98 protein-coding genes and 6 pseudogenes (1 of these 104 running past the window's edge) are annotated in these 115343 nt (G+C 64.9%); 55 read left to right on the top strand and 49 right to left on the bottom strand.

What is annotated here, in order from left to right; translation table 11 throughout:
* The 3 genes from HNQ08_RS13075 to HNQ08_RS13065 form a co-directional block, all read left to right on the top strand.
* Positions 1-1680, top strand: partial view of an ATP-binding protein gene (locus HNQ08_RS13075; protein ID WP_184132757.1) — the 3' portion only. 1461 nt of this gene lie to the left of the window's left edge; 1680 of the gene's 3141 nt are visible here — the last part of the coding sequence; its start codon lies beyond the left edge, outside the window; it ends in the stop codon at positions 1678-1680.
* A 301-nt stretch (positions 1681-1981) separates the two neighbouring features.
* Positions 1982-3259 carry a styrene monooxygenase/indole monooxygenase family protein gene (locus HNQ08_RS13070; RefSeq protein WP_184133196.1) on the top strand — a complete coding sequence of 426 codons (1278 nt, stop codon included), beginning with the start codon at positions 1982-1984 and terminating at the stop codon, positions 3257-3259.
* Between the two features lie 76 nt (positions 3260-3335).
* Positions 3336-4388, top strand: a complete 1053-nt coding sequence (locus HNQ08_RS13065; RefSeq protein WP_184132754.1) for a M23 family metallopeptidase — start codon at positions 3336-3338, stop codon at positions 4386-4388.
* 435 nt (positions 4389-4823) lie between these two features.
* On the opposite strand, the gene HNQ08_RS13060 is transcribed toward HNQ08_RS13065, so the two are convergent.
* Entirely contained in the window at positions 4824-6110 is a 1287-nt protein-coding gene (locus HNQ08_RS13060; protein WP_184132751.1) for an MFS transporter, read from the bottom strand.
* A gap of 122 nt (positions 6111-6232) precedes the next feature.
* On the opposite strand from HNQ08_RS13060, the gene HNQ08_RS13055 reads away from it, so the two are divergent.
* From HNQ08_RS13055 to HNQ08_RS13010, 11 genes are all read left to right on the top strand, one after another.
* Positions 6233-6427 (top strand): hypothetical protein, encoded by a 195-nt coding sequence (locus HNQ08_RS13055; RefSeq protein WP_184132748.1) that lies wholly within the window; start codon positions 6233-6235, stop codon positions 6425-6427.
* Positions 6428-6695: 268 nt separating this feature from the next.
* Positions 6696-7244, top strand: a complete 549-nt coding sequence (locus tag HNQ08_RS13050) for a hypothetical protein (RefSeq protein ID WP_184132744.1) — start codon at positions 6696-6698, stop codon at positions 7242-7244.
* A 51-nt stretch (positions 7245-7295) separates the two neighbouring features.
* A complete protein-coding gene (locus HNQ08_RS13045) occupies positions 7296-7556 on the top strand; it encodes a hypothetical protein (RefSeq protein ID WP_184132741.1) in 261 nt (86 codons plus the stop codon).
* 3 nt (positions 7557-7559) lie between these two features.
* A complete protein-coding gene (locus HNQ08_RS13040) occupies positions 7560-9233 on the top strand; it encodes a hypothetical protein (protein WP_184132738.1) in 1674 nt (557 codons plus the stop codon).
* Between the two features lie 469 nt (positions 9234-9702).
* On the top strand, positions 9703-10638 hold the full coding sequence (locus HNQ08_RS13035; protein ID WP_184132735.1) for a phosphotransferase: 936 nt from the start codon (positions 9703-9705) through the stop codon (positions 10636-10638).
* Between the two features lie 452 nt (positions 10639-11090).
* The gene (locus tag HNQ08_RS13030; RefSeq protein ID WP_184132732.1) at positions 11091-11318 is read left to right on the top strand and encodes a hypothetical protein; all 228 of its coding nucleotides are present in this window, start codon (positions 11091-11093) and stop codon (positions 11316-11318) included.
* A 751-nt stretch (positions 11319-12069) separates the two neighbouring features.
* Positions 12070-14844: a TerD family protein gene (locus tag HNQ08_RS13025; protein ID WP_184132729.1), complete on the top strand. Its 2775-nt coding sequence runs from the start codon at positions 12070-12072 to the stop codon at positions 14842-14844.
* Positions 14845-14933: 89 nt separating this feature from the next.
* Positions 14934-15083: a hypothetical protein gene (locus HNQ08_RS13020; RefSeq protein ID WP_184132726.1), complete on the top strand. Its 150-nt coding sequence runs from the start codon at positions 14934-14936 to the stop codon at positions 15081-15083.
* A gap of 282 nt (positions 15084-15365) precedes the next feature.
* A complete protein-coding gene (locus HNQ08_RS28220) occupies positions 15366-15677 on the top strand; it encodes a transporter substrate-binding domain-containing protein (RefSeq protein ID WP_221284182.1) in 312 nt (103 codons plus the stop codon).
* Complete coding sequence (locus HNQ08_RS28215; RefSeq protein WP_221284181.1) at positions 15674-16147, top strand: type 2 periplasmic-binding domain-containing protein; 474 nt, start codon at positions 15674-15676, stop codon at positions 16145-16147. The genes HNQ08_RS28220 and HNQ08_RS28215 overlap by 4 nt, the downstream gene beginning before the upstream one ends.
* Before the next feature lie 67 nt (positions 16148-16214).
* On the top strand, positions 16215-17801 hold the full coding sequence (locus tag HNQ08_RS13010) for an ABC transporter substrate-binding protein (protein ID WP_184132723.1): 1587 nt from the start codon (positions 16215-16217) through the stop codon (positions 17799-17801).
* An 816-nt stretch (positions 17802-18617) separates the two neighbouring features.
* On the opposite strand, the gene HNQ08_RS13005 is transcribed toward HNQ08_RS13010, so the two are convergent.
* Positions 18618-18944 (bottom strand): winged helix-turn-helix domain-containing protein, encoded by a 327-nt coding sequence (locus HNQ08_RS13005; RefSeq protein ID WP_184132721.1) that lies wholly within the window; start codon positions 18942-18944, stop codon positions 18618-18620.
* On the bottom strand, positions 18941-19342 hold the full coding sequence (locus HNQ08_RS13000; protein WP_184132718.1) for a hypothetical protein: 402 nt from the start codon (positions 19340-19342) through the stop codon (positions 18941-18943). The genes HNQ08_RS13005 and HNQ08_RS13000 overlap by 4 nt, the downstream gene beginning before the upstream one ends.
* A gap of 334 nt (positions 19343-19676) precedes the next feature.
* On the opposite strand from HNQ08_RS13000, the gene HNQ08_RS12995 reads away from it, so the two are divergent.
* Positions 19677-20687: a potassium channel beta subunit family protein gene (locus HNQ08_RS12995; RefSeq protein WP_184132715.1), complete on the top strand. Its 1011-nt coding sequence runs from the start codon at positions 19677-19679 to the stop codon at positions 20685-20687.
* A 607-nt stretch (positions 20688-21294) separates the two neighbouring features.
* On the opposite strand, the gene HNQ08_RS28110 is transcribed toward HNQ08_RS12995, so the two are convergent.
* On the bottom strand, positions 21295-21516 hold the full coding sequence (locus HNQ08_RS28110) for a tyrosine-type recombinase/integrase (protein ID WP_229790027.1): 222 nt from the start codon (positions 21514-21516) through the stop codon (positions 21295-21297).
* Between the two features lie 918 nt (positions 21517-22434).
* Between HNQ08_RS28110 and fdhF the strand changes: the two genes are divergently transcribed.
* Both fdhF and HNQ08_RS12980 read left to right on the top strand, forming a co-directional pair.
* Entirely contained in the window at positions 22435-25419 is a 2985-nt protein-coding gene (fdhF, locus tag HNQ08_RS12985; RefSeq protein WP_184133193.1) for a formate dehydrogenase subunit alpha, read from the top strand.
* Positions 25420-25494: 75 nt separating this feature from the next.
* A complete protein-coding gene (locus tag HNQ08_RS12980; RefSeq protein ID WP_184132709.1) occupies positions 25495-25989 on the top strand; it encodes a helical membrane plugin domain-containing protein in 495 nt (164 codons plus the stop codon).
* A gap of 344 nt (positions 25990-26333) precedes the next feature.
* On the opposite strand, the gene HNQ08_RS12970 is transcribed toward HNQ08_RS12980, so the two are convergent.
* Complete coding sequence (locus HNQ08_RS12970) at positions 26334-27182, bottom strand: aldo/keto reductase (RefSeq protein ID WP_184132703.1); 849 nt, start codon at positions 27180-27182, stop codon at positions 26334-26336.
* A gap of 85 nt (positions 27183-27267) precedes the next feature.
* Between HNQ08_RS12970 and HNQ08_RS12965 the strand changes: the two genes are divergently transcribed.
* Positions 27268-27546 (top strand): hypothetical protein, encoded by a 279-nt coding sequence (locus HNQ08_RS12965; protein ID WP_221284180.1) that lies wholly within the window; start codon positions 27268-27270, stop codon positions 27544-27546.
* A gap of 24 nt (positions 27547-27570) precedes the next feature.
* Here the strand turns inward: HNQ08_RS12965 and HNQ08_RS12960 are convergent, their stop codons facing one another.
* Positions 27571-28707: an MFS transporter gene (locus tag HNQ08_RS12960; RefSeq protein ID WP_221284179.1), complete on the bottom strand. Its 1137-nt coding sequence runs from the start codon at positions 28705-28707 to the stop codon at positions 27571-27573.
* Positions 28708-29144: 437 nt separating this feature from the next.
* Between HNQ08_RS12960 and HNQ08_RS12955 the strand changes: the two genes are divergently transcribed.
* Positions 29145-31190, top strand: coding sequence for a cation:proton antiporter (locus HNQ08_RS12955; RefSeq protein WP_184132700.1), 2046 nt, complete (start codon positions 29145-29147; stop codon positions 31188-31190).
* Positions 31191-31265: 75 nt separating this feature from the next.
* Here the strand turns inward: HNQ08_RS12955 and HNQ08_RS12950 are convergent.
* A pseudogene (locus tag HNQ08_RS12950) lies at positions 31266-31520 on the bottom strand (IS6 family transposase); the annotation flags it as partial.
* Positions 31521-32226: 706 nt separating this feature from the next.
* Here HNQ08_RS12950 and HNQ08_RS12945 point away from each other — a divergent pair.
* From HNQ08_RS12945 to HNQ08_RS12880, 14 genes are all read left to right on the top strand, one after another.
* Complete coding sequence (locus HNQ08_RS12945; RefSeq protein ID WP_184132698.1) at positions 32227-32904, top strand: peptidase associated/transthyretin-like domain-containing protein; 678 nt, start codon at positions 32227-32229, stop codon at positions 32902-32904.
* Positions 32905-32952: 48 nt separating this feature from the next.
* A complete protein-coding gene (locus HNQ08_RS12940) occupies positions 32953-34170 on the top strand; it encodes a phage tail sheath family protein (protein ID WP_184132695.1) in 1218 nt (405 codons plus the stop codon).
* 2 nt (positions 34171-34172) lie between these two features.
* Positions 34173-34604 (top strand): phage tail protein, encoded by a 432-nt coding sequence (locus tag HNQ08_RS12935; RefSeq protein WP_184132693.1) that lies wholly within the window; start codon positions 34173-34175, stop codon positions 34602-34604.
* Positions 34601-35392, top strand: coding sequence for a hypothetical protein (locus HNQ08_RS12930; RefSeq protein ID WP_184132690.1), 792 nt, complete (start codon positions 34601-34603; stop codon positions 35390-35392). The genes HNQ08_RS12935 and HNQ08_RS12930 overlap by 4 nt, the downstream gene beginning before the upstream one ends.
* Positions 35389-36159: a CIS tube protein gene (locus tag HNQ08_RS12925; RefSeq protein WP_184132687.1), complete on the top strand. Its 771-nt coding sequence runs from the start codon at positions 35389-35391 to the stop codon at positions 36157-36159. The genes HNQ08_RS12930 and HNQ08_RS12925 overlap by 4 nt, the downstream gene beginning before the upstream one ends.
* Positions 36156-37595 (top strand): phage baseplate assembly protein V, encoded by a 1440-nt coding sequence (locus HNQ08_RS12920; protein ID WP_184132684.1) that lies wholly within the window; start codon positions 36156-36158, stop codon positions 37593-37595. Before HNQ08_RS12925 ends, HNQ08_RS12920 begins: the two co-directional genes overlap by 4 nt.
* Complete coding sequence (locus HNQ08_RS12915; RefSeq protein ID WP_221284178.1) at positions 37592-37936, top strand: hypothetical protein; 345 nt, start codon at positions 37592-37594, stop codon at positions 37934-37936. The genes HNQ08_RS12920 and HNQ08_RS12915 overlap by 4 nt, the downstream gene beginning before the upstream one ends.
* Positions 37933-38367, top strand: coding sequence for a GPW/gp25 family protein (locus HNQ08_RS12910; protein WP_184132679.1), 435 nt, complete (start codon positions 37933-37935; stop codon positions 38365-38367). Before HNQ08_RS12915 ends, HNQ08_RS12910 begins: the two co-directional genes overlap by 4 nt.
* Positions 38367-40898, top strand: a complete 2532-nt coding sequence (locus tag HNQ08_RS12905) for a baseplate J/gp47 family protein (protein ID WP_184132676.1) — start codon at positions 38367-38369, stop codon at positions 40896-40898. The genes HNQ08_RS12910 and HNQ08_RS12905 overlap by 1 nt, the downstream gene beginning before the upstream one ends.
* The gene (locus HNQ08_RS12900) at positions 40879-41421 is read left to right on the top strand and encodes a phage tail protein (protein ID WP_184132674.1); all 543 of its coding nucleotides are present in this window, start codon (positions 40879-40881) and stop codon (positions 41419-41421) included. The genes HNQ08_RS12905 and HNQ08_RS12900 overlap by 20 nt, the downstream gene beginning before the upstream one ends.
* Complete coding sequence (locus tag HNQ08_RS12895; protein WP_184132671.1) at positions 41418-42332, top strand: hypothetical protein; 915 nt, start codon at positions 41418-41420, stop codon at positions 42330-42332. The genes HNQ08_RS12900 and HNQ08_RS12895 overlap by 4 nt, the downstream gene beginning before the upstream one ends.
* Positions 42333-42414: 82 nt before the next feature.
* Entirely contained in the window at positions 42415-42744 is a 330-nt protein-coding gene (locus HNQ08_RS12890; protein ID WP_184132668.1) for a hypothetical protein, read from the top strand.
* A 142-nt stretch (positions 42745-42886) separates the two neighbouring features.
* On the top strand, positions 42887-43840 hold the full coding sequence (locus tag HNQ08_RS12885; RefSeq protein ID WP_184132665.1) for a PASTA domain-containing protein: 954 nt from the start codon (positions 42887-42889) through the stop codon (positions 43838-43840).
* On the top strand, positions 43837-44319 hold the full coding sequence (locus HNQ08_RS12880) for a hypothetical protein (protein WP_184132662.1): 483 nt from the start codon (positions 43837-43839) through the stop codon (positions 44317-44319). Before HNQ08_RS12885 ends, HNQ08_RS12880 begins: the two co-directional genes overlap by 4 nt.
* Positions 44320-44437: 118 nt before the next feature.
* On the opposite strand, the gene HNQ08_RS12875 is transcribed toward HNQ08_RS12880, so the two are convergent.
* Both HNQ08_RS12875 and HNQ08_RS12870 read right to left on the bottom strand, forming a co-directional pair.
* Positions 44438-45106 (bottom strand): hypothetical protein, encoded by a 669-nt coding sequence (locus tag HNQ08_RS12875; protein WP_184132659.1) that lies wholly within the window; start codon positions 45104-45106, stop codon positions 44438-44440.
* Between the two features lie 749 nt (positions 45107-45855).
* The gene (locus HNQ08_RS12870) at positions 45856-46221 is read right to left on the bottom strand and encodes a tyrosine-type recombinase/integrase (RefSeq protein WP_184132655.1); all 366 of its coding nucleotides are present in this window, start codon (positions 46219-46221) and stop codon (positions 45856-45858) included.
* 22 nt (positions 46222-46243) lie between these two features.
* Here HNQ08_RS12870 and HNQ08_RS12865 point away from each other — a divergent pair, with 22 nt between their 5' ends.
* Positions 46244-46393 carry a helix-turn-helix domain-containing protein gene (locus HNQ08_RS12865; protein WP_184132652.1) on the top strand — a complete coding sequence of 50 codons (150 nt, stop codon included), beginning with the start codon at positions 46244-46246 and terminating at the stop codon, positions 46391-46393.
* 186 nt (positions 46394-46579) lie between these two features.
* Here HNQ08_RS12865 and lepB read toward each other — a convergent pair whose 3' ends face one another.
* The 14 genes and pseudogenes from lepB to HNQ08_RS12795 all read right to left on the bottom strand — a co-directional run bounded on the left by lepB (position 46580) and on the right by HNQ08_RS12795 (position 57055).
* Positions 46580-47449: a signal peptidase I gene (lepB, locus tag HNQ08_RS27390; protein WP_184132649.1), complete on the bottom strand. Its 870-nt coding sequence runs from the start codon at positions 47447-47449 to the stop codon at positions 46580-46582.
* A gap of 186 nt (positions 47450-47635) precedes the next feature.
* Positions 47636-47935, bottom strand: a complete 300-nt coding sequence (locus tag HNQ08_RS12855) for a hypothetical protein (protein ID WP_184132646.1) — start codon at positions 47933-47935, stop codon at positions 47636-47638.
* A 13-nt stretch (positions 47936-47948) separates the two neighbouring features.
* Entirely contained in the window at positions 47949-48182 is a 234-nt protein-coding gene (locus HNQ08_RS12850) for a hypothetical protein (RefSeq protein WP_184132644.1), read from the bottom strand.
* Position 48183: 1 nt separating this feature from the next.
* On the bottom strand, positions 48184-48771 hold the full coding sequence (locus tag HNQ08_RS12845) for a hypothetical protein (protein WP_184132641.1): 588 nt from the start codon (positions 48769-48771) through the stop codon (positions 48184-48186).
* Between the two features lie 484 nt (positions 48772-49255).
* A complete protein-coding gene (locus HNQ08_RS12840) occupies positions 49256-50791 on the bottom strand; it encodes a glycoside hydrolase family 125 protein (RefSeq protein ID WP_229790028.1) in 1536 nt (511 codons plus the stop codon).
* Positions 50792-50831: 40 nt separating this feature from the next.
* Positions 50832-51215: a tyrosine-type recombinase/integrase gene (locus tag HNQ08_RS12835; RefSeq protein WP_184132638.1), complete on the bottom strand. Its 384-nt coding sequence runs from the start codon at positions 51213-51215 to the stop codon at positions 50832-50834.
* Positions 51216-51292: 77 nt separating this feature from the next.
* Positions 51293-52047, bottom strand: a pseudogene (locus tag HNQ08_RS12830) (IS6 family transposase).
* Positions 52040-52759 (bottom strand): adenosine deaminase, encoded by a 720-nt coding sequence (gene add, locus HNQ08_RS12825; protein ID WP_184133182.1) that lies wholly within the window; start codon positions 52757-52759, stop codon positions 52040-52042. The pseudogene HNQ08_RS12830 and the gene add overlap by 8 nt, the downstream one beginning before the upstream one ends.
* Positions 52760-53035, bottom strand: coding sequence for an amidohydrolase family protein (locus HNQ08_RS12820; protein WP_184132636.1), 276 nt, complete (start codon positions 53033-53035; stop codon positions 52760-52762).
* Positions 53032-53976, bottom strand: a complete 945-nt coding sequence (locus HNQ08_RS12815) for a nucleoside hydrolase (RefSeq protein WP_184132632.1) — start codon at positions 53974-53976, stop codon at positions 53032-53034. The genes HNQ08_RS12820 and HNQ08_RS12815 overlap by 4 nt, the downstream gene beginning before the upstream one ends.
* A complete protein-coding gene (locus HNQ08_RS12810; protein ID WP_244977147.1) occupies positions 53957-54691 on the bottom strand; it encodes a PfkB family carbohydrate kinase in 735 nt (244 codons plus the stop codon). Before HNQ08_RS12810 ends, HNQ08_RS12815 begins: the two co-directional genes overlap by 20 nt.
* The gene (locus HNQ08_RS12805) at positions 54663-54884 is read right to left on the bottom strand and encodes a PfkB family carbohydrate kinase (RefSeq protein ID WP_184132626.1); all 222 of its coding nucleotides are present in this window, start codon (positions 54882-54884) and stop codon (positions 54663-54665) included. The genes HNQ08_RS12810 and HNQ08_RS12805 overlap by 29 nt, the downstream gene beginning before the upstream one ends.
* 63 nt (positions 54885-54947) lie before the next feature.
* Positions 54948-55961: a LacI family DNA-binding transcriptional regulator gene (locus HNQ08_RS12800; protein WP_184132623.1), complete on the bottom strand. Its 1014-nt coding sequence runs from the start codon at positions 55959-55961 to the stop codon at positions 54948-54950.
* A gap of 665 nt (positions 55962-56626) precedes the next feature.
* Positions 56627-57055 carry an META domain-containing protein gene (locus tag HNQ08_RS12795; RefSeq protein WP_184132620.1) on the bottom strand — a complete coding sequence of 143 codons (429 nt, stop codon included), beginning with the start codon at positions 57053-57055 and terminating at the stop codon, positions 56627-56629.
* 199 nt (positions 57056-57254) lie between these two features.
* Here HNQ08_RS12795 and HNQ08_RS12790 point away from each other — a divergent pair.
* Positions 57255-57964: pseudogene (locus HNQ08_RS12790) on the top strand (IS6 family transposase).
* Between the two features lie 66 nt (positions 57965-58030).
* On the opposite strand, the gene HNQ08_RS12785 reads toward HNQ08_RS12790, so the two are convergent.
* Positions 58031-59068 carry a hypothetical protein gene (locus tag HNQ08_RS12785; RefSeq protein WP_221284177.1) on the bottom strand — a complete coding sequence of 346 codons (1038 nt, stop codon included), beginning with the start codon at positions 59066-59068 and terminating at the stop codon, positions 58031-58033.
* A 790-nt stretch (positions 59069-59858) separates the two neighbouring features.
* On the opposite strand from HNQ08_RS12785, the gene HNQ08_RS12780 reads away from it, so the two are divergent.
* A complete protein-coding gene (locus tag HNQ08_RS12780; RefSeq protein ID WP_184132613.1) occupies positions 59859-60695 on the top strand; it encodes a carboxypeptidase-like regulatory domain-containing protein in 837 nt (278 codons plus the stop codon).
* 99 nt (positions 60696-60794) lie between these two features.
* Here HNQ08_RS12780 and HNQ08_RS12775 read toward each other — a convergent pair whose 3' ends face one another.
* Positions 60795-64178 (bottom strand): ATP-binding protein, encoded by a 3384-nt coding sequence (locus HNQ08_RS12775; RefSeq protein WP_184132610.1) that lies wholly within the window; start codon positions 64176-64178, stop codon positions 60795-60797.
* A gap of 265 nt (positions 64179-64443) precedes the next feature.
* Here HNQ08_RS12775 and HNQ08_RS12770 point away from each other — a divergent pair, with 265 nt between their 5' ends.
* The gene (locus HNQ08_RS12770) at positions 64444-64866 is read left to right on the top strand and encodes an AMP-binding enzyme (protein WP_184132606.1); all 423 of its coding nucleotides are present in this window, start codon (positions 64444-64446) and stop codon (positions 64864-64866) included.
* Positions 64867-65018: 152 nt separating this feature from the next.
* Here HNQ08_RS12770 and HNQ08_RS12765 read toward each other — a convergent pair whose 3' ends face one another.
* Positions 65019-65804 (bottom strand): carboxypeptidase-like regulatory domain-containing protein, encoded by a 786-nt coding sequence (locus tag HNQ08_RS12765; protein WP_184132603.1) that lies wholly within the window; start codon positions 65802-65804, stop codon positions 65019-65021.
* Between the two features lie 521 nt (positions 65805-66325).
* Between HNQ08_RS12765 and HNQ08_RS27385 the strand changes: the two are divergent.
* Positions 66326-66606 (top strand): annotated as a pseudogene (locus HNQ08_RS27385) (transposase); the annotation flags it as partial.
* Positions 66607-66811: 205 nt separating this feature from the next.
* Here HNQ08_RS27385 and HNQ08_RS12760 read toward each other — a convergent pair.
* Complete coding sequence (locus HNQ08_RS12760) at positions 66812-67522, bottom strand: aspartate/glutamate racemase family protein (protein WP_184132600.1); 711 nt, start codon at positions 67520-67522, stop codon at positions 66812-66814.
* A gap of 215 nt (positions 67523-67737) precedes the next feature.
* Here HNQ08_RS12760 and HNQ08_RS12755 point away from each other — a divergent pair, with 215 nt between their 5' ends.
* Positions 67738-68667, top strand: a complete 930-nt coding sequence (locus tag HNQ08_RS12755; RefSeq protein WP_184132597.1) for a LysR family transcriptional regulator — start codon at positions 67738-67740, stop codon at positions 68665-68667.
* A gap of 763 nt (positions 68668-69430) precedes the next feature.
* Here HNQ08_RS12755 and HNQ08_RS12750 read toward each other — a convergent pair.
* A complete protein-coding gene (locus tag HNQ08_RS12750; RefSeq protein ID WP_184132594.1) occupies positions 69431-70195 on the bottom strand; it encodes a M90 family metallopeptidase in 765 nt (254 codons plus the stop codon).
* Positions 70196-71021: 826 nt separating this feature from the next.
* On the opposite strand from HNQ08_RS12750, the gene HNQ08_RS12745 reads away from it, so the two are divergent.
* The 5 genes and pseudogenes from HNQ08_RS12745 to HNQ08_RS12725 all read left to right on the top strand — a co-directional run bounded on the left by HNQ08_RS12745 (position 71022) and on the right by HNQ08_RS12725 (position 75878).
* Positions 71022-72893: a GAF domain-containing protein gene (locus HNQ08_RS12745; protein ID WP_184132591.1), complete on the top strand. Its 1872-nt coding sequence runs from the start codon at positions 71022-71024 to the stop codon at positions 72891-72893.
* A gap of 727 nt (positions 72894-73620) precedes the next feature.
* On the top strand, positions 73621-74370 hold the full coding sequence (locus HNQ08_RS12740) for a hydroxypyruvate isomerase family protein (RefSeq protein WP_221284176.1): 750 nt from the start codon (positions 73621-73623) through the stop codon (positions 74368-74370).
* Between the two features lie 169 nt (positions 74371-74539).
* Complete coding sequence (locus HNQ08_RS12735) at positions 74540-74713, top strand: ParA family protein (protein WP_184132588.1); 174 nt, start codon at positions 74540-74542, stop codon at positions 74711-74713.
* A gap of 64 nt (positions 74714-74777) precedes the next feature.
* Positions 74778-74903, top strand: a pseudogene (locus HNQ08_RS28210) (IS5/IS1182 family transposase); the annotation flags it as partial.
* Positions 74904-74915: 12 nt separating this feature from the next.
* Positions 74916-75878 carry a DUF1152 domain-containing protein gene (locus HNQ08_RS12725; RefSeq protein WP_221284175.1) on the top strand — a complete coding sequence of 321 codons (963 nt, stop codon included), beginning with the start codon at positions 74916-74918 and terminating at the stop codon, positions 75876-75878.
* Here the strand turns inward: HNQ08_RS12725 and HNQ08_RS28105 are convergent, their stop codons facing one another.
* Positions 75879-76316, bottom strand: a complete 438-nt coding sequence (locus tag HNQ08_RS28105) for a transposase (protein WP_342355696.1) — start codon at positions 76314-76316, stop codon at positions 75879-75881.
* The gene (locus HNQ08_RS12715) at positions 76258-77076 is read right to left on the bottom strand and encodes a hypothetical protein (protein WP_184132583.1); all 819 of its coding nucleotides are present in this window, start codon (positions 77074-77076) and stop codon (positions 76258-76260) included. Before HNQ08_RS12715 ends, HNQ08_RS28105 begins: the two co-directional genes overlap by 59 nt.
* A 121-nt stretch (positions 77077-77197) precedes the next feature.
* Here HNQ08_RS12715 and HNQ08_RS28205 point away from each other — a divergent pair, with 121 nt between their 5' ends.
* Positions 77198-77575, top strand: coding sequence for a type IIL restriction-modification enzyme MmeI (locus tag HNQ08_RS28205; RefSeq protein WP_425321345.1), 378 nt, complete (start codon positions 77198-77200; stop codon positions 77573-77575).
* Positions 77572-79290: an AMP-binding protein gene (locus tag HNQ08_RS12710; RefSeq protein WP_184132580.1), complete on the top strand. Its 1719-nt coding sequence runs from the start codon at positions 77572-77574 to the stop codon at positions 79288-79290. Before HNQ08_RS28205 ends, HNQ08_RS12710 begins: the two co-directional genes overlap by 4 nt.
* A gap of 159 nt (positions 79291-79449) precedes the next feature.
* Here HNQ08_RS12710 and HNQ08_RS12705 read toward each other — a convergent pair whose 3' ends face one another.
* The 11 genes from HNQ08_RS12705 to HNQ08_RS12655 all read right to left on the bottom strand — a co-directional run bounded on the left by HNQ08_RS12705 (position 79450) and on the right by HNQ08_RS12655 (position 93850).
* Positions 79450-79944 (bottom strand): PIN domain-containing protein, encoded by a 495-nt coding sequence (locus tag HNQ08_RS12705; protein ID WP_184132577.1) that lies wholly within the window; start codon positions 79942-79944, stop codon positions 79450-79452.
* Positions 79944-80324 (bottom strand): excisionase family DNA-binding protein, encoded by a 381-nt coding sequence (locus HNQ08_RS12700; protein WP_184132574.1) that lies wholly within the window; start codon positions 80322-80324, stop codon positions 79944-79946. Before HNQ08_RS12700 ends, HNQ08_RS12705 begins: the two co-directional genes overlap by 1 nt.
* A gap of 434 nt (positions 80325-80758) precedes the next feature.
* Positions 80759-83482 (bottom strand): peptidoglycan-binding protein, encoded by a 2724-nt coding sequence (locus HNQ08_RS27110; protein WP_221284174.1) that lies wholly within the window; start codon positions 83480-83482, stop codon positions 80759-80761.
* Between the two features lie 25 nt (positions 83483-83507).
* Positions 83508-89018 (bottom strand): DUF2272 domain-containing protein, encoded by a 5511-nt coding sequence (locus tag HNQ08_RS12690; protein ID WP_184132571.1) that lies wholly within the window; start codon positions 89016-89018, stop codon positions 83508-83510.
* 65 nt (positions 89019-89083) lie between these two features.
* Complete coding sequence (locus HNQ08_RS12685) at positions 89084-89737, bottom strand: PASTA domain-containing protein (protein ID WP_184132568.1); 654 nt, start codon at positions 89735-89737, stop codon at positions 89084-89086.
* Between the two features lie 27 nt (positions 89738-89764).
* Positions 89765-90349: a hypothetical protein gene (locus HNQ08_RS12680; RefSeq protein ID WP_184132565.1), complete on the bottom strand. Its 585-nt coding sequence runs from the start codon at positions 90347-90349 to the stop codon at positions 89765-89767.
* Positions 90346-90906: a hypothetical protein gene (locus HNQ08_RS12675; protein ID WP_184132562.1), complete on the bottom strand. Its 561-nt coding sequence runs from the start codon at positions 90904-90906 to the stop codon at positions 90346-90348. The genes HNQ08_RS12680 and HNQ08_RS12675 overlap by 4 nt, the downstream gene beginning before the upstream one ends.
* 5 nt (positions 90907-90911) lie before the next feature.
* Complete coding sequence (locus HNQ08_RS12670) at positions 90912-91865, bottom strand: hypothetical protein (protein ID WP_184132559.1); 954 nt, start codon at positions 91863-91865, stop codon at positions 90912-90914.
* 39 nt (positions 91866-91904) lie between these two features.
* Positions 91905-92156, bottom strand: coding sequence for a hypothetical protein (locus tag HNQ08_RS12665; RefSeq protein WP_184132556.1), 252 nt, complete (start codon positions 92154-92156; stop codon positions 91905-91907).
* Between the two features lie 88 nt (positions 92157-92244).
* Positions 92245-93144 (bottom strand): AfsR/SARP family transcriptional regulator, encoded by a 900-nt coding sequence (locus HNQ08_RS12660; RefSeq protein WP_184132553.1) that lies wholly within the window; start codon positions 93142-93144, stop codon positions 92245-92247.
* A gap of 478 nt (positions 93145-93622) precedes the next feature.
* Entirely contained in the window at positions 93623-93850 is a 228-nt protein-coding gene (locus HNQ08_RS12655; protein WP_184132550.1) for a hypothetical protein, read from the bottom strand.
* Between the two features lie 711 nt (positions 93851-94561).
* Between HNQ08_RS12655 and HNQ08_RS12650 the strand changes: the two genes are divergently transcribed.
* The 3 genes from HNQ08_RS12650 to HNQ08_RS12640 all read left to right on the top strand — a co-directional run bounded on the left by HNQ08_RS12650 (position 94562) and on the right by HNQ08_RS12640 (position 98910).
* A complete protein-coding gene (locus HNQ08_RS12650) occupies positions 94562-95218 on the top strand; it encodes a YdcF family protein (RefSeq protein ID WP_184132549.1) in 657 nt (218 codons plus the stop codon).
* Between the two features lie 521 nt (positions 95219-95739).
* Complete coding sequence (locus HNQ08_RS12645) at positions 95740-97071, top strand: replication initiator protein A (RefSeq protein ID WP_184132547.1); 1332 nt, start codon at positions 95740-95742, stop codon at positions 97069-97071.
* Between the two features lie 612 nt (positions 97072-97683).
* A complete protein-coding gene (locus HNQ08_RS12640) occupies positions 97684-98910 on the top strand; it encodes an MFS transporter (RefSeq protein ID WP_184132545.1) in 1227 nt (408 codons plus the stop codon).
* Here the strand turns inward: HNQ08_RS12640 and HNQ08_RS12635 are convergent.
* The 3 genes from HNQ08_RS12635 to HNQ08_RS12625 all read right to left on the bottom strand — a co-directional run bounded on the left by HNQ08_RS12635 (position 98882) and on the right by HNQ08_RS12625 (position 100910).
* Entirely contained in the window at positions 98882-99538 is a 657-nt protein-coding gene (locus tag HNQ08_RS12635) for an ArsR/SmtB family transcription factor (RefSeq protein ID WP_184132543.1), read from the bottom strand. The two genes, HNQ08_RS12640 and HNQ08_RS12635, sit on opposite strands and share 29 nt — an antisense overlap.
* 692 nt (positions 99539-100230) lie before the next feature.
* On the bottom strand, positions 100231-100641 hold the full coding sequence (locus tag HNQ08_RS12630; protein ID WP_229790030.1) for a PIN domain-containing protein: 411 nt from the start codon (positions 100639-100641) through the stop codon (positions 100231-100233).
* Positions 100638-100910: an AbrB/MazE/SpoVT family DNA-binding domain-containing protein gene (locus tag HNQ08_RS12625; RefSeq protein WP_184132541.1), complete on the bottom strand. Its 273-nt coding sequence runs from the start codon at positions 100908-100910 to the stop codon at positions 100638-100640. Before HNQ08_RS12625 ends, HNQ08_RS12630 begins: the two co-directional genes overlap by 4 nt.
* 986 nt (positions 100911-101896) lie before the next feature.
* On the opposite strand from HNQ08_RS12625, the gene HNQ08_RS12620 reads away from it, so the two are divergent.
* The 3 genes from HNQ08_RS12620 (at position 101897) to HNQ08_RS12610 (ending at position 102697) form a co-directional block, all read left to right on the top strand.
* Positions 101897-102034 carry a hypothetical protein gene (locus tag HNQ08_RS12620; protein ID WP_184132539.1) on the top strand — a complete coding sequence of 46 codons (138 nt, stop codon included), beginning with the start codon at positions 101897-101899 and terminating at the stop codon, positions 102032-102034.
* An 81-nt stretch (positions 102035-102115) separates the two neighbouring features.
* On the top strand, positions 102116-102310 hold the full coding sequence (locus HNQ08_RS12615) for a hypothetical protein (RefSeq protein WP_184132536.1): 195 nt from the start codon (positions 102116-102118) through the stop codon (positions 102308-102310).
* An 87-nt stretch (positions 102311-102397) separates the two neighbouring features.
* Entirely contained in the window at positions 102398-102697 is a 300-nt protein-coding gene (locus HNQ08_RS12610) for a hypothetical protein (protein WP_184132533.1), read from the top strand.
* A 436-nt stretch (positions 102698-103133) separates the two neighbouring features.
* Here HNQ08_RS12610 and HNQ08_RS12605 read toward each other — a convergent pair whose 3' ends face one another.
* Together HNQ08_RS12605 and HNQ08_RS12600 are read right to left on the bottom strand one after the other, a co-directional pair.
* Positions 103134-104000: a ParB/RepB/Spo0J family partition protein gene (locus tag HNQ08_RS12605; RefSeq protein WP_184132530.1), complete on the bottom strand. Its 867-nt coding sequence runs from the start codon at positions 103998-104000 to the stop codon at positions 103134-103136.
* Positions 103997-104767: a ParA family protein gene (locus HNQ08_RS12600; protein ID WP_184132527.1), complete on the bottom strand. Its 771-nt coding sequence runs from the start codon at positions 104765-104767 to the stop codon at positions 103997-103999. The genes HNQ08_RS12605 and HNQ08_RS12600 overlap by 4 nt, the downstream gene beginning before the upstream one ends.
* Positions 104768-105720: 953 nt before the next feature.
* On the opposite strand from HNQ08_RS12600, the gene HNQ08_RS12595 reads away from it, so the two are divergent.
* Together HNQ08_RS12595 and HNQ08_RS12590 are read left to right on the top strand one after the other, a co-directional pair.
* The gene (locus HNQ08_RS12595; protein ID WP_184132524.1) at positions 105721-107502 is read left to right on the top strand and encodes a tetratricopeptide repeat-containing diguanylate cyclase; all 1782 of its coding nucleotides are present in this window, start codon (positions 105721-105723) and stop codon (positions 107500-107502) included.
* Between the two features lie 631 nt (positions 107503-108133).
* The gene (locus tag HNQ08_RS12590) at positions 108134-110632 is read left to right on the top strand and encodes a sensor domain-containing protein (protein ID WP_184132520.1); all 2499 of its coding nucleotides are present in this window, start codon (positions 108134-108136) and stop codon (positions 110630-110632) included.
* 345 nt (positions 110633-110977) lie between these two features.
* Here the strand turns inward: HNQ08_RS12590 and HNQ08_RS12585 are convergent, their stop codons facing one another.
* Positions 110978-111397: a hypothetical protein gene (locus tag HNQ08_RS12585; protein WP_184132517.1), complete on the bottom strand. Its 420-nt coding sequence runs from the start codon at positions 111395-111397 to the stop codon at positions 110978-110980.
* Between the two features lie 456 nt (positions 111398-111853).
* On the opposite strand from HNQ08_RS12585, the gene HNQ08_RS12580 reads away from it, so the two are divergent.
* Positions 111854-113707: an N-acetylmuramoyl-L-alanine amidase family protein gene (locus tag HNQ08_RS12580; protein WP_184132514.1), complete on the top strand. Its 1854-nt coding sequence runs from the start codon at positions 111854-111856 to the stop codon at positions 113705-113707.
* A 68-nt stretch (positions 113708-113775) separates the two neighbouring features.
* Here the strand turns inward: HNQ08_RS12580 and HNQ08_RS12575 are convergent.
* Positions 113776-114449 (bottom strand): annotated as a pseudogene (locus tag HNQ08_RS12575) (DDE-type integrase/transposase/recombinase).
* 81 nt (positions 114450-114530) lie between these two features.
* A partial coding sequence (locus HNQ08_RS12570; protein ID WP_184132511.1) for an NPCBM/NEW2 domain-containing protein occupies positions 114531-115343 on the bottom strand: 813 nt, incomplete at its 5' end.

Raw genomic sequence — 115343 nt, 5'->3', positions numbered from 1 at the left:
CTGGAGGACTGGCCACAGATTCAGACGATGGTGGCCACAGCGCGGGTTCATCTGGGCGAGTTCGATGCCGCAGTGGCAGGCATCCGGGCCGCGCTGGAGGGGCCCCTGGAAATGTCCGAGCGGGTGGCCTTGCTGCACGCGCTGGTGCGGGCACAGATCTCGCAGGCTGATCCACAGATGTTCGCCAGCATGGCGGAGGCGCTGGATCTTGCCGCCGAGACTGGACTCACTCACGTGCGAATCGAGCTCCTGCTGGACCGGGCGCAGATTTTGATCTGGGCCTTTCAATTACGCGCAGCGGCTGCCGACACCACAGAAGCGGTCCGTCTGGCCGAAACGTTGGGTGACCCTCGGCTGCTGGCCCGCGCTCAGGTGGAACTGGCTTACTGCCTCACGAATCTGGGGCAGTTTGCGGAGGCTGAGGAGCTGCTGCTGGGCGCGCTGAACCTGCTGGGCGGCGATCAGATCTCGCGGCACACGGTGTTGACGCAGCTTTACCTGACCAACCTGTACCTGGAATGGGCCAGACCGCCCGACGCTCTTCTGGCCGTGCGCCACGCCCGTCAGGCGGTGCGGCTGGGGCACGAGATCCACGATATGGTGCTGCTGACCTGGGTGCTGAGCGTTGCGGCGTGGGCCGAGGCGGTTCACGGCGAGATCAACCGGGCAGAGCGGCTGATCGACGAGGGCGAGGCAATGATGGCGCGGAGCGCTCAGCATGCCACCCGGCCCTACTACATCTTTGCGCGCGCCTTTGTGCTGGAGCGTCAGGGTCAGCGGGAGACGGCCGCTCAAATGTTTGTTGATGCCTGCGAACAGGCCCGGGTCCTGCGAATCATGGCCTTTGCCGAGCGATTTGGGTTAGAAGCGGACCGCATACACGCAGACCGGAAGGGCGCTGAGACACGCCTGGCCTTTTTCCAGCAGCACGAGCTTCACGGCTACGCCCACACTGCCCTGAGATATTTTCCGCCAACGGCGCAGGAGACTTCGCCTGGAACCGTCCCCGGAACCCTGCGTCTGGAAGTGTTGGGCACGGTGCGCGTCACCCGCGACGGTCAGCTGCTGCCCTTTCGTTCGTCAGGCGGCTTGCGCCTTCTGGTGCGGCTGCTGGAAGCACGGCTGGCCGGGCGTTCAGGAGTGGCGCAGGACGAGCTGCTGGAGGCGTTGTATCCCGACGATGATCCCGAACGTTCCAGTGCCCGGCTGCGTCAGCAGGTTCGCCGTGTGCGGGCGGCGCTGGGCTCAGAAAGTGTGTTGCGCCGTGAAACGGGGCTGGGAGCAGGTGGGGGCTACGCTTTGGGACCGCTGGACAGTGACGCCGAGAACTTCCTGAAGACGCGCGATGCAAAGCTGTGGCGGGGTGCGTATCTGGCCGATTTCGAGGGCGAGCTCTCCAGCGCCCGTGACGTGCTGGTCTATGGGCTGCGAAGCGCAGCCTACGCAGCAGAAGTCCTCGCTCCCCGCGAGGCTGCCCGGCTGGGCCGCATCCTGCTGGACACCGACCCCTTTGACTGGGCGGCATTGGCCCTCACCCTGCGCAACCTGCGCGAGAGCGGTGAAATCATGGAACTGCTGTCGCTCTACGCTGGGATCCGTCAGCGCTGTGCGCTGCTGGGCGAGAGGCTGCCCGAAACCTGGGAAGACTTCTTACGCGATCAAGAGATGAGCGTTCTCTGAGAAAATTGGTCAGGCCTTGGATGGGGTGGCTGAAAATAGCGTTGTAGTGGCATCTCACTCAGTAACGGCCCAGCCGTCACGGGCATGTCACGGCCTCTGCCTAAGCTCTGAACAGTTCCGGAGCAGATCGCCTGCCGATGCCCCACCCGCCACGCAGACCAAGGGCCCGCATTCAAGGCGTAGCTGAGCAGACACCGCACTCAGTCCCTGCTGACTTTGGAACCTTAGCCCTTCCCGGCGAAGGCGGCCCGTTTTTCGTGGCCGGACCTTGCCCTCATCCCACTCTCTGGAGGACAACGTGATGCGTAATGTGGCGATTATTGGTGCGGGACAGGCGGGCTTGCAGCTCGCGCTGGGATTGCAGGCGAGTGGCTACGGGGTGACCCTGGTTTCAGACCGTACCCCCGAACAGCTCCTCTCGGGGCGGATCATGAGTACCCAGGCCCTCTTTCATGACGCCTGTACCACCGAACGGCAGCTGGGACTGAATTTCTGGGAAGATGCCTGCCCGCCCGTCGAGGGCATCGCCCTGAGCGTGCCGCACCCCGAACTGCCAGGTCAGAAGGCGCTGGCCTTTTCCGCCCGGCTGGATCAACCGGCCTACAGCGTCGACCAGCGCCTGAAGTTCGCAGGCTGGCTGCGTGAATTCCAGACCAGAGGCGGCAACGTCGTGCTGGAAAGTGCCGACATCCAGACCGCCGAGCGTCTGAGCAGCGCCCACGATCTGACCCTGATCGCCACCGGCAAGGGCGAGCTGGGCCAATTGTTCGCCCGTGACCCTGAACGCAGTCCCTATAGCGCGCCCCAGCGGCATCTGGCCTTGATGTACCTGAAGAACGTCGCGCCCCGGCCTGACCACAGCGCCGTCAGCTTCAACCTGATTCCCGGCGTGGGCGAGGTGTTCTTGTTGCCGGGCCTGACGGTGGCCGAAGGCGGAGGCACCCAGCCCTACGAGAACGTGTTCATCGAGGCGATCCCCGGCGGCCCACTGGACGTGTTCGCAGAGGTGCGTGATCCACGCCAGCATCTGGAGATGATGCAGGAACTGTTACGTCAATTCCTGCCCTGGGAGTACGAACGCACCCAGCATGCCGAACTGACCGACACGCAGGCCACCCTGACGGGCCGGGTCACGCCAGGGGTGCGCCGCCCCGTTGCCACCTTGCCGTCGGGCCGCGAGGTGCTGGGGCTGGGCGACACCCTGGTGCTGAATGATCCACTGACCGGCCAGGGTGCCGGCAGCGCGGCCAAGGCGGCCGCAATCTACCTGGAACGCATCCTGTGGCACGGGGACCGGTCCTTTGACCGCGTCTGGATGACGGGGACCTTCGACGAGTACTGGAGCTACGCGCGCTTTGTCACCGACTGGACGAACGCCCTGCTGGGGCCGCCGCCGCCGCATGTGCTGGAAGTGCTGGGGGCAGCCCAGACCCGGCCCGGCGTGGCGCACGCGTTCGTCAACGGATTCAACCACCCTCCGCAGTTCTTCCCATGGCTGGGCGACCCGCAGGCCGCGGCGCAGTTTGTGGCTCAGCACGGCGTTGCGGAGCACAGGGCAGCTGGGTTCACTCGCGCCTGAATCTCCTGTCTGCCTGTTGGGCTCCTAAGGCACGCACCCCTCTTCCCTGGCTCCCCACACTCTCAGGAGAAAGACCATGAAGATAAAAATGATGACCAGCGCGGCCCTGATGCTCTCCACCTTGCAGCTCAGCGCAGCTGCCGCCACCCTGCCCCTGCGGGGCAATGATCTGGCAAGCGACGAGCGGTACAAGACCGGTGTTCATCTGGCCGGCATCCAGGCCGAGGGCAAGGATATCGGCGCCCTGCGCCGCGTTTCGGACACCAATTGGACGCGCCTGAAGGCCGGAACCACCGACAGCAAAGTCAACAGCAACTGGGTGGTGTACGGCAAGCCGTTTTACGCTATGGCCCCTGGGATCGTCGTCGGCTGCTGGCGCAATGCTCCTGAAAATGTGCCCGGCTCTTACAATCCGCTGTACAAACCTGACCTGAAATTTGCGGGTGGCGGCAATCACCTGTGGGTCTTGCAAGACGACGGGAGCTATGCCCTGTACGCCCACGCACAGCCGGGTAGCATCCCGGCGGCCCTGTGTCCCCACAACGCCGAACTCTTCACCGGCCACAGTGGCAAAGGGGGGCGTCCGGATATCGAACCCGAAGTCCGGGTGGTCAATGGCACGCGGGTGAAGGCTGGACAGTTCCTGGGCAAGGTCGGCAATTCCGGCTCTTCCTCCGGCCCGCACCTGCACGTCCATATGGAAAAGGACGGCAAGCCCGTTCCCATGACCTTCGACCACGGCCTGACCACTCCCTTCGAAGGCGATAAGGCCAGTTTGGACGGGCCGTGGACCTCGCTGGCGGGGCAGGCATTCCCAAAAGCGTCGGTGCTGTTCTGGCCGCCTCGCCCTGCCGGAGAACTGGTGTTCAACAGCATCCCGGCCAGCGCCTACCAGGGCTGGGTAGAGCACCTGGCTGACTCCGGCATGATGCCCAGGCTGATCACGTGCAAGTCCAATGGGGCCACCTACAACTCCACCTGGACCCTCAGCCACGGCCAATGGGCCTCATTCCACGGCATGAGCCCTGTGCAGGCCGCCGAGAAGCACGCCACCTACCAGGCGGCTGGCTATCAGCGCACCTCGCTCTACACCTGTGACTCAAAAACAGTGGCCGTCTGGCGCAAATAGTGGCCTGATTCTCCAGACGTCTTGCCCCTCTTTTCACGTGGAAAGAGGGCTTTTGCGGGCATTTGGCGGATCAATGAATCTGAGTCAATCCCATCCAGACCTTTTGACTGACGAGCAACCTGTGCAGAACGCCAAGGCAGACCTGCCGGGCCGGATCTGGGAGCTGTGGGCATGACAGCAAGGTACAATCCCAGCTTTCTCACGTCCTGGACGTCCAACAGGCAATTCGTTCAATAAACCATCGAATGACATGGTCCGGGATGAGCGCCTCTGGGGCAGGCAGGTCCTTGTCGCTCGATAATGCGCTGAATACGATCGAAGAATGGGAGAGCGATGAACCTGCTCTCAGCACGCGCGCCTCACCGGAACACTCCGTGTTCAGCGCGTTTCAGCCAGGACCCGTACGCCCATGGACCTTGTTCAGCCCCTCACCGGTCAGCCGTTGCCCGCAACGCTCGCCTCAGCGCCGTCACCGCCCTCCCGGCGTGCCCGCAGGTAGCCCACGAGCGTGAGCCCGGCGGCGAACACACCCAGCATCGCCACCGCCGGCGCGAGGCCCGCAGCGCCCATCAGCACCACGGCGGCGCTCACCCCCACCGGACGCAGCCCCTGGCCCACCAGGATGCGCGCGCTGTAGACCCGCCCGCGCACCGCATCCGGCGTCAGCTGCGCGAACAGCGTCCCCACCATCACGTTCAGTGGCCCGAAGCACAGGCCCATCAGCAGCGCGAGCACCAGGGCCACGCCCAGGGTGGGGGCGTAGGCCACCCCGACGATGCACAGCGCCGGACCGATGCAGCCCAGCGCGATCCAGTTCAGGGGATGGCGGCTGATGCGGCGCCCCATCCAGATCACCATGCCCAGTTCGGCCAGCGCCAGGACCGAGCCCAGCAGCCCCACGCCCAGCGCGCCGCGACTGTCGGCGCGCACCCAGGACAGCGCCGCGGGCAGCTCCACCCCCGTCATCAGGCGGTCGGCGATGCGGGGCAGGAACACAGCCGTGTAGGGCTCCATGGCGAAGTTCACGCTGGCCAGCCCCAGCAGCGTCGCCCACAGCGCGGGCCGCGCCAGGACGAACCCGAAGCCGAAGCGGGTCCGTGCCCACCACGCGGCCAGGCCGCGCCCGCTGTCCTGAACGCGCGCCACGGCTGGAAAGCGGACCAGCGAGTAGGCGATCAGGGCCACGACGAAGGTGGCCGCGTTGACCCACATCACGCCGGGCGCCCCGATGCTCGCCACCAGGAATCCTGCGCTGATGGGGGCCAGCAGCCCGCTGGTGGTCCAGGTGAGGTTGAACAGGGCCTGGATGCCCTGCAGCCGCTCCGGAGGCACGAAGGTGGGCAGCGAGGCCTGCTGCGCCGGGAAGATCACGCTGCCGGTGAAGCCGGTCAGGGCCGCGATGACCACCAGCACGGGGAAGGAGAGCAGGTCGAGGGTGTAGAGCAGGGGAATCAGGCTGATCCAGAGGGCGCTCAGGCCATTGGCGACCTGCAGGGTGCGGCGGCGGTCCCACACGTCGGTGAGGCTGGCCAGGCTGACCGTCCCGAGCAGCATGGCCGCGGTCCAGGCGCCGATCACGGTGCCCGACAGCGCGGGCGAGTTCGGGTAGAGACGGTACAGAAACCACGCGAGCGCGATGAAGGTGAGGCCGTTGCCGAAAGCGTTGATGCTCTCGCCGATCCAAAGAATCAGGATACGGCGGTCGCGGAGCAGGGAGAACATAGCGGGACCTCAGAAAGGAGTGACGCGGGCGCGGGCCCCAGGATACGCAGGAACCGTACGCGAGTGTCCCGTGGTCATGGACATGCGAGCCGGAAGGGAATCAGACCACCCACCTGGGCTGAATGGAGGACGCTGACGCGGACACGGGCGAACGTGAACACGCGCTGGGCGTCATCGACGGGACCGCCCTGCCGCCCTGGGACACCAAAGTTCGTGTGTCTCTGGAGCGCGGCGGTGTGCTGCTGGCATGGACGGCCAGTGCCGTTAGACCATGGGTGGAGGCCGCCGGCGCCCTGGCCGCTGGCCTGGCTGGATGATCCCCGCTGAAGTCCTCGCTTCCTCCGTGAACTGGTGGGGGCAGATTGCCACTCCGCTCCAGCACCAGGTCTGGCTGGGCGATAGACCTTGTGGCGACGGGGAGCACACCCTGTCATTGGCAGGGCGGCGTGACGCCTGTGGCCCTTCTTCTGGACCACCAGGCCTACCCCGCCCTAGGCCAGCGTGCAGACGTCAGGCCTGAAGGCCCTGATCAGAATCAGTGCGTGCTTTCCAGTCCATTCCTCTCCCCTGTCACCGGATGATTCGTTGACCCGCACCCACCTCCCCTTCCCTCCCCATATCCGGCGCCAGGTGGAGCAGCAGGCCGCGCTGGGCCGCAGCGTCGTTGAGCTCGATCTCTTCCCTGACCCCGTCCACGGGTTTGCGGGTGGCCTGAGGCTGTATGCGGGGCCCCGCTCGGTGCTGGTCGGGTCGCTCGGAGTCCCTCAGGAAGGGCTCCGCCCCTGGCAGCAGTGGGACGCCGGGCCCCTGGACCGGGGCCTGCGCGCCCTACATGCCCAGATCCTGGAGGACGCGCTCGACCTGCCCGACCTGCTCGCGCCTCTGGAAGCGGCGGACCCGGAAGCGAGGGCTCCCCGCACGGTTCAGCGGCGGTTGCGGCGGATGCTGGGCCTGCGCAGCCTGCTCGAACTGGCCGCCTGCTGGCAGGACGCCACCCTTCCAGGTCAGGAGCCTGTAGGCCGGCGGGGCCGTCCCAACCGGTCCACCGGCGTGCTGCTCCCCTGGCACGCACAGGGGCATCCCGTCCGGGCCAGCGACGCCTGGCACCTGCATGATCTGGCCCGGTGGCACTGACCCCGGGCGGGTGGAGAACGCTGGGCGATCATCCTGGCCCGGCACCTGACGGTGACGGCCCTCTTGCAGGACAGTCAGCACCTGGCTCCACCGCTGGCCCATGATCTCAGGGAGCGCCTGAAGCAGCGGGCCGACCTGGCCGGCAGCAAACGGGGCCATCAGCAGCGGGTTCCCCCGGCCGTGGACCGGGAGGCGGACGCCTTCGTCCAGCTGGTTCGTGCGGCCCTAGGCGCGGTGCTGGAGCCCGCCCTGCTCGCCTTCCCCCCGGAGGAGAGCCGGACCGCCGTCCTGGGCGTCCGCAGTAAGCAGTAGGCCATGCTCCGGCTGCTCCCTGGCGTCGCCCCAGGCCCCGTGGCCGCCCTGACGGCCTGCTTACGCGAGCAGTGGCGCGCAGGCGGTCACATCCGTGGAGAGGCCTCCCGGCCCGCACAGCTCGCGGGCCGCGCGCGAATCCGCCGGGACGCCTGGACGGCCGCCCGGGCAGGGGACGCCCACCCAGCGCTGTGTCTGGCGGCAGAGGCGGCGGCCGGACCGCTGCACACGCTGGTGAGCAGCCTGGCCCAGATGAACGCCGGCGACGCCCGCCTCACCGACGGGCTGGCGGGCCTGGCCCTGAACGAGGTGTGTGACCTCTTTTCCGGTGTGGCCGCGCTGCCGGCCGAGCAGGACCTGCCCCTGGGCGACGTCTCGGGCCTGCTCACGGGCCGGGGCCAGCTGCGTCTGGGATTACAGGCTCCGGAGGGCACAGTGCCGGACACGGCGCAAAGTGCGCAGGAGGACCCCGAGGCGGGACGCTCCGCGGCCGCCCTGGCGCTGGAACGCATCCTGTCGTGGTCCGGCGGCGTGTGGTCCCTTCAGCTGGCCCGCCATCCACAGGATCTGGTCACCGACGGCCGCCTCCTGGCGCATTGCGTGGGCTGGGGCGGCTACGCCCAGGCGGTCCGGGCCGGCTCCTCCCGGATTGTCCGGGTCCTGGCCCGCGGCGCCGAGGAGGACGCCGCGGTGGCGGTGCTGACGCTGGAGTTACAGGCTCTCCACGGGGGCCCGGACCGCTTGGGCTGGCAGCTCGCGCAGGCCAAAGGCCTGAACAACCGAAGGCCCGTTCCGGAAGAGGCGGCCCTGCTGACCCTGTGGGCCCGGGAGGTCGGCGTGAAGGTCACCGCCGGTGGCGACATCAACTTGCGCTCTCCCGCGGCCCTGCAGGCCAGTCTGACCCGGCTGGCCCCCTGCTGGCTGCCGGCCGTCCTACCGGCCCGGCCGCCGGCTCCCGTGAGTGACGGCGTCCGGCGGGCCACCGCTCATCTCGCGGCGTCCCGGGCGGCGGCGTGGACGCCGGCGGCCACCCGCCAGCACCGGGAGAGCCTGCGCCGCGTGGCCCTGCTGGTGGGCCGCGCCCGGAACCACATCCAGGCCGAGCTGACCCGGCTCCACGAGGAGGGTGAGCCCCGCCTTGTCGGCAGCTATGACGCGGGGGACCTGCTGACCGGGACGGGCCGGGTGGAGCTGCCCGCCGACCCGCGGCCGCTCTTTGAAGCGCTGGGAGCAGGCGGCGCAGGGGTGGGGCTGCGCGCCCAGCGCCGCGTGGAACTCTTTCTCAACCGCCTGCTGGAGGTGGATGAACACCGGGAGATCTTTGAACTCCGGCGGGGCCGGCACCCCGGCGAACTGAGGCTGACGTTCGAGGGACGCTGGCGGGCGAGCCGGCTGGACCTCAGCCTCGAGCCGGCCACTATCGCGGACCTGCTGGCCCCCGTTCCAGCCCTGCTGCCCCCGGGCCGGGCCGGCCGGCGGCGGGAACCGGCGTTCGCGCTGGTGCGGGCCGTGCTGGATGAACCCCTGGGCGACTGCGCACCCGCGGCCACCGCCGCCACCGGTCAGGGGGGCGAGACCCTCCGCATTCAGCTGCAGGCCTGGCTGAGCGCCCAGAGCCGGCGGCCGCAGACACACCGGCGAACACGCGCCCGGCGGGCACGTCCTGTCGGCGCCTGACCCGGACAGGCGGCGCATGGTGCGTGTGGGTGATCGGGCCAGAACGGGGCCCAGGCGATGGGGGCAGGCCTACCGCGCAGGCTGTCACCACCCCGCCAGAACACCCAGGGACGCCGCAAGCCGCGGCGCCTCCCTGTACCGCGCGCCGCCAGCGGCCCATGGGGCAGTGCCCTGTCGAGACGATGGCGCAGGTCGGGACCAGGGCCACCAGCCCCCGCCAGCGCCCAACGTGCGGCAGGACCACCCTGCCTCCGGCTCGCCCCAGAGGGGTCGCGTCCAGGCAGCTGGGCGCTGCAGTTTCATCCGGAAGGCCGCAGGACCACTGACCAGGGCCCTATTGAGAACGACAGAAGTTGGAGCTGGTCCGGCACAGCCGGAACCCTCAACAGCTGCTCTCACCTGTTCCTTGACCCACTTGTAGGTCATTCAGCGGACGCCGTCAGACAGGGTGGGCCCGTACACTCGCCCCGTGGCCCTTAAACCCGAATACGCGTCTTCAGAGGCTGCGGCTCTCCTGCAGACGACCTGCGGGTGGACTGTGACGGACATCCACCCACTGGCCGGAGGGCATTTCTCCCAGGCATTCGGGTTCGAGGCAGACGGCCGCCCCCTGGTGGCCCGCTTCGGTAGTCAGGAGGCCGCCTACCGGAAAGACGCGTACGCCGGGGAGATGTTCGCGGCGGCGCTTCCCGTCCCCCGAGTGCTTCAGATCTGCACGTTCAGCAGCGTGACCGTCGCCGTGAGCGAGCGGGCCCCAGGGCGGCTGCTGTCCGCGTATTCGAATGACATCCTCGCGCTGCTCCAGCCTGCCCGTCTGGAGTTGCTGGCCACCCTTGCACAGATTGACGTGTCCAGAACGGCCGGCTACGGCTGGTGGGACCAGCAGGGCCAGGGCGGATTTCCCTCCTGGCACGCGTTTCTCGCAGCCATCATGGCCCCCTGCGAGGACGGCTTCTACGCCGGCTGGCACAACCTGTTCGCTGGGCCCCTCCTCGACCGCGTCTTCTTCGAGCAGGTGTACGCCCAGGTCATGCGCATGGCCCGCTGTCTTCCCGAGGTGCGCGGTCTTGTTCACAACGACCTCAACCGCGACAACGTCCTCACAGACGGCACGCGCATTACCGGCGTGATCGACTGGGCCAACGCCCTCTACGGCGATCCTGTGTACGAGGCGGCCAAGGCCAACTGGCGTTCGGGCGGCGAATGGGCGGCGGCCCTCCAGGCCCGGTTCAGCACCTGGCCGGACTACGACTGGCGTCTGCTGACATACACCCTGCATGTTGGGCTCGACGACCTGCGCTTCTACGCCCAGATTGGCGAGGCCGGCGGAACGGCACGAACGGAGGAGTACCTGCGCCACTTTTCAGCTCTCGCGACCGAATGGGAAGCAGGGCGGTCCATATGACGCCGACCCGCGACTCGGCGCGGGGACAGCGCGCCCATGCGCACCGGGACACACCACAGCAAGGGCAGCGCTCATGAGCGCTGCCCTTGCTGTGGGGCGGGCTGAGGTCGCTCTGGCTGCCCCGGTGTCCGGTCACGCTGTTCTGGTCGAGCGAAGTGGCTGGTTGGTGGTCCGAGTGGAGTCTTCGCCATGAAAGTGGATGCGGAGGGTGACAGGGTGAGGCGAAAGCTGGAGGCGCGCGAGTCCCTGCACCCTGTGACGTCCCCGTGCACCCCGCCGTAGGCGGGCAGTCGGGCGGACCTGGCCTGGATGGTGCTGCCCTGGGTGGAAGGTGAGGCGCTGAGCGCGTCCAGCCCCATCGACGCCCAGCGGAAGGGCGGAGCACTGCTCGCCCGCATCCATGCCCTGCCTGGGGGCCACCCCCACCGCAGAACCAGACCTGGGCCGAGTGGATGTTGGGCTGGTTGCGGCACGGGCTGGCGTACTGGCACGCATCGGACGTCGTGCCGGAGAACATCGGTGCCCGGTTGAGCTGCTGGCGGCAGGCCATCGAACTGCGGTTGCTCTTCCGCGGCCACCAACTGATCGTGTTCGACGGCAAACCGGAGCACCTGCTGGTCACGCCGGCGGGAGAGGTGACGCTCATTGATGTCGAGGACCTGCGGGCGGGGACGGCCTGATAGACCTTGCGGTCATCGTCCTTCACGAACCTGAGGTGCTTCAGGGGGTCATGGAGGGGTACCCAGCCCTCTCTTCGGATGAGGCGGCCGTGCTGGCGTTCTATCAGCTTCTCCAGGCGCTTGCGGCCGCCGAATGGGATGAATCGCGGCTCACTGGCGAACGTCGAGGTCATTTTCTGCAAATGGCGTCGCAGCACCTGCCTACTTGAGAGAGATTGATGGCAGAGACAGCACATACGCATCGTCATTCCGTGGCTGCTGGAGGCCTTCTCGTGATCACACGAACAGGTATGACCAGTCGTTGCGGGCCCGGGCTGTACTGGTCAAGCCATTCCATAAATCAGCCCGGACCTATGTAGTTATCAATAGAGACGGCTACGCCGTCTGGCGGATTCGCGCCAGCGTCAGGTCAGGCAGACTCTGACTCAACGCTGCGGCGCCCTGGACAGGCATCCTTCATTCATTGAATCTGACTTTCGCCTGTTCGCCTTCCGCAGCTTTTTTTGCTGCTGTTCCACTTCCGGGCTGGCCCCCTGGAAACGCATCCTTCTCCCTCAACTGTTCATTGACCTTGCGTCTCCGCCTTCCAGCCCTTTTTTTCGACCTTTCGTCAGCCCTCCTTCCTTCCGCCCCGCGGAACAGCAGAGAGCGCTGCCGCTTCCTTTTGACACTGCCGCTCTCCTTTGACGCTGCCCCCCTTTTTCTGACCGACACAACAGCGGAGCACTCAACCTCAACGGAGGAACCAACCATGACCCCCCTGATCCCCCAGACCGCCATCACCCCCCTGACCCGCGCCGCGACCCTGCTGCGCGTCCTCGGCGTGATTGAACTGCCAGCCCTGGCGGGCAGCGAGCGGCTCAGCGGGCAACAGGTCGTCGGGGAGATCCTCTCAAGTGGCGCCCTACCGAGCCCAGCGCTGATCGACGCGCTGCTCGCGGCCCCCGCCGATCAGCGCCGCGGCGCGCTCGCCTACGGCTTGCAGGCCCTGCGCGACGCGCGCGGAGACGCCCCCTCGCTGCCCCAGCTGCGTGAATTTGCCCTGAACCAAAGGGCGGACACCGGCGCCCTGTTTCAGGAGCGTCTGGCCGCGTGGTACGGCCTCCAGGTCACCGACGCTGAGCACTGCTCGGTGCGTCAGGACCTGAACGTCCTGCCCGGCACCTGGGGCACCGCCGCGCTGGGCGACCACGGCCCGCAGCGTGAACGCGCCTGCGCCAGCGGCCTTCTGGGCAGCGCCATCCAGGGAGCGTGCCCCATCTGCCACCTGCGGGTGGGGGACGTCCAGGACATGCTGGGGCTGGCCGCCAGGGACAGGGGGCGCCGCGCCGACCGTCCGCTGCCGACCCGCGGAGTGGACCTGGCCCCGAGCGGCGAGGCACTGACCACGGCGCTGCAGGGCGCCCTGGAGGGGCTGGCCGCGGCCTCGACCCCACCTTCGGACCAGGAGCGCGCCGACCTGGTCACGCTGCTGCAGATCCTGCTGGGAGCCGGCGTGGGTGCCGAAACCATCATGGCTGGCCTGGTCGCGAGCGGCATGCCGCAGCGCGAGATGCGCGCCCTGGCCACGGGCCACCTGATCACCCTGTCGGGTGACGCGGGCCCTCTGGTGGAGCTGCAACGCGGCCTGGGCCTGCTGCCCACCGATCTGCTGCGCATCCTCGACGTGTGGGGCGGCGGCAGCGGCACCCTGGCGCGCGCGCCGGTCGAGCAGCCCACCAGCGTGTTGGGACAGGCCTACAGCGTCATGGCCGCGGCATTCGGTAGCGTGAATCCCACTGTGACGCCGGTGAGGCGCCAGCGCGAGCCGCACGTGCGCGTGCCGCGCCCCAGCCGCCCGCAGCGCCGCGCTGTCCTGGGCGCGCTGGAGCAGAGTCTCTCGGAACTGGCCGCGCAGGGCGAGAGCGGCCAGACCCTGGCCTGGGAAGCGTTCAGCCGTCACCAGGAGGCCTTCAAGCGCGTGCTGCGCAGGCTGCACGTGCACGAACGTCCGCGCGACTATCCCCACGTCGCCGCGCTGGCCGGCCTGCTGTCGGCTGGGGGCAAGGTGGACCAACTGGGCGGTCTCCATCCCCAGGCAGCCATCCTGGCCCGCACGGTCGCGCGGCAGACCCCCGGTGAAGCGGAACGCGCCCGCAGCCTGATGGGCGGCGTGGAGCTGGCGCTGGGCAAAGCACAGATCGGTGACGCGGCCGCGCTGCTCGCGACCCGTCCAGGCCTGCTGGGCCGCAGCCTCGACCGCCTGTTGCGCCTGGAGAGCGGCGGCAAGCCAGCGGCGCCCGTGACCCTGGCGGCCCTGAAAGAGGCCGCGCCGCGCCTGACCCCCGTCATGGTCGCGGGACTCCACGCGCACGTCGCAGGGCGCTTCACGCCGGACCCTTCCCGTTCGTTCCGCTCGCGCGGAAAGGCGACCACCCGCGCCCTGGGCGACACCCGTGATCCGTTGAACACCACGCTGATCGGGCAGGTCCAGAGCGTGCTGGAAGGCGAGCTGCTGCGCCGCGGCGCCGCCGCCCCCGAGCTGGGACTGCTGGAGATCGATCCCCAGGTGCTGGGCGTGCGTGTGGCTGCTTCGGCCCGCGCCGCCTCCGGCGGCCTGGAGGGCCTGGCCCCCGGCAGCGCGCTGCCCCTGACGCCCCAGGGCGCCGCGCCGGCCACCACCGCGCGCCTGTTTCTGCACTGGGCACAAAAGGAAAAGGCAGGCTCGATTGACCTGGACCTGTCGGCGCTGGCCTACGACGCGCAGGGAAGCACGGTGGGGCAGTGCACGTTCAGCGAACTGCGCGCGCCGGGCATGGTGCACTCCGGAGACCTGCGCAGCGCGCCGTTGCCGGCAGGCGCCACCGAATACATCGATCTGGACCTGGCTGGGCTGCGCGCCGCCGGCGCCGTGATCGTTCTCGCCTCGGTGTACTCGTTCACCTCGGTGCCCTTCTCGAGCATGGAACGCGCGTCATGCGGGCTGATGAGCCGCGTGGACACCGCCAAAGGCGCGCGTGAGATGGACCTGTCGACGGTGCGGCTGAAGTTCGACCTGCGCGGCGAGCAGACCTCGTGCACGCTGTTGGCCATCGACCTGCGTGAGCCAGGGGGCGAGCAGGTGATCTTCCTGAAACTGGCCGGCGACCGGGGCGGTTATCAGGTGGCCGAGCGGGACCCGATGGGCGCGCTGGCCCTGCAGATCGCACAGGCCGGCAGCGGCATGCCGCTGACCCTGCTGGTCGCCCCTCACCTGGCGCGCGCGGGGGCGGTGCGCTGCGGCGCGCAGACCTGGGCGAGACAGGACGCCGAGAGCCGCGAGGATTTTGCCCGCCGCGTGCAGCTGGCGCTGATCGACTGCGCCGAAGGGCACATGATGGATGTGGCCGAGACGGCTGACCTGACGGGCGGCCCGACGCTGCTGATCACGGACCAGCCGCGGCGCGCCCTGGGCACAGGTGACACTGTCATCTGCTTCCAGCCGGGCGTCACCCAGCCCTCAGGCGTTGCGGTTCACGGCCTGCGCGGTCTGCTCGACGCTCTCTGAAAAGGGCACCTGCCCCCTTCTTTTCCAGGGAACCGGGGACAGGTCCCCAGTTCTTTTCTCCGTCTCAAGGACTCCACAAGGAGCCCCACATGAACCTGACCACCCTGAAAGCCCGCGGCCTGCAGGCCGCGCTGGTGATCGGCCGGCGCCAGCATCCGTGCCCGGTCCGCGCCCTTCTTCGTCTTCTCCGTGCCGCTCTTCAGCAGCTGCTTGCCCCGGTCGTCAGAGCCCAGCGGTAGCTTCCTGACGCAGCCCTCGCCATTGTTCTTAGGTGCTGTCATGAAAAACCTCCTACCAGAAGGGGTTTTGCGTTCTTTCCGACACCGTGGATGATGGCTCTGACGCGCCGACATAACAAGTTTCCGGGCATACGCACATGGCGCCCGGACACGCAGGATGTTGGACCAGGGAAACGCACGCGGTGCTGGTCCGGGCTTATGCTTCCCACCTGTCTGCGACTGAGTGACACACGAATCAAGCAAGCTGCGTCAGCCCATACCGGAGGTCAGCTACCTTTACGTATGCGCAAACTTGTGGTCTGCATCACGTCGCTCGCTGTACTGTCACCTGCCCTGGCACAGACTGCAGCGCCCAGTCCGAGCACGCTGGACAAGGTCGTCGCGTCTAAGACCATGCGGGTGTGTACGACAGGTGATTACAAGCCGTTCACTTCCCTCAATGTGGCCACCGGGATGTATGAGGGGATCGACATTGATCTGGCGGGCTCACTGGCCACAAGCCTCGGTGCCAAACCTGAGTTCGTCGCCTCCAAATGGGCCACCCTGCTTGATGACCTGAACGCTGGTAGGTGCGACATCGTGATGGGGGCGTGAGCATCAACCTGACCCGTCAGGCCCGGGCATTCTTCAGCGTCCCCGCCCTGACCGCCGGAAAGTCGGCCATCGCCCGCTGCGAAGACAAGGCCAAGTTCAACACCCTCGCCGATATCGACCGTCCAGGGGTCCGGGTCATCGTCAATCCCGGCGGGACCAACGAAACCTTTGCCAAAGCGAACATCAAACAGGCCACCATTGTCTCCTTTCCGACCAATGTGGGCATCTTCGATGAAATTGCCGCAGGCCGCGCCGACGTCATGATCACCGACTCCGTCGAAACACTGCTCCAGCAGAAATTGAATCCGAAGCTTTGCGCCGTAAACCCAGATGCTCCCTTCACCTACGCTGAACTCGGCTATATGCTCCCCCGCGGTGACATGGTGTTCAAGGCTTACGTGGACCAGTGGCTGCATCTGGCCCAGAAGTCCGGCGAGTTCCAGGCCGAGCTTGATCAGTACCTCAAGTGATCTTGACGCTCGCCACCTCGACAGACCGTTCAAGTCACCAGAAATTCTCTCAATGTACGGAGTTGAAATGAAACCGTTCCTTGCCCTGTGTACTGCCCTGCTCCTCGCCTCCGCGGGACACGCTGCCGCCACCACCCTGGTGTACGCCGCCAACGGTGACCCCGTTACCTTCGACTCTGGCAACATCACTGACGGCGTCAGCGTCATCTACCAGTTGCAGGTGTACGACACCCTGGTCGGCTTCGTGGACGGCACCACCGACACCAGGCCTGCGCTGGCCACCAGCTGGAAACCGAATGCCAATGCCACCAGCTGGACTTTCAACCTGCGGCGCAACGTGAAGTTCCATGACGGCACTCCCTTTAACGCCGACGCGGTTCTGTTCAACTGGAACCGCTTCTGGGACCCTGCGGCACCCAACGGGTACCGCGATCAGGGACGCACCTACGACATTGTCACGTCCCTGCTGGGAGGCTTCAAGGGACAGCCCAACGCCATCATCAAGAACATCGTGAAGGTTGACGATTTCACGGTACGCTTCGATTTGAACAAGCCATCCACCGTGTTTGCGCAGGTGGTGGGAACCGGATTTTTCGGCATCGCCAGTCCCACCGCCGTGAAGGCGCAGGGGGCAAAGTACGGTACCCCGGCCAGCAAGCCCGTCGGGACGGGGCCGTTTATCTTCGGTGCCTGGAAAACGGGTGACCGCGTCACCTACACCCGCAACCCCAACTACTGGGGCACCAAAGCCAAGGTAGACACCTTGATTGTGCGGGGCATCAAAGACGCCTCGCAGCGCCTGAACGAACTCAAGGCTGGATCGGTCGACCTGGTGGGTGACATCAACCCGGACAGCCTCAAGGCCCTCAAGGCAGATTCGAACCTGCAGGTGGTGCTGCGGCCCAGTTTCAATGTGGGCTTCATCAGCCTGAACAACCGCAACCAGTACCTCAAAAATGACAAGGTTCGGCAGGCCATCAGCATGGCAATCAACAAACCTGCCATTGTCGAGGCGTTCTGGAACGGACTGGGCACCTCGAACGCTTCGTTTCTCCCAAAAGCGCTGGCCTGGGCGAACTCCAAAAATGTGCCCGCCGATTACAAATTTGACCCTGCTGCGGCCAAGAAGCTGCTGGCAGAGGCCGGGTATCCGAACGGTTTCACGCTGGACTTCTGGTACCTGCCCATTGCCCGTCCGTTCTTTCCACTTCCGAAACCCATTGCCGAAGCCATCTCTGCGGACCTGTCGGCGATCGGAATCAAGGTGAATCTGAAGACGGAGGATTATGCCAAATACCTCAAAGACCGGTACCAGGAACCAGGCTTCGACATCTACATGATCGGTTGGACAGGTGACTACGGTGACCCGGACAACTTCTACTCAGCGTTTTATGGTCCGGGTGGCAGTGACGATATCAATTGGAACCCGCCGGAACTCAACGCCCTCCTGGAAAAGGGGCGGGCCACCGTGGCGCGTGACGACAAGGCGAAAATCTACGCACAAATTCAGGAGATGACGTACAACGCCAACTACCGGATCCCTATCGTGCACAGCCAGCCTCTCGGTGCGGCGCGAACCTACGTCAAGGGCTGGATTGCCAACCCCCTCGGGACAGGAGCCCTGAACAACGTCTCAGTGCCGGGCAAGAAATGACCGGCGCCCAGGCATAATCCTGGGCGAACGATTCGTTTCTATGGCGTCGCTTCCACAAGAGGACTGAGCAAACAGAAACCGGAACCCCTTCGCGGTTCCGGTTCGCTTTTGGACGAAATCAGACCAAAGCGTCCACCACTGGTGGTGGCTGGCCGTCAAGGAGAATGCGGCTATGGCTCTGCCGAGGCTCAGGGCCAAATGAGCAGCCCTGCCGATATATCCGGAAAACACTGGAGTGTCACGGTATCCGAGAGCATACAAGAGGGCGGTATTGCCTTAACTGGGCCAGGGGGAGGCGAAATTCCTGAAGCTTGGCTTCTTCGTCATCGGCAGACCTCTTCGGTCAGACCCAGGCATTCTCGGATCGGGCCTTGACTGCGTCCTCAACCGATACACCCTGCTCGTGGGCCCGTTCGCGCTGACCTTCAAGCACGCCTCAGCTGCCCTCAACAGCCTCCTGCAAGAACTACAGCCGCACGTTCTCACCGTCGATGACTGAGAAACCCTCAACTTGTCCAATGGCGCCGCTGCCCCACCAGGCCTGATTGAACGACTCTCTCGTCGGTGTCAATGAGGGCGACCTGGAAGATTTCAGCAGAGCTTTTGACCTACTGACTGCGCTGAGCCAGAGGAAGACGCAAACCAAACACGGCGCCAGTCCTTCCAGCGCCGGCCATACGTGTGTGCGTGAGGGTGAGGAGAGTCATGCTCCCAATGCCGTTCCTCATGCAACACCCAACTCCGCCGCGTCGCGCGTAATCTCTTTCCAAACCATCCATTTCCAGGCTCAGAGCCTGCTGATCAGGATGCGGGAGTTTAGGGTGAGAGCTTCCCTATCACCTCCCCCGCTGTTCGCTGCACGATGGCTTCCAGCGCCCGAACATGCGCCCTAAATGCTGTGCGACCCTGGGTGGTGAGCTGCAGACGCGTCCGGGGGCGCTTCCCCACGAAATCCTTCTTGATCTCGATCAGCCCAGCCTCCTCCAGCATTGACGCCTGGCGAGATAGGACAGAGTCACTGACCTCCACCTCATCACGAACGAAGCCAAAATCGGCCAGCTCAACCTGAGCCAACAACGCGACAATGCTGAAACGTACGGGATGGGTGAGTTGCTCGGCGAGGTTCTGACGTGGATGTTTCATCCGCGTCGACTCCACGCCAGAACAACCAGGGGTAGGGCGGCGAACGAACCTGCGATGGGCCATACCAGTACCCAGCTGAAGGGATTCCAGTATGCAAGGCTGATGAATAACCAGAGCCAGAGGATCAAGGCGATGACTGCGAAGCTGTCGCTGAAAGACAGGCGTGGCCTGGCGGGCTGACGTATTAGCCATATGCCAGTCACGGCTGGAAGGGCCAGGAGGCTTAAGGTGTCGACAACTGAGTGATCTCCGAATTGCTTAAGCGCAAGGGTCAGGAAAAGGCCTAGTGCGAAGAGCAGCAGGGCTGGAGTGTCAACGCGTTGATGCACGCGGCGGCGCAGGTGCTCAAGGGTATCGAGTTGCTGGCGTGCCTGTTCGGAGTCGATATTCTGATTCACAAATACTTTTTATAATGGAAAGTAATTTGAAAAATGAAAGTTCTTTTTATGTCATGCAGCTTGGACGGTGTATCTCCTCAGTGCAACTAGCCATGCCGCCGTTGGTGTCATCCCCGTCCTTGTGGTTGGGCTGCATGTCGACCAGAAGCTCAAGCAGGTGCGCCTGCCGTTCCAGAATGGCCTGGCGGGCGTCATGGCTCAAAGGCAACACAACCTAAAATCCTGCTTCACTACGAGTGGGCCTGAAGCTCGAGAGAAGACGCTTGGCGTGTCTAAACCTAAGCCCAAGAACAGGTGTGCCACTTAGACTTAGGTTGTAACGCGAGGTGACGCTATGGAATATCGTCGATTGGGCCAATCTGGTTTGCAGGTCAGTGCGCTGTCCTTTGGTGCCTGGGTGACGTTTGGCACGCAGTTAGATGTGAAAGGTGCTTTGGAGCTGATGTCCGCCGCCTATGACAATGGGTGTAACTTCTTTGATAACGCCGAGGCGTACGCCCGAGGCCAAGCGGAAACCATCATGGGCCAGGCCCTGACCAAGGCTGGCTGGCGGCGCGACAGCTACATCGTTTCAAGCAAAGTTTTCGGTGGATCGGTTGAAAACCCGGCTCCGACGCAGCGGGGACTTTCACGCAAGCACATTTACGAGGCGTGCTACCAGGCTATCGAACGCCTTCAGTGCGAATACCTGGATTTGTATTTTTGTCACCGCCCGGACCGCACCACCCCCATCGAAGAAACGGTGCGGGCCATGACCGAGTTGATCCAGCGCGGTGACGTTTTGTACTGGGGAACGAGTGAGTGGTCGGCGCAGGAATTGATGGAAGCTTACGCCGTCGCCCGCCAGTACAACCTGATTCCCCCGACCATGGAGCAGCCGCAATACAACATGCTCACCCGCTACCGGGTCGAGGTCGAGTACAGCCGCTTGTACCGCCCGGACACGCTTGGGTTGGGCACCACGGTCTGGTCGCCGCTGGCGAGTGGTCTTCTGACCGGCAAATACAACGATGTGGTTCCGAATGACACCCGTATGCACTTGCCCGGTTACGAGTGGTTGAAAGCCAGGCTCGAGAGTGAAGAAGGCCAAACCAACTTGGTCAAAGTCCGGGGCCTCGCCAAGATTGCCGACGATTTGGGCGTGACCTTGCCGAAGCTCGCCTTGGCTTGGTGCCTCAAGAACCCGAATGTGAGCACCGTGATTACGGGCGCCTCCAAAGTCACGCAAGTGGCGGAGAATTTTTCCGCACTCGAGGTGCTTCCCCAGCTCACCGACGAAGTAATGGCGGCCATCGATGCGTCACTGGGCAATAAGGAAACCCGTTTATATGGCTCGAGCGAGTAAAACCGTATGTGATGAGCGCCGTTGGACTGGGAGCAAGAGGGTGCTGGCTTCGAGTTGAAGGGGTAAGCACGCACGGTGGCGTTCGGTGAACTCTGGGCTGGCAACTCGCGAGGTGTTATTCGCGCAGGGCGCTGGACAAGCAGTGCAGCAAGACCCAAGGTGGCGCTGACAGCTACGCGATGATCAATAGCATCATCGAGACTGCCAAGCGCCACACCCAGCATCCGCTCGACGTCCTGGTCGAATGGCAGGTTCCCGCTGATCCTGGACCACCGGTGCCAATCCCAGACGTCGAGAGATTGCACCGCCGGGATTCTTCCCTGATCGACAGCCAGCATGCTGTGCGGGAGGCGTTGGTGCTGGAGACCGGCCGGGCAGCACAGGATCGCTGGACGTTCGGACGGTCCTGCACATCCTCTGGACCCAGTCGCACGAATGGCAACCCGAGGCTGGACCGGGCGTCAGGAGGCCGAACGCGTGTTCTGATCCAAGCCTCGAGCGAAGACTTTAGGCGCCCCGGGCATCGTCCTCCTGGAGAGGAAGGGGCCTGTCAGCACTCCTGATCTTAAGCGGCTTGGGCGTCAGGAGTTCGGTCAGGGCGAGAGTGTCACTCATGCTCTTCCTGATAGATGTGCCGGGAGATGTCGCCGGTGATACTCGGCCGGGAGTGCCCCAGCTTCTCGCTCACCACTTCCATCGGAACGCCCATGCTGAGCATCAGCGAGGCGCAGGTGTGCTGCAGGTCGTGGAAGCGCACGTTCCCCAGCCCCGCGGCCTCAGCAATGCGCCCAGCGATCTTGGTCAGCGAAGTTCGGGTAGAGCCGCGCACCGGCCCGGTTGGTGAACATGTGCGGACCAGGCAGCACCTGTTCCTGCGCTTGCTGCGCCCGGTGCCGCCGCCGCAGTTCCACCGTTTCTGGGGCGAGGTGCAGGTCCCGCATGCCCGACTCGGTCCTCGGCGAATGGATGCGTGTGGTGGCCACGAGAGCCCCAAGAGGGGCTCTCGTCATCATCGCGACAGATTCGGCGTGTGGGAGACGTGCCAGCTCTCCAAACTCCTCTGGCCTGTGGAATGCACTTTTGGCAGCCTCAAGTCTCCGGGATTCGATTTGAAACGCACCGGCGTTCCCCAACCCAAACGGCTCGAACGCCTCTTCAGTCTGGTGACCCTGGCCTGGCTCAGCTGCTTACGGGTCGAGGTGTGGTGGCACAAGACCCACCCCACCCGCGTGCTGGCTCATGGTCGCAAGGCCATGAGCCAGGTCCGCTACGGTACGGAGTGGCTAAGAAATCCTTTGCGATGGCATCCAGACGGGCTCGCCGACCTTCTCGCGAGACGGATGACCCCTTTCTCAGCCCCATGAGCGGCATGAAGTCAAGTTGTGCGCTCCTGAGGGGTCAGTCCAGTCTCTGAAATTCAGCTACGTAATTGAGCGGCAAGTCCATTAAGAGTTTGACCATAATGCTTGCTCTGATCCGAACGGAGCGTTTAAATAGTCAGAGCCTATCAAGAGATTGTCAGCGGGGCAGCGAACCTTGAGTTCGGAGACGCTTGCCTGCCGACAACGTCCTGGGGATACGTTGACCCTTCAACTTTTTCAATCTGGGCCAGGTACCAGGTTCGTTTCCGAGGTGTTTTATGAAACCCGATCCTGATTCTGCTCCTCAATACGTGCCCGCAAGAGCCCATCCGAAAAATCTCAGCCCGCTGACCCACACGCAAGGCAACCAGGCCAGCACCGCGGCGATGGACACCCAGGTGATGCTCAACGGCGTCACGGTACCGGCGCGTACGGGAGAATGGCTGGTCGAGGTCATCAACCGTCAGGGTCTAGAGCTGCCCCAGGTCTGCTACCATCCGCAACTCGGCCCGGTGCAGACCTGCGATACCTGCTTGGTGGATGTTGGCGGGGAACTTGTGCGCTCCTGCGCCACCCGCGTCACGCCGGCCCTGGCGGTGCGGACCGAAACCTCGGCGGCCAGTCAGGCACGCCTCGCTGCCTTCGACAAGATTCTGGGCAACCACCTGCTGTACTGCACCGTATGTGACAACAACAACGGCAACTGCGAAGTTCACAACACCACCGGTCTGCTGAACATTCAGCACCAGGTCGTGCCGTACCACCCCAAACCGTTCCTGGTTGACAACTCCAATCCTTTCTACCGCTATGATCCGGACCAGTGCATCCTGTGTGGCCGCTGCGTGGAGGCCTGCCAGAATTTGCAAGTCAACGAGACCTTGACCATCAACTGGGAAGACGCCCACCCGAGGGTCCTGTGGGACGGCGGCAAGCCGATCAACGAATCGAGCTGCGTCTCGTGCGGTCACTGCGTCAGCGTCTGCCCGTGCAATGCCTTGATGGAAACGTCGATGCTGGGCGAGGCCGGTCTGGCCACCGGTCTCCCCCAGCCGGTCTTTCAGCAAGCGGTCGATCTGGTCAAAGCCGCCGAGCCGAGCATCGGGTACCGCCCGATTTTGCAGCTCAGCGAGACCGAAGAGGCGATGCGCGAGGGCAAGAACAAGCGCACCAAAACCGTCTGCACCTACTGCGGGGTGGGCTGCAGCTTCGAAGTCTGGACCGATAAGCGGCACATTCTGAAAATCGAGCCGACGCACGGCCCGGCCAACGGCGTCAGCACCTGCGTCAAGGGCAAGTTCAGCTGGGATTACGTCAACAGCAAGGAGCGCCTGACCACCCCGCTGATCCGGGGCGAAGGCGGTTTTCGCGAAGCGACCTGGGACGAGGCGCTGGCCCTGATCGCCCGGCGCTTCAGCGAGATCCGGCAGGAGAGCGGCCCCGACGCGCTGGCCTTCATCGCGTCGTCCAAGACGACCAACGAGGAAGGCTTTCTGATGCAGAAGCTGGCCCGCGCGGTGATCGGCACCAACAACATGGACAATTGCTCGCGCTACTGCCAGAGTCCAGCCACCATGGGCCTGTGGCGTACGGTCGGGTACGGCGGCGACAGCGGCTCGATCAGCGACATCGAATCGGCCGGTCTGGTCATCGGGATCGGCACCAACACCGCCGAGTCTCACCCCGTCCTGGCGACCCGCGTCAAGCGCTCGCACAAGTTACGCGGTCAGCGCCTGATCGTGGCTGACCTGCGCGAGCACGAGATGGCCCAGCGTGCCGACCTTTTCGTCAAGCCCCGCCCCGGCACCGACTTTGTGTGGCTGAACGCGGTCAGCCGCTACATCCTCGATCAGGGTCTGGAACAGCAGGCATTTATCGAACGGTGGGTCAACGATTTTGACGCCTTCCGCAATACCCTGCAGGCCTACACGCTGGAGTACGCCGAAGGCGTGACCGGCATTTCCCAGGAGCAGCTCAAACAGATCGCACAGGAGATCGTCGCCGCCGACGGCACTTGCATTCTCTGGGCCATGGGCGTCACCCAGCAGATGGGGGGTAGCGAGACCAGCACCGCCATCAGTAACCTGCTGCTGCTGACCGGGAACTACATGCGTCCCAGCGCCGGCTCCTACCCACTACGCGGCCACAACAACGTGCAGGGCGCCAGCGACATGGGCGCTATGCCCGACCGGGTCACTGGCTACCAGCGGGTGACCGATCCGGAAGTGCGCGCCAAGTACCAGGCCGCCTGGGGTGTGCCGCTCCCGACCAACAAGGGGCTCGACAACCACCAAATGGTCGAGGCGATTCACGCTGGGAGCTTACGGGGGATGTATATCAAAGGCGAGGAGATGAGCATCGTCGACTCCAACGCCAACCACGTTGACGCGGCGCTCGAGAAGCTCGACTTCTTCGTGGTACAGGACGTGTTCTTCAGCCACACCGCCAGCTTCGCCGACGTGGTGCTGCCGGCCAGCCCCAGCCTCGAGAAAGACGGAACTTTCACCAACACCGAGCGGCGCGTCCAGCGGCTTTATCAGGTGTTCGAGCCGCTGGGCCAGAGCCGGCCCGACTGGCAGATCATTCAGGGCGTCGCCAACGCACTCGGCGCCGGGTGGAACTACACCCACCCCTCGCAGATCATGGACGAGATCGCCAGCCTGACGCCGCTGTACGCGGGCGTCACATACGAGCGCCTGGAAGGGTTCAAATCGTTGCAGTGGCCGGTTCATCCCGACGGCAGCGACAGCCCGCTGCTCTTTGTGAATGGCTTTCCATTTCCCGACGGCAAGGCGCGATTCTATCCGGCGCAGTGGGTGCCGCCGGTGGAGCCCCCGGACCTGGAGTACGATCTGCATTTCAACAACGGCCGGATGCTGGAGCACTTCCATGAGGGCAACATGACCTTCAAGTCTCCAGGGACCACGCAGAAGGTTCCCGGCACCTTCCTGGAAGTCTCGCCGGAACTCGCCCAGGAGCGCGGACTGCAAAATGGCAGCGTGGTGCGGCTCGTCTCGCGGCACGGCGCGATCCGCCTTTCGGTGCTCGTCACCAACCGGGTGTTTGGGCGTCAGCTGTACATGCCGATGAACACCCAGGATGCGGCCCAGGCGGTCAACCGACTGACCGGCAGCCACGCCGACCTGAGCACCCATACGCCCGCTTACAAGGACACCGCCGTGCGCATGGAAGTGCTGAGCCTTGACGGAACGACGCCCCTGCCGCGCACCAACCACCGCTACGGCCACCCGACCCCCCAGCGGGGTGTAGAGGTCGAGCGCAAGTGGCAGCGCGCGGACTACACCTTCCCCGGCGACCTGCCGGACCTGCCGCAGATCGCCAGCGAGATGCTGGAGAACGCGGGGGCCGACTGATCCTGCCGGCACCCGTGGGTGCCCTTCATTCACGTCCCCGACCCGATCCGAGATCGACCCATTGAGAGGAGTGCCATGGCCAAACCGCTGACTTATGAACCCAGGCTCCCGACCGCAGCCGAACGTCTGGAAGAAGGAGCGGCCCGGCACACCGACGCGCTGCTCGAAGCGCTGGAACTGCTGGAGGTGCTGCGTGAGCACGGCCTCACCGAGGGCCTGACCAACGTGGTGCGCGGCGGCAGCGCCCTGACCGGGCACGCCCTGACGGCCCTCAACGAACCTGGAGCGGTGCGCAGCATTCGCAGCTTGCTGGAACTGCTGCGGGCGTTCGGCGGTGTCGAGCCGGTCGCATTACAGACAGTACTCGGAGCGGTGAGTGACGGCGTTCAGGAGGGTGCCCGCCGGGTACGCGAAAAAGAACGGGTCAGTACCCTGGAACTGCTTGGCCTGCTTCGGGACGACGACGTGAATCTAGCGCTCAGTGCGCTCGTCGGCACATTGCGCGGTGTTGGGCGTGGGCTCCGGGAGCGTCAAGAGTCTGGAACAACCCCGGAGGTCAAGCACCTCTAGGGTTGGGTGAGGTGTGGCGGAGTTGCTGCTGGACGGGCGATACACCTGCCTGAACTTGAGCGCCTTCCACCTCGAGCGGCTGAGTGAAGGTCTACGCCTCGACGATGTGCAGCCCAGCGAGCAGCGTGAGCATGCTGCAGGTATCTGCGGCAGCGAGGCAAAATTGGCCTGCCCGACCTGCTGAGCCAGGCGTAGCCAGAAGTACACGAGTGACGCACCGCTTCAGAACCCTGACCATCCAGCGTCGCCTGCCCCAGCAGTCTCCTGAGACCCTCCACGCTGGTCCTCCTACAGCTGCTCGTTAGAGAGGGCTCAGGACGACGCTGGCTCTTGTAAAAATCTGGTCACAGCATCTCCAGTGCCTGAGCCTGACGAGGTGGTGGAAAAGCCTGGTCAAGCGCCACCAGATCGTCCTCAGTCAACTTCAAGTCCAGGGCAGCGTGGTTCTCGCGAACGTGGGAAACCTGCGCCGCCTTTGGGATGGCGATCACGCCGGGCTGGCGGAGAACCCAGGCCAGGGCAACCTGAAGCTCACTGACACCGTGACGGACCGCAACCATCCGCAGCGCCGCATTGCCGGCGAGGCGACCCTGCTCGACGGGGGAGTAAGCCATGATCGGTAGGCCCCGCTGCTGCGATTGCGGCAGCAGGTCAAACTCGATTCCCCGGCGTGTGAGGTTGTACAGCACCTGATTGGTGGCGACCTGGTCACCCCCTGGCACCCTGGCCAGCTCAAGCAGGTCGTCGGGATCGAAGTTGCTCACGCCCCAAGCCCGAATGTCACCTGAGTGGCGTAGTGATTCCAGAGCTTCCACAGTCTCGGCCAGCGGCACACGTCCGCGCCAGTGCAGCAGATACAGGTCGAGGGAATCCGTTCCCAGTCGGCGCAGGCTGGCGTGACAGGCCTCAACTGTACCCTGACGCGAGGCATGACTCGGCAGCACTTTGCTCACCAACAGCACCTCGTCGCGGCGACCTCGGATCGCTTCACCGACCAAGTGCTCCGAATTCCCGTTGCCGTACATCTCGGCGGTGTCGATCAGGGTCAGACCCAGGTCGAGGCCGGTCTGAAGCGCACGCAATTCCTCGCCCCTACGGGCAGGATCATCACCCATGTTCCAGGTGCCTTGACCCAGCACGGGGACGCAGAGGCCGCCTGGCAGGAGAAGGGTGGGAAGGTGAGATATGGTCATAGAAACAGTCTGTCAAGGTCAGGGACCACTCAGGTCTGAAATAGATAAAGTGAATGGTGAAGCCTGGTGCGGGAGAGGACGTGCCTTGTTCGTGACTTATGGGCCGCCCATCACCGCCTTCGTGATCGGCCCCGTCGCGCACTTCGTCTTCATCCCCTTCATGACGACGGGCGCAGGAGTGGATCTGATCGGCGGCTGGTTTGGCACCGGCCCCGACCGCGGTCTCGCGCTGCTGTTCACCGTGGCCGGGCTGGTCGGTCTGGGCGTCACCCTGCTCGCCATGCGGTCGCGGTCGTACCGCCTGCTGTCCCGCCACACGGCATCCCCGTCGTCGGACTGCGAGGTGGCCCCGGTCTCAGCCTGAGCCCGGCCAGACCCACACGGCCCCTCAGGTCGTCGCCGTGTCGGCCTCAACTCCCCCCTGGAACCAGCGGACCCACATTGAGAGGGCCAGCGTGCAGCAGGCGAGCGTCACCAACGTGACGGGGATGGCCGAGACGCCGAAGCTGTTCACCACGGCGCCCATCAGGGGTTGCACCATCACCGCACCGAGGGAGCCCCCGGCCAGAGCGATGGGGAGCCGCCGGGGCGTGAGGTGCTGCCCGTACCAGGCCACGGTCGTGGGAAAGATCGGACCCAGGACGAAGCCCAACAGGACGTAGGCGAGCACCTGGAGGCCCGGCAGGGCCGCGAGTCCGGTCGCCAGGACCGCCACGAGAGCCGCTCCCGGAACCAGGATCTGGGGTGGGAAGCGCCCGGCCAGTGGGGCCCCGGCGAAACGGCCCAGCATGAAGGCCAGCCAGAAGCCGCTGGCCAGCGCGGCGGCGGTCCTCGCGCCCAGCCCCGGGGCGAGGTGGGTGGTCATCCAGCTTCCCGCCCCGACCTCGGTCATCACGTACAGGACGAGCAGCACCGTGAACAGGGTGATGCCGCGCTTCGCCCGGACCGCCGTGTCCCGGGGAGGTGAGGCCGGCGTGACCCTGGGAAGCTGGCGGGCACAGGCGAGGACGACGAAGGCCAGCCCGCCGACCACGATGAACGGCCAGCGGACGGCGCCACCGGGAAGCAGCGCGACCAGGAGCGGCCCGAGGACGCACCCCAGCCCGAACATGGCGTTGACGGCATTGAGGATGGGCGCGGAACGGTCGGGCAGGCTGGCCAGCGAGATGTTGATGCCGCTGGTGACCCCTCCCGCCCCGGCCCCGGCAATGAGGGCGAACAGCAGGGCAAGGCTCCAGCTGGGGGCGAGGCCGATCCCGCTGGCCCCCAGCGCGAGGAGGAGCGGCGCGATCATCAGGACGCGCCGCGTGCCCAGACGCCCGATCAGCCACGTCGCGCTTAGGACGGCGAGGGTGGACCCGAGAAAATTGGCGCTGGCGATCAGGCCGACCTCCGCCTGGGAGAGGTCGAAGTGCTTGAGGAGCTGGGGATACGACGGGCCGTACGAGGAGATGTAGATGCCCTGGAGGGCCAGAGCCACGGCACCGACGATGTGAAGCGGAATTTCTCGGCGGGGGGCTGACATGCGGCCCCCACCCTACGCCCCGCCACGGGTCGAACGGCGAGGTCGTCCAGCCGGGGCGTGGGCGGGAAGTTGCCGTCAACTTGTGGTCAAGCTGGCAGACGGCACCGAGCGAACTTGAAGTTCGCCCAGTAGCCTCGGGTCGGGCACCGGGACCACTCCTGCTGGGAGTGGCCCCCAGTTGTGGCCAATGTGATGGCGGCGGCATCTACAGATGCCGCCGCCATTTTTCTCGGCTCCGCACTGCTCCAACCCTCAAGACGTACGTGTTAAGTGGCCTGCTGGCACCAGGAATGACCCGAAGGAACCTCTACAGGCCTGCCTGTCGCAACTCCCGACCACCGCCCCCTCGAACAGCAGGTCCGGGCCTCCTCCCTCCGTTACGCGCGAAGCAACCCGCCCTGCCTGGCGCGGAGTCCGGGGGCGTGCCACACTACCCCATGTCACGTCTGCTTCCCGTGCTGCCCGCCCTCGTGCTGGGGGCCGGGACGGCCCTCGCGGCGGAAGCTGGGCCCGTCCATACCGGACCCCCCGAGTTTCTCCTGAACCTCACCCTGCTGCTGCTGGTCTCGGCCCTGGCCGCCTACCTGTCCTTCCGAGCACGGCTGGTCCCCATCATCGGCTTCCTGCTCGCGGGTGTGCTGGCCGGGCCGGGCGCGCTGGGCCTCATCCGCGACCCCGAGTTAATCTCCGCAGCGAGCGAAATCGGCGTCATGCTGCTGCTCTTTACCATTGGGATCGAGTTCAGCCTGGAACGGCTCGCGCGGATCGCCCGGCTGATCTTCCTGGGGGGCGGCCTTCAGACCGGCCTCACGGTCGCCGCCGTCGCGGGGGCCCTGCTCGCCTTCGGTGTGGGATGGCAGGACGCCGTCTTCACCGGTTGCCTGGTCGCCCTGTCGAGCACGGCCATCGTGATGCGTCTGTTGAGCGAGCGGGGCGAGACGGGCGCGCGCACCGGGCAGGTCGCCCTAGGCATGCTGATCTTCCAGGACCTTGCGGTGGTGCTGATGGTGCTGCTGATTCCCATGCTGGCCGGGCAGGGGGGCGGGCTGGGCGGCATCGCCCTCGCCCTTGCCAAGGCGGGCGGGATCATCGCCTTCGTGCTCATTGCGGCCCGGCGCCTGGTGCCTCCCGTGCTGGAGGTCGTGGCGCGCACCTGCAGCACCGAGATCTTTTTGCTCGCGGTGGTCGCCCTATGTTTCGGCACGGCGAGCCTCACCGCAGTGGCGGGGGTAAGCCTCGCGCTGGGGGCCTTCTTGGCGGGCCTGCTGGTAAGTGAGAGCCGCTACGGGATGCAGGCGTTGGGTGAGATTCTGCCCCTTCAGGTGCTGTTCAGCGCGGCCTTTTTCCTATCGGTAGGGCTGCAACTGGACCCCGGCTTCCTGCTCGCGAACCTGCCCGCCGTACTGGGGGCGGTGCTCCTGATCGCTGCGCTCAAGGCGGCCGTGACTACCCTGAGTGTTCGACTGCTGGGCGAGCGGCCCCGGGTGGCCCTGCCGGTGGCACTCCTGACTGCGCAGGTGGGCGAGTTCTCGTTCGTGCTGGCGGCGGCGGGCACGGCCCAGGGCCTGAGCTTCGCGGGGTTGGGCGCACAGGGGACGCAAGTCTTCATCGCCGCGACCGTGCTCCTGATGGTGCTGACCCCCGCGCTGGCTGCCCTGGCCGCGCCGTTGGTGGGGCGGCTGCCACAGGCTCCCTCGCCCGACCTTCAGGTGGGGGAGCCGTCCGGGGAAAGTCATGAGGCCACGCTGCCCGTCTCGGAACGGGTGGTGTTCGCCGGGTATGGGGCGCATGCCCGCCTCGCCGCCCGGGCCCTCTCTCGTGCCGGAGTGCCGTACAGCGTCATCACCCGCAGCCCGGACGGGGCGAGCGAACTCTCGGGTCGTGGGGCCCCCGTCCTGATCGCTGACTACACCCGCGCGGGGCTGCTGCGGGACCTGGGACTCGCCTCGGCCCGCGCCCTGGTGATCGCGGACGACGACGCGGAGATGACGGCCCGGGCGGTGAGCGTGGCCCGGACGGTGGCGCCGGAACTTCCCATCATCACGCGGGCCGAGACGCCCGACGACTTGAACCACCTGAGGGCGCTGGGAGCGCGGCACGTCCTCACGCCGCGGAAGGAGGTCGCCGCCGGCATTCTGGACCTGCTCACGCCGCCCGAGTTCAGTCGGGCCGAAATCGCCCGGCACCTCGCCGAGCGTCCTGCTGTGAGCCTCACCCCCGAGCAGCAGGCGCAGTGCGACCACGCCCGCGCAGCGCCCGGGCCAGTCATTCCCGAGGCCGACGTGTGCTTGGAATGCCTCGCGTCGGGCGACACCTGGGTTCACCTGCGCACCTGCATGACCTGCGGACATGTGGGCTGCTGCGACTCCTCGAAAAACCGGCACGCCACCCGGCACGCCCGCACCGAGGCCCACTCGGTCATCCGCAGTGCCGAGCCAGGCGAGACCTGGGCGTACTGCTATGAACATGGCTGGACGCGGTAAGGAACTGGGGCGTTCCCGGGTTCTGGCAACTTCATCGACGAGCAGGACAGTGTTCGCGGAAAAGCCAACTGAACTTCAGGCTGCCCGCTGCACCACTTCATCCCGGACCTGCAGAGCGTCCATCAAGTGGCCTCGTTCGACTGAGGCGGGCACGGTGGTTCGGGTGTGCTGGTGAAGGTTAGAGACTCGGGCGTGCAGGGTAAGGAACTCCTGGGCCCGCCGTCGTCGCTTGAAGCCCAGTTGTGGTCGTTCGTGTTGTCGTGTTGGGTGGTGAGACTGCTCAAGCAGGTTGTTGCACCGTGCAGTTGAGGCAACCTGGGTGTGCTCCGACACAAGCTGTGCCTTGCGCGTGCCTTACGGGCGCAGGCATCAGGGGAAACCATCGGGAACCAAACGCCTCTTGGCAAAGGCCGCAAAATGCGACAAGGACGGGGCTGGGGCAGCAACGAGCATCATTGTGTTGACTGGAGCTTCCACCTACGGATCAGAAGGCCAGGGGTTCGAATCCCTTCGGGCACACCAGCAAAACCTCGTCTACGACGAGGTTTCTTTTTTTGCTATCTAGGCGACCAGCGTGTGTGCAGTAACACAGGGAGCGGCGCTGAGGGCACATTCCGCGATCTCCGGTCGAGGTGATGGCACAGGACGAACGCGTCGTACTCACCGAGGCTCGGCAGGCCAGCGGCAAGACTGCAAGGCGCAGCGGTGCCCAACCGGATAATTCAAGATCCTCCGGCGTTTCCGAAAGGGGGGTTATGGCATCACGAGTCCGGCAGCCGACCTGCCGACGATCATGGTCTGATCCCGCATGATTCCTTACAATGCAGGAACTTCGACCTGCGGACGGTCAATGGGCCTCTCCTGGCGAAGCACGTTGTGGTGACGGGGCCACCTCCAAGCCCCTGTCCTGGAGACTCTGCATGAGCCCAGATGATCCGCCTAGCTCTCGAACGCGCCTAAGGCCCCGGCAGGGTGCTGGAGCAGTGCGCGTGACGCCGTGGTTCCCGTCGGCCAGCTGGCCGAGTCGGAGGAAGACATGTTCGATGGTGTGAGTCAGCGTCTGACCACCTGGGCCACCATGCAGGGAGCCGGTGCGGTCGTGTTCGCTGGTGACGCCGCGCAGGACGGCACGCTGGCCGTGCGGTTGAGCCTGCTGGCGATCCTGCCATACCCGCCACCACGCACCCTGACCCGCGCGCCGCTGCGCTTCCGACTGCGTTACCTGGTGACCTGCATGTCCGCCACGCCGGAGGCGCACATGCTGTTGGGGCGGCTGCTGGTCAGTGCCATGCAGGACCCGGACGTCCAGGTCGAGCTGGGCGACATCGCACCGGAGTGGTGGTCAGCCCTGGGCTGGGCGCCTCAGCCGGCCTTCTGGCTGATCGTGCCAGTCAGCGTGCCGCTGGAGCAGCCGACTGCCCCATTGGCGCGCGAACACGTGCTCAGCGTGCAGACCTCCGGGCAGATCTGGCGGCGCGGCACGGTCACCAATACGCAGGGCGAACCCGTGGCTGGTGCGCGCGTACAGCTGGAGGGCGCGCCCGAACCGCTGTACACGAATCTGGCCGGGCATTTTGAGCTGTCGGCCCGGCCAGAAGACACCCTGCACGTCACCGCCGTGATCGGTGGGCGGACACAGGAGGTGCTTGCCCGGCCACCGGGTCCAGAGACGCCGTGGCCGGTGCAGGTGCCGCCCCCTGAGGAAACCGCTTGATCCGCCTGCCCTTCCCGTCCGCTGGTGTCCCTGAACAAAGGAGTGTCCATGCCGAATTACCTTGCGCCGGATGTCTATGTCGAGGAAGTGCCAGGTGGCCCACGGCCCATTGAGGCGGTGGGGACGAGCACCGCCGCCTTCATCGGCGTCGCGCCAGATGCCGGAGCGCTGTCGCAGGATATCCGCGCGGTCACGAACTGGTCTGAATTCCGGCGCGTATACGCCGCTGGGGGGCAGGCGGCCACCGATTTGTCGCAGGCTGTATTCGGCTTCTTCCAAAACGGCGGACAGCGCTGCTACGTGGTGAATACTGGCCCGGCGCGCGACCTGGGGTCGGCCCTGAACCTCGTTGCCCAGCGCGACGATGTAGCGATCGTGGCGGCGCCAGGCTTCACCGACGCGGCCAGTTACGACGCCCTGCTGACCCACTGCGAGACGTTGGGCGACCGCGTGGCCATTCTGGACGCCCCACACGACGTGCCTGACGTGATGGCCCTGACCCAGGTGGCCCGCCCATTCCTGGCGGCCCGGGTGGGAGAGGGCGCGACGGCTGGAGAGGACAGCGCGCGGGCCGCGCCCGGTGAGCTGCGCGGGCTGCGGCCCCGGCAGTCCGACGACGGCTACGGCGCGGTGTACTTCCCATGGCTGCGGGTGCGTGATCCGGGCAATCCGGCCGAGCTGATCGACGTCCCGCCGAGTGGCCATATGGCGGGCATCTGGGCACGCACCGACGCCACGCGCGGCGTCCACAAGGCCCCGGCCAACGAGGCGGTACGTGGGGCGCTGGATCTGAGCTACCACCTCACGCGGGCCGAGCAGGAGCAGCTGAACAGCCACGGCGTGAACTGCGTGCGCTTCTTCTCCAATGAGGGCGTGCGGGTGTGGGGGGCGCGCACGGTCGCCGACAGTGCCAGCGAGTTCCGCTATCTGAACGTCCGGCGGCTTTTCAACATGATCAAGGAGTCCATTGCCCTGAGCACGCGCTGGATCGTGTTCGAGCCGAACGACGAGACGCTGTGGAAGTCGATCCGCCGCGACGTCAATGCCTTCCTGCTGCGGCTGTGGCGGGATGGAGCGCTCATGGGCCGCACGCCGCAGGAGGCGTTCTTCGTCAAGTGCGACCGTGAGACCAACCCGCCGGAGGTGATCGACGCCGGGCAGGTGGTCACGCTGATCGGCGTGGCCCCAGTGAAGCCAGCGGAGTTCATCGTGTTCCGCCTCAGCCAGATGGATCAGCGCAGCGACACTGAAGGACGGGGTGAGTGAGCATGCCAGACATTCAGGATCCTTACCGAAGCTACAACTTCAAGATCGTCATCCAGGGTGTGGTCGAGGGTCATTTCACGCAGTGCAGCGGCCTGGGCGTGCGCGTGGGCGTGATCCGCTACCGTGAAGGTGGGAACGGCCAGGTGGCGCGCGCCCTGCCGGGCCGCGTGGAGTACGCGGATGTGGAACTGAAGTATGGTCTCACGAAGTCCCGCGAGCTGTGGGACTGGTTGATGGCTGCCGTGCAGGGCGAGGTCGTGCGCAAGAATGTCTCGATCCTGATGCTCGACGCGCAAGGCACGCAAGAGGTCATGCGCTGGAACCTCGTGAATGCTTGGCCATCGCAGTGGCGCGGTGCAGTGCTGGACGCCATGAGCCAGGAGGCTGCGCTGGAGCACCTGACGCTGGTCTTCGACACCCTGGAGCGCGCATGAGGGTGCCCCGTCCCCCGAGACCTGTGCGGCGGTGGCTGCGCCGTTGGGCGCTGAAAGCCGTGCGCGCCCTGGAGGCATGGGAGGACGTGCCGGACGGCCCAGCGCCGTCTGATGCGCCTGCGGCCTGGCTGGAGCGTGTCCGCGCCGCGCCGGGGGTGGAGTGGACGCAGGCTGGGGTAGGGAGAACGGCGTCAGGTACAGTGGAGCCGCACCGTCCCCCGACCTTCAGCGCGGCGCGCCCCACCATCCCGGCATCGTCAGCCGGAAATAGTACGGCGCCGCGCCGTCATGAAACGTCGCCCGTCCTGACCTTCTCCGCGCGGCCCCCAAACACGGAAGCTCGGCCAGTCTTCCCGCAGCGTCCACCCCCGCCGCCCGTCGTCCGTACCGAGGTGCGCGAGGTCAGGCCCACTGTTCAGTCCGCATCGTCCCACTGGCCCGAAGCGGCCCCGACTACGGCGCCTCCTCCGTGGCTGTCCGCCGCGCCGGATAGGGCGAGCCCGGTGGCACCCACATGGCCGGACCGATCACAATCGACGCTGGAGCGGCCCCCAGAGCGGCCCCGGACGCCCACCAGCGCGGAACCCACCCTGACTTTCCCCGCGGCGGTCTCCACCTCGTCGGGGTTCGGATGGCCGGCCGCTTGCGACCACTTTTCTGCGGACAACTGGCCTGAACTCCCCATTGCCGCGCCGGACACGCTGGAGCTGTGGCACGCGGCGCAGCGTGAACAGGAACGCTGGCGGGAACTGGAACGCGAACAGGCAGGTGAACGGTGGAACGGGTGAGTTTCCTGATCGAGGCCACGAACGAACGGGTGTCATGCCTGCTGAACCCCGAACTGCTGACTGTGACGCGGCAGGCCGGCGTGGGGTCGGGCCGCTCGGTGGGCGGGCTGCTGGGCGGCCGAGCGCACGGCGACGACCCGCTGCTGGCGTTGGGGGGCGGCGTGACCGAACTGGAGCTGAAACTGCTGTTTGACACCTCCGTGCAGGAACCGCCGCAGCGCGTGACGGACGTGCGCGAACTGACGCGCCCGCTGTGGCAGCTGGCCGAGGAGCAGGGTTCTCCGGGGCGCGCACCCGCCCTGGCCCGCGTGCGCTTCCTGTGGGGCAAGTCGTGGAACGTGCCAGGCGTGATCCTGGCGGTCGGCGAGCGCTTCGAGCAGTTCGCTGCGAGCGGAGCGCCACAGCGCTCGTGGCTGCACCTGCGTCTGCGCCGCGTGCCCGAGCAGGCGCCAGGCGCCACGAGCGCCGATCCGGCGGTCACGCCCATCCACGGTCGCTGGCCGGCCCTGACGCTCGCCGGGGCCGATCAGGCCGCGCCTGCGGACGTCTATACCGTGCAGGGCGACGGGGTGCAGGTGGGCAGCCGCCTGGACACGCTGGCCGCCCAGGTCTACGGTGACCCGGCCGCGTGGCGCGCCATCGCGGCCGTCAACGACCTCGCCAGTCCCTTCGGCCTGGTGGCCGGGCAACTGCTGCACCTGCCCGAGGTGCTGTCCCTCACCGTGTCCGGCGGGCTGGACGCCACGGTTTCCGGGGGCACACCATGACGAGGCCGGCGGCCCTGCGCGTGCGGCTGGGCGGGCAGCCGCTGGAGGTCTGGGACGGCGCGGTGCATGCGCTGCGGGTCGTGCGGCGCCTGTCACTGCCGGCGGTCTGCGAACTGGTGCTGCGCGGGCCGGGCCCGCTGCCCGCGCAGCCCGGCGACCCGTTGGGGGTCGAGGACGCGCACGGCGGGCCGGCGGTGTTCACGGGCGAGGTTTCGGCCGTGGGTGTGGAATTCCTGGCGGGCGGCACGCGGGAGGTGCGCGTGCGCGCCTATGACCCGCTCCAGCGCCTGCGCCGCCGCCAGACCGCTCAGGTGCGCGCCGGCCAGAACCTGCGCTCCCTCGCGGAGGAACTCGCTGCCGGGCTGGGGCTGGGCGTGCAGCTCGACGTGCCGGCCCTGACCCGGACGTGGAGCGCGCAGGTGCGGCAGTCGGACTTCGACGTGCTGCGGCGCCTCAGTGAACGCAGCGGCCGGGCCTTCCGGGTGCAGGGCGGAACCCTCGACTTCATGGGGCCGGCCGGGGACGGCACCGTGACCACGCTGCGGCTGGGCCAGAACCTGCTGGAGGTGCACGTGCAACGGGGCGCCGATCCCGCCGACGACGCCGTGGAGGTGCGCGGTTGGAACGCCCTGACCGTCCAGGCTGTGCAGGGCCGCGCCGGGGCCGGTGGAGGTGCGCGCCAGATCGTGGGCGTGCCGGCCGAGAATGACGAGGAGGCGCAGTGGCTGGCCCAGGCCGAACTGGACTGGCGTGCGGGTGCCGCACACACCTGCCGGGGCGTGAGTGCGGGCGACCCGCGCCTGATGCCGGGCAGCGGCGTACGCCTGGAGAATCTGGGCGACGGCCTGGACGATGACTTCGTCCTGACCGAGGTCACGCACCGCGTCGAGGCGGGACTGGGCTTCGTCACCGAGTTCAGCAGCGCGCCCCCGCCGTCGCCCGCCCCGCCAGTGCCGGGCGCGACCCTGGGCGTGGTGTCGCAGGTGGACGACCCCGAGACGCTCGGGCGGGTGCGCGTGACGCTGCCCGCCCAGGGCGACCTGGAGAGCGGGTGGCTCCATGTGCTGAGCCTCGCTGCCGGACCAGATCGGGGCTTGATGCTCCTGCCGGACGTGGGCGACACAGTGCTGGTGCTGCTGCCCGCCGGCGACGGCAGTTCCGGGGTGGTGCTGGGCGGCCTGTACGGTGCGGCGGGCATGCCCGACAGCGGCATCGAGGGCGGGTCCACCCGGCGCTACACACTGCGCACGGCGGCCGGGCAGCAGGTCGTGCTGGACGCGGCGGCCGGAGTGCTGCGCCTGGAGGACGGCCAAGGCAGTGCTGTGGAGCTCACGCCGGAGGGCCTGCGGGTGCACGCCTGCAAGCGTCTGGTGCTGGAAGCGCCGGGGCAGGAAGTCCTGATCCGGGGCGAGCGCATCAACTTCGAGAGGGCATGATGAAACTCCTGACCGTCAAGGCAACGCTGGTCTGTGCGCACGAGATCGGCCGGGTGGGTCTGGAAGCGTCGCAGTCACTGGTGTACGTCGAGGGCCAGCCGCTGCTGGTGGACGACGACCCCGAGGGCCGGCCTATCCGCTTGTGTCCGAACTACGGCGTGGGCATCAAGCCCTGCCAGCGCACGCTGAAGGTGAAACAGGGCTACAGTGCGTTGCTGCGCATCAACGGGAAGCGCGTGGCCCTGGACAGCGTGCGCGGCCTGACCGACGGCACGCCACCCGGGGTGGTCGAATATCTGGTTCGGCAGCCCGGCCAGGACCTGCTGGAGGAGCGTTCATGACCGCGCCGGATCAGGGCTGGCACTTTGTGCATCCGGATCTGGACGTCGGCGAGGCGAGCGCGGACGGGCCGGGGCTGCGGCTGGCGCCGGGCGGAGGCGTGCAGATGGCCCGCGGCGCGGCGCTGGTGCGCCAGGCTCTGCTGCTGCTGATCTCCACCCAGCCCGGCGAGCGGGTCATGCGGCCCGGCTACGGCTGCCATCTGCCCCGGCTGATGTTCGCGCCGAACGACGACACGACTGCCGGGCTGGCCATCCATTACGTCCGGCAGGCCATCGAGCGCTGGGAGCCGCGCGCCCAGATCCTGTACCTGGACGCCGGCCGCGATCCCGACGCGGCGCAGGTGCTGCGCGTGACCCTGCGCTACCGCGTGCGCGCGACCCTGCACGAGGACGAACTCCAGCTGCGGCTGAACCTGGCGGGAGGGACGTGATGGCGCTGCCCCCGCCGAACCTGGATGACCGCACCTTCGAGCAGCTGCTTGAGGCGGCCATTGCGCGCGCGCGTCAGAGCGCTCCCGGCTGGACCGACTTCTCGGCCGGCGAGCCGGGCACGGTGCTGCTCGAAGCCTTCGCGTTCCTGACCGACACCATGATCTATCGCCTCAACCGCCTGCCGCAGCGGGCCTACGTGGAGTTCCTGAGGTTGCTGGGCGTGGTGATGCTGCCGCCCTCGGCCGCGCGGGTCACGCTGCGCTTCACCCGCACCGGCACGTCGGACGCGGCGCTCCTCATTCCGGCGGGCACCCGCGTGACCACCGGAGCGTCCACGTCAGGCACTGCGCCGGTGTTCTCCACCCTCCGGGACGCCGAGCTGCCCGCCGGCAGCGAAGGCATCGACGTGCCCGCCATCCACGCCGAGTTCGTCGTCGGCGAGTTGCTGGGCGTCCCGGGCGCGGCGGGCGGCACCTTCTGGGTCGCCCGACCGCCCATCGTCGCGCCGGTCACCGACGTGCCGGGCGCCGACCTGATCGTGGCGGTCGAGGCCCGGGCAGCTGAGGTGCAGCCCAGCACGCCGATTATGACCTGGGAGGGGAAGGTGTACCGGATCGCCCGCGAGGTGCCGTTCTTCAGCGCCGGGGGGGGCGATCCGCAGACCTACCTGGCCGACCGGCTGGCCGGCAGCGTGACCTTCGCGCCCGGCGCGTCGGGAAGCGCGCCACCGATCGAGGCGGGCCGCGAGGTGCGCGCGTGGTACTGGCGAGGCGGCGGCGAGGACGGCAACGTGGCCCCCGGCACCCTGACCGCCGCCTTGGGCACGCTGCCCAGCGTCATGGTCACCAACCCGGCCGCCGCGTCCGGCGGGCAGGCGGCCGAAACGCTGGAGCGCGCCCTGGTGCGCGGTCCCCAGCACGTCCGGCACCAGCACCGCGCGGTGACCGCCTCGGACTACGAGTTCATCGCGCTGTCGCACGCCCGCTCGGTGGCGCGGGCACGGGCCTTCACGCAGCGCGAGCTGTGGGCGCACGGCACGCCCGGCACCGTCGGGCTGGTGCTGGTACCGGAAGTACCGCCCGGCGAGCGCGCCCAGCTCACGCCGGAGAGATTGTTGGGCGCGCAGCAGCCCGAGGTACTGGGGAACATCGGCCGGGCCGTCGAGGTGCGGCGCATCCTGGGCACCGCCTGCGACATGCAGTGGGCGCGTTGCAAGACCGTGCGGGTCAGCGCACGGGTCGTGGCGCGTCGCTATCAGAACCGCGAGCAGATCCGGGCGAGCGTGCTGGAACGGCTGCGCCTGACCATTAACCCGCTGCCCACCGTTCACAGCGAGCACGGCTGGCGCTTCGGGCAGACGCTGCGCGCCTCGGACGTGTACGGCGTGGCGCTGGCCGAGCCGGGCGTGGCGTGGGTGGATCGGGTCGGCCTGTACGTGGACGAGCAGCCCCAAGGTGAGGTGCGCTCGCTGGACCGCGACGCCTTCCAGCCGGGCACGTGGTACGCCGCATGCGGCGAGCGCCTCTTTCGCTCCCTGAATGACGGCGAGGGCTGGGAGGCAGTGCTGACCGTGCCGGGCGAGACGCTGCGGCTGGTGTGCGCACACCCGGCGCAGCCCGGGTTCCTGGCCGCGATCGGCGACACGGCCGCGCAGGGCGTAACCGTCCGGGTGTCCCTCGACTGTGGCGAGAGCTGGCAGCCGCCGCAGACTCTGGACGTGAAGGTGCAGGACGCCGCGTGGGTCACGCGGGCCGGGCAGGCGTCGCTGCTGCTCGCCACCGATACTGGCCTGCTGGACGTATTCGTCGCGCCCGGTCAGGCCCGCGTGACGCCGCTGGCCGTGACGCCCGGCACCCCGAACCTGCCGCTGTACGCTGTGACCGCGTACCATGACCCGCAGGGAGACGTGACGGTCGCAGTCGCGGCGCAGTCGCTGGGTGGGGTGTACCTGTCGGGCGGTGGGGGTAGCAAGTCCTTCCGCTCCATCGGCCTGACCACCCTGGACGTGCGGGTGCTGGCCGTGCAGCGCGACGGCGCCCGCGCCTTCCTGTGGGCGGGCCTGGCGGCGGTGGGCGACGAGGACGGCCCCGGCTGCCGTCGCTGGGAACTGCGCGGCCAGGAGGATCCCCCGGAGGGCTGGGTCACCCACAGGGCCGGCTGGCAGGGTGGCAGCTGCCTCGCGCTGGCCTTCACACCGGACGCCGCCTACGCCGCGTCGCACCACATGGGCGTGGCGCACCTGCCCCTGGCGGCGGGCACGCCGACCTGGGTGACGCCAGCGGTGGACAGCGGCCTGCCGCTAAACGACCAGCGGCGCTTCGAGCGGGTGCGGGCGGTGGCCGCCGCGCCACAGCTCGTCCTGGCCGGAGGGCCATGGGGCCTGCGCGTCAGCCGCGACGCCGGGCAAACCTACCAACCGGTCGTGCAGGAGGGCGGGGCGGACGCCGTCACGCTGCCACCCACGTGGCTGTTCTGCTCCGGTGCGCACGACATCGAGGTGATCAGCGAGGATGAAGCGACCGGACCTTGAACGCCTGCTGCCCGAAGTGATGCAGCGCGCCGCCCAGCCGGGGCAGCCGTTGGCCGCCGCCCTGGACGTCATGGAAGGGCTGATCACGCCAGTCGAGGACACGCTCTCGGGGGTAGACGCGGTGCTGAGCCCCTACCGCGCGCCCGATGCCTTCCTGCCGTGGCTAGCGGGCTGGCTCGACCTGGACGGCCTGCTGCGCCCGGGGCCGCTGGAGAAGCAGTATGCGCCGGGCCTGACCCAGCTGCGGCTGCTCATCGCGCGCACCATGCCGCTGAACTTCATGCGCGGCACCGCGCGCGGTCTGATCGGCGTGCTGGAGGCCGCGACTGGCGTGAGCGGCTTCCACGTGCAGGAGAACGTCACAGCCAGCGGCGGGCCGCGCGCCTTCCACCTGCTGGTGCTGGCCCCGCCGGAATCCGCCGTCTACGCCGAGCTGGTGCAGCAACTGGTCGAGCTGGAAAAACCCGTGGCCCTCACGCACGAGGTCGTGTGGCCAGCCCCCACGCCCGGAGGAACATCATGACGCTCACATGGAGTCTGTTGATGCAGCCCCTGACGGCCGCCCTGATCGCGGCGGCGATGGCCTTCGTCGTGGGCGTGGCCCTCGGGCTGGCGAGGGGGCAGTCCGGCTGGGCACTGCTGCGTGGCCTGGAGGCAGGCGCGCTGCTGCTCGCCGGGGCCTTCCTGGCGCGGCTGTTCATCGCGTACCTGCTGAGCCGCGCCTCTCACCCGGAGCAGGCGGCCTTCGTGATCGGCTGGGCCTTCCTGCTGTGGCCCGGCGTCATCGACACGATTCCCGCCCTGCTGGGCCACCGCTGGCTGACCACGCCGGAGACCGTCCTGGCGCTGAGCACGGTCGTGGGCGGTGGGGTGGGGTTCATGAACGGCCTGTGGGGGATCCACGGCCTAGCGGGGATCCTGACCTTTCCCCTGAACGTCACGTGGGGCCTGGCCGGCAACACCAATGGCCTGCTGCTGCATCTCGTCAACTTCGCGTGGGGTGACCACAGTGACGAGACTCGCCGGGAAGCACACCGCTACGCCTCAGGCTTCCGCATCAAGGGCACATACGCCTTCACCCAGGGCTGTGTGATGAGCAACACCTCGACGTCCCTGTTCGGCCACGAGTTCGTGCATGTCGTGCAGAACCTCGTGGCCGGGCCGTTCTTCGTGCTGTCGTACGTGGCGTGGATGGTGCTGCTGTTCGTGCCGGGCCTGATCGCCGGTGGCTTCAGCAAGAAGGGCAGCATGGCCGACGGCATCGAGGGCTACACCTACGACAGCAACCCCTGGGAGGCCATGGGCTACGCCGTCGGCGGCAGCCACAGCCCGAAAGTCGCCCTGGGCACCGTCTGGACGGTCGTGCTCGGACTGGCGCTGGTCGCCGCCTTCGTGTGGCTGGGCTTGCGGGTCATTCCCTGGGGCTGGCGATGAGGAAGCAGGAGGGGAGGCCCATGACCTGAAGACGCCTCCGAGGCCTGTGTCCACCATTCGCGTCTTCACAGGGGGAACCGTTATGTCCACCAGCAGCACGTCCAGTAGCGGTCGGTTCGACACCATCCTCGGCTGGTTACCTGTATGGCTCGGCTTCGTCCTGATCCTGCTCGCCGGGGCCGCCTGCGGGGTCTCCAGGCTGCTGCTCTCGCCCGGCGCGGACGTGGTCGCCTTCGGCGTGGCCTTTATCGCCATCGCTGTTCTGTCGTGGGCCAGCGGCGCGGGCAGCACCCCCTCCGTGAGTGCTGGCGATCGCAGTTTCGGTGGTTACCTCGCCCACCTGCGCCCATGGGTGTGGGCCGTGAACGTCGGTCTGATCGTGGCCGCCATCGCCAAGATCCTGGCGTCCTGATCCACCGCCCCAGACATCCGGCACCGCGCCGGGTGTGCGTTCGTCGCCCAGACGCCGCCAGTTCTCCGCCCTCTCGGAAGGAAGCCCGCACGTGTTTGGGAACAGGTCGGGCCCCATCTAACCTCTACCCCCAGGAGTCTCCATGCCCGGAGCGTTCACCATCACCACCGCGACCAACACCGTGACCCTGAGCCCCGATCGCCAGGGCGAGGCGACCTTCGTGGTCACCAACGTCAGCGGCCGTCCCCTCCAGGGGCGCGCGTTGCTGACGTGGCAGCCCCCGGTCACTGACCGTGCCGCCTGGGGAACCGTACAGGGGGACGCCGAACGGGTCTTCCCGATCGCGGGCACTCAGCAGTACACAGTGAAGTTCACCCTCCCGCCCACGGCCCCGGAAGGCCAGCACATCCTGCGCCTGGACATGCAGGACGTGACGTCCCCCGACGACGTGGTGCAGGGCCAGAGCGTGACCCTCCAGGTAACCCCGCCCCCGCCCAGAAAGCCCTTCCCGTGGTGGGTGGTGATCGTGGCCGCCGTGGTGCTGCTGAGCGGCATCGGCGCGTATGTCCTGCTCGGGAACCGGCAGGCGACGGTGCCAATCGTGGCGGGCCAGAGCCTCGTGGAGGCCCAGAATCTCATCGCGGCGGCCGGCCTGAAGGTCGTAGACACGCCCAAGCAGGAGAACAGCGATACCGTCGCGCAGGGCCTGGTCATCCGCCCGGAGCCGGATCAGGGCACCAAAGTGGCGCGGGGCACGGCCGTGACCCTGGTCGCGTCCAGCGGCCCGGCCAGCTTCCCCATGCCGAACGTCGTGGGCAGCGCGGCGTCGGCAGCCGTCATCGCCCTGCAACAGGCCGGGATCACGAAGTTCACGCTTGGCCGCAGTTATTCGAATGTGGTGCCCGCCGAACAGGTGATCAGTACCACCCCGGCAGCCGGTCAGCCCGTCACGAAGGTCAGCCAGGTCGATGTCGCCGTGTCGCTCGGCCCGTGCAGACGTGGCCCCCTGGTCTGTCAACGCTTCATATCCCCCGTATTCATCAGTCCGAACCTTCGGTTCCGCGACGACATGCTGCGGGTTCCGGACCAGCCGTGAGCCCCCGCGTGTTTTTCGTCCTGCTGGCGCTGCTGATCCTCGCGGCCTATGTGGCAGTGGGCCTGAGCTTCACCCGCAGGGATGGTCCCACGGACGCCGATGGTCGACCGGATACGCCCGCGTGGACCCAGGGGCTGGGGGCGCGGCTGGTCCGCCACCGGCCCGTGCAGGACAGCGACATCCAGGCGTTGCTGGGTTCCTGCACCGATCCGAAGGTGCTGTCGCTGGCCGCGGGGCAGGGCTGCTCATACGTGCTGCGCGCCCTGCCCTGGACCAGCGCTGTGACCCGTGACCTGCGCCTGCGTAGTCCGCAGCCGTTTCAGGTGCAACTGCTGTACGGCGACCTGAAGGGCAATCCGGAACCGGCGAAAGTCAGGGACGGCCGCCACGACGTGACCGTGGACGTGTCGCGTGACGGCGCTCAGGTCATCGTGACCTGCCTGCTGACGGCGTGCAGCATCCAGCAGGGCGGGCCGTAATCCAGGATGGGGCGGGAGAGTCCCGGGCGCGGTGGCCTGCTGGTTCCCTCTGCCCTGGGGTGAGGGGCCTGTCGCGGGCGAACTGACATCGCCTGGTGCCGCGTCTACCCGGCCATCCCTACACCCGCAGGCGGATGCTCTTCACGGTGGACACTGCTCCGCCGATGAGCAGCAGCAGGCCCCAGATGAACGCCAGGATGGCGATCACCACACCGCCGATGGCGTCGGTCACGCTGACGAGCAGGCCCGGCACCAGGGCGTGCAGCCACGCCAGCAGCAGGCCGCTCACCACCGACGTTAGGGTCAGCAGGACCAGGCTGCGGTTCTGGAGAAAGCGCGGCTGGGACAACACCAGCAGCACCACGAACCCCAGTTTCAGGGTCATCAGCAACGCCAGGGTGGCGGCGGTGCCGGCGCGGTCGAAATGCCCGAACAGCCCCAGGTACACGGGAAAGCCGAAGAAGGACAGCAGCAGCCCCAGCATGACGGTCAGGGCCACGAAGGCCGTGAGGCCCATCAGGATCACGGCCAGCAGCAGCAGCAGCGACAGCAGCAGCGTCACGACGCCCTGCGCACGGCCCTGGAGGCGCTCCGGTACGACCAGGGCCAGGCCCATCAGCAAGACGGTATACAGCAGCGTCCCATCGACCAGAGCCAGGGCGCGCACGCCGAAGCCCGGCCGCGCCTGCCCGCCCGCGAGCAGGAAGGACTGGCCCAGTTCGATCAGCACGGCCAGCAGCAGGCACAGCGCCGCGCCGAGAAAGAAGGGTCTGCGCAGGGTGTCCACAGGTCAGCTTCCGCGGAGCACGGCCATCACTTCACCTCGATGGCCTGCACGATGGATTTGCTGGCCCCGTTGTCGAAATACAACCGCCCGATCACGCGCAGTTCCGAGTACACCCGATCCGGACGCTAGCGCACAGAGAGTGACAGGCGGATCCGCAGCCGCGCGCCCTACGCTACCAACAGGTGTGGGTTCCGGAACACTGAAATTCACTAGCATCAACCCCGGCTCCTGCGCCGCTCCCGCGCCGTGCAGCGCCGCAAGGGCGAGAGCCAGGCAGCACCCCAACGCTGAAACCTTCATGTATCCCCCGATTGCCAGGCGTACGTGCCGAGCACTCTTGCAGGCCTCCGAGCTTTGCTTCCCGAGTCGTTGCACGTTGCCGCCCACACCCGGTGGGGCAGGACAGCTGGCGCGGTCACCCGGTACTTTAGTGTACGCTTCAGCCGTCTACCGTATTCCGGCGCCCCCGTGATCGGCCCATGATCAGGTGATGCGGCCAGCGCACGCAGAGGCTTCCCCCTTCGATTCGGGCCAGGGCTGGTGCCTGTGTCCCCGCCCGATGGGTGATGGCACCACTGCTTCGGTCTGGATGAGGTCAGGTGCAGACTCGCTGATGGTGGGAGCGCGGTCTGGTGGAAGCGTGGTGTGCAGTAGAACAGGCGGCACCGAATGGAAAACGCCGCTGCGGCAACACTCGCGGAACAGGCAAGGGCAGGGAGCGCGCGGCCGCGCTTTCCCTGCCCCTACTTCTAGTCGCCGACGCCGTTCTTGAATAGCGCGGGCATCGCCCGAACCGCCTGCTCGAGCTTCCCCTCGAACAGGTGCCGGTATACGTCGCGCGTGATGGCGGAATTTTGATGGCCCACCAGTTTGGCGACGATGTCGATCGACATGCCCTGGTCCGCCATCAAGGTGACGTACGTGTGCCGCAGTCCGTGGATGGTGATGGTCCTGACGCCGGCCTTGTCGCACAGCGTGAGGAACAGCTTCCGGAGCGAGTCGGGGTTGGGCGGCGCACCGTCCGGACGCGTGAAGACGAAGTCACCCTCCCCGTTTCCAGGCCGTTCAAGACGTCTTGAATATGGCCCCCTCTGGAGAACACGTGAAAAAGCCAAGCTGCAGGCCGCTCCCGAACGCATGTACACCATTCTCGAAGTGGCCCAGATGGCCCGGGTCACGGACCGCACCATCCGCAACCACATTCGCCTGGGGCTGCTGCACGCCCGTCACCTGGGCCGCGCGGTGTGCATCGCGGACACCAATCTGCTCGCCTACCTGTCGCGCTAATCCCACCCTAGCCGCGGCGCCCGGCCCCAACCCCTTCCCTGAACGGCGGTGACCATGTGGTCGCTGCCCTGCTGTCGGTCCTGGTGGCCGCAACCCTGTTGATTCGCTGAGCGCCGCGGGGGTCAGTCCGGGTGCCCGTATTTTCAATGCGATGAGATCAACCCTGACCTCTTGAAAAGACGCCGCTCAACGTCTTGGATTCGTAGGCAGCAGGCAATCTTCTGGACGCATGCCCGCGTAATCTGGCCGGGACACAATCACCTTGGCGCGAATTTCCGACAGCGGTAAAAAACCGAACGCCCGCGAGTCTGGGAACAGGTCCGAGCGGTTGTCCGAGATGACCGCCACCGAGCCCACGGGGACGGGGACCGGCGCTGGATCTTCCTCCTCGCCCACGGCGCCAAGCCTTTTCGCCACGGCGCGGTTGTTGAAGAACAATTCCTCGTCCACGCAGCCGGCGGCCTGCAACGCCGCGAACGCGGCCGGGTCATCGGCGACCTGTTCCCCCACAAGCAACACGCCGCGCCGGACCTCGACCGTGTCCCCAGCCACCCCAACAACCCGCGAAACGATGGTGGCCTTTGCGCCGGGATATCTGAAGCTGATCAGGTCTCCCCGATGCACCTCGCCGCGCAGCGCCGGCGCCAGCACCGCCGAGGCCTGGTCCCCGGAGATCAGCGCCGGCGCCATCGAGTAGCCGCGGTAGTTGATCACGGTGACGGCCGTGCGGGTCATGAGCAGCAGCGTCCCAAAAATCACGACTCCCAGCAGCAGCGCCTGAGGCACCGAGAGGCGGTCAAAGCGGCGCAGGGCTGGGGGCAACTTTGCCCCCAGTGACAGACGAGACCAGACAAACGCGCCGGCGCCGGCCACCAGCGCCGCTGCCGCGCCGCGTCCCTGCGGTGGCAGGCCCACGAGGCACAGCAGCGCCAGATACACCAACAAAACCAGGAAGGCAAAGACGCCACCGGTGTACAGCGCACCCCATGGACCGAGGAGCAGGGCGAGGACGGTGGCCAGCCAGGGCTGGGGCGAACGGGTTGCAGAGGCAGTCACGCTGGAACGCAATCTAGAACACGGCCTCTTTCAGTTCTCTGTTGCCTTCAGCAGCCCCTCATTCGCTGAGATGAATGCTGTCCTCGACGTTGGCGATAGGTTTGCTCACAGCGACGAACTGCGCTGAGGCAGTCGGGGCGGTTCGTCGTGTAGACGTTCATTTCCGCAAGCCTCTTGCCGAACCACTCAGGCCCTTGCTCCCGCGACGCCCACCACGGGCAGGGCCGTCCACGTCCAGGCCCTGACCTGCGCACTCTGCGTGCCAAAACACACCACCTCCCCCATCAGCGATAGTGAGGTCAGCACCCGTTTGCCCACGCGCACCCGTTCCAGGACGCCTCCCTCCGGCGCGAAACGCACCAGCAATCCCGACAAGGTTCTGGCCAGCACCGTCGCGTCCGGCAGGCGCACCACCGGGATCCGGTCACGCCAGATGTCTTCCAGCGGCCCCAGCACCGTCGTTGTGGCCCGCTCCAGGTCATACACGCACAGCTGCCGCTCAGTGTCCTAGGACGATCTGCGCAAAGGCCTCTCGGACGCCCTCAAGGTACAGTCGGCCCGGCAAGTCTGGGCCACCGCACAGATCGACGGGCATCCCACCGTCGCGGATCTGCAGGCCCTGGCTGTGCCCCCAGCCGGACTGGACCTGATGGACGGCACGCAGGTGGACCTGATGATCCACATGCTGACCAGCCAGTTGGTGGACGCCGACTGGACGGCCACCGAGGAGCATCTCAATCCGCAGCGCGCGGTCCAGCGGCGCAGTCTGACGTTGTTGGACGTGGCCTCCCGCTTTGAGGAGGGCCGGTGCGGTTCCTGGAGCGGCAGCTGGCCCGCAAGGCCCGGGTGGTGCAGCAGGTCCGGGCAGAAGTGTTCCAGACCTTCTGGCAGGCGGGACGGCGCGCCGCAGGCGGTGGGCAGCGTCTGTTCCGTCTGCCCGTGCCCACCGGGGGCGGCAAGACCCTGGCGACCACAGCGTTTGCCCTGACGCTGGCAGGGGCACGGGCAGAGCAGCCCACCGCGCCGCAGATCTCACGCCTGGTCATGGCCGTCCCACTCACCAGCCCCACAGCGCCCTGGACCTGCGCCGCCGCGCTGAGCAGCCCCCGCACCTCCAGCTGGCCACCGAGAACTGGGACGCGCCGGTGGTCGTCACCACCACCGTGCAGGCCATTGAGGTCCTGGGGGCCGGGGAGCCGCGCCGGCTGCGCAAACTGCACCGGCTTAAGGGCAGTGTCCTGGTGCTGGATGAGGTGCAGGCCCTGCCGCACCACGTCCTGGCGCCAGCCATCGCCCTGCTGCGGGAAGCGGCCGAGCGTCACGACGTCACGGTAGTCCTGTGCAGCGCCACGCAGCCTCCCTTTGAATCAAGACGCACGTGGCGGATCAGTTTGCAGCGGTGCAGGTTTGGACCCAGCAGGTCTCGGAACACCCCCAGCAGTTCCGGGGCCCGGCACAGCGCCTCATAGCGCTCGCCGGGAACGATCTCTCGCCGAACAGCGTCGCGCGCACCTCTGCCGCCTCCGGGTGGGGCCCAGCGAGGCCCTCCTGGGGCGGGGTGCCGGGCCGGGTCAGGCCGCTAGGCGCGAGGGTCTCGAAGAAATAGCGGCGGAAGTCAAGCACGGTCTCCGGCGCGAGCAGCCCGCGTAGATACAGAGAGCCGTCGGGGTTCAGCCGGGCGTGAAGGGCCGTCGCCCCACGGCGCTCTTCGCTCTTCTTCGGAAACCGGAGTCAGCCAGCCCAGGCGCTCCGGGCGCGGGCTCAGGGGACACCGGTTAGAACTCAGATCGGGCCAGGGGCGCGCGGTCACAGGGCTCTTCCGGCGTGGGCGTCCGGGATCAGGTTGCGCCCCTTGACGTGCAGAACGAACTCCGCGAACAGGCTGTTGGCCCAGGCAAACCAGGGCCGGGTGAAGTGGGTGGGGGCGTCCGGGTGGAAGCTCTCATGCATGTAGTCGGTGCCGCCGGTGGTGGCGCACAGCGTGTCCAGCAGACGGCTCTGCTCCTGCGGATCAGTCGAGGTCAGCCCCTGCATGGCCAGAGCGATCGGCCAGATCAGCCCGCCCGGCGTATGCGGACTCCCCACGCCCGCCGCCTGGCGCCCCTGGAAGAAGTATGGATTGTCCGGGCTGAGCACGAAGCGCCGGGTGTTCCGGTAGATGGGGTCGTCGGCCGGGCGGTAGCCCAGGTACGGTATGGAGAGCAGGCTGGGCACGTTGGCGTCGTCCATCAGCAGGTGATGGCCCAGGCCATCCGTTTCGTAGGCGTACATCCGTCCATAGGTAGAGTGCTCGACCACACCGTGGGTCTGGATGCCGCGCTCGATCTCCGCCTGCAAAGTCAAGGCACGTGTGGCCAACTCTTGATCATCCAGCACCTCCTTGGCCATCTGAGCCAGCTGACCGAGCACAACGACCGCGAACATGTTGGCCGGCAACAAGTAGCCGTAGGTGCAGGCGTCGTCGCTGGGGCGAAAACCCGACCAGACCATCCCCGTGAAGCCTACCGGCGAGCCGCGGCCGCCTCGGGGCAGGGTGTCGCTGGGCAACAGGGGGTCAGGGCGCTCGAAGCGGTAGGGCGAGGTCTCGTGACGCTGCTCGGTGCGCATCACGCCCAGCACGATGTCCAGCATCCGCACGACCCCCGGTGTGAACACGCTGCGGTCGTCCGTGGCCTGCCAGTAGCGCCACAGCAGCGACACCGGGTAGCACAGCGAATCCAGCTCAAACTTGCGCTCCCAGACCCAGGATCCCTGCGGGGGAAGATCACCCGTGTGGCCGCTGCCGTCGGGTTGGGCGTTGAAGGCGTTGGCGTAGGGGTCGGTGGCGAGATACCCGGCCTGGCGTCTGATCAGACCCGAAATCAGGCGGCGCAGGTCCGGATCATGGCGGGCGAGCGGCAGGTAGGGGCTGACCTGGGCCGAGGAGTCCCGCAGCCACATGGCCGGGATGTCACCGGTGAACACGAAGCTGGTGCCGTCGTCCAGCAGGCGGACCGTAGTTTCCAGGGTGTTTGGAAAGCACTGGGCGAAGGTTCGGGCGAGTTGAGGTTGGCCGTGCAGGTGACGCTGCATCTCGCTGCTGAGGCGGTGAACGGACGGGTAGTCCATCAAGTCTCCTGTAAAGGTGAAACGGAGGGTGAGCGAGGGAAAAGAATGAAACGCTCCGGTCACTGCGTGTTCTCCGGAGCAGCGGAGCAGTCCCTGGCCATCCAGGGTGGCCAGCGCCTCGAGCAGCATCGCGCCGCTGAGCTGCCCGCTCAGGACCACCGGATCGGCCGGCGAGCGTTTCCAACCCAGGCTGTACAGGCCGGTGTCGGGGCGGTGCGGCGGTGGACGGGCCACTCAGCCTAATCTTGGCATGGGAAAGCGCGGCCGCGCTTTCCTATCTCTGTTCCATGCTGCTATTGCCTGTCGCCGTCCCCGAACAGGGGCGGCATGGACTGGACCGCCTCTTTCCCTCGAACAGGTGCCGGTACACGTCGCGCGTGATGTCGGAATTTTTACGGCCCACCAGCCTGGCAATGATGTCGATCGATACGCCCAAGTCCGCCATCATCGTGACGTAAGTATGCCGCAGCCCGTGGATGGTGCTGGTCCTGACACCCGATTTGTCGCACAGCTTGTGGAACAGTTTCCGGAGCGAGTCGGGGTTGGGCGGCGCATCGTCCGGACGCGTGAAGGCGAAGTCACCCTTTCTGCAGGGCTCGCCCTTGCACTGGCGCCGCGCCCGCTGCCTGGCCTGACCTTCTTTCCAGGCGCGCAACAACTCGACCGCCTCAGGCAGCAGGGTTCTGGCAACTTAATCTCAGCGGGGCCGAAGTTGCGCAGCAGGCGATTTGATTCTCAAGCCGCCTGCTGCAGCGCCTCGTGCCAGAGGAGCAGTGCTGCAGTTTGGTTGCTTCGGTTAAGGACAGCGGGGATGGTTGTTCGGGCATGGTGGTGAAGGTTCGAGATTCGGGCGTGGAGCGCGAGGAGTTCCTGCGTTTGTCGCCGTCGTTTGAAGCCGAGCTGGCTCCGTTCGTGTTGCTGTGCCCTGCGATGTGACCCTTCCACGAGGGTGTTGCCGCGGGCAGTGGAAACCACTTGAACGTGCTCCACGGTGTGGAGCACGGGAATTTCCCGTTGCGCTGCTCCATCGCTCCACAATTTTTCGGTGTGAAGGACCTCTGGCACGTCGTATTCCCTCAACAAGCGCACGAAAAAGGACTTGGCCGCTTTCGTCTCTCGGTGTTCCTCAAGCAGGAGGTCGAGGACGTCGCCCCGCTCATCAACCGCCCGCCACCACCAGTGCTGTATCCCGCCGCCCTGGACGCACCGTAACGTCCAAAAGCCAGCGTGAGCCCCGGCGGGGCTCACGCTGAGGCAATTCTTCGGCGAGAAGCGGAGATAATTTGATGTTCCACTGGCGCTTTCTTTTCGTGACTGACCTGGAGGCCCCGCTCGTGGAGGCGTTCTCTGAACGTCACGTTGGCTGAGGGGAAAACGGTGAGACAGCCGCAAGGCGTCACCAATGACGCTGAGGGGAAACGGTGGCGATAGGGCTTGCAGTCACAGCTCAACAGCCTACTGACGTTAAGTTGCCAGAACCTCTCAGGCATAGGCGCGCTCGAGCACCGACTGAAGCCGGGTTTTTACGGCTGGTTCAGCGAAGCTGGCGTCGAGGGCCATCATGTTGCTGCGAAGGAAATCATGGTGGGTCCAGCAGAATGTGGCCGCCAAGTGCGCGTACTCCGCGCTGAGAGTGGTGGGCGTCAGGGTCCGCGTATCTGTGTTGATCCCGACGGAAACACCGGCCCGGTACAGCTGGTCCACCGGGTGTGCAGAAAGTGATTCGAAGATTCCGATCTGAATGTTGCAAGTCGGGCACACTTCCAGGTGCACGTGGCGCCGTTTGAGTTCGTTCAGCAGAGCAGGCTCTTCGATGCTGCGGACTCCATGGCCGATACGGGACGGGTTGAGCCGATCAAGCGTCTCAAGGACACTCTGCGCGCCCAGAGCTTCGCCGGCGTGCGCCGTACAGGACAGGCCATGCTGGTGGGCATAGTCGAAGGTCGCAATGTGGGCGTCGAGACTGTGGCCAGCTTCGTTCCCAGCGAGGTCGAGTCCGACCACGAGAGTGCCCTCGAACGCATGCACCAGATGTGCCGTGCGCAAACTGTCTGCTGTAGAGAAGTGCCGGAGCGTACACAGAATGAGACGTGCTTCGACCCCGGTGTCCACAATGGCCTGTTCCAGCGCGTCATTGACTATCTGCACCACCTGTTCCGGTTGAAGTCCAGCTTCAAGATGCTGAAGAGGTGCGAAGCGCAGTTATGCGTAGATGACGCCGTCTTCACGCAACTGACGCATCAGGTCATGCACAGCCAGCTCAAGACCTTGGGAATTCTGCTGCAGTGCCAGACTGCGGGCATTGCGCCGCAAGAGATCGGCCAGGTCAGTGACTCGGGCGGGGGATACGAAGTCGGAACTGTACTCGTCAAACGTCACCTCGGGCTTGAGGGTGCGCACAGCTCCGAAACTTAGTGAGCAATCGAGATGAAGGTGCAGTTCAACTTTGGGCAGGACGCGGAAGCGATCGCTGGTCATGCCGGACTCAGGGATGGAGCGACCGCGCGGTGCAGCATGGCCATAAAACGGTCGCGGTCCGCGTCCAGGACGATACGGGTATTCGGGGGTTGCTGGGTGGAGCGAAGATGATCGACCATCGTTTGGCCGCGGCACAGCTCACTGTGGGTTTCTACTTTGACGTAGCGTTCACGAATGGTGGTGGCGATCCGTTCGTCAAGAGCAACCGCCATAGCAATCGGATCCGGCAGATCAAACCCGGGGATGTCAGTATTCTCTTTGGCCCAGACATCCAGAACCGCTTGAATATCAACACAGAAGTGAGCGAGGGGGGTGCCGATCTCACGCAGGCGCTGCACGTCATCAGGCGCGAACGTGGCGTACTTCCAGGACACATCCCAGCCGATCATGGTCAGCGGTAGGCCGGCACTGAAGACAATGTCGGCGGCCTCTGGGTCAGCCCAGATGTTGTATTCACCCACAGGCGTGATGTTGCCGGGGCCTTGTCCGACGCCGCCCATGACATAGCAGGCGTGTAGTTTGCCGGCAATGCTTGGGTCACGCAGCAGCGCCAAGGCGACGTTGCTCAACGGCCCGAGGGTCACGAGCGTGATTTCGCCGGGAAAGCGGTTGATGGTGTCGATCAGTATGTCCACGGCGTGTCCGTCAGCAGGCACGCGGCCAAACAGGGGCAGGCCGAGGTCACCCATGCCATCCTCGCCATGAACGAACTGCGCGGTCTGGAGGGGCCGCATGATCGGTGCGGCCAGGCCTTCGTAGACTGGGGTGGTCCGTCCGCAGAGCTCAACGGTATACAGCGCGTTCTGGGCACCCTGCTTCATGGGGACATTGCCAGCGACGATTGTGAGCGCCAGGACATCGACTGTCTCGTCTCGTAGAGCCATGACGAGGGCAACAGCGTCGTCGCTGCCGGTATCGGTGTCAATAATGAATTTTCTCATTCGGGTCTCCTTGAGACTGCAGAAAAGCGGTGAGCTCTGGCCAGAAAGGTTGCGCCTCAAGCGCACCGGGACGAGTGCAGGTGAGTGCACCTGCCGCATTGGCATGAATCAGGGCTTCTGCCCAAGGCGTACCGAGAGACAGGGCCGCCACGAACGTGCCGGTGAACGCGTCTCCAGCACCAACCGTGCTCACGGCCTTGACCGGGTAGCCTGAAGTATCAATGAGCGGATCGTTGTGAAGGGCCAGACTGCCGTGTGCGCCGCGGGTAATGACCACACTGGGTCCGCTGCGGCACAGGGTGGCGGCCACCTGATGCAGGGGGGGTTCAGCTGGGGTCTGGGCAAGGTCACGCGCCTCGCCTTCATTCACAATCAGAAGGTCAACGACACGGAGCAGTTCAGGGGTGACCTCAGTCGCGGGAGAGGCGTTCAGGACGACTGTCACGTGCTGTGAGCGGCCCATCAGGGCCAGGGTCTGAACAGTGGGGGTAGGGGTCTCCAGTTGCAGGGGAAGGTGCGTAACGCCCACCAGGTCTGGGATATCGGAGGGGCACAGCTGGTAATTGGCGCCGGGTAGCACGACGATGTGGTTTTCGTCGGCGGCGGTGAGGTACACGTGGGCTTGACCGGTTGGGGATTGAGGGTCACGAATCAGCTGAAGGTGCAGCAAAGGAGGGAGGACCGCGTCAGGGGTCAGGGATCTGGCGTTCGTCATCATCGTGGCTGACGCGGCTGAGCAGGGTGGTGGGCACGCCATACCGGGCACTGGCGGCTGCCTGGTTTGCTCCCTTGCCGCCAAGAGTGGGTGAGGCGGGGATTCCACGGAGCGTTTCGCCTGCACTGGGGAAGTGCGGCAGGTAGAGAGTGGTGTCGATGTTGACGGACCCGGCAGCAAGTATCACGAGCATACCTCCTAAGTCACACGTGTGACTAGACTGTACGCTGAGACCCCTCCGAAAACAAGGACCTCTTTACTCTGGGGGTGAGCCTGTGGAATCGCGCACGATCAAGCGTGTCTCCAAGACAAACGGCGCGGCAATTTGCCCCTCGAGAAGATCAAGGAGCGTGGCAACCGCCCGCACACCCAGCACAGAGGGCTCCGCCGCCACTGTCGTTAATTCCGGTTCCAGCACGCGCGCCAGTGGCACATCATTAAAGCCCACCACCGAGACGTCTGCCGGAATACGCAACCCCAGAGAACGCGCCGCCTTGTAAGCACCAGCGGCGAGCAGGTCATCATCGCAAAAGAGGGCTGTTGGCCGTTGGGGGTCTTGCAGAAGCGCTGCCGCCGCCTGCAGTGCCGCGTCCAATTCAAATGGTGCATCAACTTCGTTCCATACGAAGGTGCCCGCCTCCTGCCTCAGGGCTTCAAGAAAGGCTGCCTTCCGGCGCGCGAAAGTGGGATGCGGGGAGCGGGCAGCCAAGTAACCGAAACGCCGGTGACCCAGTTTCAGGAGGTGACTCGCCACCTGGCGCGTTCCACTTTCGACATCAAGCAGGACAGAAGGGACACCAGAACGGGTGTCTTCAACCAGCACAATGCGGTCTCTCCAGGCACCCAGAGTGGTGTCATCAAGCGCGCTCCACAGCAGGAGGCCGGACACGGATTGCCGCGAGAGGGTATCGAGCAGGCGCTCATGCCACGCTCCGTCGTCCTCAGCGTCAATCAGCACCACCGCGTAGCCGCGCCGCCGCGCTTCCACCGTGGCGCCATGCAGAACCGGTGCGAAAAACGGATTGACAGCTTGCGGGACGACCAGAGCCACGGCACGTGGCTCCCCCAAGCGAAGGGTACGCGCCGCAGCGTTTGGACGGTAGCCAAGTTGATTGGCGGCCTGCCAGACTAGGGCCTGCACAGCGGGAGTCACACGGCCCATTGCTTTGCCGTTTAACACCAGTGAGACAGTCGAGCGTTCCACACCGGCCAACCGCGCCACATTCAGGCTCGTCACGCGACGTGAAAGGGCAGGACCGGATTCACTCATGGTTCGATCTTAACGCGTCCAGGTGCCGTTCACCCAGTGGTCAGTCCAGCGTACTTCAGCCCAACAGCTGGCAGGCTCATCCTTGCAGCGTGAGGTGTCCAGGCAAGCTATGCAGCCACACAGCGCGTATGGGTGAGAACCTCACCCTACTTTTAAAGGGCGCAGGGGCCACATTCGATGAGGGCATGAATACCACGCTTTTCCTCACCACTACTGCCGACTGTTCTAAACTCTTGATTCCGAAGTCGAGTTGAAGCGCCACGTTGGATGGAGGCCACATGTGAACGAACCTCTTCTATCGAATCGTTTTTGTGTGGCGAGAAGCGTCTGGTGATTCGAAGGGAGCGGACCGAGAGGGGCCGAAGGTTGAAATGCTGCAGAGCTCACAGTTACCAGGATCCACCGATTGAGACAAGAAAAAAGACCCCCCTCAATCAGTTCAGGGGAGCTTTGCCGCCTCATTCTGCCAATAACGTATTTCGTCTGGACCAAGAGAAGCGAAGAATGGAATTAACTGCTGCAACACGGCTTACGGCCTGACCTGCGTCAGCCGCAGTTCATCCGCCCTCTACCAGTCCTAGACGAAGGCGTCTGACCTCCAGACGGCCCACCGCTCCAACACGCAGCACTCAAAGCGATCAGTGATCGCCTTTCATCAGCGTTCTCTAACGCTGACCGCCCTTGTTGGCGGGTGTGACGTAGCCAATGCGTTTAAACGCGAATCGCGCTTTTTTGCTGTAGAGCACCAGGAGTTTCGTGTCCGAACTGATGACGTAATGCGTGCTTTCGTTCAGGGCCTCCAGGAACGGACCGGGGAGCGCATACAGGCAACGGGCCCGGGGATCTGGAGCGTCTGGGGTGACCTGCAACTCAAGTCCACCAGCCGCCGCGTTGATGCTGCCACGGAAGGTCCCACATCCAACTTTGCCGTGAACCTCATTCGCAATCACCAGCTGACCTTCAGGCGGTGCGGGCAGCGGCCGGATGCTGGCGGTGCTGCCAGTCAATTGCCAGATTCCAGTGAGCGGGGCAGGGACAGCAGCTTGCGCGCCACCCATGAGGGAGGCCAGCAAAAGAAAAGGAAGACGGCGCATGGCGGTACTGTAACGGCTATACGCTGATGTTGGTCTGATGGCTTGACTCACTGGGCGAGGGCAGCGAATCTGAGGAGGCAGACTTCGCGAGCCGACTCGAGAGCCGGGAGCAAATCTTTATCCGCCAATCTTTTTTTCTCTTGTGCTTCTCGCAGCTCATCCAGGAGTTCTGGCAGGTTAAGCGGTAGGGTGGCCGCCAGTGACTGACCATCAGCCCGATCGCCACCGATTCAAAGGGAAGTATCATCGGGCATGCCCAGAAAGCTGTCCCACCGCTTTCCGCTGAGCGATCGGGACAGACAGGCCCTGCTTCAGGAGCGTGGGCTCGACGTCAGTCACGACACGCTTGGCGAGTGGAACGTCGATTTTTCGCCGCTCAGCGTTGACGAGCGGCGTTACCGGGAACCCAGGCGGGGCTCGCGGTGGTACATGGACGAGGGGTGTCCAAGCATCGGAGGTGTCCGGCACTGGCTGTGGCGGGCCGTTGATGAACACGGTGCCGTGCTGAACGTCCTTCTTCAGGAACACCGAAATACCGAGGCCGCCAAGTCGTTCTTCGACCGTCTACTGGGGAGGGGCGATGTTCCGGAGCTCATCCATACTGACGAGCTGTGGAGTGATGGTGCAGCCCTTCGGGAATCCCTCGTGCTCCACGGTGTGGAGCACGTTCAAGTTGTCTCAACCGCCCGTCACAACAACCCCATTGAGCAGTCCCATCGCCCCACATGGCGGCAGGAGCGGCAACAGAGAGGATTCAGGTCACGACAACGGGCACAGGGCTTTTTCGAACTGCATGCCCGGATCACGAATCTCCACCACCCTGCCCGCTCCACCGTTCCCGCTCTATGGCGTCGTCATCAGCAGGCGGCCTTTACGACGTGGCGAGAAACCGTGTGGCAGGCGGCCTGAAGTTCAGGCCGCTGACCTTTGGGAGCCTCAGCCCCACTCCAGTCTCCAACAACTTGCCACATCTCTTTACTTGGCTCCGCTCACGTCAAAGATGAGCGCACGTGATTCTTCCTCCTCGACGACGCTGATGCTCTGTCCCTTCACGTTCGCAGGCAGCTTGAAGTACACGCGGAAGCGCGCCTCCTCTCCAGGCTTCAAGGAGCCGCTCGTGCTCTCGTCACGCGACACCTTCAGGGGACTGTCGTCGTACTCGGTGACCTCGCCGTCCGTGTCGCGCAGCTTGAACGAGAAGGTGCGCGAAAAGATAGAACGAACCTCTGCCGTCTTCGCCACACCGTTCCGAGCAGTGAAGACGGCAACGAGATTGCGCTCCCCGTTCTCAAGTTCCCGACCATTGATGGGGCTCGTGCTCACCGCGACCGAGTCGAGCTTCAGGTCGAAGTACCCAAGCGGGCCGTACACCCCCGCCTTCATCGGCACGGCCTCCAGCGCCGTGACCTTCGCGGCGTCCGAGGGGTCGGCGAATGGAGCCGGAAGCGCCTTCACCTTGCCGCGCAGATCGTAGCGCAGCACCTGCTTGTCGTCCTCAACATTCACGATGAGCTTGGGAACGGGACCGGCGGCCGGAACGGCGATGACCGCGTAAGCCCCTACCTTCTGGGCAGGTTTGAGGGTGATGTCGAGACGGTCGGTGGTCCCGTCGCGGCCTACGTAGTTCTCGTTGGCGTGATTGACGTCTTTGGCGTCCACCACCGTGAACTGCAACGTTCTGTAAAAGTAGCGAAGGTCTTCTTTTTGCGGGTTATGGACCGTGTAGCGCAGGATCAGCAGCTTCTCGTCCGCTTTCGGGATATACACGTCCTCGCCGATCGTCACGCGAGAAGCGCTGAACTCCGCCCCAGTGAGGGTGAAGTTGATGGCATCCGAGCCCTTGCCCAGGGTGAAGGTCTTGCCGATCACGCCGACGTCACCCGCGAGTTGCGTCGTGCCCTGGACGACTCGTGTGGGCGGCGTGGGAGGGGGCTGGGTTCGGGTTTGCGCCAGGGCAGGCACGGCGAGCAGAGCGGTGAGGGCGAGGATCGAGATGCGCTTTTGAATGTTCATGGTTCCTCCTGGGGGCGACACGCAGAGGGCGTCGCTTCAAGCGTCACCTTCCCCCGAAGGCCGTGATTTTTGGATGATGAACTCGAGGGGCACCACAGTCGGAAGAAGGACAGGCGTGCTTCCAGCGCACAGGGTGTGCCACAGCCACCTCTGCGCCTTCTGGCCGCAGCGACGTGGCAGCCAGCGATCATCGGATGGTTGCTGGTTGTTCATCCACAGGAGCGGGCATGGAACTGATCAGCCTGGGACGCTCTGAGAAGAAGGGGTTTGGAAGACCCCAAGAAGAGGGCCAGGCGACGCAATCCCAGCAGTCCATAAACAAATGGGGTCTGAGCCTTGTCATCCTCGACAGACTCCCGGGACTGGCCACACTTCGCTGTACGGTGGGCATTGGGACGAGCGGACAGCCGTAGAGTCGTGCCAGGTGGTCGGTCCTGCCAATGTTTTGCAACTGATCCAAGCTTCTGCTCCATTGGGTCAACAGCACCCAATCACCCTGGTCAATACAGCGGCCATTCCGGGTTTTCGCTGGGTCTGCTGTCGTCCTGGATACCTGTGCTTCAACATTTTTAGCCAGCGATTCCCCACAGGGCAGCGACAGCTCGGCAGCTGTGTTTCCTGGGTTGCTTCAGATCTGATCGGGTGGCGGAGCCAGGCTGGGTCTGGGGTCTGCTCTTCGCACCGCCCTGTTCGTGCCAAGGCGATCATCCAGAATTCATCGGTTTCCCTGTACACCTGTCTCATCGCCCGACGAGGATTCACTGCGATGCGTGGCGTACAAGGAGACCACATGCACAAAAGAACACAGGCCCTGCTTCTCACCCTCTCGCTTGTCACGCTCAGTGCTTGTGGCGGCGCCGTCCCCGCCGCTGACCCCGGTACCGGAAGTGGCACCGGCGGGGGAACGGAAGGCAAGCCAGGCAAGCCCACGCCAAACACGGTCAGTGGCCGGGTGCTGGACGTGCGAGGTGACCCCGTGCCCGGCGTCAAGCTGATTATTGAGCCCGCCATGTTCCGTGGGACAGTCTTTACCTCGACGGGCACGGACGGGAAGTATCAGTCCATTGAGCTCAATCCGGCCACCAACCCGTATTACGTCTCCGCCTACAAGGAAGTGAATTACCACGATCGGCAGTACTGTCTGCGCATGGCTGGTGACCCGGAACCCTACAAAGACGCGTTCAACGCCTCGGCTGGTGTAATCCGCAATTTCCGTTGGAAAATCAGTGGGCCTTCCGATCAAACGAACGACAACATCGGCAGCGGTTTCTGGGGCGGGTCTCTGGCGCTGTTGAATACGTTCACTGACCCGGACGAGGCCGTCGACCGTTCCGCGCAGGTTGAGGTCACGCTGGTGCCGGACGGGCCACTCATCGACGGCAGCACAGGCACGACGATCAAGCGGGTCACGAGCGTTGACAAGGCTCTTCAGGACATCCCGGTCGGGTACTACACCTTAACCGCGGCCCTGGTGAACGCTGACGGCAGCCAAACGCCATTGTCCGTAAGCAGGACGAACACCGAGGAGAGTCTCAGGCCGTCTGCCAAAGTGCTCTTCAACGGATACGACTCCTGTGGGCACAGCGGAACGTTGGTCAAGACCTACTTCTGGATCGCCCGCCCATAACAAGCTCAAGGTGCCACACGGGCTCAGGTGCGTATTCGCGCACCCGGGCTTTTGGTCCGGCGTGAACGGGTCACAGGCGCAGTGACCACCCGTCCCGGCTTAACCACGCGTGATTCTGATGTGTGATAGAGCGGGTTGCGCTTCGTGCACCACACGTGCGGCCGGGTTGAATGACCAGAAGGATGCGCGGTGTTGGGCTGGAACCTGATCCTGGGCGGTTCGGGTCACCCACTCCGTGAGGGCGTGCAGGCGAGCCGCCGCATCAGGGCTGGCGTTCCTGCGGGCCACACGGTAGCGGGTGAGGAGCACTTCACCAAAGCTCAGCACCCCGTGAGCGGCCGCGTCGCCTTCCAGATCGCGCTCTGCTGCGGGCAGATCGAGCGCCATCAGGGCCTGTGCCCGGCGGATCTGTACGGCCAGCGACAGGTGCGGCAGGGTTTTTCGCTGGGCGAGGTCGAGCAGGCTCTCGAACACCGCCAGCTGCTGTTCGGCGGGTAGCAGTTGAGCCTGGCCGAGCTGCACTTGCGTCCAGTAGTAAGGCCCATTTTCTGGGTCCAGCAGGGTTTCCGCTTGTGAGAATACCTGCCGGGCTTCGGAAAGTTGCCCGACCGCCAGGAGAGCCTGGCCCAGGGAGATCATCCCGCGGCTCCGAATATTCTGGATGTATTCCGGAGCCGCGATGGCCCCTTGAATGGCGGACAGGGCTTCCTGGGAACACCCGAGCTCCAGCAGCACGCGGCCCCGCTGGAGCTCCAGCACGCGTCGCCATCCGGTCGAACCAGCGTCCCGGCCGGACGAGATCGCCAACGCCCCTGTGGGAACCTCCAGAGCGGCTGCGTAGTGACCCAGGGCCTGAAGGCAGGTACTGCGCCCCCAGGCGTTGATCAATTTGACACTGTCATGCCCCTCGCGGACCTCGTTGAGACGCCGGTGGGCGTGCTCAAAGATCTGGAGTGCCCCGTGGACGTCACCCACCTCGTACTGCAGCCAGGCTCGTTTTCCGGAGGCAGCGGCGAAGCTGCTGATGTTCCCGTTCTGTTCGTGCAGGAGGGCGGCCTGGCGGTAATGCTCGAGCACCAGGGGACGGTTGTTGCGGATCACCATGCCCAGGCCCTCATGGGATTTGGCCTGCAGTTCCGTGTCCCCGCAGGCCTGACCCACTTCGAGCATGCGGGTGAACGCCTCACGCGCACGCACGCCACCGCCACGAATGATATCGACGTAGGCGATTCCCTCGAGGAAGGACGCTTCGGCTTTCAGGTCTCCGGCCTCACGGGCCCACGCCAACCCTTCTTCCGACGCCTGCAGCAGCGCGGGCTGATCACCGCACAGGAACAGGAGAAAGCAGTGACGCACACGAGCAGCAACCTGCTGAGCGAGGGTCACGGCACTGTTTTGCAGTCGGCTGACGACGGCAGCAAGCCCATCGGCGTCCTGCAGGTTGATCAGCGTCTCCGCCTGGGCGTCGAGCGCATCAAACGCAGCCGGCTGGTCCTGAAGCTGATTCAGCAGATCGGTCAGTTGAGCATAGGTCTGCGCCGCTTCCCATAGCAGGTAACGTTGCTCGGCCTGCTGCGCCGCGCTGCGGAGAAACGGGACAGCCGCAGCAGGCCGCGCCCCCTCGAGCCAGTGCCGGGCCACCCGTGCTGGCGCAGCGCCGTGACGTTCAAGGGTCCTCGCAGCGCTGCGGTGCAGGGCCTGCCACACTCCCCCTGGCAAGCTATTGCGGACGCTTTCATAGACGATGTCATGGGTGAAACGGTCACGGTCGAAGACCTGCGCACGTTCAAGTTCTTCCCAGACGGGAATCAGGGTGAAGATGGGTTGATTCAGGACCTCGCTCACCACGTCAAGATCAAAGTCACTCTGGAGGACGGCGGCAGCCTGAGCGACCTGAAGGGCCGTTGGAGACAGGCGCTTCAGACGCTGCTCGATCAGGACCCCCACCCGTTTCGGCAGCGTGAAGTACCCCAGGGAGGCATTGAGATACCCGTCAGTTTGCATGATGTGCTTGAGGGTCTCAAGGATGAACAGTGGATTCCCGCGGGTGTAGCGGGCAAGATCGGCCGCCAGGTGCTGAACTTCGGGCACCTCGAGGCTTCCGAGAAATTCCTGAATCGCTTCGTCAGAGAGAGGCGCGACGGCGCAGTTGACGGCGAGCCCCGTCCCGATCAGCGCGTCCAGGCGTTCATGGGTGGGGGTGGCAAGCTCTCCTTCGCGCGCGACAGCGAGAAGCGCAGGGAAGTCCCCCTGCGGTCGGTTGGCCAGCACGTACAGCAGAGCTTCCTGACTGGCCTGATCTGCGAACTGCAGGTCATCCATCACGAACGCCCGGCAGTCTGGGGCCGCGGCGCGCATCAGTTCGAGAAAGGCCCGGTACAGACGAAGTCTGGTTTCACCGTTGCTCTCTTGCGCCTTTGTGGTCGCTCCGGCAAGTTCAGGAACCAAGCCCGCAAGTTCCTGGCGTGCCCAGTCAGGCATCCGGTCCGGCGAGGTGGTCTGCAGGAGGTGCCGGGCATGGCGGGTCAGTGTGGCGTAGGGGACGTCTTGGTCCCCAGGGCGCGCCTGCAGGTGCATCACGGTCCCGACGGATGAGGCGAAGTCCAGAGCCAGGCGCGACTTGCCACTGCCGGGTTCTCCGGTCAGGAACATGACCTGTCTGGCCTCAAAGGCCTGCTGTAACTGCTGCCATTGGTCAGCCCGCCCAATCAGGCGGGGAGGTCTCAGGACAGTCAGAGGAAGCGGAGACCCGGACTCCGATGGTCTGGGAGCCGCAGTACTCCTGGCAATGGTCTGGGCCAGTTCACTGGTCTGACGCAGCGGTTCAACCCCGAACTCCACCTGTAGCATGGTCTGACAGCGTTCAAACGTCTGCAGGGCCTGGAGGCGCTGACCACACAGGTACTGCAGGGTCATCACCCGCACGAACATGCCTTCTGACACCGGGTCGGCGGTCAGTGCCTGCAGGGCCCAGCGCAGGGCCTCGTCAAGGTGGCCGCGCGTTTCAGCCTGTGCAGAGAGCTCCCGCAGGGCGGCCCGGTGCCACTCCATCCAACGTTCACGTTCCGCGACGAGCCAGTCATCGAATTCGGGGCAGTCGTCATAGTCCTGTCCGGCCAGCAGCAAGGGATCATGGGCCACAAAAGCTTCGTATTGTCCGAGGAGATAGGCCTCGCGGGCGTCGCAAGCGTCTGTTCGCATACCGTCAGCCAGTCTCAGGAGGCCGGTGCTGCTCCCAGGTACGAGATCTTCTCCAGCTGCGAGCCGAAGTTTGCGCAGCAGCTGCGCGAGGTTGTTCCGGGCGGTCTCCTCCCTGGATTCCGGCCACAGGTACCCAGCCAGCCGGGAACGGGGCGCGCTGCCCTCGACAGCCAGGTAGGCCAGGACGCCAGCAGTTTTGCGGTCAAGCTCCAGCACCGTGTCACCCGGTCCTGTGAGGTGGGCCAGTCCGAGCACGGTGACCTGCCAGGCAGAGGAAGGCACCCCTTAAGTGTAGAACAGGGGAACACAAGGATGGAACGCATCCCTGAGCGCCACTGCGCGACGCCTTTTGTCGCTTTAACTTGAATCTGTCATCAGCCCGTGCTAGACGCAGGGGCTTTTTTGAATGCATAAAGCAGCATGTCAGCAGGGCTTCTTCAATTGAGAATGGGCTGTGGCAAGTTGCCAGGGTAGAGTGACGCGGCGCTGAGGGGTCAGAAAATCCCTGGATCCCGGTTCCATCTTGCGGTCATCGACTCTGCCGCCAATGCTCTATCACCGCTTCACTCTCAGCGATTGGGATGTCGAACGGGTCATGAAGGCGGCAGTCATCGGCGTGCCGGACGCGTTGCGCGGAGAGGTGCTGGAGGCCTTCGTGGTGTTGCGCGCAGACGACCGTGGAGACGAGGCGCTCGCCGCCGAGTTGCAGCGGCTGGTCAAGCAACAGTTCGCCGCGCACGCCTACCCGCGCACGGTGCACTTTGTGAACGAACTGCCCAAAACGCCCAGTGGGAAGGTGCAGCGCTTCGTGCTGCGCCGGCGGCGCCGCATGCAGGTCTTCAGCGATCCAGCGAGCGGTGGCCCGACGAATGAACCACCGGGAGGAGCAGGGATAGAACCGGGCCTGGGTGATCAGGTTAGCTTCCTTGAAGGATTGGACACCCGCTTCTGGCCTTCGCTGCAGACCTGATTGTTCAATCCCTGGAGCCCCATTGACCCCATCCCCAGCACGTCTGGCCCGCTGTCTGGCTTCCGGGCAGACAGCGGGATCTCCAAACCGCGTCGGGAATAGTGATCTTGGGCTGGATGGTGGGGCCGACGCGCTGGTATCCAGCGGCGGATCTACGGGTTCTTCCAGAACAGTTCCATGGCAAGGACATGCATGGTCTCGGGCAGGAAGCGGGCCCGGGCGCGGGAGACATACGTGGGGGTGTCGCGCGTGGCGATCAGGAGCGGCTCCCGCTGGCCGCTTCGCATCTGCGTGGCCGTGACAAAATACTCCCCCAAGGGAATGTTCGGCAGGCCATACCCGAAACGGTACCTGAGCGTGAAGGGCTCGCTTCTGTTCGCCGTATTCGGGCCGTCGGGCGTGAAGGTGACTTCCAGCGTGTCGTAGTCGATCTCCACGTCCAGGCTGTCGATTTCGTCGATCACCCTGCCGTGGGGCGCATCCTTGACGCGGTACACGAAATCCCTGACGGCCCCCTTGGAGGAGGAAAAGGGCGTGGTGTCCTCGGGGGCGAGGTACACGGGGATGTCGCGGCTGCTGTAGGTCATGATTCGGTAGGCGACGGCGCTCCACAGCCCCGCCTCCTGCGGGATCGGGACGACGTAACGGCCCTGCGCGTCCGTGACACCTTTGGTGTAGGTTCTTGATTCCGTGTGCTGGACATACACGTCTACGCCGGCCAGGGGCTCACCCCACTCCGCCATGACGCGGCCCGTCATGGTGTAGGCCCCAGGAGCGGGTGCTGGCACGGGGTTGGGCGTGGGCGCGGGTTGCCCGGTACCCGGCGAGGTGGGGCCAGGCTGACCGGAGGGGGCCGGAGTGGGGTGAGCGGTGCCGCCCCCACACGCAGACAGGGTGGTGACGGCAAGGGCAAGCAGCAGCAGTCGGGTCGGGTGCATAGGGTACCTCCTGGTGGGTGGCCGTGGATCCGCCGCCCTGGGTGCCCAGACGGTAAGGGGTGCTGGATGATGGGCCGATGGTGCCCCCGCCCGGTGACCCAGACGCTGGATGGCCGTGGCCCAGAGAGAAGCGCCGGGCACTGGCGACGTTCCACACCGCACTGAGGCCATCGGCGACGGTGAGCCCGAACTCGGCGAAGGCGTAGCTCTGGGCAGTGATGACGTGGCCCGAGTGCACCATGGACGCGTCGGCGTAGTCCGCTTCCGGTTAGAGGCGGTTTCAAAAAGGACGTCCGTAGGCTGAAACGATGTCCCGGGACCTCACTGACGCGCAGTGGAGCTGATGCAGGCTCTTCTCCCGACCGAGTCGGACGCCTTCGCGCTGGTGACCGTCGTACCCTCGACGCCGTTCCCTATATCTTCGTATTGGGATCGCTTGGCGAGCGAGGGTGACCCGGTTTTGCGCAGATGGAGATCAGCCTCGATAAAAGGAGGCACATCATGACCCACCGCACAATCCAACCGCAGAATTTAAGCGAGACGCCGCTGGGCTCGCCCGAACAGGCAGCAACCTCTCCCACACCGCTTGCGAGTTGGGCAAGGGCGCCTCACTGCTGCGCAATGGCTGACGGCCGAACAGCAACGGGGCGACGCTGCTTTCCCTGGTCAGGGAAAGCGAAATCCGCCCCCTGAGCAACAGAAATCCAACGGCTCCGCAGAGGGAACGAACTCCTGTGCCAGGACCGAGAAATCCCGAAAAAGCCACCACCTTCTTTGCCAAAGAAACCATACGCTGAGGTACCGCTGCCCGGCAGGCCATCTTCGAATCCACTTGGTCTTCTATAACCGACAGCGCCGCCACTCCACACTGGGCGACTTGACCCCTCACGAGGTCGAACGCCAAGCTCAAGCCACTTAACCTCAACGACGCAATAGCGGGGCAGCCCCCTGGCAGCCCAGCAGCACAGTACGTGACCGGCCTTAGGCACGAGAGGCCCGTTGACCTTCTACCCTTTATTTGGATTGGACTGCAGGGCAAGATCCACAGCAGCGAGGGCATGCAAAGTGGTGGTATCAAAAATAGGCACCGTTGTGTCTGATTCGCCAACCAGCAACATGATTTCGGTACAGCCGAGGATGATGCCCTGTGCTCCACGGTCCACCAGTGCCTGCATGATCCGCACATACGCTGCTTTTGAGTTCGCTTCTACTCGCCCTTGAACCAACTCTTCGTAGATAACGCGGTGAACCGTTTTTCGGTCTGCCTCATCGGGAACCAGCACATTCAGGCCATAGTTCTCCCGCAGGCGGTCTTGATAAAACGCCTGTTCCATGGTGAACGCTGTGCCGAGCAGGCCCACCCGGGTCAATCCTCGGGTCTGAATCTGTTGCGCGGTCGGATCGGCAATGTGCAGGAGCGGAATACGGACGGCCGCCTCGACGTCATGGGCCATCCGGTGCATGGTATTGGAACAGATCAGGAGAAAATCTGCACCCCCACGCTCCAGCCGGCGTGCGCTGTCGATGAGTACCGCCGCCGCTTGATCCCAATCACCGAGGCGCTGGAACCGCTCAATTTCTTCGAAATTGACCGTGTGCATGAGGCTCACGGCGGACCACAGCCCACCCAGCCGATCACGAACAGTTTCGTTGATGAGACGGTAATACTGCGCGCTGGATTCCCAGGACAGGCCGCCAATCAGACCGATGGTCTTCATAGCTTCCCCCGCAGGTGACTTGAACCGGAGTGGCGAGAATGGAAAGGGGATGGCGTAAAGATTTGAACTGGTTGGATGTCCATAGGTCTCCCTGTCAGAACCAGCATGACGGGACAATGCGTGAAAGCCTATCGGGTCAGGCTTTGGAACGGTGCTGCAGGATCGGCAAGTCCGATGAATTGGAAGCTTGATCCACGTGTTGCGTACACTGAGGGATGTCCTCCCGATCCCGCCTCACCCTGGCTCAATTGAGATTGTTTCTGGCTGTGGTGCGGGCTGGCGGTTTTGGAGAGGCCGCGGCGGAGCAGGGGCTGTCGCAAAGCAGCTTGTCTGAGGGTGTGGCCAAACTGGAACGTGCCCTGGGAGTGCGGCTGCTCCGCCGCGCATCCTCAGGCGTGACCTTAACAGCGGCAGGAACCCGCATGCTGCAACATGCAGAGCGTGCACTTCAGGCGGTCGCAGACATTCATGAGGCGGTTCAAGAGCCGGATCAACTCACAGGAACATTGCGGATTGCCGCTCCGCGAAGCGTCGCAACCCACCTGCTCCCTCAAATCCTTGCGCGCTTTCGCTCAACACACCCGGGCATCAATCTTCAAGTCATTGACGCAGGATCCGACCACACGAGTGGGGAAGAGTTTTTGCTCTCAGGACACGTGGACATTGCGATCGTTCATATGCCGGTGGCCGGGCCGTTGCTGAATTGGCCGTTTTATCAAGACGACTACAAATTGGTTGTTTCAGAATCGTCCAGTGCATCGCAAACGGCAGCTGAGATCTGGCAGCAGTTGACCAATCAACCGCTGCTCTTGCCCATGACCTGTGTCCGGTGCAATCGCTTACTGCAGACCTACCTCAATCAACATGCAGCATCCACATTGACGGTGCTGGAAGTCGAGAACGACAGTGCGATGCTGGGCATGGTGGCGCATGGTCTGGGGCACGCCATTATTCCGCATTTGGCCACACAACCGTTGCCCCAGGGGGTGCGGCTTCTTGGCTTGCCGGTGCCGCTCCGGCGCCAGCTGGCCGTGGCTGTGATGCCTTCACGCGCCGCACTGCCAATGATTCGTGCGCTGACCACGCTGTTACATCAACAGGCGCTCGTGTTTTCAGAGTCTGCATCAGCGGACATGATCAGCTGAACGGAAGATGCTATAGCAGTTCTGAAGCGCAACCTCCACCCGTCCAGTCAGACCAGACTGGGTTGAAAAAGGTTGTGCCGCCGCTTCAGGCATGAAAATCAGCAGGCGGCAGCGTACATTGCATCCATATCTCATGAGCTGACCATTGCGGTGATCGGCGCAGCATTGATCACTACGGTCATTGACGCACTGAAAGCCTTGTAGCGCACCCCAACACAAAAGCCCCCACGCCAAAGCGCAGAGGGGTGGGGGCTTTTCCGATCACCTGAGTTGTCCGCTCTTGAGGCACGGTGGGCGGCGCCCGTCGTTTGCCCACTGGTGTGCGCCATGTGACTGAGCCGACATCACACTCACTGAGGAAAACCGGCAGGACAGCCAGAGTGAGTGCTGGAAGATGCTGAGTGGAGAGCGGTTCCAGCCAGCCTTGCACTCAGTCACAGCGAGCGGATCTCCTGAGGTCAGGGTACCAAAACCGTTTGTCGCGCTGCTCCGCCAGAACTCTGCTCTTCGCCATCGGAGCTGCAAGATCTTCCACGGCAGGAAGACGATTTCGAATGGCCGATCTGGATGCAGACAAGTAGGCCTGGCAAAGTCAAGTTCGGACGAGGTGTTCGCCAAGAGCCAGAGCAGATCAGCCTGAATTGATCGCGGTTCGGGTGGGCCCTGGTTGTTAGACCCGCCGCGTTCTGTGTCATTCAGCGCCGGCCGGTCCGAACGGCAGCAACGCAGGCGGTCTCTTCAGCACCCCTGCACAGCTGCCTGCTCAGGCAGCTTCAGCACGGTACATTGGAAAAACACCGTAATAGTCTGCCAAGAGTTGATGCAATTCGGGATCAAAGGCACGCAGAGCCTGCGGAGTCTCAAAGTAAAGCTCTGTGGCCACTGCAAAAAATTCCGCCGGGTTCTGCGCAGCGTAGGGATCGATCGGTCGTTCTCCCTGGCCCAGTCGCAGGCGCAGATGGGTCAACGCCCGATCCACGACCCGCTCCCACCGGGCATAAGCGGCCAAATTCCGCAGGACTGGCACGCCATCAACGGCTCCACCACTACTGTCAAGCTGATGGGCAAATTCATGCAGAACAACATTTTGCCCGGTCCACTCAGCCCAGGTGCTGGCCTCCACGGCGTTCCAGGACAGCACCACACTGCCCCGGTGCCAGGACTCACCAATGCGTACCGTTGGCACCTGCTCGATCACACCGCCCGGCAACAGATGCGTGACGGTCGAGACAAATGCATTCGGGTAGAGGAAAATCGTCTCACACTGCGGAAAGTGGCTTGGTTCGTGATGCAGCTCCAGGCGACACGCCTGGGCCGCCACGAGGACGCGCATGACGTCGGTGACTTCCAGGCCGCCACAGCCTATGAACGTCTTTTCGTGGACAAAGATTTGAATGCGGCCCTGCAAGCGCAATTGCAGGTCTGGCGTGAGGCGACCATACCAAACGAGGCGGCGCTCAAGGACCTCCAGCCACGGTTCAGGAAATGGCTGTTTCCGAAGTGCACGGCGGCGTAGGGATTTGAACATGAGACCTCCGCAGAACGGCCCCTGTGTCACCCCGGTTCCATTCTGTAAACTGCTTTAAAAAACATAGCATAAAGAATAGAGATTGGAAATGGGGGGGTCTGCACTGGCCAAGGTGCGAATCAACTTGAAGCGGCTCATGGCGTTAGCCGGCACTGCCCGTCCTGTCTGGAGTCAATGAGGTCAGGCAGACGCTGTCAACGGTTGTGTTAAATGAAGTGTTGAGCAACTCATGTCACCCTATTCTTATACGCCAGTTACCAAAAACATCAAATTAATTTAATCTCAGACAAAATGTAGGGGAAGCCGAAAGGCTGGTCACCCTTAGGCACTGACAGCTTTAGGAAAGCTCGGACTCATATTCACACAACATTCGATGAACCTGATACAGGCCTTACAACAATCGGGTTGAACAGTCCCATCGCCCCACCCGGCAGCAGGGACGCAGCCCGCTCAGCTTTAAACGACGGCGGCGATTGCAGGACTTCCGCGCGCTGTACGCCCGGGTCTCGAATCTTCCCCGCCATGCCCGAACCAGCATCCCCGCCGCCCTCAAACGAAGCAACCAAACCACAACATGTCTCCTTTGGCGAGAGGTGATGCAGCAGGTGGCTTGCTTCTCAAGTCACTTGCTGGGCTCCTCCGATTTCACTGAGGTTAAGTTGCCAGAACTCTGGCAGGTGGCCAGGACCGGGACCCATCGGTGCTCGCTGACCATATGGGCTGCTCTCAAGCCAGCAACAACCTGCTGCCTCCAGAGCTGGATTGTGCGGCACTGAGCTCGCGTGAAGGCTGCGCTGAGGGTCATCTGCCAGAATAAGAGATCTTTATGCCGCTGAGCACTGAAAGCAAACTGTTGGATTGGTTCCGGTTCGTCGACCTCCTCGGCCGGACCGACCAGCCACAAGCGGTCATTCAGGCCGTCATTGACGAAGGAATCAAAGCCATCGGCGCGGATGGCGGCTTTGTGTCATTGCGCTCGGAAACCGCCCAGGAACTGATCTTCATCGGTTCTTACGCCTACCGGGAGGACGCGGTCACCTTCCTGAAGTCGGTCCCGCTGAACGCTCAGCTTCCCTTCGTGATGGCTTATAACCGCCGCGAGGCCCTCTTTCTAGAATCACTCCAGCAGGCCCGCACGGCCTACCCTGAGGTTGCTCCACACATTCAGAACTTTCATGGCAGCGTCGTGGACCTGCCGTTGCTGGCGGGTGACGATGCGCTCGGGGTCCTGGTCCTCTCGTTTCGAGAAGAGCGGACCTTTTCCCCGTATGAACGGACATTTCTGCGCGTCCTCGCCGCACAGTGTGCCCAGGCCCTGCACCGCAGCCGGGCGCTGCATGAAGAACGCCGGGCCCGTCAGCAGGCCGAGGCGCTGCAGGAGCGGCTGGAGTATCTGTCGGAAGCCGGTCAGGCCCTGAACACCTCGCTGGAACTGCAGGATACGCTTGAGACCCTGACCGGACTGGCGGTACCGCGATTGGCCGACTGGTGTTCGGTGTCTTTGCCGGAGGGTGAGCGCCTCATTCCGGTTGCGGTGGCTCACGAAGACCCCTCAAAAATCGTCCTGGTGCGTCGGATGACCGAGCACCACCCTGTGCTGATCAACAGTTCCGGTGCTGGTCAGGTGTTTCGCACCGGAGAGCCCCGGTTGATTCCCATCATCACGGAAGAAATGATTCTGGCTGCCAGCGACGACGAGGCCTACCTCGAAGCTGTCCGGGGATTGGAGCTGCATTCAATGGTGCAGCTCCCGTTGACCGTGCACGGGCGGACGGTGGGCGTGATGGCTCTGGCCAGCAGCCATGTGGGACACGTTTACCAGGAGCAGGATTTGCCATTTCTGCTCGAGGTGGCGCACCGAGCGGCCCTGGCGGTAGAGAATGCCGGCCTCTACGCGCAGCTTCAGCAGGAACTGGAACAGCGAACGCGAGCACAGGACGCAGTCTCGATGCTGAACAATCAACTGGAAGAGCGGGTTCAACAACGCACACAAGCGCTTGAGATCGCCAATGCCAATCTGGAAGCTTTTACGTATTCCGCCTCGCACGATCTGCGCGCACCAGTCCGGCATATTCATAGCTTTGCAGAACTGCTTCAGCGGCGCCTGAGTACTGAAGATGAGCGGACCCGCATGCTCCTGACACAGATTCAGAATGCCGCTCACCGTATGGATGAGCTCACGATGGGCCTCCTGGATCTTGCCCGCGTCTCGAGTCAGGCCCTGGAGTTTGGCCCTGTCTCTCTTGACCACCTGGTACAGCAGATCATGACGGATCTGGCGCCGGATGTGGGCGAACGACGGATCGTATGGGAGATCGGTGACTTGCCGGTGGTTTGTGGAGATCAACGACTGCTGCGTCAGGTGTTTCTGAACCTGCTGGACAATGCAATCAAGTACACGCGAACGCGGGCACAAGCGTCGATTGCCGTTCGCGCCCACACGGTCCCCGAGGGTTTATCGATCGAGATTACGGACAATGGTGCGGGGTTTGACCCACAGATGTCCAGCAGACTGTTCGGCTTATTCCAGCGCCTTCATCATCAGGACGAATTCGAGGGAATAGGGGTCGGCCTGGCCACGGTTTGGCGCATCATGAACCGGCATGGCGGTCAGATCAGGGCAGAAGGGCACCCGGGGCAGGGGGCGACGTTCACGTTGATTTTTCCTGAGCGGATGGACTTCACGCTCGACAACTGAGGTGTGGATTCAAAGGGCTTTCCTAGGTCAAGGGCTCCTTTACCGCGGACCAATACACTGTTGGGAGAGTTCGGGTTGCCTGCGCGGGAGCTCGTCAGGCCCATGGGGAGCCCAGTTCCCTGTCTGCAGTGCCATTAGAGAGCAGGGTGAATCTCTGGGCCCAAGCGCTCTCGCAGGTGGAGCGACGCGACTCCGATCTTGGATGTGCCCTGCGTGGAAAGGGTGCGGGCGTTGGCCTCGCTGATTCCAGACACCTCACAAACGAATGCGAAGTGTGCGGCCGTTCCCTTTTTAATCGATTTTCCAAAGATCTGCCCTGCCTCCCTCTAAATTTTTGCCACACGCGTCACCGTGCTTACGGTCTCATCTCTCCTCGAGCGGCGCATCCCACGCAGCAGAACCCAGACGAAGCCGAGCAGCACGATATCCGCTCGTACCCGCATTACCGTTTTCCGCATCCTTGTGATCGTCCTGACTGGCATGGCCGTGGATTTCCCCACTCGGTTCATCTCAAGAGAACAACTTTCCCGCGTGAGAGGTTCGAGTTCGCTCCTGAGGGACTTGGGGAGTATCACATCTGACACGGATGGGAATTTGAAGGCTTTTCTGAGCCCTGCCTGATCCGCTGCTGGGGTTCAGGTCGTACAGTAACCTCAATGATCGAGCAAGAACTGCGGCTCTCCCCCACTGAAGGGGAGGCCAAAAAGGATGGTCCACACTGAAGCCCTTGCGTCAGTCCGCCGCCTGGTGGTGCTTTGCGCCGCTCCTCGGTCCTGCGCCATTTGTGCGGGCTGCGGCTGAGATCGGATACGAGGCGCTTGACCTGGTGCCACACGAATATTGGGCGCTCGTAAAGGCGCATGGTCTGCGAATCGCCTGCATTGCGGGCCACGGTTCGATTCTCGAGGGTTTGTGTGACGCTCAGCACCACGGGCGAATCGTGACTGAGTTGACGCAAACGATTGCCCTGGCCAGGCACCACGACATTGCCAATCTTGTGTGTTTCGCAGGAAGCTCCACCACAGGCTCCGACGAGTCAGCGATTGCCGCAAGCGCCGAGGTGCTGCGCCGTGTTACCCCAATCGCCGAAGACGCGGGTGTAACGCTGATCCTCGAGTTGCTCAACAGCCGGGTCGACCACCCGGGGTACCGGGCTGACCGTACCGCCTGGGGAGTAGCGGTATGTCGCGCTGTTGAATCACCGCGGATGAAACTGCTTTATGACATCTACCATATGCAGATCATGGAGGGTGACCTGATTCGCTCGATCAGCGAATATCACCCGTACTTTGCCCATTATCACACCGCTGGGAATCCCGGGCGCAACGAGATCAATGGCACCCAGGAAATTTATTATCCGGCGGTGCTGCGCGCCATTCAGGAGACAGGCTTTGACGGGTACGTTGCGCACGAGTTCGTTCCACGCGGTTCAGCGCTGAGCGGGTTACGCGAGGCGTTTTCCATTACCCGGGGCTGATGCGTCTGAGGCGGTAACGCCGTAGAACGATCATCAGAATGGTGTAGTTATCCATTCCATCCAGTTCCGCCCTGATGCACCAGACCTTCGTGACCTGGATCTGAATGCGTCCCCTCTCCCCTACTCCGGCGTGCGCGTCGGGTTTTGACGTGTTATCCGCTGACATCCAATGAAAACGCTCACCGTATTCAATTACGCGGGCGGCGCAGGCAAGACCAGCATCGTCCGTGACGTTGGCTGCGAGTTTGCACAGGCTGGCCAGCGTGTCCTGCTGGTCGATCTGGATCCCCAGGTCAGCCTCACCTCTGCCATCCCATCTTCCGCTGCCGATGGGGTTCGGTGACGGTGCTGGAATCAACAGCCGAACTTTTGTCAACGCGATTCGTCGGTTGTGACGCACTGGTGCCCCCTGGCGTGATCTACCACCCTGCGACGGGAACTGGAGCTCCATCTCGACGCGGTTTTATCGCTGCTGTCGCGCAGGCGTATGGCACCCCCTGCTACGGCGTGTAGGCCAAGGGTGCGTCAAGTAATGTCTTTTGTAGATGTCTCCAGGAATTTTCCTCCTTCCACCGATCTTCCATAAACTCGAACAGGCTCAGACCATCCTGCTCGTAGGTGCGGGCGGTGGTTTTGACCTGTTCTGTGGACTCCCGCTGTATTTCGCTCTCCGAGCGCAAGGGAAGCACGTTGTCCTGGCTAATCTTTCCTTCTCCAGCCTTGACCTCTCGAACGCCCGGCTACTCGGGGAAGCGTTATATGAGGTTCGGGCTCAAACGCAAGCGGATCTCCGCTATTTCCCGGAACTCCACCTGGCCCGCTGGCTGGCCCAAACGGACGCCGTTCCTGTATATGCCTTCGCCAGAACGGGGGTACAGCCCCTGCTTCGCGCGTATCAACAACTCACGGAGCTGTATGGCGTCGATACCGTCATCCTGATCGACGGTGGAACAGACAGTTTGATGCGAGGGGATGAGGCTGGACTGGGAACACCGGAAGAGGATGCAGTCAGTCTGGCCGCCGTGCAGATGCTTACAGGCGTCTCGCAGAAGCTATTGGTGTGCCTGGGCTTTGGTGTGGACACGTTCCATGGTGTGGCCCACGCCCAGTATCTGGAGGCTGTAGCCGCCTTGACACGCATGGGCGCTTATCTGGGGACGTGGAGCCTGACGCCGGATATGCCGGAAGTGCAGCAGTACCGGCAGGCCTTGTCGTTTGTCCATGACCGGATGCCTGATTGTCCCAGCATTGTGTCGTCTTCGATTCTTGATGCAGTGGAGGGCCAATTCGGCAACCACCATTCCACGCTCAGCACAGGAGATTCGGAGTTGTTTATCAACCCCCTCATGGGCCTGTACTGGGCATTTGACGCCATGAGCGTCGCCGAGCGGAACTTGTACCTTGAACGCCTGAGGGGAACCACTTCTCTCGGTGAAGTGACCCATTTGATCGCAGCATTTCGAGAGGAATGGCCAGACATTAAGTCGTGGGAGAGCATTCCGCTGTAGTCAAAGCCAGAGGAGATTCGCTGCGACAGTGAGCCATCCCTGGTAACTGATGGCAGGCTTGTCGTATCGTGTGGCCATCCGACGAAAGTTCTTAATGCGATTGATCAGGCGTTCGACCTTGTTGCGTTCCTTGTATGCCGCTGTGTCGAAGCAGATGTCAGGTCCCTGGTCTTTACGTCTGGGACCAGTAAATTGAATCCCTCGAGCATGGAGATATTTCCGGACAGTGGTGTCGCTGTAGCCCTTATCGCCCACCAAGCGATCAGGACGAATCCGGAGACGACCTCGTCCTACACGAAGGACAGCACCTGTCTCTATTAGGACGTGTCGGCCCAGTGCCAGCAGCTTGATTCTCTGTGTCTTCGGGTTCCACACCCCTTCACCCGAGACTGTCCCGCAGCGCCCAAGCGGTCTTGAGGTGAGCCACCCGAAAACCATTTTTTTCCAGGTTCTGTTGGCTCCGTGACGCAAAGGCCGTCGTGACGGTCACCAGCTCACACGACTGAGCCGCCGTAGCGAGCCGTGTCCGGATCAGGGCTGTTTGTGCCCCCAGACCACGCATCATCGGCAAGCTGGCCGCCCCTGCCAGATAGGCAATCCCATCATGCTCGGTCAGCGTGCCAACAGCAGCGGGCTGATCGTCCACCAGCGCCAGGAAACGTCGCACACCCGGTCCCTCGTTTTCGAGGACGGCGAGGGCTTGCTGAACTGGATGGGTGAACCCATAGCCGCCCAGCAGCACGCTCTCGAAAACCTCCACTTCTCCCCCAGGGGCCAGTTCACGAACGGTCACGCCGGGAACACTGACAACCCCAGGCGTCCGGGCCACGGCATACAGTGTGATTCCCACGCCGCGTGGAGTGAGGCCCCGGTCGAACAGGGCAGCCCCGAGGACGGGGCTGAGATGGGTCGCCCACACACTCAGGCTGGGCGGAATGCCGGAAGCTGCGTAGAGCGCAAGGACCTCATCCAGGGCCGGGAGGGTGGCCTCGCTCACGCCCGTCATGGTGTTGTACCAGGGGAGGTGCGGGAGGGTGCCGACACGGTAGGCAAGGAGGTCGCCCCGTTGAGTGACGGTGACCGCGTAAGGATTGTCTGGCAGCGCGGCGGCGCGGAGTAGGGCGTCGCGGCCTTTGCGGAGGACAGCGCGCTCCAGGCGCTCGATCAGGACTGGGGTGAGTGCTGGGGGCACGGTCATGCAATCTCCGGGAGGAGAGGTTACCATCCTTCCCCTCACAGATCACCTGGGCTGACACGCCCCAGGCCAGGACGTTGAACGGCGTCCTGGTGCCGAAGATGCGGCGCAGGCTCTGGGCGCTGTGCACCATACTTCCCTGGTAAACCCTGCCGAATTTGCCGCCAAGTGGCGCATGCTCGCCCCCAGGTTCAGTGAGCGGGCGGCCTATCAAGAGGACTGGCGCGACCTGTGTGCCCTCCTGGGCGAGCCCACGCCCAGCAGCGCCCTGAGCGGCGAAGACTACGCTTTCGAGAAGCACGTCAAGGAAATGGGGACCGGCGAGACAGGCTTCGCGGATGTCTTCAAACGAAACCACTTCACCGTCGAATACAGGGGGCAGGGCCACTGCGGATCCAGCCGAAGGCCGAACGTCCGGAGCTATGCTCAGGCGAACCCTAAAGCGCCCACGAGACCCACGCGGTGCGGGGCATACCCCGCACTTCACAGGAGATTGAGATGACCAGAACAGACCCACCCCACGGCGCCGACAGTGAAGGGGCGCGCGCATTCCAGGCTGCCCGTCAGGTCCTTCTGGACCATGCGGGGGACCCTCAGGCGGCTTACACGGCATTCCGTTGGCCGTCTTTCAATACTTTCAATTGGGCCTTAGACGTCTTCGCCCCGCTGGCCACCCGGCTTGGCCAGGCCCCTGCCCTGTTCTGGGACGGAGGCGAACTGTCGTACGCGGCACTGGACGCCCGCGCCAATCAGGTGGCCAATGGCCTGCGTACCCTTGGCGTTCAACGGGGCGACCGGGTGCTGGTCATGCTCGGGAACACCCCAGACTTGTGGGCTGTGCTGATCGCCTGCTTCAAACTCGGCTCGCCCGTATTGCCGGCCGCGACCCTGCTGGGCTCAGCAGACGTGCAGGACCGCGTGGGGCGCGGACAGGTGAAAGTCGTGGTGACGGACGAGGGGAACCAGGTGAAGTTTACGGACCTGCCGGTGCATGTCGTCAAAGTGTGCGCTGAGGACACGGCCCAGCCTGGCTGGCATTCGCTGAACACCACCCTTCAGGAACCCACCACCTTTACGCCCGACGGTGTGACTCAGGCTGATGATCCCGCGCTGCTGTACTTCACGTCCGGGACGACCAACCGCCCCAAGCTCGTGGTTCACACCCACGCCTCCTACCCGGCTGGCCACCTGTCGACGGGCTACTACATCGGCTTGAAAGAAGGGGACCGGCACTGGAACATCAGCTCCCCCGGCTGGGCCAAGCACGCCTGGTCAAGCTTCTTCGTGCCGCTCACCAGCGGCGCCGCCCTGTACCTCGACAACAGCCGCTTCGATGCCCAGGCGACCCTGAACAAGCTGGTTCAGCAGCGCATCACGACCATCTGCGCGCCTCCGACCGTGTGGCGCATGCTGATCCAGCAGGACCTTGGCGCGTACCCGGTGCAGCTGCGGGAAGCAGTGGGGGCAGGTGAACCGCTAAACCCGGAGGTCATCGAGCGGGTTGAACAGGCCTGGGGCGTGACCATCCGCGACGGGTACGGACAGACAGAAACGACCGCCCAGGTCGGTAACCCACCCGGCGCACCGGTCAAGCCTGGCAGCATGGGGCGACCGCTCCCTGGCTTCGACGTCGTGCTACTCGACGGGCAAGGCCAGGAAGCGGACGAGGGAGAGCTGAACCTACGGTTGGGAGACGTTCGCCCGATGGGCCTGATGGCCGGGTACGACGCTGACCCTGAACGCACGGCCGCGGTCCTGGGCGGCGACACCTACCCGACCGGGGACATCGCGCGCCGCGACGAGGACGGCTACCTGTTCTATGTGGGACGTGCAGACGACGTCTTTAAGAGTGCGGATTACCGGGTGTCCCCGTTCGAACTCGAGTCGTTCCTGGTCACGCACCCCCTGGTGGCGGAGGCGGCCGTGGTGCCCAGCCCTCACCCGGAACGGCTGTGCGTCCCGAAAGCCTATGTGGTCCTGACCTCGGGTGTAACGCCTTCGGCCGAAGTTGCCAGGGAACTGCTGGGCTTTGCGCGCGACGGCTTGTCGCCGCACCTGCGGATTCGCCGTCTGCAATTCGCGGAGCTGCCCAAGACCATCAGCGGCAAGATTCGCCGGGTGGAACTGTGCGAGAACACCCGGCAGGACATGGAACGTGGGGTTCGGGGCGAGCTGGAATTCTGGGAGGAGGATTTCCCGGCTCCAACGTCAGGGTAAGCGCCTGACCAGAGGAAGCCTGACCCAGCCTTTCAGCTGACACAGGTGCCTGCCCTTTTCGGAGATCGGGCAGGTTGAACTAGATTTCCAGGTCTATAGAAAACCAGGAATCTGGTTGAATAGACGCACTAACTAAACCCACCGGGGCCAGCCGTTCGATCAGCTGTGGCTGGGAATAGGGGGACGACGGAGAAGGAGCCGGAGCGCTTCGATCGCCGCCTTCGTTTCCTCAGGGGTGTTGACCAGCAGGCGGGTGACCAGCTGATCTGGAGAGAGCACCTCCAGGCCATAGCGCTGAATTGCCGTTGTTGGAAAGTCCCTCAGATTCCAGGTCGCCAGAAGTTCAGCCTCCGCCGTGATGGCCTCCGCAAGGACGTGACGGTCATCTGGATGAGGCACAACCAGAGCGGGAATCAGGGATTCGTACCCCTGGACCGTGGCGTCGTGCACCACGGCTTCCATCTGCTGCCGCGTCCAGTGAAGCCGATCTTCCGAGAGATCCGGGCGGTCCTCGAGGAGGTTGCGGATCCATTCGTCGTGGATGGCATCGGTCCACCGGGCACCGATCAGGCCAGCGGTGGCCTGATGCATCAACAGATTGCGGATTAGGGAAGGGTAGAGGACAGAAGCGTTGAGCAGGGCCACGGGGCCCATCAGTCGAGGCCCAGCTCCTGCAGGTCGTCGGCGAGTGCTTGCAGTGCCTGCTGACGCTGCATTTCGAGGCGGGCCTTGTACGCGAGGACGTCTTTCAGGCACAGGCGGCGCCGTGGGCCGACTTTGCGGTGGGGCAGCGTTCCTTCCTCGACAAGTTTGACCAGGTAGGGCCGGCTGACGTTCAGGAGGTCGGCGGCCTGCTGGGTGGTGATCTCTGGTTCTAGGGTCACCACCTGAACGGCCTTGCCGACCGCGAGTTGCCCCAGGAGATCTTCGAGGATGCCGGCGAGCCGGTTGGGCAGCGGAGTCCTGCGGATTAGGAGAAGTTGCTGGCGGGCGGCTTCGGTATCGGCGGGGGTGGGGAGGAAGGGGGTGGTCATGGGCGGGCCCTCCCATCCCCATCTTACGAAATGAACGAAACAGGCAAAACCACCATCGGAATGGGGTGTATTGTCGTTAATCTTGGTTATCTGTGGGGTGTGACCCTGACCCTTGACGTCATTCGAACGACGGCTTTTGACCGGGCCAGGAGCTGGAGTGACCTTAATCCTGAAGAACGGAGACGCCGGGCGGTCCTTGCCATCCAGGACCATGATGCGCAGACCCTCTGTACGCTGACCGAGGCCTCCCTCACCATGCATGGGTCAAGTGGGACAGGGACCAGCCCCCGGAAAAAACGCTGTCTCTGACTGTAGTCAATCAGTCCTGGAGGCCTACTGGCGGCGCAAACAGCGCGATGACATTTGCCAGTCAGGCTGGTGACAGGCTGTCACCGGTCTGGTCTCCTCTGGTGCAAGACATCCCTGAGGACCCTTCAGGACATGCGTGCCCCGGTACGCGTTTCGGACACGATGCGTGTTCCATTGTCGGCGCGCTCAGCGTAAGCCGCCAGCAGCGCCTCGGCCAGCAGCGCTGCGAAGCGTTCGGAGTCCATGGCCCCTGCCGCGCCCAGCGCAGTTGCCGTGCCGCGTTTGGCGGCCGCTGGCAGGTTGTTGTAGGCCGCTTGAAAGAGCCCCCGCACTCTGAGCGAGGCACGGTAATGGCCCATGAATACGTCATACAGCGCCGGGTTCTGCAGGTAGGCCCGCAGGCCCGTGCGGTGCCGCCGCAGGTGTTCTAGGGCCAGAGCGGCCTCAATGACCACGGCCTCCTCGTCCAGGCCCGCGCTGAAGAAACGCTGTGCCCAGCCGTCCCAGCGCAACTCGTCGCGGGTGGCGGCCCCCCGGATGGCTCCCTGCTCAGCAACGGTCCGGCCTTCCCGGGTCCAGAGGTAGGTGCGGGCGGGGTCCAGTTCAATGCCGTGACGCGCAAAGGCGGCCGTGGCCCGGCGAATCCACTCCTGCAGCTTGCCGTGCTGGAGGGTCCACTGCATGAAGCCGATGCTGACCACGGCGCTGTCCCAGGTGTTCAGCCCCTGGATCAGACCTCCAGTCTCGACGTTGGCGACGCGCTGGAGGGTGTCGATGTCCTCTCTCGTCAGTGTGATGCGCCCCGCCGCCGCCAGCCCCCCCAGCACCTCGTCCACCCGTCTGCCGCCATAACGGGCGAGCCCGCGCACCTGGCCCCGCCGCGCCACCGCCCGGAAGCCCTGGGGGACGCGCGGGCCGGTGAGGGGCGCCGGGGCGTTTCCGGGCTCAGGTTCCGTACCGCCTGCCACCGGCTCCGCCGGGGCAGGCGCCGTGTGGCCTTCCCCCCGGGCCTGCAGAGCAAGCAGGTAGCGGGTCGGGTTCAGCAAGTTTTCCGGGCGCGGTCGGTCAGGCCACCACTGGAAGCTCCGGCTGGTGCCTGGCGTGTAGGTCTCGAAATGCAGCATGTTCGTGTCGCTCACCACACCGATGGGCTGCCCCGCCCGTACCGGGGCCCCGACAGATAGGCCGTGCCGGGTCAGCGAGTCGGCGGTGACCTCACCGTAATTAGCGACCACCCCCTGGTGGGCCACCAGCAAACGGTAGGTGCGCTGGCCGGACCGCGCCCGGTAGAAGAAGGCGAACTCGGTGATGCGGCCTGCCTCGCACGCGACCACCGTGTCGCCCGCCCGGGCGTACAGGTCCAGGCCCACGTGCCAGCGGGGGAGTGTCTGGCCGTCACGGGTGCCCTGGCGCTGGGCCATGAAAATCCGCCCGGCCCGGCCGACCGTCCGGCCCTCTGCGGTGACGTAGGACACCAGCCGTCCCCGTGGGTCGTCGGTTCGCAGGGGCCAGAAGGCGCCGGGGGCAGGGGGCGGTGCAAAGGGCACCGGGTCATCCCGGGGCACCGCACGGGGCTGGGCGGTCACCGGCAATGGGGGAGGCGCCCCTTGGGCCTCTTCCTCATCGGGGAATTCAGAGGCTGCCTCGTCCAGGGAAGTGGCGTCCGGGCTGCCGGCAGGACGAGCGCTCCCCACTCCCTCCAGCCGGGCCCAGGTCGCCGGACCGATCACCCCGTCGTGCTGGCCCGGTTCGCCTGGGAAGGCCAGGCGCTGAAAGGCGATGACGGCCGCCTGCGTCCTGCGCCCGAAGGCCCCGTCCTCGGTGAGGGGAGCGCCGGGGAGACCGAGCCGCCCGGCAGCCACCTCATGGGCGTGCGCGGCGTTGAGTTTGCGCTGTGCCTCTCTCACGGCCTCGCCCCGCGCACCGGGGCGCAGGGTGGGCTGTCCGCCCGTTCCCGGGGGGGTGGCCGGCGTGCCGGAGGGTGAGTGACCCGGCAGCGCCGCCCCCGCATCCCTGAGCAGCCTCCAGCCGAAGCGGCGCGGCACCTCGCCATGCGAGGTGGCCGTGAGTTCGACGGCGTACCAGCGCCGGAGCTGCGGGTGCGCCGCCAGCAGCCGGTCGAGGCCCCGCCGGGCTTCCAGGCTGTTTCCGGCGGTGCCCCCATGCGCGGTGTAGAGCACCCGCAAGGCGCCTCCATCCTCGCGCATGTGGGTTTCCAGATCTCCCGAGGCCGACGCGTCGGCCTCAATGCGCCGCGCTGCCCAGCGCAGCAGGGGGCCCGGGCTCTGGTAGAGGGCGTCGAAGACGTGAACTTCATGCGGGTTGAGGTCATCCAGCACCCGCCACAGCGCCGCGCCCCCGCCCGAATGCGCCGTGAGGATCAGCCGGCCAGGGGTCAGCGTGGGCACCCCCACGCGCGCCGCGAAACGCGTCAGGCTCCAGCCGATCAGCGCGCGCGACCCGCCCGGCCGCATCAGGGCCGGGAAATCGTACCCGGTCCCCGTGCGCCCACCGTAGAAGTGGCCGCGGGGCAGCAGGGCCAGCGTGGGCCGGGTCCGCCCCTGGGCCGGGTCCAGCCCGCTCGGGTCGCCCCAGTCGAGACCGCTGGCCGCCTCCTTGTCGCTCACGAGGTTCATCGCCGCGCCGCGCCCCGAGAAGCCGTGGAAGTGCAGGACCACGTCCACCGTCCCCGTGACGCCCAGGGTGTTCCAGCGCAGGATCAGGGCCGGCCCCGGGCCCTGGTGACTCTCCAGCCCTGGCACGTGCCGCACCTCTTCCCGGCCCGGGGACGCGCGGGTTGAGAGATTGGGGGCTAAGGGGAGGGTGGGGGAATCGAAGGACGCGGTCATGTGGCCTCCTGTGGCTCGGGCGGTCCTATTCCTGGCGGTGGTCGGTGCGGACCCGCAGCACCGCGAAATACTGGCGCTGCCCGCCGTCCGTGAGCATCCGGCCATCCGCGCCGATCCGCAGCACCTTGCGCCCCACCGTGTCGCCCACGTTGCCGCCGATCACGCCGAGTCGCCCGGGCGTCACCTCCACCACCACGTCACAGTGGGAAGCGCGGAACTGGCCGTCGTCCACGTTGTCGTAGGTCACACCACTGTCCTGGCGCCCGGTGCAGACGAGGTCACCCACCTCGGGCGCCCGCTCGGTGATGCGGTAAAGCCAGAAGGGATTGCTGAGGTCACCCGCCGTGCGGTTGCGTTTGGCGGCGGCGCAGTAGACGGTGTGGCCCGAGGCATAGCTGAAGAGCGGCCCTGCCCCCGCCCGGCGCATCACCCAGGAGATGAAGGCGGCGCTCCAGGCCAGGCGGCCCTCGATGGCCTGATCGGCGGCGGCGCCCCCCAACCCCACGCCCTCCATCCAGTACCCGCGCAGCACCGGGCGCATCGCCGGGTCAGTTTCCGTATGCGCCGTCCCGCCGGGGTGCCAGCGGGCATATTCTTCCAGCGCAATCCGCACAGCGTCCGTTCTCAGGATGGACCAGGGGGTGTTCGGGGCAGGTGGGCCAGGCTGGGGAGGATCCGGGATGGGCGGCACCGGACCCGGTGCGGACCCACCCGCCCAGATGTCGAGCTGCGTCCAGGTGCGGGGCCCAATCACCCCATCATGCTCGCGCGGCTGACCGGGAAAGGCACGCTGCTGGAAGGCGACGACGGCCGCGCGGGTTCGGGGACCGAAAGAGCCGTCCTCCACGAGGGGAGCGCCGGGCAGCCCCGGCTGTCCGGAGGCCATCAGGCGGGCGTGAACGGCATTGAGCTGCCGCTGGGCGTCCCGCACCGCCTCGCCCCGGGCACCGACGCGCAGGGTGGGCCGCCCGCCAGGGCTGGGAGGAGTGGGGCCCGGTGGTGTGGGGCTGGGCGGGTACGGCGGGACGGGCAGCGGTGAGGTTCCCTCCAGCCGGGCGCGGGCCTCTTCCCAGCGAGGGCCCCGGCATTGCCGGTCCACTGCCGCCGTCAGGTCAGAGACCCGGATGGTGCCGTCGCCCCGGCGGTCCAGGCCACGGTTTCCGGCATAGGCAGCGGGGTAGGGACCCTCGCGTCCGGCGAGCACGGTGTCCGGGTCCGAACCCAGCGCCAGGGTTACGGGCAGGAAGGTCGCCTGGTACAGCCGGGCGGTGGAGGTCAGTCCCGCTGCCCGGTACGGCCGGTAGAAGCGCAGCACGAAGGGGAGTTGCTCCACGGCCCCCAGCTGCCGGAAAGCCTCGTGGCCCGCCGTCCAGCCCAGGCGCACCAGGGTGGCGGGCATGAACTGGATCAGGCCGCTGGCGTGGCCATGCGGATTGTGGGCGGCCGGGCGGATGCCGCTCTCGGCCATCATCACCTGCAGGAGATGCAGCGGCTGGGCGCCGATGGCAGCCGCGACCTCACGCACTCCGGCAAAGAAGGCGTCGGGCAGGTCGGCGCTCTCGCCCGCCTCGGCGTCTCCCGGCAGGACGCTCTCCCCGGCCCCCGAGGGCAGCGGCCGCGGTCCGCGGATGTTGTGGAAGGTCGTGAAGTCCCAGTAGCCCCGGGTGTCGATGGCGACAGCGTTCCAGGCCCGGGCGGCCTCGTTTACCTCCAGCCAGTCGCGAGCGAAGTCGCGTGATCCGGCCGCCATCCGGGCGGCCATCGCCCGGGCGATGTCGTCGCCACCTCTCGCATCGGCCGGAGCCCCGCCACCGTAGCCCAGGATCGCCCGCAGCGGGCCGCCGTGGGTGGTGAGCAGCCGCGCCCAGGCGAGTCCGTTGCCGCCCGGATCGCCGAAGGTGGGAAAGTCCACCCGCAGCACCGAACAGCCCGCCAGGATCAGCACGTCGAGGTCCAGCGGGCTGCGCCAGTGCGGCACCAGCTCGGCAGGTTTCAGCCAGCACGACTCCTCGCGCGAGATGCCCTCAAACAGCAGGCAGTTGTGCGCGCTGGAGCCGTGGCCGGAGTAATACACCACGTCAGCGGGACTCCGGATCAAAGCCCGTGCGGGCGGTACGGACACCTGGACGCCCGGCAGCGGCAGGGCCATGACCTCCAGCACCTCCACACCCGCGGCCAGGAAGAGCTTGCGGGCGTCAGGCACCTCGCCTGCCGGATCGCCCGTGGTGCCGCTGCGGCTGTTCGGGAGGGTGGCCCGTCCGCGTGGCGCCCAGCCCAGCGTGTCCCGGAAAGCCGCGTCGCTGGTGCCCGGCCCCAGGTGATCCGGCTGCCGGACCAGCGTCGTCACCTCCTTGCGGAGGGTTTCCACGGCCAGGAAGGCGCCCAGATCGCCAGGAGCACGCGAGAGCCCGTAGCGCGCCCGCCCGCCGGGTTCGGAGGAGACGCGCGGCAGGCGCAGCGTTACCCCCGCGTCCAGCGTGGCGGTCCCCGCGTCGCGGTTGGGCGGGCGGCTCGACACCACCACGTCCATCTCGGCAGGCAGCACCGCCTGGGGCAGGCCAGACACCGTCAGGCGGACGTTGGCCCGGATTACATCCAGCCCGATCACGTCGTCCCAGGTCAGCGGCCGGGTCAGGCCGTCGTCGAGCAGGTCGAGCCCCTCCACCGTCAGCGCGGCCAGTGGCGCCGCGCCGGGCAGCAGGACCACCGCGTCGAGTTGGGCCCAGGTACGGGCGCCGACCTTGCCGTCGTGTTCGGCGTTCAGGCCAGGGAAGACCTGGCGCTGGAATTCCAGCACGGCCCCCTGGGTGAGGGCGCCGTAGACGCAGTCCTCGGTGAGCGGTGCGCCCGGCAGACCCGGCTGGCCGCGCAGGAGCTGGGCCAGGTGAAAGGCACTCAGTTTCCGCTGCACCTCGCGCACGGCGGGGTGGACCGAGCCGCGGGTAAGGAGCCGGGGGCGGTCGGCGGGGGCCACGGTGACCTCGGGGCAGCGTCCGGCAACCTCAGCGGCGTCCGTGGTGTCAGCGAAGGCCGGCGGCGCGGCGTGGGGCCGCAGCACGACCGTGTTGGCGCCCACCCGCCCCGCACCGTCGAGCGCCCATCCCTGGGTGGGGCGCACGTCTCCACCGGCCACACGCCAGACTGGCGCGGAGCCCACTCCCGGGGCGCGCACCACCGATACCGTGGTGAAGGGGCTGCCGCCTGCTCGCTGCACCAGGAGATCGCCCGGCTCAAGCCCCGGCAGCGTCCCGCCCGGGGCCCCGACCAGCGTCAGCGCCGGGTCCATCGCCGCGCGGACGGCCGGGAACTCCCCCGCGCCGTAGGCCTGCCAGACCTCGTGCGGCCGCAGCGGGCCGCTCCAGGAGTTGGCGGCCTGGGGCAGGCAGGCTGCCTCCCGCAGCACCTGCGCCGCCGAGGGGGGGTGATCCCGGTCCAGCCCGGCCTCGAACTGCTCCAGAAAGCGCAGGCCCGCCGGCTGGTCCCGGTCGGTGGCCCGGTCCATTCTTGCCTGGGAGAACGCTTCGGTCTCTGTCTCCGGGGCAGAGGCGAATTCCAGGGCGGTCAGGTCCGGGTCCACATCGGAGGCGAAGGACTCGTCCTCGCCTTCGGGCATAGGGGCGGACTCCAGCGCCATGTGCGGGGAAGCCGCGTCGGAGTAGAAGGCCTCCTCTCTGAGAGTTTCGTCGTCGGGCAGGCCGCTCACGACATCTGGGAGAGGTTCGGCCGGCGCCTCTTCGGGTGGAAGGTCTTCGGGCAGGGCGATGAAATCGGACATGGGCCTGGCCTCCTCTCTCAGGGACGGTGGGACAACGTGGCCGGACTGCGCCGCCTGCACCGCCCGCAGGGTGTCCAGGTAGCCGCTGCCGACGCGGGCGGGGTCCAGTTCAGGCCCGGCGGGCTCACAACTGGCGAGCAGCAGGCGCCGGGTCCTGACGATATCGAGCGGTTCCCCGGCGGCCTCGAACATCAGGGCAAGCGTGCCGGTGATGTGCGGCGCAGCCATGCTGGTGCCGGACATGCGGGTGTAGAGCCGGTCCTCACCCCCGTCTCGCGCCCGTGAGCGGGGGGCCAGGATCATCACGCCGGGGGCGATCAGGTCAGGCTTGGGCCGCCCATCGCGGGTGGGGCCGCTGCTGGAGAAGCGGCCCAGCGGCCGGTCCTCGCGGTGAGGGTCGTAGGCACCCACTGCCAGGGTGCGGTACCCCGTGCAGATGGTGCCTAGGGTGACCTGGGCATCTGCCTCCTCCCGGGGAAAGCGCGACTGGCAGCTCCCGCAGGCACTGTCGCGCTCGATCCAGGCGTGGACGCGGCCGTCCTGCACGTCCTCACCGGTCAGGGTGACCTCCCAGGAGGTGACGCCTGGCACGACCTCGAAACGCACGCTGACCTGATGATCCCCGTTGTTGGGGTCAAAGGCGCGGTGGTAGAGGCGCACCACTTCGCGGCCCTCCAGCTGCGCCGTGGCCCGCTCGCCCCGCGCTGCCTGCACCCGGAAGCGGCCGTCCGCCGAGCAGACCTCCACGCCCAGACGGTCACGGCCCGGGTACCACAGGTCAAGTTCGTTGGGACTGCGGTCGCCGGGATTGACCCGGATCTCGAAGCGGTGCCTTCCGCCGGGACGCAGGGTCCACTCGGTGTGGGTGCGGCGCTCGAAGTAGTTGCCGCAGCTCTGGCCGATGGCACGGCCCGGGGCCAGCGACACCCAGGCATCCAGCGCCCGTTCGACCAGGCTGCGCCCCGTCTTTTCACCTGCGTGCCGCCCCAGGCTCAGGTTGACCGCGCAGGGCCGCCCCGCCGCGATCCGTGAGATCAGGTCCAGCCCCTCCAGCAGCTCAACCGAGTTGCCCAGCGGCACCGCGTCCGGCCCTTCCCGGGCCCCCATATGGACGAACACCAGATCAGCCCCAGGCGCCACCCCCGTGGGACCGCCGCCCCGGCCGTTGCCGCCCGCGATGCCCAGCGTATGCGTGCCGTGGGCGCCCAGGCCAGGGTCCGCGTCGGCAGGGTGGTAGTCCAAGGCTGCGTAGGGGTCGGGACTTTGCAGGGCCGCGTTGATCCGCTCCGCAGCGAAGATCCGGCCGTAGCCGTAGGGCGACGTGTCCATCTCGCCGCGCAGACGCTGATCCCACAGGGCGAGCAGGCGGGTGCTGCCATCCGGGTGGCGGAAGTCCGGGTGCGCGAAATCGCAGCCCCAGTCGATGACGCCGATCACCACCCCTCGCCCAGTGACACCCAGCCCGGGTGGGCGCCGGGTGTCGCTGGGAGTGGAGGTCAGATCCTCGTTCAGGTCATGCAGAATCGGAGAGGGTTCCAGATCCGCGCTGAGGCCACGGGGCGCCTTAAGGCTGTCGACCCGCGGATCACGCCACACTTCGGGGATGCTGTCGCGCTGCACCCGTGCCGTGACGATCTCCCCGAAGGAGGCGACCACGCGCGTTCCGGCAGGGGGACGCGCAGGGTCGAGCAGGCGCATGACCACCGCGACCTCGTCCCCGGGGTCACCCTCCTCAAGAAGTTCGTACAGCTCGGGGTCCATGGGCGCCTCGGAAAAAGGAGCGGCCAGCCGTGAGTTTCAGGCCGCCGTCCCAGACAGAACAACGGCTAGGTTTTGGCCTTGCTGCTGGTGGGGTTGGGCCCATCCCCACCGCTATTCGCCTGGATCAGGCGCTTGAGTTCCTCGAACCGCCTGCTGGCGACATCCTCCCGTTCCAGGGCCCCGGTAGCGCTCTGGAGGTCCGCTTTGGTGGTCAGGTTCTGTAAAGCGTTGTTCGCATCCTGCTGCGTCACCAGGCCCTCGATCTTCTTGAGTAGGGCGTCGTAGGCAACCTTCACCGTTGCGACGTACTTCTGAAAATCCTCGTTGTCATCCATGGCCTGAACGAAATTATCTGCCGTGAGAACTTTTGCATCATCGAAGACTTTCCGAATCTTCTCAAGATCACTGAGTTCCCGGGCTTTGATGACGTAAAGCGTGACCTGAGTGCCTGCGGTTGCGACCTCGCCTGCTTTGGGAGCCTGGTGCTTGACTGTGCCCGGATCGCCATCGGCGGTTAGAGGCCGAATTCTTGAGCTTAGCCGACGTTCGCGGAGAAGTTGCTCGGCCTCAGCCTGCTCCATACCGGTGAGATCGGGCACCTCGATCAATGCCTCCCCAGCAAGTGTGGGTGCTGGCCCCTGTCCCTGCACCGGATTCACGGTGAAAAGTTCTTGCAATGTGCGTCCGAAGCCTCCCCCAGCACCGGAAGGATTAGTCATGACATTCCTCCATCACTTGTGAGCCGTTTAGCGGCGCGTGAGCAGCACCGCGAGCAACAGGGTGCTCGAGCTGTCGCCGCCCAGCAGGCCCCCACCCGACGAGCTGTCGCCCGAGTTCCCGCCCATGAGCAGCATGAATGGCAGGATCGAACTCAGGCTGTCACTGGGCTGGGTGACCACCTTGGCAGTGGTGCCGTCGGCCCGAACCACATCCTCGGTCTTCTGCGAGATCATCGGCAGCAGCACGGCCAGCGTCTTGGTCTGCTGGAGGTCGCGGCGAATGCCGTCGCTGCTCTTCTTGCGCTCCTCCATCTCCTTGCGCAGGGCGGCGGCCATTCGGTCCTGCTCGGCGGCGACCGAGCTGGTGCGGGTTTCCAGCGTCTTGACGCTGCCGGCCAGCGTGGTGATCTTGCCGTCGAGGGTCCGCACGGCGGCCTGGAGCTGCGCCTGGGTGACGGTATTGGACGAGGGGCGAGGCTGGAAGCTGCTCTGCGACGAAGGCGTCCGCACCGGAGTCTGGTTGCGCCGCCCCCGTGACCGGGCACGCTCGTCGGACTCGTCGAATTCAAAGCTGTCGAGGTAAGAGTCGATGTCATCGGTGTACATGGTCATAGCGGTCTCCTTTCGAGCTCGGGCGTCTCACAGCCCGCGAATGGCCTGTGATCAATGGGGAATGAGGCCGCCTCCAGCGCGGGTGCCACCAGCCGCCGGAAGGCCGCCGCCTCTGGCCGCACGAAGCCGGGCTGTCCCCTGCCCCGGCACAGACGGCACCCGGGATCCTCGCCCCAGCAGCTCGGACAGGCTCCCAGCGCCAGTGCGAGGCCGTCCAGCAGCGCGTGGCATCCGGCGAGTTCGTCCTCCAGTTCCTCCAGCCGCAAGCGCAGCCGTTCCAGACGGACGCGGCGCTGCGTCTGCCGCCGCTCCTCTTCCAGTTGCCGCAGTTCATCCAGTTGCCTGGCCTCCTCCCCAGCGCGGGCCAGGGCCGCCAGCCGCTCCTCTTCCCGCTGCTGCGTCTCCAGGTCCTGGGTGAGCGTCTGCTCCCGCTGCGCGAGCATCTGTGAGAGCAGCCCGAGCGCCGGGTCGTCCCCGGCCATCCCGGCCAGGGCACCTTCCAGGCCCCCGCCCCCGGCCGCCTGCTGGCGAAGCGCTTCAAGCAGCGCGTCGTTCACGGTGCTCAGCCTCCCCAGACCGGGTGGGCCTCATCGAACTCCCACAGCTCGAAGTCGAGGGCCTCACTGTCGTCGTAGGCCTCGTCCTCATCGAACGCCTCGTCATAGGCCTCGTCCTGCGCCTCCATGAATGGAGCGGGGCGCTGGCGCAACATGGGCGGCGAGGCCCGGAGCATCTGGAGCAGCCGCGCGGCGCGGCCATCGGGGTCATTGGGGTCGACCACAAACTGGCCGGCGCTGTTCATCAGGTAGGCGGGAGGGCTGTCCAGAGACTCGCCGGAGCCCCAGGAGATCTCGGCCTCCGCTTCGCGGCCCAGCGCGCCGAGCAGGCCAGCAAAGGCACTTGCGGGAACGGGTGTGCGCCCCACCCCCAGCGGGATTGCGCGGTTCTGGCCGCCCATCAACGCCTGCAACGCCCGCTGGGTTTCGGGACGGCTCAGCACGTTCATCAGGGTGCTGGCCGCTCCGCTCCCACGTCCACCGCTCCCCAGCAGACTGCTCAGGGCGCCCATCGCCCCACCCGCCATCCCGCCGCGTCCGGTCAGCGTCCCGGCGGTGTTCACCACGCCGCTGATCGCCTGGCCCACGCCGCGCGCTCCCCGGGGACCGTGCTGCGCGAGCCCCGAGCCGACACCGCCCGCAATGGCTCCGCCCAGGGCACCCCAGGGTCCCAGTGCCGAGCCGGCCAGGGCGCCCTGGGCCGCGCCTGAGAGAACGCTCCCCGCAATGGGGGCGGCCCGCTGGGCAAAGCGGCCAACATCCCGGGCCGCGCCGCTCAGCGCGCGGCCCAGGCCACCGAAGAATTCCTCGTACTCGGCGGGGGTCACGCCCTCGCCGAAGGCCGATTCGAAGGCCGACTCCAGCTCCGCGTCCGAGAGGTGGGCGAAGCTGGGACTGAGCATCTCCCGCAGGTGCGGGTAAAAGGTCTGCGGCTCGCCAGTGAACGGTGCGGTGGTCATGACCCCTCCTTGGAGGTGTGGTGGGTGTCAGGCCGGACCTCAGGGAAGGGGTCGGCCGGTCCAGGTTCTCCAGTGACGGCCCCAGCGCCAGTGCCAGCCGGGGTCAGCCCCCGAGCGCTCCAGGGCTCCGGCGATGACCACGGTGATGTCATCAAGGCGCCGGACGGCCCGGCTCTCGCGGCTCGGCAGATGGGTAATCTGGCCTCGCCACGGCAAGCGCCCGACCGGGCTGCCCCCCGGCTCCAGCCAGATCTTGATGACGAACGACTGCGCGCTGTCAAACATGAGCACCTCGCAACTGTGAAAGGGGAACGCCCGCCCCCATCGTCCGTGGGGGCCGTCTCGGGGGCGTCTCGGTGCTGTCTCGCCGGGGAGGAACTCAGGGCTCCTCGCGCAGGCGTCCCCCATCGGCCAGCAGGTTCCGCAGCTCACGCACGGCCGCACGCAACTCGTTGAGGAGTTCCAGGGCCGAGTCTGGTGTGGTCAGCCCGACAGTTGGCGGTCCGGAAGCCGTCTCCAGCGGCTGGTCGTCGCGGATGCCCTCGTACAGGGCGAGCGTGGCGTGCGAGGGCCGTACACCCAGTTCCTCGCGCAGGGCGAGTTCGCAGAGGGCGAACTGGCGCAGGGCGGCGGTCCGGTGTCCCGAGCGGAAGTGAAGCCGCATGACCCGGCGGTGGGTGTCCTCGCTGGCCCGGTCAAAGGCCAGGAGGCGTCCGGCGTAGTGCAGTCCACCCTCCCAGTCCCCGTAAGCTTCGCAGTGGTCGGTTAGCTTCTCCAGCGCCGCCAGATGCAGGTTTTGCAGTCGCTCGCGCTCGGCCAGGCACCAGTCCGCCATCCAGCCTTCAAGGAGATCACCCCGGTACAGCGCCACCGCGGCCCGAAGCGCCCACGCCTCCGCTGGGGTCAGGTCTGGCCCGGTTCGGCCCTGCAGGGCACGCACTGTCCCCTCGAAGGTCAGGGCGTCGCAGCTCAGGTTGGGGTGGGAGCGCAATTCCACCCGGTCGCCCGTGAGGTGCAGCAAGCCAGCGTGCAGCCCGGGCGGCAGGGCCGAGTGGAGGTGCCAGAGCGCCTGACGCAGTCCCTTGAGCGACTGCGCGGTGGACGCCATCCCGGCCTCGCCGCCCCACAGGGTGCTGGCCAGAACCTCGCGCGAGTGGGGCTGGTGCGGGTGCAGCAGGAGGAAACTCAGGAGCTCGCGCGCCCGCTGGCTTTCCAGTGCGAGCGGACGGCCAGCGGTGTCCTGCGCCTGAAAGACGCCGAAGAGCAAAACCTGCAGCATGGCCTGGTCCTCCTTTCCCCTCAATGCTGTCTGGTGCACGTTCCTGTAACGCGAGCTGTCCGTCCATCACGCGATGTGTATCCGTTCGCATCTTCGTTTCCGCCCGGAACACCTCACCCTGGTCCTGGCCACCACAGGGGGTTTCACTGGAGGCCAGCTCTCTGGCCCTCCTGCAGTCGGGTGGCCAGCAAGCGTTCGCCAGTCTCTTCCAGATCCTGAGCGCCCTTCGGGATTTCGCCCATGTCCTCGAGACAGTTCCGTCGCCGAAGTGCGGCGAGATGGACCATGGCGCCACCGGAGGGGTGCGCTACACGCGTCGCGGATCTTCAGGTGTAGCGCGCCCGACGTATGCAGGCCGAGCCAGACCCGCTGGCGCATTCCGGCAGAGGCATCGCCCTGCGTCAGCCGGGTGCCCGGAGTGCCGAACACACCTGGGCAGAGCGCGGCCATGCGGAGCAGAGGCTGGCGCTCCATGGCATCACCTGGCCGACGGTTCCGTGATCGGCGGCTTCGCGGAAAGGTGGGCCCGGGTCTGCGGCACCTGGGCAGTCATCACCATCGCCAGGGTGAAGCCGGGCACGCCCTCAGGCTCAATTGACGGCACCGCGGTGATCGTGGGGGCAATCAGAGTGCCTTCGGGGATGGACTGGGCGGTGGGGAGCATGACGAAGGTGATGACGAAAACAGCCCAGCAATTCATATTCATGGCATCTCCTGGTCTCCAGGGGGCGAACTCTACAAATAAAAGATTTGTGACAATCTTTTTGTAACGTGAATTTTGTTTGAGGCCCGTGGTCTCGCCTGACCATCTCGCGCGGCTATATCAGCGGGGCTGGCCGATGGTCACGTGGTCGGCCGTGCCCAGGATCGGCGTGGCCGGCTGAGCGTTGTGGCTCTTCCTCCTGCCGGGGGTCGTGGTGACCCCCCTGCGCTCCACTGACCTCAGCTCGGACACACCCGCTACGCTACGATGAGGCGATTTCTTGCCGCGCTCTGGGCGTTCCCGCACCAGCTCCGACTGTAGTAGCACCTGATCTCAGACAGCACGGGAAGGGATCAGAAGGGACGCGGGGCCTGTGAGGGACGGGAGAGGAAGGGCGAATCACTGGAAATACGCGTTCAGGGCACCAAGCGGTCGGTCAAGAGTTCGAGGCTATTAGGGTGCGCCACGAAACCCCCTCTTGGCACGGCGAGAGCAATGCTTCTGTTCCCGGTGACGCAGCTTGTCAGCGATGAGCGGCGAGAAGTTGACGTTCCACTCGCCAAGCGTGTCGTGACTGACGTCGATCCGCGCTCCTGAAGCAGGGCCTGTCCGTTTCGATCGCTCAGCGGGAATCGGCGGCATCGGGCTGACCGTCAGTCACTGGCGGCCACTCCACCGCTTAACCTGCCAGAACTGACGCTCGAGTGGAGACCCATGGGCAAAGCCTTGTCAATTACTTTCGCGGTCACGGCCTTGGGCGGTCTGTCCACGGCATTCCTGTTCACCCCGCTGTTCCCTTTGGCGCTCAAGGCGTTCGAAATCAGCATGCCGCCGGAACAGGCCGACGTCATCGTCATCCTGGGCTCGGACATCAACTGCGATGACCGCGAGCCGGACAAAGTCGGTGCAGTCCGAATCAACAAAGGGCTCGCCCTGTTTCAGGCGGGCTACTCGTCAGCCCTGACCGTCACCGACGCCGATCCCGTCAGACCTCCCGGATGCCCGACGATGCGAGAAATTCAAAAGGAATACATCGACGGCAAGCTCAAGGCAGCGGGAGAACTCCGGAAACCCCAGGTGTTTGTGCTGGAGCATGCGAAGGATACGAGGCAGGAAGCGATGCGTGTGACAGCCCTGGCCCATCAGCAAGGCTGGAAAACGATGCTCCTCGTCTCGTCCCCTTTGCACCTTCGTCGCGGTGTGCTGTTGTTTTCCCGCGCAGGCGTGAGGGTGGTGCCTGTGGCTTCCGACGAGTTCAGGTACGCCGCCCAACTTCCAACCGTCAAGGAGCGCTGGGTCGCCTTGCGTCTCCTGGGACACGAGGTTCTGGGTTTCATCCAAGCATTCTTTCCGATCAGTTCTGGCAAGTGAACCTCAGCGAAACCGGAGTAGCTGAGCAGGTGACTGACGCAAACCCACAGCAGGTCCATCACACCCCGTGACTTTGGATGATTGAGGTCTGATACCCCGTGACTTTGAGAGGTTCCGCAGTCAGTCCACACCGTGACTTTGGATGATTTGACTCCCTGGACCCCGTGACTCTGGATGTTTGACCCCGTGACTTTGGATGATTCCACAGCCAGTCCACCCCGTGACTTTGGATGATTTGACTCCCTGGACCCCGTGACTTTGGATGTTTGACCCCGTGACTTTGGATGATTCCACAGCCAGTCCACCCCGTGACTTTGGATGATTTGACTCCCTGGACCCCGTGACTTTGGATGTTTGACCCCGTGACTTTGGATGATTCAGGGAACGAGTGCCGTCCCACACGTACAAAGGTGGCGCTCCTGATGATGATTCATCATTCTTTTTTATTCTTTTTCTTTAAAGATATTGATCAACAACACGATGCTTGGCCAGCCCAAGAGCACGTGGGGTACCATGTTCACATGTCGAAACCGGTGAGGCAGCCACGCTCTGTCAATGGACATGACGAGCGCAACCTCGCCCGGCTTTCCCTGGTATTAGCCAATAATCGTGTGCCCAAGACCCAGACTTCCTGGACCAAGGAATTCGTCTCTTCGGATGAATTGGGCACCACGATCCGCGTGGAATGCACTGCGCCCCGCCACGACGTCGTGCCGCACGGTATGGATAACGATATCTTGCTCGGCCTCGTGAACGCCTATATCGCTGCTGGTATGCCTATCAGCGGCGTGCTGCGCACCACCAGCTACAACCTGCTGCAGTACTCGAGTCTTGCAGACTCGGGCTTCCATTACAGCTCTCTCGCGGAAAGCTTGCAGCGGTTCCAGGGCACCATCTACAGAATTACCGACAGCTGGTACGACAACGAGCACTACCAGTACCGCAGCATCAACACCAGCCTGGTCATGAAGTTCGTGGTCGTCGATAAGGATCGTCAGCCCGACGCGTTCAAAGAACTCAAGGCCGATTCCCTGCTTGAGATCACGCTGGACAGTGACCTCACCGCCAGCATCCGCGGCGGCTTCATCCGGCCGCTCGACCTGCAGTTCCTGCGCAAGCTCTCCCAGCCGCTGCCCCGCCTGCTGTTCCGCGTCCTGAGCGAACAGCGGCATCCCCACGATCAAACGTCGGTCGGCAGCTACCAAGTCAGCCTCCGGGCGTGGGGCCAGCACCTCGGTATCTTGGATGACCGCGCCTTCCGGATCCGCCGCACGCTCGATCCCGCCCACAAGCAGCTGATCGAGCAGGGCTTCCTGAAAAGCGTCGATTACCTGGGCCGCGGCGAAACCCAGGAGGTGCTGTACACCTTTGCAGAACTCGTGCTACCGCCGGCCAACCCCGAGGCAGTGTCCCTGTTGACGCAGCGCGGAGTCAGCCACGCGATCTCGGTTCAGCTCGCGGCCGAGCACGGGCCCGAAACCGTCCAGCGACAGGTGCAGAAGTTCGATGGATTGATCGCCGGCGGCTACAAGGTCAGGAACAAAGCAGCCCTGCTGGTGGATGTCATCCGGAATCCCTCCAAATACCCCGAGAGCGGGCCAGCAGCACCCACCCTGGCATCCGTACCCAGGCGGCTCACTCTCGAGATGTCTGAGCCCCTTCTGGAGCCGCCGCGGACGCCTGCCGGGGCCCGGGTGCTCCTCACCGGCGTTCGCCTGCCAGACCCTGTCTTGCAACGCGCCATTGAACTGTTTGTCGCCGGCGCTGTGGCCGCGACCGAACTGCTCAGCCTGAAGCAAGACAAAGATCCGGCGCGCACCGTGACGAACTGGGCACAGCGGCAGGACGTGTGATCTTCCTCCACGTTTGCTCTGCCATTTCATACTCCATTGATCTACATGGAGAATCTCTGACGGTGGCCAAACGTCAGCCTGACACGCTTGCGCAGCCCCTGACTTTACGTGTAGCCCGGGCAAATGCGGGAGGCGACTTTGACCGTACCCTGAAGGCGTCTTGTACGGCAGCGGGAAGCCTGGAAACGGTAGAGCCCGACACGCCGGAGGACGAGCTGGGCATGCGCGGCGTCGGGGATCAGGCGCCCCTTGTCCTGAATGGGGGCTGCACCTGCTCTGACAGGGGAGCGGCAAAATTTGGCCTGACCATGAGACCCCTCCATCAGCAGAACAGAGCGGTGTCTAGAACGCGCTCAGAGTTGGACCTGAGGCGAAGAGTCCATCTTCAGGAAAGACCATACAGCTGTGGCTTTTACGTAAAAACAAAACTGGAGCCCTAAAGTTCGAATCTCTTCCTGGCACCCTCTATGCGTGCGCTGGCTGAAAGGACAGCCCCGACTGGGCGATGCCGTGAAGGTGTGGCCAACTTGGACCAATGGACGGCGGTAGAAGCCAGACGGCTACTCCACCGCGTCTCTGTCCTGCAGAGTAGCCTGCCCTGCAAGCTGAGCCATGACCACAACCGCCCCGACAACCCTCTGGAACCGCAACTTTGTGATCTGGTGGCTGGGCAGCGCCCAGAGTGCGCTCGGCAGTGCGCTGGCCGGCATTGCCACCAGCTTTCTGGTGCTGGGACAGACGGGCAGCGCCGGGGCCATGGGCGTCAATCTGGCCCTCGCACTGCTGCCTGCCCTGCTCTCGCCGCTCTTCGGAGCGCTGGTCGATCGCTTGCCCGTCAAGCTACCGCTGATCACCGGCAACCTGCTGCGCGCGGCCCTGCAACTGGGTGTGGGGGTCTGGGCCTTGCATGGCCATGTGCCGGTTGAAGTGCTGCACGGCGCGGCGCTGCTCACCGGCCTGGTGGGCGCGTTCTATGGCCCGGCCAGCATGGGCGTCACCCCCCGGTTGATTCCGCCCAATCAACTTCAGCGGGCGGGCGGGCTGATGCAGGGCAGCGCCCAGACCATGCAAATGCTGGGCCTGGTGGGCGGCGGCCTGTTGATTTCACAGGTGGGCAGCGCGCCCGCCCTGATCCTTGACGGCCTCTCCTTTCTGATCTTCAGCGCGCTGTTGATGCTGGTGCGTTTCCCCACCCACACGGCGCAGGGGGCGAAAGAAAGCTTCTGGGCATCGTTCGTGGGGGGGTTGCGCTACGTGCGCCGCAGTCCGATGCTGATCGGACTGCCCCTGACGGCGTTGCTGGTCAACGCGGCCCTGGCACCGATGGAAATGCTGCTCCCCAAACGAATGCTGGCGCTGGGCGTGGGTGCGGCGGGGTATGGGCTTTTCTTCGGCATCCTGCTCGGCGGGATGGTTGTGGGCAGCCTGGGCCTGGCGTGGCTGGGTGAACGCGCCCGGCCGCGAGTCCTGAGCGTGCTGGGCCTGGGCGGCCTGGGCCTGAGTGTGCTGGCCCTCTCCTTCACGCAAACGGCCCTCCAGATGCATGTCCTGGCCGCCTGGATGGGTCTGGCCACCGCCACGACCAACGTATCCATCGCCGTGCTCTTCCAACAGCGTGTGCAGCCGGAGTATTACGGGCGGGTAGGCAGTCTGCTCAACATGGTGGCCACAGCCGGGATGCCCCTGACGCTGCTCGCGTTGGCTCCTCTGGCGGACCAGCTCCCCTTTGCCCTGATCATCGGCATGGCGGGTGCCGTCACTGTGCTGGGCGCACTGGCCTGGACGGGCGTATTGCGCCGCGAACCACCGCCTATTTCCCATCCACCTGTCCCGGCGTAAAAAACAGGCCGGCGATACACATCTGTGCATCCGGCGAGTCCGCCTCCTGAAGTTCTTGGGTGATCAGCCAGTCGCCCAGCTCCCGCATCCGCCGCGCGGCTTCCGCGCGCGCCTCCCGACCCAGCCGGAGCTGAGTGAAAGCGCCGAACCTGCCCTGAGGCTCCGCAGTATCCTTCCCCGTCTCCCCCACCAGCAGCATGCTGAGATGCTGCTGGGCATTGAGGGCCACCAGCACGTCCCGGTTCGTCTCGGCCATGAACAGAGGCCCGATGGCCTCCATTGAGGCTTTGAGGTAGGGTTGCGTCATCCCGGTCATCAGTTCCCCGGCCGTGGCCGCGTCGGTCAACGCAAAGGGCACTTGATACACCGTGGCTCTGGCGCGGTACAGTTTGATGGGTCGGCCGCCACGCTGACGTTCGCCCGTGACTTCGATCAGGCCGGCCTCCAGCAGCCGCGTCAGCCGGTGGTGGGCCTGCTTGACCGGGATGTTTGTTCTTTTGGCCACTTCAGCCACACTGACCTCGCCCCGCATCAAGGTCTCCAGGGCTGGACCGTAAGCCGAATGCAGCAGCAGCCGGGCCTGAGCGGTGGTTTGAGCGACAAAAGACGGCATGGGGGGCGGGACCACGCCTCAGTCTGCCACTCCTGTGGCAAGTTGGCGGGGGAGGGTGACAGGCTGCTCAACGCTTGGAAGCTCCCCGGTTTACCCCGGCAGGGTTGTGGCAAGTTGTTGGCTTCCCAGAAACGGAGGGGCTCAGTGAAGGCAGGCGGCCGGAAGTTCAGGCTGCCCGCTGTACTGCTTCTTGCCACGTCATGAAAGCAGCCCGCTGAAGACGGCGACGGTGACGGGCGGGGACAGTCGGGCGAGCGGGGTGATGAAGGTTCGTGATCCGGGCGCGCAGGTCGAGAAAGCCTTGTGTCCGTCGTTGTGACCTGAATCTTCGATGTGGACGACCACGGCGCAGGATAGGTCGGTGAGACTGTTCAATAGGGTTGTTGCCACGCGCCGTAGAAATAACTTGGACGTGCTCCACACCGTAGAACACGGAAAGCGCTCGCAAAACCGCTCCATCGCTTGTCCGTCTGAATCACTGCCGGAGCGTCATGTTCCCACTACAGGTGAGAAAGGTTCTGGCAACTGAACGCCGGTAGGCTTCGAGTTGTGCAGGACCGCAAGGCCTGTCGGCACCGTTCCTAGCGCCGAGGATCAAGTGACCGGCCGCTCTTCTACGATCCCGCTGAGGTCAAGTTGCCAGAACCGGCTGGAGAGCCAACCACTCGCGTCAAGGCGAAAGCGCCCTGCCGGGTAGAGGCGCGAGGTTAGCGGATGAGCTCCACCGTGAAGGGCAGGTCCGGCAGGGTGGCCCAACGCTGCTCGGCAGTCATCACGTCAGCTTCCAGAGCTTCGGCCAGTCCCAGGCACAGGGCGTCGCCCAGACTCAGATCATAGGGCCGTCGCCGGGCGTAATAAAACGAGGCGGCCTGCTGGGCGCGGACTTCAAAAGGCCTGACCTCCAGCAGCTGGCCCAACTGATGCAGTCGGGTGCGGACCTGCTCGGGGGTAAAGCTCCCATCGCTGACCAGCTTGCCTTCCACCTCAACGAGTTGTGCTGCGCCCACGTGGTGACTGCGCTGCCCAGTGGTGAGTTCTGCGAGCACCCTCTCCCCTCCTGGCTCCTTGCGGATGAAGGCCATCAAGGCGCTGGCGTCCAGCAGGACCGGGCGACTCAAGGTTTCTCCCGCTGCAATTCAGTCCGGCGCTCCTGAAGCAGCTCAGCCGTGAAATCGTGCCCATCATTCTCGGCAAGGCTGCCGTAGAGTTCCTGGGCCATTTGCCGCTTGGTGGTGAGGCGGACCTGCTCACCCTCCAGCACGTAGAGCAGGGTGTCGCCTTCCTGAACATGCAGGATGTCACGCACGGCACGGGGAAGGATGGCGCGGTATTTGGGTCCGAGTTGTCCTGTGATCACCCGGCTGTCATCAGGGACACTTCTGCTCATGAGGGACACTCTATCAGAGTGGGACACCTGATGATGCCGCCCCTTCTGGGAAGACCTATGACTAGAAAGGGGGATTTCATCTGTATGAACATGAGAAACGCGGACTTTTCGGTGCCTCCCGGCCCAGGCCGTTCAGCTCTTTTCTAAATTGATTCGTCCAAGACCCATGTCCACATACAGTGATGGCAAGTTGTGAGTGAAGGTAGAAAAGGTCACCGGAATAACCGGCCAAGTTGACCTTACAACAGCGTCACCTAACTGGTCCTGAACTGCGCCCGATGCGTGTCGGCGGCGCAGCAGCACCGCTGACTGGAGGTGCTGCTGCGGCTCCTATACCCTCCCATGTGACCACACCGATGTAGCGCGGCTGGTCTCCCCTATCGTGAGTTTCCGTGGAGCGCACCCCTTCCGAAACCAGGATTATTGGGTGCCTGATGTTTCCTTTCTTCTTTGTACTTCTGTTATCAAAGACTGATTCGATCAACATCAGAGCAGCAAGAAAATTATGTTCTAGACGGTATTTTCGGCCTCTTTCCCCCATTCATAACGGGACAATCTCCCTGTTTCTCCCCATTCACAACGGAAGTGGAGTCGTGTTTTCCGATTCGTAGCGGTAGAGGACAAATGAGGAAAGGATCACGTTCTAGACGGCCGATTCAGGCAAACTCCCCAGTCATCACAGTATGCTCTCGGCGCATCCCAGCACGTGGACTGATGGTCCCGGAGGACATGTGAAAGACACAGGCTCAGGATGTTGTGTTCAGAGACGACCTGAACGTCACTCAACTTGGCCTGCTCTGCACTCAGCGCAAAATCGCTTCCGATGACACCTCCGCGAAGATCGCCTTAGAACGTGCTGGGATTGAGAATGAAATGGAGTGCGAAAGGATGGGGCGCCTCACGGCATCGACAATGAGTCATACCTGGCCCTTCAGAAGCTGTATACCGACTAGGGCTGCCCTGAAAACGGTCACGTGGCCTTCACCATGTTCCGTGTGTTGCAGGGATGTGATCTGGAGGGCAGCGGAGCCGATCGGCGCATGGTGCGCGAAAGTCTGGAACGTCTGAGTACCCCTCAGCACTGGATCAGCGGTGCCTGGTGCAGCAACGAGGACGACGACTGAGTGACTATGGGCTTCCGGCTGATCGAGAAGCTGGCTTTCACGTGCAGTAAGCGGGATTCAATCGCGGTCAGGGGGATTGCCGTGACGCTGCCCGCGGAACTGACACACAACGTTCGCAACGGCTATCTCAAACCAGTGAAGCCCATATCGATGCGGCGGCTGGGTCAGGCGGCCCGCGCAACTTACCGGGTGCTGGATTCCCTGCGGCATGATTGCAACAATCGGTCGAAGACCGGCACGCTCCAGCTATCGCCAATGGACCTGGCCCAGCGCTGAGGCAGCGCAGCAGAAAGTCCCGACAAGATCAGGCGCACTCTGGAGCCGGTTCACACCAACCTCCTGGAGTTTAGGTACCTGCAGGACGTGCAGGTCACCGGACGCGGGAACAATCAGACCGTCAGTTACGTCTTTGGACAGCTGGCCCTGGAACCCGACGGCGAACTGGTCACGCTGCTGGCAAGCTTGAGAAAGCCCCTTGTTGCCGCCAAGAAAGCCACTCCCGATTCCCGTGAGAACGTTCGTCACTCTGTTGCACAAGCCCGGGTGATTCTGGGTCTCGGGTGCAAGCCGGCGAATGAGGTGGACTTTGTGCTGGACGTTGTGCGCCTTCATGAAATAAGCAAGTACGCCTGGCCCGAGGACCCCCATCGCGCCCGGTCCTGACCGGGCCCAGGATGCGCATGGCAACCGCTCCGAGTGATGAAGAGGTTCCTGACGTCCAGGTCAGTCGCGGGGATCTGGCCCGTCCCCTGACCTTGCTAGGGCTTGCAGCATGACGTCCTGGCCCAACTGCCTGTCGGAACACTTCAGGACATCCACTGGCAGGTGCCGGGGCTACTGCGGGACAAGCGGCAGGGTGTAGCCGAGTTGCTCAGATCACTGTCCGCAGTGGGTTTTTGAATGGATCGCATGAGTGTGAGGACCGCAGTCGAAGTTCAGACGCGATGTCGCTGTCCCGATTGGGGGGTAGTCGCTCAGATCTTCAGGTGGGGGAGATCAGGACGCGGCGGGGATTCAGCCTGCCGCGGCGCCTCCTGGATCAGTCTCTCTGGAATTTTCGCAATACACTCAAGACTCTGGTCTTACCGGTAAGACCGTTTTATTTCAGGACTTCAGGCATCTTGGACAGCCAGCGATCCACCGCTTTGCGCTCGTCAGGCTTCAGGCCGGTCAGGAATCGGCGGCTGCCCAATTTGCGGGCGACATCGGCGGCTAGGCTGGGGATCTTATCCTGCTGCTCCAAGCGTTGGACTTCTGCTTGCAGACCACTGCGGGAAACGCCCTGTTGCGCCAGCCCAATCAGCCGGGCGTGGTGTTCTTCAGGTGCACCGACGATGACCGACGCCAGGGTCAGGGGCAGTCCGCCGCGCAGTGCCTCGACCACCTCGCCGGGCCAGCCCAGGATCCTCAGCTTGTTCTTGGCAAAGGAGGTCCAGCTTTCTCCCAGTGGTCCGAACAGTGAATCGAGGGTCGCAGTTTCCTCGCCCGGGGCCTCCTTTGTTAACCGGGTCAGCCGGCTGCGTGCCTCGTCGCGGGGGAGACCCAGGGCGGCGGCGGCCAGTTCCAGTTTGGCGTCCACCTCGTCGATCAGATTGAGGTTCTCGCGTTGAAGGTTCTCGAGCAGCGCAGCCAGGCGTGCCTGCCGATCGTCAAGCGCGCGGACCACGACTGGAACCTCGCGTAAACCAGCCAGCTGGGCGGCCCGCCAGCGCCGCTCACCGGCAACAATTTCGTGGCCTCCTTTGACCGGCCGCACCAGCAGGGGCTGTAATACTCCCTGCTCACGGATGCTGGTGGCAAGGCTCCTCAGGCCAGCCTCGCCGAAGCTGCGTCGGGGCTGACCTGTGCCCGGACGCAGCTGGTCCACAGCAAGCACGGTCACGACGTCCGGCTGGCTGAGATCGGTGGGTGTCTCGCCCAGCAGACCGGCTACCGTACGTTGGCGGGTGGGGCGGGGGCGGGTCATACGGCGCTCCGGGCGTAGGCCAGGCCCGCGGCGCGGGCCACATCGGCGGTCAGCGTCTTGACGTCAGCGTGTACCGGGCTGCCAGGTGCATAGACGCCCACTGGCGCACCCTGAGCGGTAGAATCAAGCCATACTGCCTCGCGCTGAGGCACCGGCGTGGCAAGAGGGGAGAGGTGCTGTTGCAGATCAGCCAGCACTTCGCGGTCATGCAATCGTCGGGCGTCGTAAAGGGTGGGCACGTACAGTGCCACCGTGAGATCGGGCCGGACCTCGCGGTATTCGGCAAAGGCACCCTGAAGACCGGGGAGGGCGTCAATGCCTTTTTGCCGGGTAGGAACCGGCACGATCATGCGGTCGGCGGCCAGTGCACCGAGGATGGCCAGTTGACCCAGGCTGGGCGGGCTGTCGATCATCACCACGTCGTAGCGGTCCGCCACATCCTGCAGCGCGCGCCTCAGGCGGCCCTGAGCGCCTACCCGGCCCATCATCTGACCTTCGGCAACAGCGAGACCCACCTGGGCGGGCAAAAGATCCAAGCCGTGAATCCTGATCGGCTCGGGCAAGGGCAGGCCCTCCACCGCCACCGGGTAGACGGTCTGGTCACGCTGAACGCCCGTCACTCCCAGCCAGCCAGTCAGGTTGGCCTGTGGATCAAGGTCGATCAGCAGAACCCGCAGACCGCTAACCGCCAGCTCGTGTCCCACATTCAGGGTCAGACTGGTTTTCCCGGCCCCCCCCGCATGGTTAAACACTGTCATTGTGATCATGGAGTCACGATACAACGTGCCTGGACATGGAATGGTCTTACCGGTAAGACCAGATGCTATGTGTTCGAAAATACACCGAGAAATTGTCCCTGGGTTGTGCAGGCTTATCTACGTTAGGTGTCTATTGAAGATGAGTGGCGCGCTGTTGATCCAGGAACCCGGCAAATGGGTTGAGCGATTAAGCAAGGCAACTTGCGGCGCAGTTTCTCAACTTTTAATGCTTCTGCAGGCGGTTGGGACAAGTTGTTCGGGTGGCTGGAGAGTGAGAACCCCCTGTGATCGATTCCTTCACGTGAATCCCTGTGGTTGTCGTTCTTGACGTCGTGTGAGGCGGTAAAACCGATCGACACTATTGTGACAGCGCGCCTTGGAGATCACTTGCGGGTGATCATCCTCCGCCAGTCTCACGATCTCTTGAATTGCAGTTCCCTGGCTGCGAGTTGGTCAGTATGGATAACCTGTAGGACGTCGTATTCCCCCAGCGACTTGGTCAGGAAGGTACGCGCAGCTGCCAGATCTCAGCGACGTTGAGCGACGACCTTGGGCACGAAGCTGTGCTCGTCTACGCCCTCCAAAGCCAGGGTCGGGCCCCATTTACGGGAATGTAGACTTCATCAAAGGACCTTTGAGAATCCCAATGGGGTTCTCAATGACGCAGGTCTTCAGGAGATACGGCGAAATTCATGCATCACTCGCGGATGATCCGCGACTGATCTCTGTGCCGCGCTGGTGGAGCAACGCTTGGGCAGTTCAGGAGCTCAGTGGGAAACGCTGCCGGCGCCAATATGCGTGCCTGATGATGCTCACCCTTGAACCGGTGACGGGAGGTCTTGGGGCCGATCACTGCGGCTCAGCCTATCCCGATCCAAAGAAGGCGATACAACACAGTTCAAGTTCCCCAGTTACAGAAAATTGTCAGATCAAAACCGTAGCATCAAGTGGGGGAAAAGCCCTTGAATGATGCACAGGTGGACTTCCTTGAAGAGGCATTGAGCCGTAGTGAAGGGCCGAGACGTTTGGTGGCACTCAATGACCTGGCCTACGCTTTACATACGGCTGATGCTCAGCGCACGCTGCTTTTGACGCAAGAGGCTCTCGAGGTCGCTGTCCGCCTTGGAGCGACCGAAGAGGTGTTGCGCAGCACCTTCTCGCGGGGTGTGGCCCTCTATACCCTGGGCCGTTTTCAAGAGGCCGCCGAAGCACTGAGAAGAGCCGACGGTTGGGCAGTTGAACAGGGACAAGACGACCTGATCGCTCCGGTCTTGCGGTACTTGGGCGATACCCTGATCCGTATGGGTCAGGTTGATGAAGCCGCGGCTCTGCTCGCGCGCGCACTCGCGTTGTTCAGTGAACGACGTGATCCGTTGGGAGAGGCCGATTGCTTCAATGCGCTCGGGGCCTTGGCCGACATGGGAGGCGACTACCCCGAAGCAGCGAGATGCCATCGGCAGGCGCTCCAGCGGCGACAGGCAGCTGGCAGGAGTGATCAGGTGGCGCGCTCGCTCGGCAATCTGGGCCATGTCTGGTCGGCCCTGGGTGACCACACGCGCGCTCTCCACCACCATCAGCAGGCGCTGGTCTTGTTCGAAGACTGTGCTGAACCGCATAACATGGCCCGTGCCCTGATCAATGTGGCCGTGACCTATGATCGTCTGGAGCAGTATGACCAGGCCCTGACGTTGTACGAACGGGCGATTCCGGTGCTCCTCGAGCATGGAGACGAGGTCCTGACAGCGCTTGCTCAGGCTAACCTCGCGCTGCTCCATGTCAAAGTGGGTCAAGCGGTTCTCGCGCTTCCCCTGGCGCAGGCTGCGTTGGAAATTTTTGAACGGCATGACGTGTGGCCACTGACCTCAGTGGCTTTGCTTGGTTTGGGACTGGCCCATAAGAGCGCAGGTGATCTTCGCGCAGCCCAAACGTTCCTCTGGGAGGCCCTTGAGCGCAGCACTCTGTATCAGCTCTCAGAGATCATCATCCAGGCCCACGAGGGGCTGTCTGCCGCATTGAGGGACCTGGGAGACAGCGAAGGAGCGCTTGAGCACCTGCGGCGCTGCCTGGACCTCGAACGCTCCTTCACTGGCCGGCAGGCCGCACAACGGACAGAAGCCGTGCTTACTGAGCTGGAAGCGGAGACGGCGTGGCGTGAGGCAGATGTCGCCCGGCAGCGGGCAGACGAGTTGCAGCGTTTAAATAGTGTCCTTGAGACGGCCCATGAGCAGCAACTTGAGCTGATGCGCCGCCTGGACGAGCAGGCCCATCAGGACACGTTGACGGGGCTGTACAACCGGCGATATTTCAATCAGCATTTCGACCACGCGATCCAACAGGCACACGCGCGGCGGGAGCCTTTGACCGTCGCTCTTTTTGATGTTGACCACTTCAAGCGCATTAACGATACCTTCTCACATCTCACGGGTGATCTCGTGCTCCAGCGGGTGGCCACAGTCGTGCGTGAAAGGTGTGAGCCGATAGATACGCTGGCCCGTTACGGGGGCGAGGAATTTGTGTTGCTGATGCCCGGTACAGATCTGGAGACCGCAGCACGACGGTGCTCCGCCCTGCTGGAGGCCGTGGCCACACACCGCTGGCCGGAGCTTCCTCCCGGCGAGCGCGTGACGCTCAGTGCTGGGCTGGCTGAGTTGACGCCCATCAGCCTTCCCAGCAGCCTGATCGCCCAGGCGGATCAGCAGTTGTACCGGGCAAAACGCAATGGCCGCAATCGAGTGCTGTATTGAGGAGCGGTCCAGTTGCCCGAAGCGGGAACGCTCTGGAGACCGTCCACTTTGAAAGTCCAAGGAAGCTGCGGCAAGCGTGACCTGAACCCGGAGGGCTGTCCACATCAGAATGCAGCGTCATGCGGGACAGGGGAGAGCCCCAGCAGGCCCCCGGTACGACGGAAAAAGGGGGCGCTCCGGGTTGGAAGACTCCAGGCTGCGCGACGCCAGTCTGGGGCGGCTGGCTCCGGTTCTGGCTGCGGCCACCATGCTGCTCGTGTCCGAAACCATCAAGGTGGTGCGGCGTGGAACTCACATGTCGTCCACTCTCACGGGCAGGGGCAGCAGGCGCTGTGCCACCTTGGAATCGGCCTCCAAGCTGTAGAAGGCCATCTTCTCTCGTCGGACGCTCAGAGCTGGCCTGCCCCTGAACCGTCGGGTCAACGCAAGCCGCTACGGGCTCCTTTTCAGGCTGCCCTTGTCAGGTCGCCGGCGGTTGACCCTCGGTCTTTTTCCGGAGCCAGGCCACCAACAGGATTGACTCGATGAAGGTTCCACAAAATTGGAGCAGCCCCAGACACTTTCCAGTACAGTGCAGGCATCGCGATCTGCGAACCCTGGAAGGAGTCTCTTTTTGATGTCATTCCCATTTATGCACCACGTGCCTGACGAGGTGATGGGCGATCTTGCCGAAGGGTATATGGCCCTGGACTGCGCGGGGCAGATCACCTATCTCAACCCTGCGGCAGAGGACTGGACTGGACTGCGCGCCGAGCGTGTCCTGGGCACGAGCGTGTGGGAGCACCTGGGGACAATCGACTTCCGGTTCCGGTCTGTCCTGCAAGAAGCGCAGGCGTCCGGAAGAAGAGTGGAATTCGAGACGTACAGTGCGCCGCGGCAGGAGTGGCGGCGCACCCGCATCTACCCCCATCCTGATGGCTTCCGGATTGTGTTCCACGACCTGACTGAGCGCAAAAGGGCCGAAGAGTACAGCTTACGCCTGCTCACGGTCAGTGACCTGCTGGCCCGGGCCCTCACCCCGAGTCAGGTGGCACGCGCCATTCTGGAGTACGCGCATGCCACCTCCGAGGCCTATGCGGGTCTGGTGGCCGTACGGCATGGGAATGGGGCGGCGCTGGAGACGCTCGAGTTCGTAGGCTATCCGCCGGAACTCGTCCATGACTACCAAGTGATGGATCTTCGCGCCTCACTTCCATTAACAGAAACCTTCCGTGAGCAGTCACCGCTCTACCTGGCACGTTCAGCCTTGATGGAACGCTATCCACAGCTCCGCTTGTCCCAGACCACTGCCAGCGTGGCGATTTTTCCATTGATCGCAGGGGGGGAGTCCACTGGTGTGCTGGTCTTCAGCTTCCCGAGTGATCAGACGTTCTCGACCATCCAGCGGGGCTATCTTCAGGGACTGGCCACGCAATGCGCTCAGGCACTGGCCCGGGCCCAGCAACACGCAGAACTGGTGAGGAATACCGCCTCATCGCGCGTTATTCTGGACGCTCTGGATGAAGGCCTGCTGATGTTCAGCAGTGCGGGCCAACTTGCGGCGGTCAACGCGGCGGCACAACGGTTTTTTGAGATACCGCCCAGTGATGACCCGCAACCCAAACTCGATCTGACCGGATGGGCGTTCCATCTGGAAGACGGCACACCGCTGCACCTGGACGATTGTCCGATCACATCTGCCTTTCGCACGGGGGCCTCCTGTGAAGGCACCTTGATTCAAGCCACCCGGCCTGGCGGGGAGACGCGGTGGGTGAGCGTAAATGCCCGGCCGCTCTATCATCCGGGGGACTCCCGTCCGTACGCTTCGATGGCCTCGATGACCGACGTGACCCGGCAGAAGACGTACGAACAGCAGCTCACGCGCCGTGCAACGCGTGACGAACTGACCGGTTTGTTCAACCGTCAATCTTTTCTGGACCATGTGACCACAGCCTTACAGGGCGTGCGGCGGCGAAGACTGGATTGTGCGGTCCTGGTGCTGGATCTGAACCGCTTCCGCTCCATCAACGACGCGTACGGCGGGGTGGTCGGGGACGCCGTGCTGTGTGAGGTGGCGGCGCGACTCACCACGCAAGCCGGCCCAAGGGTCACAATCGCCCGCCTGAGCGGAGACGAATTCGGCATCCTGCTGTCGCCGCTATTGTCGCAACGGGATGCCGAGCTGTTTGCAGAAAAATTGCTGGACGTGGTGGGCGCCCCCATCAGTGCACAGGGGCATGAATTGCACTTCAGCGCCAATGTCGGGATCAGTGTGCCGAACAACGACCGGGTGCGGGGCAGCACGCTGGTGCAGCAAGCCTACCAGGCGCTGGCGAGCGCGCAACAACGGCAGGGAAGCGGCCCGGTGACGTATGACGTCAACATTGCGCAGGTGCAGGACCGTCAGACGGAGATAGAGCACAAGCTGCGCTCCGCTTTGAGAGACGAACAGTTGACGCTGGCGTATCAACCGATCGTGGATCTCCAAACCGAGCGGCCTGTGGCGATAGAGGCGCTGGTGCGCTGGCAGCACCCCGCGCTCGGGGTCATCAGCCCAGCCGAGTTCATTCCAATTGCGGAGCAGCGCGGACTGATCTTGCTCCTGGGCGAGTGGGTCATGAACCAGGCCTGTCTCACGGCCCGGACATGGGACGCAGTGACGGTTGCGGTTAACGTCAGCCGCCTGCAGTTCAATCAGCCCAATTTTCCGGAGGTGGTTCAGCGGGCCTTGCTGCACAGCGGCCTTCCCGCAAGTCGCCTGGAACTGGAGATTACCGAAACAGCCATGGCGGATGACCTGGATGAAGGGGTCAAGCAGTTGATGAAGCTCAAGGCCCTCGGCGTTCGTGTGGCGCTGGACGATTTCGGGACCGGGCAGTCGAGTCTGGCCAGCCTGCAGCGCTTGCCCATTGACAATGTGAAACTTGACCGGTCATTTGTGGCCGGCTGTCAGGTCGATGACCGGCAAAGGGCGATGGTCGAGGCTGTCATCACGCTTGCCGGAGCGCTGGGCATCAAGGTGGTGGCTGAAGGCATTGAGTTGGGCGCGCAACGGGACGTCCTCCGCCAGATGGGGTGTGCCTACGGGCAAGGGAATCTGTTCGCCCGTCCCCTTCCGGCAGATCAACTGAACGTCTTCAATGAGCGCTGAAACCGTGCTTCGGCGCTCATTGAAGACGTGAGCGAGAACATACACGAGGTCATGAGCGAAGCCAGCCGGGCTTCAAGAGGAGAGGTAGAGCGCAGGAATGCCTGTGCCTGCACGCCCGGATCACCAATCTCCACCATCACTCCCGCACCGGCGTCCCTGCCATGGCCCGAAAGAGCAAGCGGAATCAAGCGTTCCAGACGTGGTCAACGGTCGCGGCAGGGGTGGTCTGAAACTCAGACCACCCCTGCCCTCCATCTGCCCTGAGACCAGTTAAAGCAACGCCACCTGTCAAGCTGATCGAGATTCGATTTCGAGAGGCACTCACGCCATCGCCTGCAGGAACACTCATTTGGCAGCTGGCGTCAGCCTTGTCATGGTGGTTCCTGCGAGAGGAGACAGTGCAACCAGCCCTGCCGCGCCTGCGGCGATGGCGACCGTGAGGTTGGGTTCGCGTACGACGTTCGCCACCACGATGCCGATCAAGGCCCACACGACCGTTCCGGCGTACCATGCGTTGCCTTCGCTGAAGCGAGTCATGGCCACGCCGATCAACGTCGCGGCAGCGAACATCAGGGCGGCCCATGCCCATGTCGTCTCAGCCAAGCCCAGGTCCCGCACACCCGAACTGCGTAGTGCAAAGGCGATGTTGGCGATGGGCGCCACGGTGATCCACCCGGTGAAGACGCTCAGCGGGAGACGGACAAACCACACCTCAGCACGGGTCAATGGCCGAGAGGTCCGAACGAGTTCAATGAAGGCCAACATCCGGTGGCGCAGTTCCTTGGTCAGGAAGGGAGCGAATTTAATGTTTCACTGCCGCAGCGTTTCGTGACTGACGGTGATGTCGCGCCCATGGAAGGGTTCATGCACGTTACGGTGGCTGAGAGAGAAGCGGTGGTACAGCCCAGAGCGCGTACCGGATGATCATGATGCTTCTGGGGCAACGGTGAGGGGAGGGCTGGGGGTCAAGCACTGGCCGACACCTGAACTGTTGACCTGACAAAACCTCGTGGAGCGGCATGGCGACAGCTGTGCCTGCAAGGTGCGTCCAATGAGGGCGTCACCTTCCTGTTTATGCTCCCTCGGGCGTAAGGTAACCTGGCGTCGCGCGCCGGGAGGCGGCCCCGGACGATACGGCTCGCCGGAGTGGCTGACCCGCCCCCGGCACTCTCACGGTGACTTCCTCTACACTCGTCCCCACTTCACCCACTTGGAGGTTTCATGTTGCGCCGCTCCCTGCTGACTGCCCTACTGCTGACTGCCGCACCCTTGGCCCTCGCCCAGACTGCCCCGGTCACCCCGCCACCGGCAGCCGGCGCAGTCTCGCTGCCGCCTATCAGCGACGCGCCCATTTACGTGGCGTATCCGCCGGACAAGTACACCGTGGCGTACGACCACGTGCTGCTAGAGGGCAGCGTCAAACCCGGGGCGAATCTGATTCTGAACGGGCAGCCCGTGGATGTGGGTAACGACGGCCTGTTCATCGAGTGGGTGCCGCTGCAACCCGGTGAGAACGTGCTGGTGCTGGAGTCAGGTCAGGGAAGCGCAGTTGCCCGCCAGGAGGTGCGGGTTACTCGCGCCGTACCGCTGTCCCTGACCGGAGCGGCCCAGATCGTCTCCTCCGGGCTGCTGCCTGCCGTGGACCGCACCGCCTACCTGCAGCCGCAGTCCCTGGAGATGCGCGCCGTGCCGGTGGCCTTTGCGGGCACTGCCGGGGCAACGGCCTCATTCCGGGTCGGGGAGCTCGGCCCCTTCCCTATGGCCGAGACGGCCTCCGGCCGCTACGAGGGCACCTTCCTGCTGCCCGAGAAGTTGAGTCCCGCGCCCGTGCAGTTCACCCTGACCGCGCCGGACGGCACCACCGCCACGGCGAGCAGCCCGGGCAAGCTCGGCGTGACCGGCACGGGCCCCCGGGTGGCGGAGGTCACAGCCAGCATTCCAGGGCGGGGCGTGCAGGCGGGAACCTTCGTGTGGCGCAACGGGGCGGGGCGCAATTATGTCGTCTTTCCCCGGGCAGGCGCGCAGGCCGTGATCGTGGGTGAAGAGGGCAACACCTACACCGTGCAGGCGTCCGGCACGCTGACGCTCAACGCTCCCAAGACCACGCTGACCTTGAAGCCCGAGGGCACGCCGCTGCCCCGCGCGATCTTTACCCGCATCGACGTGAAGACCGGGGCGACCCACAGCGAGGTGCGGCTGGACCTGCCTGCTCGCGTCCCCTTCACGGTGGAGCAGCAGGTCGGCCCAGACTCCTCCAGCCTGGACCTGCGGTTGTTCCAGAGTGTCGCGGACGTGGACTACATCGTCTCTGACTTTCCCACAGGGCCGGTGCGGGACGTGCGCTGGACCCAGGAGAGTGATGGGGTGGCCCGCGTCCACGTGGACCTGAGCGGCGCTCCCTGGGGCTACGACACCACCTATGAGGGTACGGCCCTGGTGCTGCGGGTCCGCAACGCACCCGCACTGAGTGCCCGCACGCCGCTGCGGGGCCGGACCATCCTCTTGGACCCGGGACATGGCGGCGACGAGCCGGGGGGCGCCGGGCCGCTGCGGGTGCCGGAGAAGAACCTGACGCTGCCCATTGCCCTGCGGGTGGCCGAACTGCTGCGCGAAAAAGGCGCGACGGTCGTCCTGAGCCGTGAGGCGGACGTGCAGGTGCCCATCTACAACCGCCCGCTGCTGGCCGAGGAAAAGAACGCCGACCTGCTGGTCAGCATCCACGCCAACGCCCTACCGGACGGCGTGGACCCCCGCAGCAAGCGCGGCAGTGGGGTGTATTACTACCAGCCACAGGCCCGCACGCTGGCCGACACGCTGCTCGCTAGCCTGGTGGGACAGTTGCCGGAGGTGGGCAACGACGGGGTGCACTACCAGAACCTGGCGCTGGCGCGGCCTTCCACCCAGCTCAGCGTGCTGATCGAGACGGCGTTCCTGACCGACAAGGGCAATCTGCGGCTGCTGATGAGCGCTGCGGGTCGGGAACGCTTCGCGCAGGCAATCGCCCTGGGCCTTGAGCGCTTTTACCGCAACGCGGCGCTGGACATGCAAGAACAAGGGCGCTCCGGAACGCCCTGAGGCAGGGTGACCGGTGGTGTGGCCTGAACTGGCGTCACGGCAGGCTGAGGAGAGGGGTGGCCTGAAGTTCAGGCCACCCCTGCCGCGATGGTCAAGCACGGCTGGAACGCTTGATTTTGGTTGCATGTTCTGTTGACGGCAGTGACGCTGGTGCGGTCAGGCTGGTGGAGGTTCGTGACCTGGGCGTGAAGGCTCAGGCATTCTGGAGCTCGTTTCCGTCCCTTGAAGCCCTACTGTGGTCGAACACGGCGCCGTAGAGAGCAGTGTTCTTGCAGGGTGCTGTTGTAGCGGGCGATCGAGATTACCTGCTAATGGTTGACCTCGTCCAGACTTGGACTCTCGCGAACCGCCGCTCCGTCGCTGCAGAGCCCGTCGGTCTGCGTCACCTCTGGAAGACCGTCTGCCCCGAGCAGCCTCGTCAGGACGGTCTTCGCTTTCTCGGTATTGCGATGCCGTTGGAGGAGGCGGACGAGCACGCATCCGTGCTCGTCCACGGCCCTTCAGAGCCACTGGCGAACCCCATTGACCCTCGTCCAGCCTTCATCCAGAGACTACCCAGAACCCCGGCGTCCCCTCCGAGTGGCGTAGGTCTTCTGCGAAGAGAGGGCCGAACGTGATCCGCCATTGTCGGAGGGCCTCGTGGCTAACCTTGTGGGCCACGCTGATGCAGCACTGCTTGGACATCACGGGAGCTCAGCGGAAATCAGAGGTACAGCTTTTGGGTCTGCTGGATGAACGTCATGGGAAAACGGTGGCTCTAGGGCCTGGCATCGGTCACGGCGGGTCAGGCTACCCCGATCACGTTACGGCAACACAGCCCGTCTTACGGCTGCACCGTCCAGGTCAGGGACCGCGCGGTACTGCCGTAATACGGCAGACGATATCCCGAGAAACTGTCGGCCTGCACGTAGAACTCTCCGTATGCCGATGTATCTGTACTGAACAGGAGCGCAATCAAGGTCACGTCGAAATCCTGCTTCATGGTGCCACCATCCCCGTAGGGGGCTCCCACCGGGACGACCGTGAAGACATCATTGGTGGACTGCGTGGTTCCCAAGAGTGTGATCGGAACCGGCTGGGCCAGGGCCGGCGATACCGTCACCGTGGCCGTCACGCGGCGCGTGGCACCCACGGGGCCCGAGAGGCTGGACGGCATCAGAGATGTACTGACCGTCAACAGTTTCTCCGTCACCGTGAGCGGCGCGCTGGTCCGCTCCTGACCGCCCTGGCTCGCCACCAGGCGGTACTGTGCGGTCAGCAGCGCCAGATCCCCCAGGGAGCCTGGCAAGGAAGGCGCCTCAATGATCACATCACGCGTGACCGTCCCCGTCCCGCTCGCGGGTAAGGACACCTGGGAGGTCTGCAACGTCAGGACGGAGCCGTCCGGCGAAACGCGCGGCAGGCTGAGGTTGACCGGGCCGTTGAAGGTGCCGCTGAAGGTCGCCTTCACCGTGGCTGTGTGCTTGTGGAAGATCTCCACAGTGCTGGGCGACACCGTCATGGTCAGGGGTTGGTTCTGGATCGCCTGGCAGGTGATCGTTGGGTTGGCCCAGTCGGCGTGATCGTAGTCGATGTTATCGCCCCCGTTGGTCACCACCATCCGCAGTTCCCGCGCGCCGGTGAGGTTCACGTTCAC

This window comes from Deinococcus humi (assembly GCF_014201875.1).
Classification (GTDB): Bacteria; Deinococcota; Deinococci; order Deinococcales; family Deinococcaceae; genus Deinococcus; species Deinococcus humi.
The sequence above is the reverse complement of the archived record's forward strand: the minus strand, read 5'-3'. Positions and strand labels throughout refer to the sequence as shown.

Bases quoted from the DNA above. Each gene is read 5' to 3' on its own strand.
- HNQ08_RS12685 (WP_184132568.1), bottom strand. From the start codon at position 89,737: ATGACTAATCCTTCCGGTGCTGGGGGAGGCTTCGGACGCACATTGCAA.
- HNQ08_RS12940 (WP_184132695.1), top strand. From the start codon at position 32,953: ATGCCGAATTACCTTGCGCCGGATGTCTATGTCGAGGAAGTGCCAGGT.
- HNQ08_RS12930 (WP_184132690.1), top strand. From the start codon at position 34,601: ATGAGGGTGCCCCGTCCCCCGAGACCTGTGCGGCGGTGGCTGCGCCGT.
- fdhF (WP_184133193.1), top strand. From the start codon at position 22,435: ATGGACACCCAGGTGATGCTCAACGGCGTCACGGTACCGGCGCGTACG.
- HNQ08_RS12800 (WP_184132623.1), bottom strand. From the start codon at position 55,961: ATGAGTGAATCCGGTCCTGCCCTTTCACGTCGCGTGACGAGCCTGAAT.
- HNQ08_RS28220 (WP_221284182.1), top strand. From the start codon at position 15,366: ATGCGCAAACTTGTGGTCTGCATCACGTCGCTCGCTGTACTGTCACCT.
- HNQ08_RS12980 (WP_184132709.1), top strand. From the start codon at position 25,495: ATGGCCAAACCGCTGACTTATGAACCCAGGCTCCCGACCGCAGCCGAA.
- HNQ08_RS12905 (WP_184132676.1), top strand. From the start codon at position 38,367: ATGGCGCTGCCCCCGCCGAACCTGGATGACCGCACCTTCGAGCAGCTG.
- HNQ08_RS12580 (WP_184132514.1), top strand. From the start codon at position 111,854: ATGTTGCGCCGCTCCCTGCTGACTGCCCTACTGCTGACTGCCGCACCC.
- HNQ08_RS12670 (WP_184132559.1), bottom strand. From the start codon at position 91,865: ATGACCACCGCACCGTTCACTGGCGAGCCGCAGACCTTTTACCCGCAC.
- HNQ08_RS12865 (WP_184132652.1), top strand. From the start codon at position 46,244: ATGTACACCATTCTCGAAGTGGCCCAGATGGCCCGGGTCACGGACCGC.
- HNQ08_RS12640 (WP_184132545.1), top strand. From the start codon at position 97,684: ATGACCACAACCGCCCCGACAACCCTCTGGAACCGCAACTTTGTGATC.
- HNQ08_RS12700 (WP_184132574.1), bottom strand. From the start codon at position 80,324: ATGACCACCCCCTTCCTCCCCACCCCCGCCGATACCGAAGCCGCCCGC.
- HNQ08_RS13005 (WP_184132721.1), bottom strand. From the start codon at position 18,944: ATGAAACATCCACGTCAGAACCTCGCCGAGCAACTCACCCATCCCGTA.
- HNQ08_RS12815 (WP_184132632.1), bottom strand. From the start codon at position 53,976: ATGAGAAAATTCATTATTGACACCGATACCGGCAGCGACGACGCTGTT.
- HNQ08_RS12755 (WP_184132597.1), top strand. From the start codon at position 67,738: ATGTCCTCCCGATCCCGCCTCACCCTGGCTCAATTGAGATTGTTTCTG.
- HNQ08_RS12600 (WP_184132527.1), bottom strand. From the start codon at position 104,767: ATGATCACAATGACAGTGTTTAACCATGCGGGGGGGGCCGGGAAAACC.
- HNQ08_RS12680 (WP_184132565.1), bottom strand. From the start codon at position 90,349: ATGACCATGTACACCGATGACATCGACTCTTACCTCGACAGCTTTGAA.
- HNQ08_RS12645 (WP_184132547.1), top strand. From the start codon at position 95,740: ATGTCGAAACCGGTGAGGCAGCCACGCTCTGTCAATGGACATGACGAG.
- HNQ08_RS12810 (WP_244977147.1), bottom strand. From the start codon at position 54,691: ATGACGAACGCCAGATCCCTGACCCCTGACGCGGTCCTCCCTCCTTTG.
- HNQ08_RS12765 (WP_184132603.1), bottom strand. From the start codon at position 65,804: ATGCACCCGACCCGACTGCTGCTGCTTGCCCTTGCCGTCACCACCCTG.
- HNQ08_RS12585 (WP_184132517.1), bottom strand. From the start codon at position 111,397: ATGTTGGCCTTCATTGAACTCGTTCGGACCTCTCGGCCATTGACCCGT.
- HNQ08_RS12915 (WP_221284178.1), top strand. From the start codon at position 37,592: ATGATGAAACTCCTGACCGTCAAGGCAACGCTGGTCTGTGCGCACGAG.
- HNQ08_RS12895 (WP_184132671.1), top strand. From the start codon at position 41,418: ATGACGCTCACATGGAGTCTGTTGATGCAGCCCCTGACGGCCGCCCTG.
- HNQ08_RS12920 (WP_184132684.1), top strand. From the start codon at position 36,156: ATGACGAGGCCGGCGGCCCTGCGCGTGCGGCTGGGCGGGCAGCCGCTG.
- HNQ08_RS12820 (WP_184132636.1), bottom strand. From the start codon at position 53,035: ATGACCAGCGATCGCTTCCGCGTCCTGCCCAAAGTTGAACTGCACCTT.
- HNQ08_RS12625 (WP_184132541.1), bottom strand. From the start codon at position 100,910: ATGAGCAGAAGTGTCCCTGATGACAGCCGGGTGATCACAGGACAACTC.
- HNQ08_RS12705 (WP_184132577.1), bottom strand. From the start codon at position 79,944: ATGGGCCCCGTGGCCCTGCTCAACGCTTCTGTCCTCTACCCTTCCCTA.
- HNQ08_RS12605 (WP_184132530.1), bottom strand. From the start codon at position 104,000: ATGACCCGCCCCCGCCCCACCCGCCAACGTACGGTAGCCGGTCTGCTG.
- HNQ08_RS12955 (WP_184132700.1), top strand. From the start codon at position 29,145: ATGTCACGTCTGCTTCCCGTGCTGCCCGCCCTCGTGCTGGGGGCCGGG.
- HNQ08_RS12960 (WP_221284179.1), bottom strand. From the start codon at position 28,707: ATGTCAGCCCCCCGCCGAGAAATTCCGCTTCACATCGTCGGTGCCGTG.
- HNQ08_RS12655 (WP_184132550.1), bottom strand. From the start codon at position 93,850: ATGAATATGAATTGCTGGGCTGTTTTCGTCATCACCTTCGTCATGCTC.
- HNQ08_RS12760 (WP_184132600.1), bottom strand. From the start codon at position 67,522: ATGAAGACCATCGGTCTGATTGGCGGCCTGTCCTGGGAATCCAGCGCG.
- HNQ08_RS12995 (WP_184132715.1), top strand. From the start codon at position 19,677: ATGGAATATCGTCGATTGGGCCAATCTGGTTTGCAGGTCAGTGCGCTG.
- HNQ08_RS12970 (WP_184132703.1), bottom strand. From the start codon at position 27,182: ATGACCATATCTCACCTTCCCACCCTTCTCCTGCCAGGCGGCCTCTGC.
- HNQ08_RS13065 (WP_184132754.1), top strand. From the start codon at position 3,336: ATGAAGATAAAAATGATGACCAGCGCGGCCCTGATGCTCTCCACCTTG.
- HNQ08_RS12890 (WP_184132668.1), top strand. From the start codon at position 42,415: ATGTCCACCAGCAGCACGTCCAGTAGCGGTCGGTTCGACACCATCCTC.
- HNQ08_RS12650 (WP_184132549.1), top strand. From the start codon at position 94,562: ATGGGCAAAGCCTTGTCAATTACTTTCGCGGTCACGGCCTTGGGCGGT.
- HNQ08_RS12715 (WP_184132583.1), bottom strand. From the start codon at position 77,076: ATGACCGTGCCCCCAGCACTCACCCCAGTCCTGATCGAGCGCCTGGAG.
- HNQ08_RS13055 (WP_184132748.1), top strand. From the start codon at position 6,233: ATGGAGGACGCTGACGCGGACACGGGCGAACGTGAACACGCGCTGGGC.
- HNQ08_RS13070 (WP_184133196.1), top strand. From the start codon at position 1,982: ATGCGTAATGTGGCGATTATTGGTGCGGGACAGGCGGGCTTGCAGCTC.
- HNQ08_RS13020 (WP_184132726.1), top strand. From the start codon at position 14,934: ATGAACCTGACCACCCTGAAAGCCCGCGGCCTGCAGGCCGCGCTGGTG.
- HNQ08_RS12660 (WP_184132553.1), bottom strand. From the start codon at position 93,144: ATGCTGCAGGTTTTGCTCTTCGGCGTCTTTCAGGCGCAGGACACCGCT.
- HNQ08_RS12735 (WP_184132588.1), top strand. From the start codon at position 74,540: ATGAAAACGCTCACCGTATTCAATTACGCGGGCGGCGCAGGCAAGACC.
- HNQ08_RS12770 (WP_184132606.1), top strand. From the start codon at position 64,444: ATGCTCTATCACCGCTTCACTCTCAGCGATTGGGATGTCGAACGGGTC.
- HNQ08_RS12900 (WP_184132674.1), top strand. From the start codon at position 40,879: ATGAAGCGACCGGACCTTGAACGCCTGCTGCCCGAAGTGATGCAGCGC.
- HNQ08_RS12780 (WP_184132613.1), top strand. From the start codon at position 59,859: ATGCACAAAAGAACACAGGCCCTGCTTCTCACCCTCTCGCTTGTCACG.
- HNQ08_RS27110 (WP_221284174.1), bottom strand. From the start codon at position 83,482: ATGACCGCGTCCTTCGATTCCCCCACCCTCCCCTTAGCCCCCAATCTC.
- HNQ08_RS12690 (WP_184132571.1), bottom strand. From the start codon at position 89,018: ATGGACCCCGAGCTGTACGAACTTCTTGAGGAGGGTGACCCCGGGGAC.
- HNQ08_RS12795 (WP_184132620.1), bottom strand. From the start codon at position 57,055: ATGCGCCGTCTTCCTTTTCTTTTGCTGGCCTCCCTCATGGGTGGCGCG.
- HNQ08_RS12805 (WP_184132626.1), bottom strand. From the start codon at position 54,884: ATGCTCGTGATACTTGCTGCCGGGTCCGTCAACATCGACACCACTCTC.
- HNQ08_RS12725 (WP_221284175.1), top strand. From the start codon at position 74,916: ATGTCTCCAGGAATTTTCCTCCTTCCACCGATCTTCCATAAACTCGAA.
- HNQ08_RS12885 (WP_184132665.1), top strand. From the start codon at position 42,887: ATGCCCGGAGCGTTCACCATCACCACCGCGACCAACACCGTGACCCTG.
- HNQ08_RS12745 (WP_184132591.1), top strand. From the start codon at position 71,022: ATGCCGCTGAGCACTGAAAGCAAACTGTTGGATTGGTTCCGGTTCGTC.
- HNQ08_RS12910 (WP_184132679.1), top strand. From the start codon at position 37,933: ATGACCGCGCCGGATCAGGGCTGGCACTTTGTGCATCCGGATCTGGAC.
- HNQ08_RS12710 (WP_184132580.1), top strand. From the start codon at position 77,572: ATGACCAGAACAGACCCACCCCACGGCGCCGACAGTGAAGGGGCGCGC.
- HNQ08_RS12590 (WP_184132520.1), top strand. From the start codon at position 108,134: ATGCACCACGTGCCTGACGAGGTGATGGGCGATCTTGCCGAAGGGTAT.
- HNQ08_RS13040 (WP_184132738.1), top strand. From the start codon at position 7,560: ATGCTCCGGCTGCTCCCTGGCGTCGCCCCAGGCCCCGTGGCCGCCCTG.
- HNQ08_RS12620 (WP_184132539.1), top strand. From the start codon at position 101,897: ATGTTCCGTGTGTTGCAGGGATGTGATCTGGAGGGCAGCGGAGCCGAT.
- HNQ08_RS13060 (WP_184132751.1), bottom strand. From the start codon at position 6,110: ATGTTCTCCCTGCTCCGCGACCGCCGTATCCTGATTCTTTGGATCGGC.
- HNQ08_RS12850 (WP_184132644.1), bottom strand. From the start codon at position 48,182: ATGCTCCTCGGTGGCCGTCCAGTCGGCGTCCACCAACTGGCTGGTCAG.
- HNQ08_RS12750 (WP_184132594.1), bottom strand. From the start codon at position 70,195: ATGTTCAAATCCCTACGCCGCCGTGCACTTCGGAAACAGCCATTTCCT.
- HNQ08_RS12945 (WP_184132698.1), top strand. From the start codon at position 32,227: ATGTTCGATGGTGTGAGTCAGCGTCTGACCACCTGGGCCACCATGCAG.
- HNQ08_RS28105 (WP_342355696.1), bottom strand. From the start codon at position 76,316: ATGGTTTTCGGGTGGCTCACCTCAAGACCGCTTGGGCGCTGCGGGACA.
- HNQ08_RS13030 (WP_184132732.1), top strand. From the start codon at position 11,091: ATGTTGGGCTGGTTGCGGCACGGGCTGGCGTACTGGCACGCATCGGAC.
- HNQ08_RS13025 (WP_184132729.1), top strand. From the start codon at position 12,070: ATGACCCCCCTGATCCCCCAGACCGCCATCACCCCCCTGACCCGCGCC.
- HNQ08_RS13010 (WP_184132723.1), top strand. From the start codon at position 16,215: ATGAAACCGTTCCTTGCCCTGTGTACTGCCCTGCTCCTCGCCTCCGCG.
- HNQ08_RS12785 (WP_221284177.1), bottom strand. From the start codon at position 59,068: ATGAACATTCAAAAGCGCATCTCGATCCTCGCCCTCACCGCTCTGCTC.
- HNQ08_RS12935 (WP_184132693.1), top strand. From the start codon at position 34,173: ATGCCAGACATTCAGGATCCTTACCGAAGCTACAACTTCAAGATCGTC.